This window comes from Actinopolyspora sabaoui (genome assembly GCF_051225635.1).
Classification (GTDB): Bacteria; Actinomycetota; Actinomycetes; order Mycobacteriales; family Pseudonocardiaceae; genus Actinopolyspora.
Genome location: NZ_JBMIHH010000004.1, coordinates 1 through 115,343, shown reverse-complemented (window position 1 = coordinate 115,343; position 115,343 = coordinate 1). Strand labels below are relative to the sequence as shown.

At 67.3% G+C, this 115,343-nt stretch carries 102 protein-coding genes and 2 pseudogenes (1 of these 104 running past the window's edge); 33 read left to right on the top strand and 71 right to left on the bottom strand.

Annotated features, from left to right (window positions below; all coding sequences use genetic code 11):
- The 3 genes from ACOQFL_RS08075 to ACOQFL_RS08065 form a co-directional block, all read left to right on the top strand.
- A protein-coding gene (locus ACOQFL_RS08075) for a type 1 periplasmic-binding domain-containing protein (protein ID WP_435543477.1) crosses the window boundary here: on the top strand, window positions 1-168 show its final stretch. It extends 2,538 nt beyond the left edge of the window; only the last 168 of its 2,706 coding nucleotides appear in the window; the start codon falls outside the window, past its left edge; its stop codon occupies window positions 166-168.
- A gap of 309 nt (window positions 169-477) precedes the next feature.
- Window positions 478-1,092: a hypothetical protein gene (locus tag ACOQFL_RS08070; RefSeq protein WP_435543476.1), complete on the top strand. Its 615-nt coding sequence runs from the start codon at window positions 478-480 to the stop codon at window positions 1,090-1,092.
- A 2-nt stretch (window positions 1,093-1,094) separates the two neighbouring features.
- Window positions 1,095-2,321, top strand: coding sequence for an MAB_1171c family putative transporter (locus ACOQFL_RS08065; protein WP_435543475.1), 1,227 nt, complete (start codon window positions 1,095-1,097; stop codon window positions 2,319-2,321).
- Here the strand turns inward: ACOQFL_RS08065 and ACOQFL_RS08060 are convergent.
- Window positions 2,315-2,833 carry a 2'-5' RNA ligase family protein gene (locus ACOQFL_RS08060; RefSeq protein WP_435543474.1) on the bottom strand — a complete coding sequence of 173 codons (519 nt, stop codon included), beginning with the start codon at window positions 2,831-2,833 and terminating at the stop codon, window positions 2,315-2,317. The two genes, ACOQFL_RS08065 and ACOQFL_RS08060, sit on opposite strands and share 7 nt — an antisense overlap.
- 222 nt (window positions 2,834-3,055) lie before the next feature.
- On the opposite strand from ACOQFL_RS08060, the gene hrpB reads away from it, so the two are divergent.
- Window positions 3,056-5,536, top strand: a complete 2,481-nt coding sequence (gene hrpB / locus ACOQFL_RS08055; RefSeq protein ID WP_435543473.1) for an ATP-dependent helicase HrpB — start codon at window positions 3,056-3,058, stop codon at window positions 5,534-5,536.
- A 9-nt stretch (window positions 5,537-5,545) separates the two neighbouring features.
- Here hrpB and ACOQFL_RS08050 read toward each other — a convergent pair whose 3' ends face one another.
- The 4 genes from ACOQFL_RS08050 to ACOQFL_RS08035 all read right to left on the bottom strand — a co-directional run bounded on the left by ACOQFL_RS08050 (window position 5,546) and on the right by ACOQFL_RS08035 (window position 11,376).
- Window positions 5,546-6,103, bottom strand: a complete 558-nt coding sequence (locus ACOQFL_RS08050) for a dihydrofolate reductase family protein (RefSeq protein ID WP_435543472.1) — start codon at window positions 6,101-6,103, stop codon at window positions 5,546-5,548.
- A 109-nt stretch (window positions 6,104-6,212) separates the two neighbouring features.
- Complete coding sequence (locus tag ACOQFL_RS08045; RefSeq protein ID WP_435543471.1) at window positions 6,213-6,989, bottom strand: GNAT family N-acetyltransferase; 777 nt, start codon at window positions 6,987-6,989, stop codon at window positions 6,213-6,215.
- A gap of 68 nt (window positions 6,990-7,057) precedes the next feature.
- Window positions 7,058-10,237 (bottom strand): UvrD-helicase domain-containing protein, encoded by a 3,180-nt coding sequence (locus tag ACOQFL_RS08040; protein ID WP_435543470.1) that lies wholly within the window; start codon window positions 10,235-10,237, stop codon window positions 7,058-7,060.
- A 152-nt stretch (window positions 10,238-10,389) separates the two neighbouring features.
- Window positions 10,390-11,376 (bottom strand): malate dehydrogenase, encoded by a 987-nt coding sequence (locus ACOQFL_RS08035; RefSeq protein WP_092627107.1) that lies wholly within the window; start codon window positions 11,374-11,376, stop codon window positions 10,390-10,392.
- A gap of 233 nt (window positions 11,377-11,609) precedes the next feature.
- Here ACOQFL_RS08035 and ACOQFL_RS08030 point away from each other — a divergent pair, with 233 nt between their 5' ends.
- Window positions 11,610-12,329 carry a 3-keto-5-aminohexanoate cleavage protein gene (locus ACOQFL_RS08030; RefSeq protein ID WP_435543469.1) on the top strand — a complete coding sequence of 240 codons (720 nt, stop codon included), beginning with the start codon at window positions 11,610-11,612 and terminating at the stop codon, window positions 12,327-12,329.
- 716 nt (window positions 12,330-13,045) lie between these two features.
- Here the strand turns inward: ACOQFL_RS08030 and ACOQFL_RS08025 are convergent.
- Entirely contained in the window at window positions 13,046-14,512 is a 1,467-nt protein-coding gene (locus ACOQFL_RS08025) for an MFS transporter (RefSeq protein ID WP_435543468.1), read from the bottom strand.
- A gap of 59 nt (window positions 14,513-14,571) precedes the next feature.
- On the bottom strand, window positions 14,572-15,309 hold the full coding sequence (locus tag ACOQFL_RS08020) for an SDR family oxidoreductase (RefSeq protein ID WP_435543467.1): 738 nt from the start codon (window positions 15,307-15,309) through the stop codon (window positions 14,572-14,574).
- Between the two features lie 94 nt (window positions 15,310-15,403).
- Between ACOQFL_RS08020 and ACOQFL_RS08015 the strand changes: the two genes are divergently transcribed.
- Complete coding sequence (locus ACOQFL_RS08015) at window positions 15,404-15,841, top strand: MerR family transcriptional regulator (protein ID WP_435543466.1); 438 nt, start codon at window positions 15,404-15,406, stop codon at window positions 15,839-15,841.
- A gap of 163 nt (window positions 15,842-16,004) precedes the next feature.
- The gene (locus tag ACOQFL_RS08010) at window positions 16,005-16,721 is read left to right on the top strand and encodes an SDR family NAD(P)-dependent oxidoreductase (RefSeq protein WP_435543465.1); all 717 of its coding nucleotides are present in this window, start codon (window positions 16,005-16,007) and stop codon (window positions 16,719-16,721) included.
- Between the two features lie 36 nt (window positions 16,722-16,757).
- Here ACOQFL_RS08010 and ACOQFL_RS08005 read toward each other — a convergent pair whose 3' ends face one another.
- The gene (locus ACOQFL_RS08005) at window positions 16,758-18,290 is read right to left on the bottom strand and encodes an MFS transporter (protein WP_435543464.1); all 1,533 of its coding nucleotides are present in this window, start codon (window positions 18,288-18,290) and stop codon (window positions 16,758-16,760) included.
- A gap of 104 nt (window positions 18,291-18,394) precedes the next feature.
- Between ACOQFL_RS08005 and ACOQFL_RS08000 the strand changes: the two genes are divergently transcribed.
- Entirely contained in the window at window positions 18,395-19,108 is a 714-nt protein-coding gene (locus ACOQFL_RS08000) for a TetR/AcrR family transcriptional regulator (RefSeq protein ID WP_435543463.1), read from the top strand.
- A 118-nt stretch (window positions 19,109-19,226) separates the two neighbouring features.
- Here ACOQFL_RS08000 and ACOQFL_RS07995 read toward each other — a convergent pair whose 3' ends face one another.
- Entirely contained in the window at window positions 19,227-19,535 is a 309-nt protein-coding gene (locus ACOQFL_RS07995; RefSeq protein ID WP_435543462.1) for a DUF6221 family protein, read from the bottom strand.
- 207 nt (window positions 19,536-19,742) lie between these two features.
- On the opposite strand from ACOQFL_RS07995, the gene ACOQFL_RS07990 reads away from it, so the two are divergent.
- Complete coding sequence (locus ACOQFL_RS07990; protein ID WP_092627113.1) at window positions 19,743-20,003, top strand: metallothionein; 261 nt, start codon at window positions 19,743-19,745, stop codon at window positions 20,001-20,003.
- Between the two features lie 113 nt (window positions 20,004-20,116).
- On the opposite strand, the gene ACOQFL_RS07985 is transcribed toward ACOQFL_RS07990, so the two are convergent.
- From ACOQFL_RS07985 to ACOQFL_RS07950, 8 genes are all read right to left on the bottom strand, one after another.
- The gene (locus tag ACOQFL_RS07985; RefSeq protein ID WP_435543461.1) at window positions 20,117-20,629 is read right to left on the bottom strand and encodes a DinB family protein; all 513 of its coding nucleotides are present in this window, start codon (window positions 20,627-20,629) and stop codon (window positions 20,117-20,119) included.
- 96 nt (window positions 20,630-20,725) lie between these two features.
- Window positions 20,726-21,217, bottom strand: coding sequence for an STAS domain-containing protein (locus ACOQFL_RS07980; protein ID WP_435543460.1), 492 nt, complete (start codon window positions 21,215-21,217; stop codon window positions 20,726-20,728).
- Window positions 21,218-21,387: 170 nt separating this feature from the next.
- Entirely contained in the window at window positions 21,388-23,352 is a 1,965-nt protein-coding gene (locus tag ACOQFL_RS07975; protein WP_435543459.1) for an aconitate hydratase, read from the bottom strand.
- A 180-nt stretch (window positions 23,353-23,532) separates the two neighbouring features.
- The gene (locus ACOQFL_RS07970; RefSeq protein WP_435543458.1) at window positions 23,533-24,570 is read right to left on the bottom strand and encodes an SMP-30/gluconolactonase/LRE family protein; all 1,038 of its coding nucleotides are present in this window, start codon (window positions 24,568-24,570) and stop codon (window positions 23,533-23,535) included.
- Between the two features lie 101 nt (window positions 24,571-24,671).
- Complete coding sequence (locus tag ACOQFL_RS07965) at window positions 24,672-25,496, bottom strand: SAM hydrolase/SAM-dependent halogenase family protein (protein WP_435543457.1); 825 nt, start codon at window positions 25,494-25,496, stop codon at window positions 24,672-24,674.
- Window positions 25,493-27,925, bottom strand: coding sequence for an ATP-dependent Clp protease ATP-binding subunit (locus tag ACOQFL_RS07960; protein ID WP_435543456.1), 2,433 nt, complete (start codon window positions 27,923-27,925; stop codon window positions 25,493-25,495). The genes ACOQFL_RS07965 and ACOQFL_RS07960 overlap by 4 nt, the downstream gene beginning before the upstream one ends.
- Before the next feature lie 98 nt (window positions 27,926-28,023).
- Complete coding sequence (locus ACOQFL_RS07955; protein ID WP_435543455.1) at window positions 28,024-28,689, bottom strand: phosphoribosyltransferase; 666 nt, start codon at window positions 28,687-28,689, stop codon at window positions 28,024-28,026.
- Between the two features lie 123 nt (window positions 28,690-28,812).
- Entirely contained in the window at window positions 28,813-30,543 is a 1,731-nt protein-coding gene (locus ACOQFL_RS07950) for an ABC-ATPase domain-containing protein (RefSeq protein WP_435543454.1), read from the bottom strand.
- A gap of 171 nt (window positions 30,544-30,714) precedes the next feature.
- Here ACOQFL_RS07950 and ACOQFL_RS07945 point away from each other — a divergent pair, with 171 nt between their 5' ends.
- Window positions 30,715-31,509, top strand: coding sequence for a lysozyme (locus ACOQFL_RS07945; protein WP_435543453.1), 795 nt, complete (start codon window positions 30,715-30,717; stop codon window positions 31,507-31,509).
- A gap of 95 nt (window positions 31,510-31,604) precedes the next feature.
- Here ACOQFL_RS07945 and ACOQFL_RS07940 read toward each other — a convergent pair whose 3' ends face one another.
- A complete protein-coding gene (locus ACOQFL_RS07940; protein WP_435543452.1) occupies window positions 31,605-32,711 on the bottom strand; it encodes an LCP family protein in 1,107 nt (368 codons plus the stop codon).
- A gap of 161 nt (window positions 32,712-32,872) precedes the next feature.
- On the opposite strand from ACOQFL_RS07940, the gene ACOQFL_RS07935 reads away from it, so the two are divergent.
- Complete coding sequence (locus ACOQFL_RS07935) at window positions 32,873-34,357, top strand: NAD-dependent succinate-semialdehyde dehydrogenase (RefSeq protein WP_435543451.1); 1,485 nt, start codon at window positions 32,873-32,875, stop codon at window positions 34,355-34,357.
- Window positions 34,358-34,429: 72 nt separating this feature from the next.
- Here the strand turns inward: ACOQFL_RS07935 and ACOQFL_RS07930 are convergent, their stop codons facing one another.
- Window positions 34,430-35,119, bottom strand: coding sequence for a GntR family transcriptional regulator (locus ACOQFL_RS07930; RefSeq protein ID WP_435543826.1), 690 nt, complete (start codon window positions 35,117-35,119; stop codon window positions 34,430-34,432).
- A gap of 733 nt (window positions 35,120-35,852) precedes the next feature.
- Between ACOQFL_RS07930 and ACOQFL_RS07925 the strand changes: the two genes are divergently transcribed.
- Together ACOQFL_RS07925 and ACOQFL_RS07920 are read left to right on the top strand one after the other, a co-directional pair.
- Entirely contained in the window at window positions 35,853-36,776 is a 924-nt protein-coding gene (locus tag ACOQFL_RS07925) for an LLM class flavin-dependent oxidoreductase (protein ID WP_435543450.1), read from the top strand.
- Window positions 36,777-36,893: 117 nt separating this feature from the next.
- Entirely contained in the window at window positions 36,894-37,886 is a 993-nt protein-coding gene (locus ACOQFL_RS07920; protein ID WP_435543449.1) for a DMT family transporter, read from the top strand.
- A 123-nt stretch (window positions 37,887-38,009) separates the two neighbouring features.
- On the opposite strand, the gene ACOQFL_RS07915 is transcribed toward ACOQFL_RS07920, so the two are convergent.
- Window positions 38,010-38,723 (bottom strand): pectate lyase, encoded by a 714-nt coding sequence (locus ACOQFL_RS07915; RefSeq protein ID WP_435543825.1) that lies wholly within the window; start codon window positions 38,721-38,723, stop codon window positions 38,010-38,012.
- Between the two features lie 345 nt (window positions 38,724-39,068).
- Here ACOQFL_RS07915 and ACOQFL_RS07910 point away from each other — a divergent pair, with 345 nt between their 5' ends.
- Window positions 39,069-39,878, top strand: coding sequence for an SAM-dependent methyltransferase (locus tag ACOQFL_RS07910; RefSeq protein ID WP_435543448.1), 810 nt, complete (start codon window positions 39,069-39,071; stop codon window positions 39,876-39,878).
- An 8-nt stretch (window positions 39,879-39,886) separates the two neighbouring features.
- Here ACOQFL_RS07910 and ACOQFL_RS07905 read toward each other — a convergent pair whose 3' ends face one another.
- Window positions 39,887-41,191: an MFS transporter gene (locus ACOQFL_RS07905; protein ID WP_435543447.1), complete on the bottom strand. Its 1,305-nt coding sequence runs from the start codon at window positions 41,189-41,191 to the stop codon at window positions 39,887-39,889.
- A 59-nt stretch (window positions 41,192-41,250) separates the two neighbouring features.
- Between ACOQFL_RS07905 and ACOQFL_RS07900 the strand changes: the two genes are divergently transcribed.
- On the top strand, window positions 41,251-41,958 hold the full coding sequence (locus ACOQFL_RS07900) for a GntR family transcriptional regulator (protein ID WP_435543446.1): 708 nt from the start codon (window positions 41,251-41,253) through the stop codon (window positions 41,956-41,958).
- Between the two features lie 164 nt (window positions 41,959-42,122).
- On the opposite strand, the gene ACOQFL_RS07895 is transcribed toward ACOQFL_RS07900, so the two are convergent.
- Both ACOQFL_RS07895 and ACOQFL_RS07890 read right to left on the bottom strand, forming a co-directional pair.
- Window positions 42,123-42,296: a hypothetical protein gene (locus tag ACOQFL_RS07895; protein ID WP_435543445.1), complete on the bottom strand. Its 174-nt coding sequence runs from the start codon at window positions 42,294-42,296 to the stop codon at window positions 42,123-42,125.
- 2 nt (window positions 42,297-42,298) lie between these two features.
- A complete protein-coding gene (locus ACOQFL_RS07890; protein WP_435543444.1) occupies window positions 42,299-43,306 on the bottom strand; it encodes a TerC/Alx family metal homeostasis membrane protein in 1,008 nt (335 codons plus the stop codon).
- Between the two features lie 391 nt (window positions 43,307-43,697).
- On the opposite strand from ACOQFL_RS07890, the gene ACOQFL_RS07885 reads away from it, so the two are divergent.
- Window positions 43,698-43,829: a hypothetical protein gene (locus tag ACOQFL_RS07885; RefSeq protein ID WP_435543443.1), complete on the top strand. Its 132-nt coding sequence runs from the start codon at window positions 43,698-43,700 to the stop codon at window positions 43,827-43,829.
- 7 nt (window positions 43,830-43,836) lie between these two features.
- On the opposite strand, the gene ACOQFL_RS07880 is transcribed toward ACOQFL_RS07885, so the two are convergent.
- The 5 genes and pseudogenes from ACOQFL_RS07880 to ACOQFL_RS07860 form a co-directional block, all read right to left on the bottom strand.
- A complete protein-coding gene (locus ACOQFL_RS07880; protein WP_435543442.1) occupies window positions 43,837-44,430 on the bottom strand; it encodes a dihydrofolate reductase family protein in 594 nt (197 codons plus the stop codon).
- A gap of 263 nt (window positions 44,431-44,693) precedes the next feature.
- The gene (locus ACOQFL_RS07875; RefSeq protein WP_435543441.1) at window positions 44,694-45,233 is read right to left on the bottom strand and encodes a pyridoxamine 5'-phosphate oxidase family protein; all 540 of its coding nucleotides are present in this window, start codon (window positions 45,231-45,233) and stop codon (window positions 44,694-44,696) included.
- A 247-nt stretch (window positions 45,234-45,480) separates the two neighbouring features.
- On the bottom strand, window positions 45,481-45,822 hold the full coding sequence (locus tag ACOQFL_RS07870; protein WP_435543440.1) for a hypothetical protein: 342 nt from the start codon (window positions 45,820-45,822) through the stop codon (window positions 45,481-45,483).
- Between the two features lie 160 nt (window positions 45,823-45,982).
- On the bottom strand, window positions 45,983-46,645 hold the full coding sequence (locus ACOQFL_RS07865; RefSeq protein ID WP_435543439.1) for an SDR family oxidoreductase: 663 nt from the start codon (window positions 46,643-46,645) through the stop codon (window positions 45,983-45,985).
- 53 nt (window positions 46,646-46,698) lie between these two features.
- A pseudogene (locus ACOQFL_RS07860) lies at window positions 46,699-46,974 on the bottom strand (Rid family hydrolase); the annotation flags it as partial.
- Between the two features lie 81 nt (window positions 46,975-47,055).
- On the opposite strand from ACOQFL_RS07860, the gene ACOQFL_RS07855 reads away from it, so the two are divergent.
- The gene (locus tag ACOQFL_RS07855) at window positions 47,056-47,430 is read left to right on the top strand and encodes a winged helix-turn-helix transcriptional regulator (RefSeq protein WP_435543438.1); all 375 of its coding nucleotides are present in this window, start codon (window positions 47,056-47,058) and stop codon (window positions 47,428-47,430) included.
- Between the two features lie 260 nt (window positions 47,431-47,690).
- On the opposite strand, the pseudogene ACOQFL_RS07850 reads toward ACOQFL_RS07855, so the two are convergent.
- The 3 genes and pseudogenes from ACOQFL_RS07850 to ACOQFL_RS07840 form a co-directional block, all read right to left on the bottom strand.
- A pseudogene (locus ACOQFL_RS07850) lies at window positions 47,691-47,831 on the bottom strand (recombinase family protein); the annotation flags it as partial.
- A gap of 269 nt (window positions 47,832-48,100) precedes the next feature.
- Window positions 48,101-49,294 (bottom strand): Nramp family divalent metal transporter, encoded by a 1,194-nt coding sequence (locus ACOQFL_RS07845; RefSeq protein WP_435543437.1) that lies wholly within the window; start codon window positions 49,292-49,294, stop codon window positions 48,101-48,103.
- A gap of 274 nt (window positions 49,295-49,568) precedes the next feature.
- On the bottom strand, window positions 49,569-50,486 hold the full coding sequence (locus ACOQFL_RS07840; protein ID WP_435543824.1) for a dihydrodipicolinate synthase family protein: 918 nt from the start codon (window positions 50,484-50,486) through the stop codon (window positions 49,569-49,571).
- Between the two features lie 115 nt (window positions 50,487-50,601).
- On the opposite strand from ACOQFL_RS07840, the gene ACOQFL_RS07835 reads away from it, so the two are divergent.
- Complete coding sequence (locus tag ACOQFL_RS07835; RefSeq protein ID WP_435543436.1) at window positions 50,602-51,609, top strand: LacI family DNA-binding transcriptional regulator; 1,008 nt, start codon at window positions 50,602-50,604, stop codon at window positions 51,607-51,609.
- Between the two features lie 368 nt (window positions 51,610-51,977).
- Here ACOQFL_RS07835 and ACOQFL_RS07830 read toward each other — a convergent pair whose 3' ends face one another.
- The 3 genes from ACOQFL_RS07830 to ACOQFL_RS07820 all read right to left on the bottom strand — a co-directional run bounded on the left by ACOQFL_RS07830 (window position 51,978) and on the right by ACOQFL_RS07820 (window position 55,299).
- The gene (locus ACOQFL_RS07830) at window positions 51,978-54,353 is read right to left on the bottom strand and encodes an ATP-binding cassette domain-containing protein (protein WP_435543435.1); all 2,376 of its coding nucleotides are present in this window, start codon (window positions 54,351-54,353) and stop codon (window positions 51,978-51,980) included.
- A gap of 79 nt (window positions 54,354-54,432) precedes the next feature.
- Complete coding sequence (locus ACOQFL_RS07825) at window positions 54,433-54,843, bottom strand: VOC family protein (protein WP_435543434.1); 411 nt, start codon at window positions 54,841-54,843, stop codon at window positions 54,433-54,435.
- Between the two features lie 6 nt (window positions 54,844-54,849).
- A complete protein-coding gene (locus ACOQFL_RS07820; protein ID WP_435543433.1) occupies window positions 54,850-55,299 on the bottom strand; it encodes a helix-turn-helix transcriptional regulator in 450 nt (149 codons plus the stop codon).
- 217 nt (window positions 55,300-55,516) lie between these two features.
- On the opposite strand from ACOQFL_RS07820, the gene ACOQFL_RS07815 reads away from it, so the two are divergent.
- Window positions 55,517-56,122 carry a DUF421 domain-containing protein gene (locus tag ACOQFL_RS07815; RefSeq protein ID WP_435543432.1) on the top strand — a complete coding sequence of 202 codons (606 nt, stop codon included), beginning with the start codon at window positions 55,517-55,519 and terminating at the stop codon, window positions 56,120-56,122.
- Between the two features lie 63 nt (window positions 56,123-56,185).
- On the opposite strand, the gene ACOQFL_RS07810 is transcribed toward ACOQFL_RS07815, so the two are convergent.
- The 4 genes from ACOQFL_RS07810 to ACOQFL_RS07795 form a co-directional block, all read right to left on the bottom strand.
- Window positions 56,186-57,157, bottom strand: coding sequence for a hypothetical protein (locus ACOQFL_RS07810; RefSeq protein WP_435543431.1), 972 nt, complete (start codon window positions 57,155-57,157; stop codon window positions 56,186-56,188).
- Between the two features lie 147 nt (window positions 57,158-57,304).
- Window positions 57,305-58,501 (bottom strand): SPFH domain-containing protein, encoded by a 1,197-nt coding sequence (locus ACOQFL_RS07805; protein WP_435543430.1) that lies wholly within the window; start codon window positions 58,499-58,501, stop codon window positions 57,305-57,307.
- A 10-nt stretch (window positions 58,502-58,511) separates the two neighbouring features.
- Window positions 58,512-58,952, bottom strand: coding sequence for an NfeD family protein (locus tag ACOQFL_RS07800; RefSeq protein WP_435543429.1), 441 nt, complete (start codon window positions 58,950-58,952; stop codon window positions 58,512-58,514).
- A gap of 89 nt (window positions 58,953-59,041) precedes the next feature.
- Window positions 59,042-59,875, bottom strand: coding sequence for a DUF3097 domain-containing protein (locus ACOQFL_RS07795; RefSeq protein ID WP_435543428.1), 834 nt, complete (start codon window positions 59,873-59,875; stop codon window positions 59,042-59,044).
- Window positions 59,876-60,018: 143 nt separating this feature from the next.
- Here ACOQFL_RS07795 and ACOQFL_RS07790 point away from each other — a divergent pair, with 143 nt between their 5' ends.
- Window positions 60,019-60,813, top strand: coding sequence for an Rv1486c family protein (locus ACOQFL_RS07790; protein ID WP_435543427.1), 795 nt, complete (start codon window positions 60,019-60,021; stop codon window positions 60,811-60,813).
- A 114-nt stretch (window positions 60,814-60,927) separates the two neighbouring features.
- Here ACOQFL_RS07790 and ACOQFL_RS07785 read toward each other — a convergent pair whose 3' ends face one another.
- From ACOQFL_RS07785 to fabG, 3 genes are all read right to left on the bottom strand, one after another.
- Window positions 60,928-61,968, bottom strand: a complete 1,041-nt coding sequence (locus tag ACOQFL_RS07785) for a ferrochelatase (RefSeq protein WP_435543426.1) — start codon at window positions 61,966-61,968, stop codon at window positions 60,928-60,930.
- 102 nt (window positions 61,969-62,070) lie between these two features.
- Window positions 62,071-62,838 (bottom strand): enoyl-ACP reductase FabI, encoded by a 768-nt coding sequence (fabI, locus tag ACOQFL_RS07780; protein ID WP_435543425.1) that lies wholly within the window; start codon window positions 62,836-62,838, stop codon window positions 62,071-62,073.
- 89 nt (window positions 62,839-62,927) lie between these two features.
- Window positions 62,928-63,632 (bottom strand): 3-oxoacyl-ACP reductase FabG, encoded by a 705-nt coding sequence (fabG, locus tag ACOQFL_RS07775; RefSeq protein ID WP_435543424.1) that lies wholly within the window; start codon window positions 63,630-63,632, stop codon window positions 62,928-62,930.
- A 312-nt stretch (window positions 63,633-63,944) separates the two neighbouring features.
- Between fabG and ACOQFL_RS07770 the strand changes: the two genes are divergently transcribed.
- The gene (locus ACOQFL_RS07770) at window positions 63,945-66,848 is read left to right on the top strand and encodes an FAD-binding and (Fe-S)-binding domain-containing protein (RefSeq protein WP_435543423.1); all 2,904 of its coding nucleotides are present in this window, start codon (window positions 63,945-63,947) and stop codon (window positions 66,846-66,848) included.
- 110 nt (window positions 66,849-66,958) lie between these two features.
- Here the strand turns inward: ACOQFL_RS07770 and ACOQFL_RS07765 are convergent, their stop codons facing one another.
- The 9 genes from ACOQFL_RS07765 to gltB all read right to left on the bottom strand — a co-directional run bounded on the left by ACOQFL_RS07765 (window position 66,959) and on the right by gltB (window position 80,561).
- A complete protein-coding gene (locus ACOQFL_RS07765) occupies window positions 66,959-67,942 on the bottom strand; it encodes a VWA domain-containing protein (RefSeq protein ID WP_435543422.1) in 984 nt (327 codons plus the stop codon).
- Window positions 67,942-68,823: a DUF58 domain-containing protein gene (locus ACOQFL_RS07760; RefSeq protein ID WP_435543823.1), complete on the bottom strand. Its 882-nt coding sequence runs from the start codon at window positions 68,821-68,823 to the stop codon at window positions 67,942-67,944. The genes ACOQFL_RS07765 and ACOQFL_RS07760 overlap by 1 nt, the downstream gene beginning before the upstream one ends.
- Before the next feature lie 71 nt (window positions 68,824-68,894).
- On the bottom strand, window positions 68,895-70,052 hold the full coding sequence (locus ACOQFL_RS07755; protein WP_435543421.1) for an AAA family ATPase: 1,158 nt from the start codon (window positions 70,050-70,052) through the stop codon (window positions 68,895-68,897).
- Window positions 70,053-70,303: 251 nt separating this feature from the next.
- Window positions 70,304-70,885 carry a molybdenum cofactor guanylyltransferase gene (gene mobA, locus ACOQFL_RS07750; protein WP_435543420.1) on the bottom strand — a complete coding sequence of 194 codons (582 nt, stop codon included), beginning with the start codon at window positions 70,883-70,885 and terminating at the stop codon, window positions 70,304-70,306.
- A 149-nt stretch (window positions 70,886-71,034) separates the two neighbouring features.
- Entirely contained in the window at window positions 71,035-71,958 is a 924-nt protein-coding gene (locus ACOQFL_RS07745; protein WP_435543419.1) for a sulfite exporter TauE/SafE family protein, read from the bottom strand.
- A gap of 150 nt (window positions 71,959-72,108) precedes the next feature.
- Entirely contained in the window at window positions 72,109-72,564 is a 456-nt protein-coding gene (locus tag ACOQFL_RS07740; protein WP_435543418.1) for an RrF2 family transcriptional regulator, read from the bottom strand.
- 326 nt (window positions 72,565-72,890) lie between these two features.
- A complete protein-coding gene (locus ACOQFL_RS07735; RefSeq protein ID WP_435543417.1) occupies window positions 72,891-74,030 on the bottom strand; it encodes a S1 family peptidase in 1,140 nt (379 codons plus the stop codon).
- Window positions 74,031-74,545: 515 nt separating this feature from the next.
- Window positions 74,546-75,997: a glutamate synthase subunit beta gene (locus ACOQFL_RS07730; RefSeq protein WP_435543416.1), complete on the bottom strand. Its 1,452-nt coding sequence runs from the start codon at window positions 75,995-75,997 to the stop codon at window positions 74,546-74,548.
- A complete protein-coding gene (gene gltB / locus ACOQFL_RS07725) occupies window positions 75,990-80,561 on the bottom strand; it encodes a glutamate synthase large subunit (RefSeq protein WP_435543415.1) in 4,572 nt (1,523 codons plus the stop codon). Before gltB ends, ACOQFL_RS07730 begins: the two co-directional genes overlap by 8 nt.
- A gap of 718 nt (window positions 80,562-81,279) precedes the next feature.
- On the opposite strand from gltB, the gene ACOQFL_RS07720 reads away from it, so the two are divergent.
- Both ACOQFL_RS07720 and ACOQFL_RS07715 read left to right on the top strand, forming a co-directional pair.
- Window positions 81,280-81,528, top strand: coding sequence for a DUF6400 family protein (locus ACOQFL_RS07720; protein WP_435543414.1), 249 nt, complete (start codon window positions 81,280-81,282; stop codon window positions 81,526-81,528).
- Entirely contained in the window at window positions 81,518-81,742 is a 225-nt protein-coding gene (locus tag ACOQFL_RS07715; protein ID WP_435543413.1) for a hypothetical protein, read from the top strand. Before ACOQFL_RS07720 ends, ACOQFL_RS07715 begins: the two co-directional genes overlap by 11 nt.
- A gap of 167 nt (window positions 81,743-81,909) precedes the next feature.
- Here ACOQFL_RS07715 and ACOQFL_RS07710 read toward each other — a convergent pair whose 3' ends face one another.
- Window positions 81,910-82,896: an ArsR/SmtB family transcription factor gene (locus tag ACOQFL_RS07710; protein WP_435543412.1), complete on the bottom strand. Its 987-nt coding sequence runs from the start codon at window positions 82,894-82,896 to the stop codon at window positions 81,910-81,912.
- Between the two features lie 244 nt (window positions 82,897-83,140).
- Between ACOQFL_RS07710 and ACOQFL_RS07705 the strand changes: the two genes are divergently transcribed.
- The 4 genes from ACOQFL_RS07705 (at window position 83,141) to ACOQFL_RS07690 (ending at window position 87,509) form a co-directional block, all read left to right on the top strand.
- Complete coding sequence (locus ACOQFL_RS07705) at window positions 83,141-84,361, top strand: MFS transporter (protein WP_435543411.1); 1,221 nt, start codon at window positions 83,141-83,143, stop codon at window positions 84,359-84,361.
- Complete coding sequence (locus ACOQFL_RS07700; protein WP_435543410.1) at window positions 84,343-84,888, top strand: GNAT family N-acetyltransferase; 546 nt, start codon at window positions 84,343-84,345, stop codon at window positions 84,886-84,888. The genes ACOQFL_RS07705 and ACOQFL_RS07700 overlap by 19 nt, the downstream gene beginning before the upstream one ends.
- A 199-nt stretch (window positions 84,889-85,087) precedes the next feature.
- Window positions 85,088-85,948 (top strand): alpha/beta fold hydrolase, encoded by an 861-nt coding sequence (locus ACOQFL_RS07695; RefSeq protein WP_435543409.1) that lies wholly within the window; start codon window positions 85,088-85,090, stop codon window positions 85,946-85,948.
- A 196-nt stretch (window positions 85,949-86,144) separates the two neighbouring features.
- On the top strand, window positions 86,145-87,509 hold the full coding sequence (locus tag ACOQFL_RS07690; protein WP_435543408.1) for a hypothetical protein: 1,365 nt from the start codon (window positions 86,145-86,147) through the stop codon (window positions 87,507-87,509).
- 109 nt (window positions 87,510-87,618) lie between these two features.
- On the opposite strand, the gene ACOQFL_RS07685 is transcribed toward ACOQFL_RS07690, so the two are convergent.
- On the bottom strand, window positions 87,619-87,912 hold the full coding sequence (locus ACOQFL_RS07685; RefSeq protein WP_435543407.1) for a 4a-hydroxytetrahydrobiopterin dehydratase: 294 nt from the start codon (window positions 87,910-87,912) through the stop codon (window positions 87,619-87,621).
- Window positions 87,913-88,081: 169 nt separating this feature from the next.
- Window positions 88,082-88,297, bottom strand: a complete 216-nt coding sequence (locus ACOQFL_RS07680) for a DUF2795 domain-containing protein (RefSeq protein WP_092981166.1) — start codon at window positions 88,295-88,297, stop codon at window positions 88,082-88,084.
- Between the two features lie 186 nt (window positions 88,298-88,483).
- Between ACOQFL_RS07680 and cutA the strand changes: the two genes are divergently transcribed.
- The 4 genes from cutA to ACOQFL_RS07660 all read left to right on the top strand — a co-directional run bounded on the left by cutA (window position 88,484) and on the right by ACOQFL_RS07660 (window position 93,314).
- Window positions 88,484-88,801, top strand: coding sequence for a divalent-cation tolerance protein CutA (cutA, locus tag ACOQFL_RS07675; protein ID WP_435543406.1), 318 nt, complete (start codon window positions 88,484-88,486; stop codon window positions 88,799-88,801).
- A gap of 219 nt (window positions 88,802-89,020) precedes the next feature.
- The gene (locus tag ACOQFL_RS07670; RefSeq protein ID WP_435543405.1) at window positions 89,021-89,338 is read left to right on the top strand and encodes a hypothetical protein; all 318 of its coding nucleotides are present in this window, start codon (window positions 89,021-89,023) and stop codon (window positions 89,336-89,338) included.
- 393 nt (window positions 89,339-89,731) lie between these two features.
- Window positions 89,732-91,066: a NupC/NupG family nucleoside CNT transporter gene (locus tag ACOQFL_RS07665; protein WP_435543404.1), complete on the top strand. Its 1,335-nt coding sequence runs from the start codon at window positions 89,732-89,734 to the stop codon at window positions 91,064-91,066.
- A gap of 118 nt (window positions 91,067-91,184) precedes the next feature.
- Entirely contained in the window at window positions 91,185-93,314 is a 2,130-nt protein-coding gene (locus ACOQFL_RS07660) for a S9 family peptidase (RefSeq protein ID WP_435543403.1), read from the top strand.
- A gap of 183 nt (window positions 93,315-93,497) precedes the next feature.
- Here the strand turns inward: ACOQFL_RS07660 and ACOQFL_RS07655 are convergent, their stop codons facing one another.
- The 4 genes from ACOQFL_RS07655 to cmk all read right to left on the bottom strand — a co-directional run bounded on the left by ACOQFL_RS07655 (window position 93,498) and on the right by cmk (window position 97,300).
- Window positions 93,498-94,331 (bottom strand): aldo/keto reductase, encoded by an 834-nt coding sequence (locus ACOQFL_RS07655; protein ID WP_435543402.1) that lies wholly within the window; start codon window positions 94,329-94,331, stop codon window positions 93,498-93,500.
- Window positions 94,332-94,422: 91 nt separating this feature from the next.
- Window positions 94,423-95,868, bottom strand: coding sequence for a ribosome biogenesis GTPase Der (gene der / locus ACOQFL_RS07650; protein WP_435543401.1), 1,446 nt, complete (start codon window positions 95,866-95,868; stop codon window positions 94,423-94,425).
- Window positions 95,865-96,578, bottom strand: coding sequence for a lysophospholipid acyltransferase family protein (locus ACOQFL_RS07645; RefSeq protein ID WP_435543400.1), 714 nt, complete (start codon window positions 96,576-96,578; stop codon window positions 95,865-95,867). Before ACOQFL_RS07645 ends, der begins: the two co-directional genes overlap by 4 nt.
- The gene (cmk, locus tag ACOQFL_RS07640; protein ID WP_435543399.1) at window positions 96,575-97,300 is read right to left on the bottom strand and encodes a (d)CMP kinase; all 726 of its coding nucleotides are present in this window, start codon (window positions 97,298-97,300) and stop codon (window positions 96,575-96,577) included. Before cmk ends, ACOQFL_RS07645 begins: the two co-directional genes overlap by 4 nt.
- Window positions 97,301-97,458: 158 nt before the next feature.
- Here cmk and ACOQFL_RS07635 point away from each other — a divergent pair, with 158 nt between their 5' ends.
- Together ACOQFL_RS07635 and ACOQFL_RS07630 are read left to right on the top strand one after the other, a co-directional pair.
- Window positions 97,459-97,941 (top strand): cation:proton antiporter regulatory subunit, encoded by a 483-nt coding sequence (locus tag ACOQFL_RS07635; RefSeq protein ID WP_435543398.1) that lies wholly within the window; start codon window positions 97,459-97,461, stop codon window positions 97,939-97,941.
- 103 nt (window positions 97,942-98,044) lie between these two features.
- Complete coding sequence (locus ACOQFL_RS07630; RefSeq protein WP_435543397.1) at window positions 98,045-99,220, top strand: cation:proton antiporter; 1,176 nt, start codon at window positions 98,045-98,047, stop codon at window positions 99,218-99,220.
- Window positions 99,221-99,267: 47 nt separating this feature from the next.
- Here the strand turns inward: ACOQFL_RS07630 and ACOQFL_RS07625 are convergent, their stop codons facing one another.
- From ACOQFL_RS07625 to ACOQFL_RS07560, 14 genes are all read right to left on the bottom strand, one after another.
- Window positions 99,268-100,041, bottom strand: coding sequence for a pseudouridine synthase (locus ACOQFL_RS07625; RefSeq protein WP_435543396.1), 774 nt, complete (start codon window positions 100,039-100,041; stop codon window positions 99,268-99,270).
- On the bottom strand, window positions 100,034-100,687 hold the full coding sequence (gene scpB / locus ACOQFL_RS07620; protein ID WP_435543395.1) for an SMC-Scp complex subunit ScpB: 654 nt from the start codon (window positions 100,685-100,687) through the stop codon (window positions 100,034-100,036). The genes ACOQFL_RS07625 and scpB overlap by 8 nt, the downstream gene beginning before the upstream one ends.
- On the bottom strand, window positions 100,684-101,556 hold the full coding sequence (locus tag ACOQFL_RS07615) for a segregation and condensation protein A (RefSeq protein WP_435543394.1): 873 nt from the start codon (window positions 101,554-101,556) through the stop codon (window positions 100,684-100,686). Before ACOQFL_RS07615 ends, scpB begins: the two co-directional genes overlap by 4 nt.
- A gap of 35 nt (window positions 101,557-101,591) precedes the next feature.
- Window positions 101,592-102,539, bottom strand: a complete 948-nt coding sequence (locus tag ACOQFL_RS07610) for a ParA family protein (RefSeq protein WP_435543393.1) — start codon at window positions 102,537-102,539, stop codon at window positions 101,592-101,594.
- A gap of 163 nt (window positions 102,540-102,702) precedes the next feature.
- Window positions 102,703-103,647 carry a site-specific tyrosine recombinase XerD gene (locus tag ACOQFL_RS07605; RefSeq protein WP_435543392.1) on the bottom strand — a complete coding sequence of 315 codons (945 nt, stop codon included), beginning with the start codon at window positions 103,645-103,647 and terminating at the stop codon, window positions 102,703-102,705.
- 71 nt (window positions 103,648-103,718) lie between these two features.
- The gene (locus ACOQFL_RS07600; protein WP_435543391.1) at window positions 103,719-104,387 is read right to left on the bottom strand and encodes an NUDIX domain-containing protein; all 669 of its coding nucleotides are present in this window, start codon (window positions 104,385-104,387) and stop codon (window positions 103,719-103,721) included.
- A gap of 227 nt (window positions 104,388-104,614) precedes the next feature.
- Window positions 104,615-106,318 (bottom strand): CTP synthase, encoded by a 1,704-nt coding sequence (gene pyrG, locus ACOQFL_RS07595; protein WP_435543390.1) that lies wholly within the window; start codon window positions 106,316-106,318, stop codon window positions 104,615-104,617.
- A gap of 758 nt (window positions 106,319-107,076) precedes the next feature.
- Window positions 107,077-108,276: a putative cytokinetic ring protein SteA gene (steA, locus tag ACOQFL_RS07590; RefSeq protein ID WP_435543389.1), complete on the bottom strand. Its 1,200-nt coding sequence runs from the start codon at window positions 108,274-108,276 to the stop codon at window positions 107,077-107,079.
- A gap of 168 nt (window positions 108,277-108,444) precedes the next feature.
- Window positions 108,445-110,199 (bottom strand): DNA repair protein RecN, encoded by a 1,755-nt coding sequence (gene recN / locus ACOQFL_RS07585; RefSeq protein WP_435543388.1) that lies wholly within the window; start codon window positions 110,197-110,199, stop codon window positions 108,445-108,447.
- Between the two features lie 174 nt (window positions 110,200-110,373).
- Window positions 110,374-111,267, bottom strand: coding sequence for an NAD kinase (locus ACOQFL_RS07580; protein WP_435543387.1), 894 nt, complete (start codon window positions 111,265-111,267; stop codon window positions 110,374-110,376).
- Window positions 111,264-112,145 (bottom strand): TlyA family RNA methyltransferase, encoded by an 882-nt coding sequence (locus ACOQFL_RS07575; protein ID WP_435543386.1) that lies wholly within the window; start codon window positions 112,143-112,145, stop codon window positions 111,264-111,266. The genes ACOQFL_RS07580 and ACOQFL_RS07575 overlap by 4 nt, the downstream gene beginning before the upstream one ends.
- Before the next feature lie 4 nt (window positions 112,146-112,149).
- Entirely contained in the window at window positions 112,150-112,407 is a 258-nt protein-coding gene (locus ACOQFL_RS07570; RefSeq protein ID WP_435543385.1) for a hypothetical protein, read from the bottom strand.
- A gap of 206 nt (window positions 112,408-112,613) precedes the next feature.
- A complete protein-coding gene (locus tag ACOQFL_RS07565) occupies window positions 112,614-113,693 on the bottom strand; it encodes an HAD hydrolase-like protein (RefSeq protein WP_435543384.1) in 1,080 nt (359 codons plus the stop codon).
- Window positions 113,694-113,731: 38 nt separating this feature from the next.
- A complete protein-coding gene (locus ACOQFL_RS07560; protein WP_435543383.1) occupies window positions 113,732-114,553 on the bottom strand; it encodes a tetratricopeptide repeat protein in 822 nt (273 codons plus the stop codon).
- Between the last annotated feature and the right edge of the window lie 790 nt (window positions 114,554-115,343).

Here is a 115,343-nt window from a genome sequence, read left to right as displayed (position 1 = left end):
TTCGGCCGCTCCCAAATCGCCGATGACCGCAGCCTCGCCATCCTGCGCATCGACAACATCAGCGAGCTCCGCGGCCCGGCGGGAACACCGAGTTGCGTATACCTCCTCGGGACGGTCTACGACGGCCGGCATCCCAGCACCGCGACCGGGTGCCCGCGGATCGAATAGCACCGCGGCCAGGAGAACAGTCGAACGACCGGCGCCGTTGCAGCCCAGCCCCCAGCAGTACACCACCAGCCTGTGGCCGCTCGGACACGGCCGGGCTCGTCCGACACCGCCGTATATCACCCCACGCGACCTACCGCCAAAACTTCCACACCAGCCTCGTGGACTGAAACCAGAGCCGTCACCGACCACGCCTCCCACGGTGCATCACCACGTGTCCGTTTGTGGCCGGGCCGTCAAGCTCGACCACAACGGTGACCAAACCCCGGTGGGAACGTGAACAGATGCACCGATGTGGCCGATAATGCGATCATGAACGGCACGAACATCGACTTCGTGGGCGCCACACCGAGGTGCCTGCGCCCGCCGGCCAGCGGAGCGGCCACCAAAGGAGAGGGGAGTGCCGCCGTGGACCGAGCCGACCTGCGCGTTCGCTGCCGCCGACGGGTCGACGAGCTGCTCGGCCACATCGGCGTGCCGCACCCGTGGGACATCAACGATTTCCTCGACCGTCTCGAACAACACCGCGGCCGCGACATCGACCTGTGCCCGATCGTGTGGACCCGAGGGGACAGCTGCGGGGTGTGGCAACAGCACGCCGACCACGACGTGATCGCCTACGCCGCCAACACCAGTGGTTTTCACCAGGACCACATCATCCTGCACGAGGTCGGGCACATGATCTCGCGGCATCGTGGCCACTGCGTCCTGTCCGAACAGGAAGCCCAACGCATCGCACCGGACCTGGCCCCGGCGGCGCTGACGCACCTGCTGGATCGGGCAACGGGGGAATCGCAGGAACACGAGGCCGAGACAGTGGCATCGCTGCTGCACCAGCGGGCACGTCGACGTCCCCACGTGGCGGGCGAGGCCCCACCGAGGGCCGCGCGACGTCTCGCCCGGGTCGACTACATCTTCGGAGGCTGAGCATGGGCGTGTCCGTGCTGTTTTTGGCCACCGGCTTCGTGGTGTTCTCTGTGGCCGGCTACCGCATCGTGCTCTGGAACCGAGGACGCAGACGCCCCACCGAGATACCGCTGATCACGCTCGCCTGCGCGCTGGGAACGGCCTTCGTCACGCTGGCCCCCGTCGTGCAGGCCGCCGAAAGCGCACTGCTGCCCAGCCTCGGACGGCTGCTGTCGAACACGTGCACGCTCGTGGCGGCGTTCGGATTCCTGCACCTGATGCTCTACGTCAGCCACCCCGCCGAACAGGTACCGAGCAAAGTCCGACCTCGCCTGCTGACCCTGCTGCTGACCCTGGTGGGCATGACCGCGATGTTCGCGCTCAGCGACCCCCCAGGCGGGACCGGCGTGTTCACCGGGCTCTACGCCACCCAGCCGACCCTGGCCGTATACACGCTACTGTACTCGCTGTACCTGGGCACGGCCGTGATCGAGCTGATCGTGCTGACCATGCGCTCGATCCGCTACACCCGCACCTGGCTGCGGGCCGGGATGATCCTGCTGGCCCTCGGCAGCACACTGGCCGCCGGATACCTCGCGCACAAACTATGGTCGGTGCTGTCGGAACTGCTCACCAGCACGATCGCCGAGCCCTACTGCCCCTCGGCGTTCGCCACGATCGACTGCACCTTCGCGATCGGTCTTCCGGCGCTGTCCGTGCTGGCCATTGTGTTGGGCGCCGCCGTGCCCACTCTCGGACCGCGCTGCGAACAACTCGTCCGTTCGCTGGGGCACCGACGTTCCTACCGGCGGCTGTACCCACTGTGGCACACGCTGCACACAGCCATGCCGAGTATCGCCTTCACCGTCGACGACACCACGCGAACCCCCGCGCCGACACGTGGCGGTTCGGAACAGCTGTACCGACGTGTAGTGGCCATCCGTGACGGGATGCTCCTGCTACGGCCCTACCGGTCGGCCGAGGACACCCGCGGCCACCAAGCCGCGGCACGGCGGGACGGCGTCGCCGAGCAGGACCGCGCCGCCACTGTAGAAGCCCGAGACATTCACACCGCGCTGTCGCGCCACCGGCGCGACACGCCGATCCCCGACACCGAGCGCACCCGAGCCGCCGAACCCTACGACGACCTCGCGGCCGAAATCAGCTGGCTCGTGCGGGTCTCCGAAGCCCTGGCCAGGCACCCCACACCACCCAGCACGAACAACGAGCAACCGCACCACCCCTACTGACCACCGAAGACGAACCGCTCGTGCAGCTGCCACCGCTGCCGCAACACCACCAGCCACGCCTCACCCAGCTCCACGGTCAACGGCACCGACTCCGCCGCCTCCCGCCGCAGCGCCGCAGCCGTCTCCTCCTCGGCCCCCATCGCCACCGTCACGTGCGGATCCACCAAGTCGTAACGCCCCTCGTAGGGCACCAGATGCGGCCAGCCGCGCCGGACCCGGTCGGTCAACTCCCGCAACGCATCCATCGGTTCGGGAACCAGATACACGAACCCACCCTGCCGATGGCACCGATCCAGCACCACCCGCAGCGGTGGCTGTCGGTCGAACAACGCCCGCAACGTGGTGACCACCCCGGTATCGAGCTCCTCGGCGGCCAGAAACGGATACAACACCGACAGGTGCGCCGGAACCCCGTCACGCACCACATGCGGATACCGCTCGGCCACCGGGGCCAGCGCCGCATCGGCGGCGGGAACCGGAATGACCAGACCAGTACGACCCTCTCGCGCCATGGCTCCGTTCTACCCGATCACGAAAGCGACACCCCACCGGTTCGCCCTCGGCCTTTCAGCCACCACCTCACCACGGGCGTGAGAACGCAGCCGGACCCACACCGTCGCCGAACCGGGAAGCGGACATGGATCTCACCATCCGTTCCCGAAGTCGCAACCGGCCGAACACTCCTCAACGCCGCAGCCACAGCCCGCACGCGAGGCGACGATACCGTTTGGCCGATGACGCTAACCCTGCCCGAGCTTCCCGACCTGCCGGTCCGGCCCGTCCTCGGCGACATCGCCACCGAGCTGGACCGCAGCGGCACCGCCGTGCTGGTGGCCCCACCCGGAACCGGCAAAACCACGCTGGTACCACTGGCACTGGCCGAACGCGGCCTGCGGGTGGTGGTGGCCGAACCACGCCGCCTGGCCACCCGCGCCGCCGCCACCCGCATGGCCGAACTGCTCGGGCAACAGGTCGGCGAACAGGTCGGCTACGCGGTCCGCGGCGAACGGCGCGGCTCACCACACACCCGCATCGAAGTCGTCACCTCCGGACTGCTGGTGCGGCGCCTCCAATCCGACCCCGAACTGTCCGGCGTGGACGCGGTCATCCTCGACGAGTGCCACGAACGCCACCTCGACGCCGACCTGCTGCTGGCGCTGCTGCTCGACGCCCGCGACGGGCTCCGCCCCGACCTTCGAGTACTGGCCACCTCAGCCACCGTCGACAGCGAGCGACTGGCGAACCTGCTCGGCGAACAGGACCCAGCCCCGGTGCTGCACGCCCCCGGACGGCCCCACCCGGTCGAAACCAGCCACATCGCCCCACTACGCAACGAGGCGACCGAGAACACCGTGGCACGCGCGATACGCACCGCGCTGCGCGACCAACACGGCGACGTACTCGCCTTCCTCCCCGGCGCCCGCGAGATCACCCGCACCCGCCAAGCACTGTCCGACGAAACCGACGTGGACGTGTTACCGCTGCACGGCAGACTCCCCACCGCCGAACAGGACGACGCTCTGACCCCCAGATCCCGACGTCGCGTCGTACTGGCCACCGCCGTAGCCGAATCCAGCCTCACCGTGCCCGGCGTGCGCGCGGTGGTCGACTCCGGCCTGTCCCGCGTCTCCCGCGTCGACCACCGCCGCGGCCTGTCCGGCCTGGTCACCGTGCGCTCACCCCTGGCGATCGCCGAACAACGAGCCGGCCGCGCGGGCCGCGAAGGCCCCGGCCAGGCCTACCGGTGCTGGCCCGAACACGAACACAGCACCCTCGCCCGCTATCCCGAACCCGAAATCCGCACCACCGACCTCACCCGACTCGCACTGGAACTGGCCTGCTGGGGAACCCCGGACGGGCAGGCGCTGCGCTGGTGGGACACCCCACCACAAGGCCCCCTGAGCGCCGGACACCACGTGCTGTCCGCACTGGGCGCTCTCGACAGCGACAGCAAGATCACCGAACGCGGACACCGCATGGCCGAACTCGGCCTCCACCCCCGCCTGTCCCGTGCGCTGCTGGACGGCAGCGCCCGAACCGGGCGACGCACCGCCGCCGAAGTCGTCGCGCTACTCGACGACGACACCCTGACCACCGACACCGAACTCGCCACCGCCCTGCGCAAACTCCGCACCAACGGACCCGGTTCCCGCCGCTGGCGACGCGAAGCGGCACGGCTGGAAAAGATGGTGCCAGCCACACCGAACCCACCCGACGCCGACGACGAGGCGCTGGTAGTGGCCCTGGCCCACCCCGAACGACTGGCCAGACGCCGCGCACCCCGCTCCCGGGTGTACCTCATGGCCGGCGGCACCGCCGTAGAGCTACCTCGCTCCGAAGTACGCGAGGATCCCTCCGGCATGCCCACCTCCGAAGGACTGGCCGGATCGGAATGGCTGGCCGTGGCCGTAGCCGAACGCGACCCCAGCCGCGTACACGGGTTCGTACGACTGGCCGCACGCGCCGACCAACGACTCGCCGAACAAGCCGCCCCCGGCATGGTGGAACACACCGACGAGATCGACTGGAACGACGGCGACGTGCGCGCCCGCACCCTGCGCCGCCTGGGCTCGATCGTGCTCTCCGACGCGCCGCTGCGGCAGCCCCCACCCGAGCCAGTGCGAGCAGCACTGCTCGACGGTCTGCACAGCGAGGGACTACGGCTGCTGAACTGGGACACCGAAGCCCACCAGCTCCGACAACGACTGGCCTTCCTGCGCCGCACATTCGGCCAGCCCTGGCCCAGCACCGACGAGGCCGACCTGCTGGCCAAGGCCGACACGTGGCTGGAACCCGAACTCTCGGCCGCACGCAACCGTGCCGACCTGGAACACATCGATGTCGGACAGGCACTGCGCCGCCTGCTGCCGTGGCCCGAGGCCGGACGGATCGACGAACTGGCCCCACCGCGAATGCAGGTGCCCTCCGGGGCGCGGATCCGCCTCGACTACGACGACGAACAACCCGTCCTGCCGGTACGGCTGCAGGAGGTGTTCGGCTGGAGCAGCGTCCCCACCATCGCCGACGGTCGCGTCACGGTGCTGATGCGGCTGCTCGACCCCGCCGGACGACCCGCCGCCGTCACCGGCGACCTGACCTCGTTCTGGAACAACGGCTACCACCAGGTCCGCGCCGAACTACGCGGCCAGTACCTCAAACACCCCTGGCCGGAGGACCCGTGGAACGCCACCCCCGCCCGACCACGAGGAGACTGACGAAACCGGCTACCGAAGCCGGTAGCGCACATGGACCATGCCGTTTCCGAAACGACGCTGGTCGAGCAACTCCAGCTCGGCACGCGCCCCGCGCGGAAAGAACGACTTACCACCACCCACCAACACCGGTGCGAAAAACAACCCACACTCGTCGACCAAACCGGCCTCGAACGCATGGGCCGCCAACTCCGGGCCGCCCACGGTGAGATCCTGCTCGGCCGAGTTCTTCAGGTCCCGCACCGCCTCCACATCGAACCTTCGTTCGATCCGGGTGCGGGTGGTGAACACCGTGTCCAACGTGCCGGAGTAGACGATCTTGTCGGCCGCCCGCCACAGCCGCGCGAACTCACCCATGGCGGGGGAGTGCTCGGCCAGCGCGGGATCGGTCTCCCACCCGGTCATCAACTCGTAGAGCCTGCGCCCGTACAGATGCGTACCGACCGGCCGCTCCAACTCGTTGATGAAGGCCAGCACCTCCTCATCGGGCACGGCCCAGTCGAACCGGCCGTGCTCGTCGGCGATGTAGCCGTCGAGCGAGGCCAACGCGGAACAGATCAGCCTCGCCATGGCGCTCCCGTCCGCTGCGAAATCTCCGACGACACCGGGCGCCCCTCTCGACAGAACACGAGCACCATGTTCCCGCATCCGCCAGTACGACGCAGCCGACACGGCACCGTCACCACGGCGCCGCGCTGCGATAGTGGTACCGGCACACCTCGACGAATCCCGCACGCTCGTACAGCCGCAGGGCCGACGGGTTGTCCCCGTCGACCTGCAGATACATCCCCTCGGCTCCCAGCCCCGACGCCCAGTCGGCCAACGACCGCAACACGTCACGGGCCGCGCCCCGCCCGCGCGCCCGAGGCAACGTGGCCATGCCGAACACACCCGCCCAGCCGGTGTCGACGACCGCCCGGCCCACCGCCACGATCTCGCCCTTCTCGAGCACGCAGGCACAAGCACTCGGCTGCTCCACCCGGGCCAGCATGTCCCACTCCCGCCGAAGATCGGCACCAGCACCGTGCACCGCGTGCCACACGTCGAACCACGCGTCGGTCGGACTCTCCACCAGCCGCACTTCGGACCCGTTCACTCCGGCCGACGCGCGCACCCCACTGACCGAAGCCGTCCGCAGCGACATCAAGGTGTGCCGATGGTACCCGCGCCCGGCCAGCAGCGTGTCGAGCTCGTCGGGACACACTCCCGGCGTGAGCTGAAAACACGCCGGGACCTCGAAGTCCGCGTAGAAACGCTCGGCAACCGAGACCGCCCGTTCCAGCTCCCCAGCAGCGCCCTCACCGTGGGGCAGCACAGTGCCCGCCCACCAGGAGGCGCTGGCGGTTCGACGCAGCCACCAGCCGCCGAACCCTTCGACGTGCTCGGCAGGCAGCGCCCGGGCCGCCTTCTCCTGCAGTGCCCGCACCGTTGCCGAGTCGCACCCCGGAGCTGACACGGCCACCACCTCCCACGAGTCTTCTCCCGCACACGCTCCACTGACCGCCCACCACGCCAGGCAGCGGTTCAGAGCAGACTCAACTGCCGAGCAGCGGACCGCTTGCCACCCTCGTCGCCATCACGCACCGCCGTGTCACCCAACTCGGACAGGAACGGGCTGGGGGAGCGCTGCCCCGCCGTGGCCGCCTGGCCACGACGCGTCGCACGGGTCAGGTACAACCGCCGCTGGGCCCGAGTCATCCCCACGAAGAACAGCCGCCGTTCCTCGGCGGTGTCGTCCCGTTGCTCACCCGGCCAGCGCAACGGCAGCAACCCCTCCTCACAACCGGTCACGAACACCACCGGGTACTCCAACCCCTTCGCCGCGTGCAGCGTCAGAAGCGACACCGCGTCCGCGCGCGGATCCAACGCGTCGACCTCCGCGCCCAACATGACCTCCCGGCAGAAGCCCACCACGTCCTCGTCAAAACGCGCGGCCAGCGGGCTCAACAACTCCACGGCCGTGTGCAGCTGTTCGGCCTGATCCCCCAGACTCTCAGCCACAGTAGCGGCGGCCTGCTCCAACTGCCGCAGCACCGTGCCCGAGCGGCCACCGGCATAACCCAGCTCCCGCAGCAACGGCTCCACGCCGGCACGTGCCGCCAGCGGATCGTGACTGCGTTTCTGCACCGGAAATCCCTGCCGGCTCAACTCCTCGACCAGCACCCGCGACTGCGCATCGGTGCGGTAGACCACCGCCATGTCGCCGAACCCCAACGACGAGGTCTCGTAACCCTCGGCGCTGCCGCTGTCCAGCGAATGAAACGTGGAACCACCGAGCAACCCGTCAACGGTGCGGGCCACGAACCTGGCCTCGGCCCGCTCGTCGGACGCCCGGTGCAGCACGATCGGATGTTCACTGTCGGCACCCACCGGCCGCAGCGTCCGCTCCGGAACCAGACTCTCCGGGCGGATCGCCCGCACCGCGCCCTCGACGATGCGCCGCCCACTGCGATAGTTCCGCGTCAACGCCCGCACCGGAGCATCCGGATAGTCCCGCTCGAACCGCAGGAAAAACCCCACATCGGCGCCACGGAAACCGTAGATCGCCTGATCCGGGTCGCCGATGACGGTCAGGTTGGCCGCGGCGGGCGCCAACAGCCGCAACAGTCGGTACTGCACCTCGTCGACATCCTGATACTCGTCGACACTGATCCAGCGATACCGCTGTTGATACCACTCGGCCAGCTCGGGATCGGCTTGCAACAGCTCGACCGGAAGCACCAGCAGATCGTCAAAATCCACCAGTCCCTCCCGCCGCAGCGCGGCGGTGTAGTCGGGCAGCAGCTCCGAAACCTCGCCGGAGACCTCACCACCTCGGCGAGCGCGGGACAACGCGGAGACACACTGCCGAGCCCTGCGCTCGTCACCGGTCAACGACACCAGAATCCGGTGTCGACGATCGGCGTCGACCAGGGCGAGGTCCTCGGGCAACCCCAGCGCGGCGTGGTTGTCCCGCACGATGCTCAGCCCCAACGAGTGAAACGTCGCCACCGTGACCTCACGGCCCCGTTCTCCCACCAAGACGGTGATCCGTCGGCTCATCTCCGCCGCGGCCCGCCGAGTGAAGGTAATGGCCAGGCAGCTCGAGGCGGGCACACCCCGTTCCTCAACCAGATGGGCGATCCGATGCGTGATCGTGCGGGTCTTACCCGTGCCCGGCCCAGCCACGATCATCAACGGTCCGGACACCACCTCGGCCGCGGCCCGTTGCTCGGCATCGAGTTCGGCCAACATCCCGGTGGCAGCAGACCCGTCGCCCCCGGCGGCATCCGGGACACCCGAAACATCGAAGCGTTCTCGTTCCTCGAGCGACATGGTGTCCGCCGCACCGAACGATGGGGAAGTGGTGGGCATCTCCCCCTCGACGGTGTCCGATTCGGCCGCCGAGCCCGGCGGGGTAGGGATGGGCAGCTCGTCATCGGCGAATAACGAGGCCGCCCCACCGCTGCGCACCCGCGAAAGCTCGTCCGGCTCGAACACGCGAATCGTGCCGTACTCACCGTCAAAACCGGCTTCCCGATACACCCTGCCCGCGCGCAACCGCTCGATCGCCTCGGCCAACGCACCGTCATCCCGCCGCAACCGCTCGACCGGCACGTCCTCCAGAATGGCCAGTTCCGAACCGTGCCGCGCCGTGAGCTCGCTGATCTCACCGAACACCCGCTTGCTCTTGGGGCCGACACCCCGGAGCTCACCCACGATCTCCGGAAGCGGTATCAGATTGCGATATCCCGCCGCGCCGGACGGGCGCACCCCCTCCGACCGATCCGCCAACGCATCCACCCGGTTGAGCACCCCCACCGTCAACGGCTTGCCACACACCGGGCACCGACGCCCGTGACTCCGAGTCTCGGACGGATCCAACCGCACCCCGCACTTGCGATGCCCGTCGAGGTGATACTTGCCCTCCTCGGGAAAGAACTCCACCGTCCCCTCGAAACCAACACCGGTCTCCAGCGCGCGACGCATCGCGAAATAGTCCAACTCGGTGTCGAACACAGTGGCTTCCCGAGCCAACATCGGCGGCGAATGCGCGTCGGAATGACTCACCAGCGTGTACTCGTCCAACGCCGACAGTCGCCAATTCATCTCCGGATCGCTGGACAACCCCGTCTCCAACGCGAAAACGTGACCCGCCAGATCCCGATAACACTCACCGATCGAATCGAACCCGGCCTTGGACCCCAGCACGGCGAACCACGGAGTCCAGATATGAGCAGGCACCAGATACGACCCCGCCCCGGACTCCAACGTGATCTCCAACAGATCCCGCGCGTCCAACCCCAGAATAGGACGCCCATCCGAACCCAGATTGCCGATGTTGCCGAGTCTGCGGCTGAACTCCTCGGCCGCGTCGAAATCCGGCACATAGCACAAATGGTGAATCTTGCGAGTGTAATCACCGTACTTGTAGATCGTGGCGATCTCCACCGACAACATGAACCGCACCGGAGTGTGACACTCGGCGGGCAACGTGCGCAGCGCCGCACGCTCGTACTCCGGACGCAGCCGCAACAATCCAGGCTCGGCGGGCTCCAGAACCTCACGCAGATGCGCACGCCAAGCCGGATGCGTGAAGTCCCCGGTACCCACCACCGTGACCCCCTTGCGACGCGCCCACCAGGCCAGGTGCTCGATGTCGCAGTCCTTGCTGCACGCGCGGGAGTACTTGGAGTGAATATGCAAGTCAGCGTAGAAGCGCACCCGCCGATCCTGCCAAACCAGCCACACCCCACACGTCCGGGCCACACCTACTCATGTCGCACATCTTCCGGACCTGTCGAACCGGGCCCGACAGACACGCGAGGCCGGTGGAAACCTCCGCAACCACCGGCCCCGCACAACGCACGAACAGATCAGACCAGGCCCAACCCGCGCACGGTCTCCCGCTCGTCGACCAACTCCTGCACCGAAGCGTCGATACGCGGACGGGAGAACTCGTCGATGTCGAGCCCCCGAACGATCTCGTAACGCCCATCCCGAGCGGTCACCGGGAAGGACGAAATCAATCCCTCCGGCACACCATAGGAACCGTCGGACACCACACCCGCCGACGTCCAGTCGCCCTCGGCCGTGCCGTTGACCCAGGTGTGCACGTGATCGATGGCCGCGTTGGCGGCCGACGCCGCCGAGGAAGCCCCACGAGCCTCGATGATCGCCGCACCACGCTTGGCCACGGTCGGGATGAACTCCTCACTCATCCACTGCCGCTCGACCTGCTCCGCGGCGATCTTGCCGCCCACCTCCGCGTGGAACAGATCCGGGTACTGCGTCGCCGAATGGTTACCCCAGATCGCCAACCTACGGATCTCGTCGACACCCACACCCAGCTTGAGCGCCAACTGCGCCAACGCACGATTGTGATCCAACCTGGTCATCGCCGTGAAACGCTCCGCGGGAACATCCGGAGCATGGGCCTGGGCGATCAACGCGTTCGTGTTCGCCGGATTGCCCACGACCAGGACCCGCACATCATCGGCCGCGTTGGCATTGATGGCCTCACCCTGCGGTTTGAAGATGCCACCATTGGCCTCGAGCAGATCACCACGCTCCATTCCCTGCGAACGGGGGCGAGCGCCCACCAGCAAGGCAATGTTGGTGCCCTCGAAGGCCCGCTGCGTGTCATCGGTGACCTCGATACTGCGCAGCAACGGGAACGCGCAGTCGGTCAGCTCCATCGCCGTCCCCTCGGCGGCCTTGACCGCCTGCGGAATCTCCAACAACCTGAGATTGATCGGGGTATCCGGACCGATGAGCTGACCGGACGCGATCCGAAACAGCAACGCGTAACCGATCTGACCAGCAGCGCCGGTGACAGTGACGGTAACGGGGGAACGAGTCATGGAGTTCTCTCCTGGTCGCCGGGTATTGCCGAAGCGATGCTATCCACCCGAACGCCACGAACCAGGCGCCCCCGCCACGGATCACACCCCACCCACCGGCCACACCGAAACGAAACCGATTCAGCCGAAACCCCCGCACAACAGTCCGACCACACGATCATCACACCCCGTCACACTCACCACCCGCCACGCGCCGTGTTTCGCCACACCCCGCGATCCAGCAGAATGAAGTCATGCTGCAGGTCTGCCTCAACGGTGCCCGGGGCATTCGGGAACACCACCACTTACCCGTGCAACCACCGGACCTCGCCGCAGCCGCAGCACACAGCGTCGCCGCGGGTGCCGAGGACATCCACGTGCACCCCAAAACCCACGACGGCGCCGACAGCCTCGACGCCACCACGGTGGCCGCCGCCGTCAACGCGGTCCGGGCCGCCGCCCCCGGCATCGCAGTGGGAATCCCCACCACCGCCTGGACCACCCCCGACACGCCCTCCCGGCTCGACGCCATCGCGAGTTGGACCGTCCTCCCGGATCACGCCTCGGTCGACTGGCACGACCCCGACGCCGAACGAATCGCCCACGCACTGCTGAAACGCGGGATAGGCATCGAAGCAGGCATCCACTCCGGAACCGAGGCGGACGAACACTTCGCCCAATGGCGCCACCGCGAGCATGCCCTCCGCATTCTCACCGAGATCGTCGACCCCACCGCCACGGGTGCGACAGCCACCGCCGAAACCCTGCTGGCGCGGATCCGTCCCACCAGCACACCCATCCTGCTGCACGGCAGGGCAGCGGGCGCCTGGCCGGTACTGCGCCTGGCCGAGCAACAGGGCCTGCACACCCGAATCGGGCTGGAAGACACCCTGCTGCTTCCCGACGGCACCATCGCCGACGACAACGCCCAACTCGTCACCGCCGCACTACACATCAGAACGGCACGTGGCTGACCCCCCACGGCACGACTCGTCGCAGGGACTCGTCGCAGGGCAGGGGAGCAGTAGTACCGCGTTTCCGGATCACCGCCCCGTACGCCGCGCTCGAGGGGATCGCACTGTTCTACAACGGACAGTCACCACAACCGGACAACCGTTCTCGCAGCGGATCGAGAAGTCTCGAGGGTGGCGCTGGAAGCAGTCCTCGTCACTGTCGAAAGAGGCCGACGAGCAGTAGACCGTACATCGGCGCTTTACCTGCTTTCTCGCGCCCGTACAGGACAGGGAGTAGCTCGGGAGGAGAGCGGACCCGCCACTGCGAAATCCATTACTTAACATAATGTGCATTATCGGCTAAAGCTGTAACCGGCGGATTCGGCGGTCACGGTGACCGCTCGGCGTTCTTTCACCTTCCACCGGAGACAGTCCAGTCCATTGGCGGTGCGCCGCACGTGCCGAACGCTCGCTCCGTGGTCGGCCATGCGGATTTTCGGGTGCCGCCCGAAGCTGGACGACGATCTCGGGGCGACTATGAAGGTACGGATTCGTCACCGTGATGACGCAGTGCTTGTTCCCAGCTTGTTCCCAGCTTGTTCCCATGTCGGCCGAGAGACACCGACACGTCCCCACTCCGAGCCGACCCTCCGTCCACTCCCGTGAAACGTGGATAACAAATATTATCCACCACTTGGTGTTTCGGATTCTCAAGCCGACGCCGACCGGTGGCGTGCTCACCGAGGTTTCCGGGTGCACGGATCCTGGCAGGCGTGGTTCACGGCCGGCAGCGGCAGTAAACGCACCCGGGCGGCGTTTTCGACACCGACCGCCGCTGTCACGGCCCCTGCCACGCACAGTCCGGCGGAGATGAACATGGCGGTTGCGTACCCCTGCCCCAGCGGTTGCCCCGCGGCGATCCCGGAAAGTCCCGCCAGCGGCGGCAGTACCGCCACCGCCAGCAGCCCGGCCATGCGCGATATGGCGTTGTTGACGCCGGAGGCGACACCGCCGTGTTCGCGTCCGACCGAGGCCAGTACGGCCGAGGTCAGCGGCGCCACGGTGACCGACAGTCCGAGGCCGAAGATCAGCACGGCGGGCAGTACGGTCGTCACATAGGACGTTCCGGGAGTCACACGTGTCATCAGCACGAGCCCGCAGGCACACACCAGCGGGCCGATGGTCATCGGCCACCGCGGACCGATCCGCTGTGCCAGTGCTCCCATTCTGCTGGACAGCAGCAGCATGACCACGGTGATCGGTAAGGTGGCGAGTCCCGCTGCCATCGCCGAGTAGCCGAGCGTCTGCTGCAACTGCAACGACAGCAGGAACAACGCCGAGCTCAGGGCACCGTAGACGGTGAACGTGGTGAGGTTGGCCCCGACGAACTGGCGCGAACGGAACAGCGACAGCGGAAGCAACGGTGCGGACTGCTTCGCCTCGACGAACGGAAAGGTAAGCAGCCCCGCCGTTCCGACGAGTGCCGCGAGCACGGTGATCGGGTTCCAACCGTGTGTGGGGGTTTCGATCAGCGCGTACACGGCACCGGTCAGTCCGAGCGTGACCGCCATCGCGCCGGTTAGGTCGGGCGGTCCCGAAATGTTGGGATCGCGGGTCTCGGGAACATGACGCCGGGTGACCAGCAGGGCGACCGCGGCGATGGGAAGGTTGATGAGGAACACCCAGCGCCAGGAGGCGGTGTCGACCAGCCACCCACCCACGAAGGGTCCGATCGCGGCGGCGATGCCGGTCAGTCCCGCCCAGGTGCCGACGGCTTTACCGCGGTCGTCCTGGCTGATGGAGGCGTTGATCAGGGCGAGGCTGCCCGGAACCAGCAGCGCACCACCGATGCCCTGCACCAGCCGTGCCGTGATCAGTTCCGCTCCCCCACCCGCCAGCCCGCAGCCCAGTGAGGCCAGGGTGAACAGCACCAGTCCGGCGCTGAAGACGCGTCTGCGGCCGTATCGGTCCCCGAGCGCCCCGCCCAGCAGCAGTAGTGCGCTCAGTGTCAGCAGGTAGGCGTCGAGCACCCATTGCAGCAGGGCGAAGGTGCCGCCGAGGTCACGGCTGATGGCGGGCAGCGCGACGTTGACCACCGAGCCGTCCAGGAAGGCGACTCCGGAGCCGAGCATGGTGGCGAGGATGATCCGTCGCCCTTGTGCGGAGCGCAGTGGCACGGGATCGTCGGCGCGGTGAGCGCTCATCGGGTGAGGATAACCGCTGTGGAGCTTCTCGGCCGGAGCGTGCTGGTCGAACGTTGTTCCTAGCGTTTCGCCAGTCCACCGTCGACGATGTACTGGCTGGCGGTGACGTAGGTGGCGTCGTCGGAGAGCAGGAAGAGCGCGACGGCGGCGGCTTCCTCGGCGGTGCCGATGCGGTTGAGGGGGACGCGGCTGACGACGTCGTGTTCGAAGGCGTCTCGAGTCTGGTCGCCCATGAACTCTCTGAAAGCGGTGTCGATCGCGCCCGGGACGAGAACGTTGACGCGGATTCCCCGTTCGGCCAGTGCGGTGGCCCAGCCGCGTGCCATGGCCACGAGCGCTCCTTTGGTGGCGGCGTAGACGCTGGCCGCACTGGCTCCTTCGTAGGTGGCGGTCGAGGAGGTGACCACCACGGATGCACCGTCGTTGAGGTGCTCGGCGAGTCGGGCCAGTTGCAGGGCCGGGCCGCGCACGTTGGTGCGCATCATTCGGTCGAAGAAGTCGGCGTCGACTTGGTCGATGCCGCGGACGTCGGCGTAGCCCGCGTTGAGCCACAATCCGTCGAGTCCGCCGTGCTCGGCGACGGACGGGACGAGTGCTTCCGCTGCGTTGGGGTCGGTGGCGTCGTTGTGCAGAACTCGGGCCCGGGGCAGTGCTTCGCGGGTGGCTGTGAGCCGTTGCTGATTCGTTCCGGTTATGACCAGCTTGCCGCTCTCGTCGGCGATACGTTTCGCGCCGGCCAGTCCGATGCCACTGGTTCCTCCTGTGATCAGTACTCGCTTTCCCGTGAACCTGGCCATTGTCTCTCCCTGCGTGTCGTCTCCGAGTGGTTTTCGTTCGGTGCTGACGCTAGGAGCTGGAGTGCGCTCCAGATCAAGGCTTAATGTGTCGGCGATGACTACAGGGGATGCCGCGGCTGCGGAGATGAGTATCGGTGAGGTGGCTGCCCGGACCGGTCTGAGTGTGGATGCGCTGCGGTTCTACGAACGGCAGGAGTTGCTGGTCTCGGCTGTTCGCCGCAGCGCTGGTGGTCGTCGTATTTACGACCAGGAGGATGTGGAGTGGTTGCGCATCTGTACTCGACTTCGTGCGTCCGGGATGCCGTTGGCGGAGCTGCGTGCTTTCGCCGCGTTGGTGCGTGAGGGACCTGGTAATGAGGAGCAGCGGCTGGATCTGCTGCGCCGACATCGGGAGAACGTGCGGGGACAGCTCGCCGATCTGCGGGAATGTCTGGATTTGATCACGTGGAAGGTGGGGGTCTACGAGCGGCACCTCAGTGAGGGGACGGCCGGCGGGGTGTGGGATCCGACTGCGTCGCAGCGAGGCGTGTGACCGCTCCTCCCCTGGTGTGCGTCCCCACCAGTACTCGTTGTCCGGTTCCGGCCGCGCTCGGAGGTGGTTTTCCCGTGTGGTCCCTGTCGTTGCGCCAGGCCACCGTCGACGACGTACTGACTGGCGGTGTGGCAGGGGTTTTGTGATCAGTAGGCTTTGAGGCGTGGACAGTGTGAGGGCGGTGGTGACCGGTGCCGCTAGCGGGATCGGTCTCGCGTTGGCTCGGGAGTTGGCCGGGCGGGGAACGGATCTCGTGCTCGCCGATACGGATTCCGGTGCGTTGCGGGGTGTCTCGGAGTCGCTGGGGGCACGAGCGGTTCCCACCGACGTCGCTGTGCCGGACGGGGTGGAGGCGTTGGCTCGGGTCGCCGCCGATGCTCGGTTGGTGTGTCTCAATGCCGGTATCTTGGGTCGTGCTCTCGGAGCGCCGTGGGAGGTGGCGCCCGAGGATTGGGACCGGGTGTTCGCGGTCAATGTCGGGGGTGTTGTCAACGGGTTGCGCGCGTTCGTGCCCCGGTTGCTGGCCGCTAACCAACCCGCCCATATTCTGATCACTGGCTCGTTGGCCGGTGCGGCTACCTTTCCCGGGGGTGGTGCTTATGGCCCGTCGAAACACGCTGTGCGAGCTGTCGTCGAGCACGCTGCGATGGCGCTGGAAGGCACCCCTATCGGTGTGAGCATGGTCTGTCCTGCTCTCGTTTCGACCGGCATGTCGGGCGAAGGTGCCGATCCTTCCGATGTAGCGGAGCGGGCACTGGCCACGATCGAGGACGGGACGTTCGCCGTGCTTCCGGAGGAGTGGAAGGGTGTCGTCGTCAACGCCGCCGCACGCCTCGCCTCCGGTCGGCGTCCCGAACCTCCCCGTCCCGACATCTCATGATCCCCCTGTTGCACCGAGGGACCGTTAACCCGGCGTTTAGCCGTCCTCCTTCTCGGCGGATGTGGAGGTGCTCGCCCGAGGGGTGTTCGAGCGTAGGACGAACGCGGCGATTGTCGCTCCGGCAAGCGCGCAACCTGCGGCGGTGAGCAACGTGACGGCGTGGGCGTAGGTGAAGGCAGTTCGCGCCGCGTTGGCCAGAGTGGCTTTGTCGGCGTGGGTGCTGCTGTAGGCGAGGCTGGTCGCGAGTGATCGGCCGGAATTCTCGGGAATGCTGGCGGGAAGCTTAGCGCGGTAGACGGCACCGAGGAGACTGCCGAGGATCGCGACCCCGAGGGCGATGCCGAGTTGTTGGTGGGTGTCGTTGAGCGCGGCTCCCATTCCGGCGCTGGATTGTGGGACGGCGCCGAGAACGGTGCTGTAGGTGGCCGGGCTGGACAAGCCTGTGCCACCACCGGCCAGTAGCAGTCCGAGCGCCACGGTCATGTAGGAGCTGTTCGGTGTGAGGGTCGCGAGGACGACGAACCCGGTCGCCGTGGCAGCGAAGCCGATCATGATTGAGGAGCGGGCACTGCTGCGGGCCGGTGCGCGACTGCCGAGAGTGGAGCCGGCCACGGTGCCCAGGGCCAGGGGAACGATGGCCAGCCCGGCCTGCAGTGCCGTGTGTTCGTGCACGAGTTGGAGGTATTGCAGCAGTACGAACAGGACGCTGCCGGTTCCCAGTGTCAACAGGGTTGCTGCGGTGCTTGCTCCGGCGAAGGCCCGGTCGCGGTAGAGCGTGAAATCGACCATCGGTGCTGGGCTTCGCCGTTGGCGCCACCCGAATACTCCGAGAGCGGCCAGTGCGATGCTCGTGGCGACCGGTGCGAGTGTGGACGACGCGTCGGTCTCGCCGAGCGTGATGATTGCGGTAACCAGTGCCGTCATCCCGATCGTGACGAGTGCGGCCGCGCCGATATCGAGACGCCGGGGGTTGTCGTCGCCGAAGTTGGGCACCAGCCGTGCGATCCCGATCAGTGCTACGAGCACAACGGGGATATTGATCAAGAACACACCGCCCCAGCTCCAGGCCGTCACGAGGGCACCGCCGACGATGGGGCCCACGGCCATGGCCACCGAGGCGACGACGGACCAGGCCGCGAAGGCTTTCGGGCGCTCCTCTGTGGGAAAGGCGTGTACCAGTACGGCCAGAGTAGCGGGCATGATCAGGGCGGCGCCTACGCCCATCAGCGCGCGCATCGCGATCAGCCACCACATCGACCAGCTCGCGAGTGCCGCGGCTGATGCGGCGCCGAAGGTGAGGAGACCGGCAAGCACCGTGCGGCGATGTCCGTAGCGATCCGAGGCCACACCAGCGGAAATCAGCAGACCGGCGAAAACGACCACGTAGGCATCGATTACCGCTTGCAGCCCGGTGGTGGACGCGTCGAAGGTTTTCCCGATCGCCGGTATCGCCACATTGACGATCGTGTTGTCCATGACGATCACCAACAAGGCCGCGCACAACGCGACCAGGATCGACCATCGTCGCGGATGCCCCTCGTCGTCCTTTGTTGACTCGACCGGTGCCATCCCGCTTCTCCCATCACGTTAGACCTACAGTGCAGGACCACTTTAGACCTACACTGCAGGGCCAAGCTAGAGGGTGGATACGCCCGACGGTTACGATGCGACGGATGAGCCCGAAGCGTGGTGACACCGGCCCCCACATTCCCGGGGCGATCTGGCTACGAACTCGTCCTCCCACGCGCAACACCAACAGCGACCTGACCCGCGAACGCATCGCCGACACGACCGTTGCCGTCCTCGATCGCGACGGCATGGGCGGGCTCAGTCTGCGACGACTGGCCGGCGCGCTGGACGTGCACGCCACAACGCTTTACTGGCACGTCGCCACCCGCGACGACCTGCTCGACCTCGCCCTCGACGCCGTGTTCGGCGAGGTATCGCTGCCCGAGGCACACGCGCGGGACTGGAAACACGACCTCACCCGTTACATGCACGGCCTGCGTACGGTATTGCTCCGGCATCCCTGGGCAGGGTCCCTGGCGAGCAGTCGCCCCCTACTTGGCCCCAACGCACTGGCCCGAGCCGAATTCGTGCACGCTGCCTTGGCCGATGCCGGATTCACCGATCTGGACCTCGCCGCCGCCGCGGCCGCCGTCTCGAACTACGTCATCGGATCTGTCGCCGCCGAAACCTCCTGGCAACACGAAGACGAACCCACCGCCCGCTACGCCATGGACGAACATGTCCACCAGCACGCCGCCCTCTACCCCACCCTCGCCACCAAAGCCCCGCCCCTCGAGACCGACCGGGAAGCCCACTTCACTCGGGGAATGACCTTCCTGCTCGCCGGTCTCGCAGCCCGGTTGTCCAACGATTGGTGAGAAACGCTATCCGGGCGGAAAAGCACGCTGACCTGCGAGCAAAGGCTAAGCGTTCAAACTGTCCCGGTTCTTGGTCGGATCTCCGCTTCGGATGGCGCGTGGTGTAGCCGTGTGGTGTTCAGGGGCGCCAGCGGTGGTGGTAGCCGGGGCGGTCGTTGTAGGGCAGTCCGAGTAGGGCTCGGGTGAGGCAGCCGCGTTCGTCCTCGTGGGGGAACGAGGTGTTGAGGGCGTCGCAGGGGCCGTGGCCGGTGCCGCAGTGTCGGTGCTGGTCGAGGATGCGGGCTTTGAGTTCGCATTCGCGGAATCCCCGGGTGATGCGGGCGGTGGAGCGGGTGGTGGTGCCTGCTTCGCCGTCGCGTCGGGCGTCGGTGAGGCGTTCCAGGTCGTGCAGGATCTGCGTGCGCAGGAATTCCCGGAACCGGTCCACGATCGCCCTCCTCGCCTGGTGCTGGCTTCGGCCGTCCCGTTCGTGGTACGGCCGCGGGCAACATTGTCGATCATGGAGTGGGGACGGCTCGGGCGTGGTGTGGTCGAGCGGGGAACGAATGCGCTGGGTATCGGCGTGTGCGGTTGCCGTGATCAGGGTGTGGCCGCATGCTGTGGTTGTTACGGCCGTTGGTTGCGAGGGGGCGTCATGGCGACGTGTGAGGTTTGTGGCAACGACTACTGGATGACGTTCGAGGTGCGTACGGCGGGTGATCAGGTGCACGTGTTCGACTCGTTCGAGTGCGCGGCGCACCGGTTGGCCCCGCATTGTGAGCACTGCGGGTGTCGCGTGCTGGGGCACGGTGTGGAGGATTCCGGGCAGTTCTTCTGCTGCGCGCATTGTGCTCGGCAGGCGGGTGCGTCGATGGCCGACCAGTTGCGGGACGCGGTGGGGGCCCATCCGGGCTGAGCTGGTCTGGCGAACGTCGTCTCGCTCGGTTTCGGTGCCGATGTCCGGGTGAGCCCGGTGGGTCTCTCCCGGACATCGGTTCGGTGTGACCGGTTGCTTCGTGCTGGCTGCGGCTAGATGCCGGTGGTGCCGTCGAGGCGTTCCCGCAGCAGGTCGGCGTGGCCGTTGTGGCGGGCGTACTCCTCGATCATGTGTATGTAGATCCAGCGAAGGTTGACGTTCTGGCCGCCGAGGTCGCCGGTGTCGGTCAACGAGTACTCGCGGCAGCTACGACGGGCGTGCTCAACCTCGGTGTGCCACGTCGTCAGGGCGTCGTGCAGGGTGGTGTGCTCGGCCAGTTCGAATCCGCCGTCGGTTCCGTTGGCTCGTGTCTGCCCGGTGTGGGTGGTGGGTAGTTCTTCGGCGGCCAGGATCCGGCGGAACCAGGTGCGTTCCACCTCGGTCATGTGCTGCACGAGGCCGGTCATGGTGAGTTCGGAGGGTGGGACGGTGGCGGTGGCCGCCTGGGTGTCGTCGAGTCCTTCGCACTTTCGGGCGAGGGTGGCGCGGTGGAAGTCGAGCCAGCCTTCGAGCACGCTGCGTTCGTCGGCCTCGAGGGGCGGCATGGGGCGTTCGATGTTACTCACCGACTGATTATCGCACCCCGTGTGAGAATTTCCCTTTTCAGACTGGATCGGTGCGTTTGCCCCGGGGCTTCGTGGGACGAGGTGTGAGTGAGTCGGCTACTGCTCGCGGGCGTGTGCCAGCGCGGTGTGAATGCTGTCGTGGCAGTTCAGGGCGGCGTGGAGGCCGGTGAGGTCGAGCAGTCGGGACACGCAGCCCTGCCCGGGGATCACGTGCATGTCGATGCCGCGTTGGTCGGCACGGCGTTGGGCTTTGAGTAGCAGTTCGGCTCCGGTGGTGTCGATGAACGAGACCATGCTCAAATCCACGATCAGTGTTCGCAGGGCCGCGGCGGTGAGACGTTGCCGGATGAGTTCGGTGACCCGGGGTGCCGCGGCGAGGTCGATGTCTCCGTTCATGTTCACCACCACCACCCCGGGGGCCGGGCGTTGCACCGACATGCGCAGTGCCGGGTCGAGCCGGTGTTGTCCCTGTGCGAGTTCGCCTTCACCCGCTCGTCTGGTGGGCACGGTCGGCTGGGGCGGGTTCGCCGGGGCGGGCTCGGGCTGGTCGCTGGGGACCGATTGTGGAGTGGGTCGAGAGACGATCACGTTTCCTCCTGCGGCGTCCGCCGGATGGCGAGGAGGGGGCAGGCACGGCGCCTCGCATGGTTACACCGTGTCGCGCTTTGACTACTTTTCGCCAGATGTGGTTCCCACCGTAGTGGCACCATCGGTGGTGCTACAACCGCTGTGCCGCTGGGTCGGCGGATACATGTGGGTCAGGCCTCGTGGTGTGGGGTGGTTGCGGCGAGCATGGGGATGATTCCCCCGGCCAGTACGGCCTCGACCTGTCGTGGGGACAGTCGGTGCTCGACCCGGTAGTCGGTGCCGCGGGTGGTGTTGTGCAGGGTCAGTGTGTGCTGCTCGACCAGTTGCCGGTGCAGCCCGTCGAGGTGGAGCACATCGCCGTGGTCGATGTCGTCGTAGTCGGCCGGCTCGGTGAATTCCAGTGGCAGGATGCCGAAGTTGATCAGATTCTGCCAGTGGATCCGTGCGAAGGATTTGGCCACCACCAGGCGCAGTCCCAGGTGCCGGGGTGTGATGGCGGCGTGTTCGCGGGAGGAGCCCTGTCCGTAGTTGTCGCCGCCGATCACCGCGTGCTGGTGGTGTTGGCGGGCCCGCTGGGGATAGTCGGGGTCGAGCCGGGTGAAGGTGAACTCCGCCAGTGCCGGGACGTTGGACCGCAGTGGTAGGGCGTACGCACCGGCGGGTGAGATCTCGTCGGTGGAGACGTTGTCGCCGGTTTTGAGTAGCACTGGCGTTTCGAGGTGCTGCGGTGGCGGCGACAGCTCCGGAAGCGCGGAGATGTTGGGGCCCTTGACGGGCTGGGTGCGCAACGCCTCGGTTTCTGCGGGTGGCGCCAGCAGCATGGCGGTGTTGACAGCGCTGTGTTCGGGTTCTTCAACGGTGTCGTCGGCCAGGCCGAGTTGTTCGGCCAGTTGCCGGGGGTCGGTGATGGTGCCGGTCAGTGCGGCGGCCGCGGCGGTTTCCGGTGAGCACAGCCACACCGAGTCCTCGGGGGTGCCGGAGCGGCCGGGGAAGTTGCGGGGAAACGTTCGTAGCGAGTTCTGCCCCACCGCCGGGGCTTGGCCCATGCCGATGCAGCCCATGCAGCCGGACTGGTGGATACGTGCTCCCGCGCTGATCAGGTCGGCGACGGCGCCGGAGCGTGCCAGGTCCTGCAGGATCTCTCGGGAGGTGGGGTTGATGTCGACGCTGACCGCGTCGTTGGTGGAGCGGCCGCGCAGCATGCGGGCGACCACGGCGAAGTCGCGCAGCCCGGGGTTGGCCGAGGACCCGACCACGGTTTGGCTGACCTCGCGGCCCGCGACGGCGCTGACCGGGACGACGTGGTCGGGGGCGGAGGGTTGGGCGATCAGTGGTTGCAGGCCGCTCAGGTCGATCTCGTCGGTGAGGTCGTAGGCGGCGTCGGGGTCGGCGGCCAGCTCGGTGAAGTCGTGTTCGCGTCCTTCGGCGCGCAGGAAGCGCCGCACGGCCTCGTCGGCGGGGAAGACAGTGGTGGTAGCGCCGAGTTCGGCGCCCATGTTGGCGATGACGTGGCGGTCCATGGCCGACAGGTCGGCCAGGCCCGGGCCGTGGTATTCGATGATGCGGTCCACCCCACCTTTGACGGTGTGTCGGCGCAGCATTTCCAGGATGACGTCCTTGGCCGAGACCCAGGGGGGAAGTTGTCCGGTCAGACGCACGCCCCAGATTTCGGGCATGCGGATGCGCAGGGGTTCACCGGCGATGGCCAGGGCGACCTCGAGCCCGCCCACCCCGATGGCGAGCATGCCCAGTGATCCGGCGGCGCAGGTGTGCGAGTCGGAGCCGACCATGGATTTGCCGGGGATGCCGAACCGCTGCATGTGGGTGGGGTGGGACACGCCGTTGCCGGGTTTGGAGTACCACAGTCCGTAGCGTTGCGCGGCGGTGCGCAGGAATTCGTGGTCCTCGGCGTTTTTCTCGTCGGTCTGGAGCAGGTTGTGGTCGACGTACTGCACGCTGACCTCGGTGCGGGCGCGCCGCAACCCCAGCGATTCCAGTTCCTGCATGACCAGTGTGCCGGTGGCGTCCTGGGTCAGGGTCTGGTCGATGGTCAGCGCCACCTCGTTGCCGGGGCTCATCTGGCCGTCGACGAGGTGTGCGGCGATGAGTTTGTGCGCCAGGGTGTGTGCGGGCACGGTGGGTCTCCCCTTTCGTGATCGCGTGCCCACCGGATGCCGGTGCCCCTGTTCGGGCTGGGACCGGGTGGGCCGTGTTCGGGTTACCCGCCGCGGGTGGGGTTGAAACGATCATCGGGACAGCGTGCGGTGTGGTCCTTGCTGTTCGGCTGTTTCGGTCGGCGTTTTCGCGGGCCGAGCTCAGGACGTGTCGTTATCGTGCGTTCCGGAACTCGTTCGTTGGCCGGTCGGGTGCGGCGGCAGGTGGAGAATCGCCACCGCACGGCTGGTCAGGCTGCCCAGGTAGAGCGTGTCCCGGTGCCGGCGCACTCCGGTGACCATCCCGAATCCGCCCAGCGGGGCGGTGAGTTCGTGCACCACGCGCCCGTGGGTGTCCACGGCCAGCAGCCACAGCGTTTCGGCCGGTTGCGGCTGCAGTGGTTGCGGTAATGCGGCGGCCAGGCGCAGCAGCACCGGGGCGTGGGTGTGGGCGGTGTCGAGCAGGCGGCTGCGTGCCGCGGCCTGGGTGATCCAGATCAGCCCGTCGGTGCCGGTGGAGATGTTGTCGGGGAAACCGGCCATCGCCGACAGCAGCGTGTCGCTGCTTCCCGCCCGGGGCCCGGTCAGTGTCACGCGTCGTAGCCGGTAGGCACCGGTTTCGGCGACCACCACGCTGGATTCGTCGGGGCTCAGCGCCACCCCGTTGGCGAACTGCAGCCCGTCGAGCAGCACCTCGGCGGACCCGCCGGGCGGCAGGCGCCACAGTCGGCCGGTGCCCGAGTGTTCCATGAGGTCGTGCCGCCACCGCGACAGTGGGAACCGGCGGGAGGAGTCGCTGAAGTACACGGTGCCGTCGGTGGCCACCGCGGCGTTGTTGCACAGCTCGGGCCGCCCCGGTCCGCCGGGGGCGAGCAGGGTGTGGACGTGTCCGCTTCGCGGGTCGATTCGCAGCAGGCCGCGTTCGGCGTCGCAGACCAGCAGCGCCCCGTCGGGTAGCGTTTCGATGCCCAGCGGGCGGCCGCCGGTGTTGGCCAGCAGCCGCAGCTGCCGCCCGTCCTGGTCGAGGGCGAGCAGGCGGCCGTCGTCGACGCCGGTGATGATTCGGCCGTGTTCGTCGAGCACGACGTCTTCGGGGCCGAGGCCGTTGACCGGCAACAGGTGGGGCGCGGCGAGTCGTCGTGGCCGGGTGGGGCGAGCTCGGGGTGGACGCCACCCGCGGGGGCGGATCCCGGTGCTCATGGTGGGCTCCCGGGGTGTGGGCGGTGAGGGGTGTGCGGGGACAACGAGACCGCTGCCGCTGGGTGACGCGGCGAGACCGGCGGGGCGGGTTCCGGGTGTGGTTACGTGTCCCGTTCGGCGGGAGTGATGTCGAGGATGTGGTCGCGGGTGGTCTCGAGCCGGGCGGCGGCCGAGGCGGTGTTGACGGCCACGGCCAGGTGTCCGGCCGAGTCGGCCAGCACCAGGCAGTCGCCTTCGGCGACGTCGCCGAAGGTGCGGCCGAACCGGGCGGTGAACCGGCCGGTGGGGGTGGTGATCAGCAGCGGCTCTCCGTGGTGCCAGGGGGCCTGTGTCGCGGGCAGCGCCAGCTGCAGGTTGCCGAAGTGGTCGATGGTGATCACCTGTGCCCGCACGTTCCGGCCGTGGCTGCTGGAGTGGGGTGTGGGGGCCGGTACGAGTTGCTCGCGCGTCAGTGCGGGGCCCGCTGCCCGGATGTCGGCACCCAGCGCGGCGGCCGCGGCCACGGGGGCGAAGATGTCGCGCCCGTGGAAGGTGGCCGAGACTTCGGGCAGCCACCAGTCCGGTTCGGCCAGTTCCACGGCGGTGGTGATCCCGCCGAGCCGCTCGGCCGGGGCGAGCAGCACCCCGTTGTCCGGCCCGACGAGCAGACTTCCGGAGGTGGTTTCCAGTGCGAGGCCACGTCGGGCGGTTCCCACACCGGGGTCGACGACGACCAGGTGCACCGCGGTGGGCAGGTAGGGCACGGTCTGGGTCAGCACCGCCGAGGCCGCGGTGATCGCCTGCGGGGGGATGTGGTGGCTGATGTCGATGACCGACACAGCCGGGGCGTGGCGGGCCAGCACTCCTCGGCAGGCGGCGACGAACCCGTCGGCGGTGCCGTAGTCGGTGGTAAACGAGATCCACGGGTGGCGCGGTTGATCGTTCATGGTTCCATCGTGGCACCGTCGCCGCCTGCCGGGGTGGTGACCGGGGTGGCCTCTCGGTTCGGCGCGGCGCGGGGGTCACCGTTGGCGTTTCGCTGCTGCCGGGCAAGCCGCACGGTCGGTGTGTCCTGCTCGTCGAGGTCGACGTGCACGGTGTACCCGTCCGGGGCGGGGTGTTCGGTCAGCAGGGTGGCGATGCGGTTGTGCAGTTGCCGTTCGATGACCCGCCGCAGTTGCCGCGCGCCGAACTCGCGGTGTTCGCCGTGGTGCACGAGCCAGCGCACGGCCCGTTCGGTGATCTCCAGCCGCATCCCCCGGTTGTGCAGCCGCTGTCGGGTGTGTTCCAGCAGTGTCTCGGCGATGTCGACCAGCGCGTCGGTGCCCAGCGGCTGGAACGGCACGATCTCGTCGATGCGGTTGACGAACTCCGGGCGCAGGTGCGCGCCCAGTGCGGCGACGGGGTCGAACGGGGGCTGGTCGGGCTCGGCGGCGCGCAGTGCCTGCTCGGCCCCGATGTTGGAGGTCATGATGACCACGGTGTTGCTGAAATTCACGGTGGTGCCGGTGGAGTCGGTGAGTCTGCCCGCGTCGAGTACCTGCAGCAGCGTGTTGAGGATGTCGGGGTGGGCTTTTTCGATCTCGTCGAGCAGCAGCACGCTGTAGGGGTGGGTGCGGATGCTGTTGGTGAGCTGGCCGGGTTCGTCGTGGCCGAGATAGCCGGGTGGGGCTCCGATCAGGCGTGCCACGCTGTGTTTCTCCTGGAATTCGCCCATGTCGAACCGCACCGTGCGGTCGCTGTCGGAAAACAGCGCGGCCGCCAGCGCTCGCGCCAGTTCTGTTTTGCCCACCCCGGTGGGCCCGGTGAACACGAAGCTGCACAACGGGCGGTCCGGGTCGGACAGGCCGGTGCGGGCGCGGCGGATGGCGTCGGCGACGGTGCGGGTGGCTTGTGGTTGGCCGATGACGCGTTCGGACAGTCGGGTGTCGAGTTCGCGGAGTTTGACGCGTTCGGTGGTGCCCAGTTCGGTCAGTGGTAGGCCGGTGCGGTCGGCGACGACCTCGGTGACGGTGTCGGTTCCCAGCAGCGGCCGGGTGGTGCCGGTGGGCTCGCGGTCGTGCCGCAGTCGCAGGCGTGCGCAGGCCTGGTCGAGCACGTCGACGGCCTTGTCGGGCAGGAAACGCTCGGGGATGTGGCGTTGGGCCAGCTCGGCGGCGTGCCGCAGCGCTTGTTCGTCGATGCGGACGCGGTGGTGCTGCTGGTAGCGCTGCCGCAGGCCCCGCAGGATCGCGGTGGTCTCGGCCACCGTGGGTTCGGGAACCGTGACGGGGTGGAACCGTCGTTCCAGGGCCGGGTCTTTTTCGATGTGTTTGCGGTATTCCTCGGTGGTGGTGGCGCCGATCAGGGGGAGTTCACCGCGCGCCAGGGCGGGTTTGACCACGGTGGCCGCGTCCAGCGCGCCGTCGCCGGCTCCGGTTCCGATCAGCACGTGGATCTCGTCGACGAACACGATCAGGTCCTGGCGGTGTTGGGTGATTTCGCGGAGCAGTTCACGCAGCCGCCGTTCGAAGTCCCCGCGGTGTTGCGCGCCGGCGACGAGGCCGGTGACGTCGAGGGAGACGAGTCGACGGCCCGCCAGCAGCGGCGGTGCGGTGTTGGTGCTGATGCGGTGGGCGAGTCCCTCCACGATGGCGGTTTTGCCCACCCCGGCCTCCCCCAGCAGCACGGGGCTGTTCTTGCCGCGCCGGGCCAGCACCTCCACGATCTGGTCGATCTGGTGGTCGCGTCCTGTCACGGGGTCGATGTCGCCCGCGGCGGCGCGGGCGGTCATGTCCAGCCCGAATTCGTCCAGCCACGGCGTGGTGGGCTGCGTGGTGTCGGGGTGGTCCTGCTCGGGGGGCTCGGTGGGGCCGGTGCGGTGGTGCTCGCCCTGTTCGATCGCCCGTGCCAGTGCTCGCCCCGCCGCGGAGTCGGCGTCGGTGGCCACGCCCAGCAGCAGGTGCCGCGTTCCGAGCTGGGCGGCGTCCTCGTGCCGTGCCTGCCGGTAGGAACCCAGCAGGGCGTGTCGCGCGGCGCTGGTCAGCCAGGGGCGCGGGTCGGCCGAGCCGCCGGTGGCCTCGTGCGCCCCGGCCAGGGTGCGCAGGCTGCGGGCCAGCCGGTCCACGGCCACACCGGTTTCGCGCAGCATCGAGGCGGTGGGCCCGGTCTGGGTCAGCGCCCACAGCAGGTGGGTGTCGTCGAGAGCGGTGTGGCCCCAGTCGCGGGCGGCGTGCACGGCTGTGGACAGCACCGTGCGGGCCTGCTCGTCGAGCACACCGGCGGCCTGCCCGCGGTGGGTGGTGTCGTTGGTGGTCTCGTCCCCGCGGGCACGCAGCAGTTCGTCGAGCAGCGACTCGACACCCGGTGACGGTTCGAAGGCCCGACCGCTACTCACGGCACACTCCCGATCGGCATGGCTGGTCGTGGTGTGGTCCCACGTTGATCACGCTGTCCATCCTGGCCAATACCGTCGTGGCGTTGTGCGGGTGGTGCCTATCCGGGCACGCCGTGGCCCAGCAGCCGGTGCAGCTCGTTGTCGGTGACCGGCCGGAAGTCCCGATACCACTGGCCCACCGCGGTGAACGATCTCGGGCTGCTGGGGCACACCAGCAGGTCGACCTCGCCGGACAGCGCCGCCACCGCCTCGGGGGCGCCGACCGGCACGGCCAGCACCACGCGGGCCGGGTCGGCTTGGCGGACTCGCCGCACGGCGGCGCGGGCGGTGGCGCCGGTGGCCAGCCCGTCGTCGACGATGATCACGTCGCGACCGGTCAGTTCCACCGGCGCCTCGTGCTGGTAGGCCCGCTCCTGCCTGCGGGCCTCGGCGCGTTGCTGTTCGCACTGGGCGGTGAGCTGTTCGGCGTCGAGCTCGAAGGCCCGCAGCAGCCGCTGGTCGTAGGTGGGTGGGCCCTGCGCGGCCACCGCGCCCAGCGCCAGTTCCGGCTGGCCGGGTGCGCCGATCTTGCGGGCCACGCAGGCCTGCACCGGGGCGTGCAGCGCCGCGGCCACTTCCGCGGCGACCGGCACCCCGCCGCGTGCCAGCCCCAGCACCACCGGGTTGGTGAGCCGGTGGTGGGCCAGTTGACCGGCCAGGGCACGTCCCGCGTGGGCGCGGTCGGTGTAGACCGTGTCGCTGTCGAAGGCATCGCGGTTGCCCATGGTCGGCCTCCTTCGGGCCGCGGTGCGGATGCGGCGCCGTCGACGCCCCGTCTCCCTTGCCGCCAGGATGCCCACCTCGGTGTTGGGGGGAAACCCGACCGTGGCCGGCTGCTGTCGGGTTTCTCAGTCGCGGAAAGCCCCGATGCGCAGGGTGCGCAACCGGTTGAGCGCGGCGGCGAGTTCGAAACGGCGGGGCACGGCGAAGTCGCCGACGTAGCGGTCGTCGACGGCGTGGATGCCGCGTTTAGCGACTTCGGCGTCGTAGGCGTCGAGCACCTCGTGCACGGTGCGGCTGCCGTCGAGCATGCCGGAGCGTGCGCAGGTGACCAGTGCCAGACCGATGCCGGTGACCTGGCTGGGGTCGACCAGCTGCTCCACGGCCCGCAGTTCCACGGTGGACTGTCCCAGTGTCAACGCGTCGGTGCCGCGGGAACGGACCTTCGGCCGGTCGGTCTCCACCGACTTGGGATCGGGCACTCGGGCGCGGGTGGCGGGGAACGTCTCGGCTTCCCGGTGCCGCCCGGTGGGGGTGGTGGCCAGGGCGCGGGCCCGTTCGGTGACCTCGTAGCAGCGGTAGGAGTCCAGCATCAGCACCCGGTCGGCGACGTCCATGTAGTCGCCGGAGCCGCCCATGACCATCACGGTGGACACGCCGTGGCGCTGGTACAGGGGGCGGATGAGGTCCAGGAACGGGGTCAGCGGCTCGGAGTCCTTGGCCACCAGTTCCTGCATCCGCGCGTCGCGGATCATCAGGTTGGTCGCGGCGGTGTCCTCGTCCAGCAGCAGCGCTTTCGAGCCCGCCTCCACGGCCTCGACGATCGACGCGGCCTGCGAAGTCGAGCCCGAGGCGTTGTCGGTGGAGAAGTCGCTGGTGTCCGATCCGCTGGGCAGGTGGCTGACGAAGGGGCTGACGTCGACGCGGTGCACACGCCTGCCGTCCTCGGCGCGGACCTTGACGGTGTCGGGGGTGCACACCACCAGTTCCCTACCGTCGCCGGGAACATGGTCGTAGATGCCGTGCTCCAGGGCGCGCAGCAGGGTGGATTTGCCGTGGAAACCACCGCCGACGATCAGGCTGATGCCTTCGGGGATGCCCATGCCGGACACGCGGCCCCGGTTGGGCAGGTCGAACTCCACCCGCAGTGATTGCGGGGAGGCGAAAGGTACCGCCTGCTGCAGCGGGCGGTCGTCGATGCCGCTGCGACGGGGAAGCACCGCGCCGTCGGCGACGAAGGCCACCAGGTTGTTCGGGGCAAGCTGCTGCCGCAGCGCGTCGGTGTCCTCGATGGAGTCGACGAACTCGCGCACCCGGTTCTGGTCGGCGGTGTGCCAGCGCAGCGCGGCCTCGACGGTGTCGGGCAGATCGCGGCACAGCGCCTGCTCGGCCTGCTTGCCGTCGATGCTGCGTCCCCGTCCGGGCATGTCGATGCCCAGCCGCAGGATCACGGTGCCGTCGACGATTTGGCAGGCGCTGCGGTCGAGGACCTGTTGCCTGCCCGCGTCGACGCTGAGTTTGCTGTCTTTGAGTCGGCGGTCCACCGCGCGGACCAGCACCCCGGCGAGCCCGCGGGCTCGGGCCGGGCTGGACCACAGGTCGTGGGGAAACCCGGCGTGTTCGGGGTTGACGCGGACTTCGCAGCGGCTGGCCGGGGCGTAGGGGTCGGGCTGGACCCGCTGTATCTGCAGGGTGAACCCGTCGAAGGACCAGGTGCCGGTCAGCGACTTGTAGCGCCCGTAGCTGGCGCCGTGCATCGATCTGAGTTGATCGCGCAGCCCCTGGGCGGTTCGGTTGGTCGGTTCGGCCGATTGGCCACGACCACTCGGGCCACGATTGTTACTCGCTCGTTGTGTCATCCCCTGATGGGTACCCCGAGCCGATGGTGAATATCCAATCGGGTCCTCCCCGGCGCGTGTGACGGGGTGTGAAACGTCGTTTTCGGTAGCCTCCCAGCCGGGTCACGGCAACACGTTGCGTGATTGAACGCCGGGTCGCCACCACCCGAATCACCGAGGAGGATCACCGTCGTGAGCGATGTCAGCTCCGCAGCCAACCGATCACGTCGACACCCCGGAACGAAACCGTCCCGCTGCGCCCGCCTGGCGAGTGTGCTCGCTGTCACCGTGGTGGGACTGACCATACCGGCCGCGGCGGCCACCCACACCCCCACTCCGCACGCCCGCGGCGCCACGGTTGCCGGTATGGACGTCAGCGGGCACCAGGGCGCGGTGAACTGGAACTCCGCCTGGCGCCAAGGCGCCCGGTTCAGCTACGTCAAAGCCACCGAAGGAACCGGATTCCGCAGCGCGAGCTTTTCGTCCCAGTACGAGGGGGCGCGGCGCGTGGGGATGCTGCGCGGGGCCTATCACTTCGCCCGCCCGGACCTGTCCGGCGCGGCCGAACAGGCCCGATTCTTCGTCGCCAACGGCGGCGGATGGTCCCCCGACGGGCGCACCCTGCCGGGAGCGCTGGACATCGAGTACAACCCGTACGGGCCCGACGACTGCTATGGGATCTCCCCCACCGCCATGTCCGACTGGATCGCCGAATTCAGCGACACCTACCGCGCGTTGACCGGGCGTTTCCCCGCCATCTACACCACCCGCCACTGGTGGAACACCTGCACCGCGGGCAACCAGGACTTCGCGGGCAACAATCCACTGTGGGTGGCCCGCTACGGCCCACGGGTGGGTGAGCTTCCCGCGGGCTGGGGCAGTCACGCGATCTGGCAGCACGACAGCCAGGGAACGTTTCCCGGTGACCAGAACCTGTTCAACGGCGACATGGCCGCGCTGAAACGGTTCGCCACCACAGCCCCGTGACACCTACGGGCCCGTGCGCCCCGCGGCACCGGCCCGTACCACCGAGCCCGGGGTGGGCACCGGCCCCCAGCCGGTGCCCACCCCGGTGGTCGCCGCTAGCCCAACATCTGTTCGGAAACCGCCCGGTCGGCGGCGATGGCCTCGAACAGCCGCGAGGCACGTTGCGAATCCCACCGCACCACCGACTGGCCGTTGAGCCTGCCGAACCCGGCGATGGGCACCGTGCCGGACAGCCCCTGACCGGAGGAAACGTCACCCATCGCCCCGGCCAGGCCCGCCAAGTGCCACACGTGATCACCGTTGTCGAGCAGGAACGTGTCCCCGGTCGCCGAGATCAACGGAAACACCCGGAACGGGTTGAGCAACGTCGCCGGACTGGTGGTCTTGTCGATCAACGCACCCAGCAGCCTGCGCTGGTTGCGCACCCGCTGCAGATCCCCCTCGGCGTAGGCACGACTGCGAACGAAACCCAACGCCTGCGACCCGTCGAGCTGTTGGCACCCGGCGGAGAGACTCACCCCCGCCTTGGGGTCGTTCAACGGCTGGTCCAGACACATCTCCACCCCGCCGACCGACTCGACCAGATTGGCGAAGCCCCCCAGGCCGATCTCGGCGTAGTGATCCATGTGCACCCCGGTGACCGTTTCCACCGTGCGCACCAACAACTGCGGCCCGCCGAACGAGAACGCCGCGTTGAGCTTGTTCCGCCCGTGCCCGGCGATGGGCACCGAGGAATCCCGCGGCAGACTGACCAGCACCGGCTTGCCCCCACCGGCGGGAATGTGCATCAGCATCATGGTGTCGGTGCGCCTGCCCCCGGCATCGCCGGCCGAGAGCTCCTCACGCCGCGACTCGTCGAGCCCTTCACGGCTGTCGGACCCCACCAGCAACCAGTTCGTGCCGGGAGTGTCCTCGACCCGCCCCGGATAGTCGGCCAACGCGTCGCTGCGTTGCAGCGAACTGTCGACATAGACCACCATCCCCACTAGCAGCAGCACCAGCAGCAGCAGCGTGATGCCGATCCCACGGCCCCACCGTCGCTTCTTCCGACGCTTCGGGGTCGAAGCCGCATCGGAATGCCCACGAGGCGACTGCCGCTGCCCCCGCGAGCCGCCCGCGCGGTAATAGTCGTATCCGCCCCGCTGCTGCCCAGGAGACGCCGAGCCTCGCCCGTTCGGCTGCTTCGCCGACCAATCGCTCATGCCCGGTAATTTATCCGCGCCCCCACCCGCACCGAAACGGGCCGTCACCCGACAAGCCCCCAGCCCCACCGGACATCACGAAACGCGATCGAGTCGACACCGAACGCCACCACCGGCCCTGTCGACTGTCCCAGCCCGACACCGAAAGGCATCATCAAGCCATGAACGCCGACGACCAGCCACACCACCCCAGGGAAAACACCGTCCTCGACGGCGTGCCCCGCGGTCTGCTCATCGACGGAACATGGCAGCCCGCCACCGCCGAACGCACCTTCGACGTCGAAGACCCCTCCACCACCACAACGCTGTGCGCCGTGCCCGATGCCACCGCCGACGACGCGCTACGCGCGCTCGACGCCGCCAACCGGGCCCAACCCTCCTGGGCGGGGCACCCACCCCGCCAACGCGGCGAGATCCTGCGGCGCGCCTTCGAAGAGATCACCAGCAAACACGAGGACCTGTCGCTGCTGATGACGCTGGAAATGGGCAAACCACTGGCCGAATCCCGCGCCGAAGTCACCTACGCCGCCGAATTCTTCCGCTGGTTCGCCGAAGAAGCCGTACGCATCGACGGCGACTACGCCGTCTCACCCAACGGCAGCGGGCGGATGCTGATCACACGACAACCGGTAGGACCATCGCTGATGGTCACCCCCTGGAACTTCCCCATGGCCATGGGAACCAGAAAAATCGGGCCCGCCGTGGCCGCGGGCTGCACCATGGTGATCAAACCCGCCCACCAGACACCACTGACCATGCTGGCGCTGGGCGAGATCCTCACCGAAGCCGGACTACCCCCCGGAGTGCTCAACATCATCACCGCCCGACACGCCGACGAGGTGATGCGCCCGCTGATCACCGACCCCCGCGCCCGCAAACTCACCTTCACCGGCTCCACCCCGGTGGGACGCGCCCTGATCGAACAATCCGCCCAGCAGGTACTCAAAACCTCCATGGAACTCGGCGGCAACGCTCCGTTCCTGGTCTTCGACGACGCCGACGTCGACGCCGCAGTCGACGGGGCCATGCTGGCCAAAATGCGCAACATCGGTGAAGCCTGCACCGCGGCCAACCGCTTCTACCTGCACCGCGACATCGCCGAGGAATTCACCGACAAACTCACCCGCCGCATGCGGGCACTGCGCCTGGGACGCGGCACGGGCGACAACGTCGAAGTCGGCCCACTGATCGACTCCACCCAACTCGACAAAGTCACCGAACTCGTCAACGACGCCGTCCAGCAAGGGGCGCGCATACTCACCGGCGGCAAAGCCGAAACCGGCCCCGGCTACTACTACCCACCCACAGTCCTGACCGACGTTCCCTCCAACGCCCGCCTGACCAGCGAAGAAGTGTTCGGGCCCGTAGCGCCGATCAGTACCTTCACCGACGAGGACGAAGCCATCACCGCGGCCAACAACACCGAGTTCGGGCTGGTCAGTTACGCCTACACCCGAGACATGCCGCGCGCGCTGCGCATCAGCGAAGCCCTGCAGACCGGCATGGTCGGCCTCAACCAGGGCGTGGTCTCCAACGCCGCCGCACCCTTCGGTGGGGTCAAACAATCCGGCATCGGCCGCGAAGGCGGCAAAATCGGCATCGACGAATACCTGGAAACCAAATACGTCGCCGTCGGCGGACTGTGAACCGACACAATCCGGCCCCGCGGGTGGCACCGTCCGTCACCGGGCACGGGCCGCCCCACGGGGCCGGGGTGATTACTGCTCGAGCGAAGCCGTCAACCGCTGCAACGCATCATTCATGTGCGCCTCCAACCGCGACAGCAACAACCGCTCGTCCCCGGCCTCGATCGCATCCACCAGCCCCTTGTGCTCGTCGACCAACGCCTGCGTATCCGTCGGATACGTGTCGACCAACGCAGCCAGACACATCCGCTTCTCCACCAACAACGTCTGCGCCATCCGCTGCAGCCGAGGACTACGAGAAGCCGCCACGAGCGTCTCGTGAAACTCCTGATCGGCCTCGGTGAGCCCGTCACGGTCATCCTTGGCCACGGCAGCGACCATCTTGGCGTGCGCCCCGGTCAACTCCGCCACCGCGTCCACCCGGTGATGCCGCACGATCTGCTCACACGCGCTGCGCTCGACCGCCAGCCGCGCCACATACACATCGTGGACGTCCTCGGGCTCCATCGTGGTCACGAACAGACCCCGGTGGGGTTCACTGTGCAGCAGTCCTTCCTGAACGAGGCGCTGCATCGCCTCCCGCAGCGGCCCACGGCTGACACCCAGCTGCGTGGCGAGATCGGCCTCACCCAACTGACTCCCCGGAGCCAACGAGCCATACATGATCGCCGAACGCAACTGATCGGCGACGATCGCCGCCGTGGACTTACGCTGAACCGGCTCCAACTCCCCGGCCTGGTTCTGTTCGTCGACTCCCAACATCTCGCACCCTCTCGTCATTCGAGGTCCCCACCCCTGACCGCGGGGGCGGGGCGGCTGCGGCACGCCGAGGACGCGCTCCCGGAAACAAGCCCGACCGGCCACCCGGCCGGAACCGAAACCCCGACCGAACAAGATCCGGTGAACACGCTTGACACACCACATCCGCATCCGAAACAGCGACGGCAACGACACCCGGACGCCAAAAACACAACCGCGCCCGTTTCACCGCTCCACGCAGGTCTCGGAACCATCGGCGTCTCGGTGACGGGCGATCCCCGCTCGTCACCAGCAGCTCGGGTAGGCGTGCCACCGACAGCGCATTCGCGCTCGCGGTACGCGCCACCGAAAACTCCCTTCACGTGTGCGCGCTCCGAGGAGCGCGCACCAAGGCGCCGACCATCACAACTCAAGACGCCGATTGTTGACAATGCTACCCCCTAGGTCACCGGGGCCCTAACCACGAAGCGCACCCACCCCGCACCGAAAAAACCGAACGTGACCAGCTACCCCACAACCCGTCACGAAACGCTCCACAACCGGACGCACCGCCCCCCACCATCACCGAGTGCCACAAACCACACCCCACCACCCCGACAACCGCCACGCACCAACACCGGCCAGGCACCACCGAAAACCCGAAACCGAACAAACCACCACAAAATCCGCACGAATTCGCTCTCCGCACAACACCGACCGGTGCCACACCGGTCCCCACCCGTGACACGGTGTGCCGGTGACGAACGAACGGATCGAGGTTTCGGTACAAGCCACGCCAGAACAGACAGCCACATGGACACAACTGGCACATCGCTGCGAAACCCTCGGAATCCGAGCACTACTGGCAGCCGACCACCCAGGTGTCGGCGCATCACCGTTCGTGGCCCTGGCCGCGGCGGCCGCGGCCACCTCGACACTGCGACTGGGAACCTACGTCCTCAACACCGGCGTGCGCGACCCGCTGCTGATCGCCGCCGACGCGGCCACCCTGGACGTGGTCTCCGGCGGGCGTGCCGAAATCGGCCTCGGAGCCGGACACACCCCCGCCGAATGGGAAATGACCGGCCACTCCCGCCCCTCCCCGGCCGCGCGGGTGCACCGGTTGAGCACGGTGGCCACGGCCGTACGCCGGCTGCTCGACGGTGCCACCGTGCCCGCCGACGACCTGGGGGCGCTGCGCGACGTGTCCCTGCAAGCACCCCGCCCGATCCAGCGACGAATGCCGCTGTTGGTCGGCGGCGCGAACCCGGACCTGCTGCGCTGGGGCGGGGCGAACGCCGACGCCGTCGGACTGTCAGGGCTTGGCCGCACCCTGCCCGACGGGCACTCCCACACCGTGTCCTGGTCCGGCCAACGCGTGGACACACACGTCGAACAGATCCACCACGGCGCACAGGCCGCGGGCACACACCCACCCGCCGTGGAGGCCCTCGTGCAGCAGGTCGTGCTCACCGACGACCGCCACGCCGCCGCCACACCCCTGGCCGAACAGCTCGACACGCCGGTCGAAGACATTCTGGACGTGCCCTACCTCTGGATCGGCACCACCAGTGAAATCATCGAACAGCTGCACACCGCCCGCCACCGGTGGGGCATCACCCGCTGGGTCATCCGCGGCGACTCCCTCGAGCACGCCGCGCCCGTCCTCAACAGACTGTGAAACACCCACCGACGTTCCTTCCCGGCCGCACGTGCGGCGGACCGCTTCGAGAGCGATACGACAGCCCGACAAAAACGGTTTGCCCGAGCGCACGGCAGACGACCATCGTCTCAGGACATGGACCGCAACGCCGGCATGATCGTGATGCACGCGACTCGTGCCCGCCCCCGGCGCGCGGTCGCCCTCGGCGCGCTCGGCATCGCCACGTCCGGGATCTTCATCGACCTGTCCGGCACCTCCCCGGGCACCGCGACGTTCTTCCGGTGCGCGCTCGCGTTGCCGCTGCTGTGGCCACTGGCCCGCGACGAACGGCGCCGGACGGGTGGGCTGTCGTGGCGCGAGAGCCTCGTCGCGGCAGCGGCAGGAGTGCTCTTCGCCGCCGACGCGATGTTGTGGACCCAGGCGATCCTCGAGGTCGGTGCCGGGTTGACCGCGGTGCTGGTCAACGCGCAGGTGATCATCGTTCCGCTGCTGAGTTCACTCGTCGACCGCGAGCGGCTACGGCGCTCCTTCCCCGCTGTCGTTGCCTGCATGGCCACGGGCATCGTGCTCACCGGGGGCGTTGTCGGGACCGGAGTCTCCGGCGAGGCTCCAGTGTGGGGAACGGTTCATGCCGTGCTCGCCGCGTTGTGCTACTCGGGGTTTCTGTTCCTGCTGCGCCGCGGCGGACGGACCGAAGGAGTGGTGCAGTCCTACCGCGGCGTGCTCATCTCGGCAGCCGTCGTCTCGATGGTCGGTGGAATGCTGTGGCAGGGCATGACGGTCAACCCCGGCTGGGTGGCACTGGGATGGCTGGCCTTGACCGCGGTGTGCGGCCAGCTCGGCGGCTGGCTGTTGGTCGCCCTGGCGACCTTCCGGCTGAGCAGCACGGTGAGCTCGGCTCTGCTCATGCTGACCCCGGTCGGTGCTCTCGTGCTGGCCGCTGTGGTTCTCGGCGAGCGGCCCACGCTCCCGCAGCTGCTCGGATGCGCCCTGATACTCGCCAGTGCCTACGCCGCATCCGCGCCCGGCTCGTTGCACCACCGCTGCACCAGCACCGGCGGGAAACCGCGTGACAACCATCGCCGCGCCGGTCGGGTTCGACGGCCGAACCGAAACAACCTTCCCTGAAGAGCGGCCGCACAGTGACGGATCTCGTGCCGGTGCGAGAGCGAGAATCCGTCCGCGCCAGACGTTGCCGACGCGAGGCAGAGACCCCGCCCACTGCCGGGATTCGGCAGTGGGCGGGCGAGATCATTCGAATGTGATGTCGGACTGGTCGTAGAGACAGTTCGCCCCCGGCCCGCTACCGACCTCTTCGGGCTCGCCGGAGTCCTCGGTGCCCTCGTACCAGGAGCAGATTCCCATCCCGGAGTCACCGACGATCGTGATGTCGGAGAACTCGGCGGTGTCGCCGTAGTTGATATTGACCCCGGCCAGTGTGTCGCCGGGAGCCGTGGCGGTCACGTTGTCGATGATCACGTGGCGATCGGTCTGATCACTGCAGTTGCCGCAGGAACGGTACAACTTGCCGAAGTCCTCGACCTGGAAGTCGCTGATCGTCATGGTTCCCGCACCGTTGGCCTGAAACACCTTGTCCTCGGCGTACTGGGCACCGCCGCCCTGCACGGTCATCGTGGCCGAGGCGTCGTCGGCGTCGAACGTCGCGGCGTCCTCACCGACGTCCTCCCACCACACGTTGCGCAGTGTGCAGGAACCCTCGCAGTGGATCCCGTCGGCGGCCGGGGCGCCGATGATGACGTTTTGCAGCGTGGCCCCGTCGGCGAGTTCGAAGATCGGCGGCTGCCCCTCGTCCTGGCCACCACCGCCGAGGTCCCCTTCGCCATAGTACCGGGTCAGACCACCGTCCATCGTGCCCTCGACAGTGATCGTGGCATCAACGGCCTGCTCGCCCTGGGCATCCGGCACGGGCACTTCGGCATGCCCGTACGGAACCGCCACCATCATTCCCAGCACCGTCAACGCGGACAACGTCGCCAGGTACAGACTTTTCCGAATTCGGGACGAAATACCTGTCAACAAAGCTCTTACCTTTTCCTGTCGGGAAAGAAAACGCTTTCCCGATCAGGCTAGGCCGGATCCGATCCCTGTCACAGTGCCCGATCTTCCCCGTCGACTACTCCGAACACCGCCCACGTTCTGGTACCCGCGGTCCTCATCCGGGCGACCGGCAACCACCGTCGACGCGGGCAACCAGCCCTGCCGTCGGTCACCGTCGAGATCTGGGCAGTCACCGACAGCACACGTACAGTGTGCCCGGCAAGATCACCCGACATCGAACGCGAGCACCCCATGGACGAGACAACAGCGGAACTCAACGGGGACCGCCCGAACTCAGCCCGGCTCTACGACGTGTTCCTCGGCGGCAACCACAACACCGAAGCCGACCGGCAACTGGCCGCACGCATCAAGAGATCAGCCCCCCGCTGGTCACTGGGCGCGCAACTCAACCGCTCCTTCCTGCGCTGCGCCGTGCACTACATGGCCGCGCAGGGAATCGACCAGTTCCTCGATCTCGGCTCAGGCATCCCCACCGTGGGCAACGTCCACGAAATCGCGGCACAGCACAACCAGCGAGCACGAGTCGTCTACGTCGACTACGAAACTATCGCCTACAACACATCCCGCGCCGAACTGGCCGACAACCCCAACGTCACGATCCTGCACGCCGACCTGCGAGATCCCCGGTCGGTCCTCGACCACCCCGAAACCCGCGAACTGCTGGACTTCTCCCGCCCCGTCGGGCTCCTCCTCGTCGGTGTGCTGCTGTTCATCGGCCCGCAGCACCGGCCCGGTGACATCATCGCCACCTACCGCGAGCGACTCAGCTCCGGAAGCTACCTGGCGATCTCGCAAGCCAGCGACGACGACCTGCCCGCCGACCTCCGGACCGAGATCGACCAAGTCGTGGCCTCCTACGAACACGCCGACGAACAACTCGTGCTACGCACCCACGACGAAATCGCAGGCTGGTTCTCCGGAACCGAGCTGGTCCCGCCCGGACTCGTGCACTACCCCGACTGGAGTCCCGCTCAACAAGCCCTGAGCGAGCAGCAGCGCAGCTGCCGATACGGATACGTCGGAGTTGGACGCGTGCCCTGAAACCGACCTCACCCAGGCTGACCCCGACGGGCGCGCCGCGACTGCCGAAGTTGACCGAGCGCGCCCACCACGATCATCAGCAACACCGGCACATAGGCCAACCGATAGGACGGGCCCGCCGCCAGCCCTTCGGTCATCCGCAGGAGCCCACCCACGGCGAGCTGGATCAGCACAGCGGCGGTGAAGCCCCCCATGTTCGCGGTGCCCACCGCCAGCCCCGAGCGGTGTGCCGCGTTGACCGTTCTGGCCCCGTCGAAAGCCAGCATCGCCGCTCCGCCGCCGATCCCGATCAGCACCAGCAGCACCGCCAACAGCGCGACGGGCAGCACACCGGGCCAGCCGATCACGGTCAGCCACACCACGGCCAACAACAGCGACAACCCCAGCACGAACCGTTCCCGACGGGCCGGACGCCCCGCCACGAACTGCCCACACGCCCAGCCCCCCACCAGGAACCCCGCCACGCACAACAGCACCCAGTTGCCGGCGGCAGTCGCACCGTAGCCCTGCGCCCGCATCAACCACGGCGGCCCCCACAGCACCGTCACCGCCACGAACTGCCCCATCATTACGAAGTGCACCCAGAACGAGTGCCAGGTCCCCGGCACGGATACCACCGTCCGTAATGCCGTGCCCACCGGTTCCGGTTTCGAGCTGCCCAAGGAGCGGTCCACGGCACCACCGGGTTCCGTGCCGCCCGGGCGGTCCCGCACCACCCTCCAGGCCAACACCGCCAGCACCGCGGTCAACGCAGCCGCCCCCAGAAACGTGGCCAGCCACCCCAGTACGCGTAGCGAACCGGCCAGCGGAGCGGTGGCCGCCACCTGCCCCACGCCGCCGACGACCCCGGTCAACGCCGCGATTCTGCCGAACCTCTCGGCCGGGAACCAGTGCGCGGCCAGCCGCAGGACGTTGGTGAACAGGAACGCGTCACCGAGACCGATCAGCGCCCGCCCGGCCAGCCCACCCAGTAGGGACGCGCTGACCGCGAACACCGCCGATCCCGCGGCCAGCGCCAACGTGGCCACCGTGATCAGCCGTCGGGGACCGATCCGGTCGGCCAGGACGCCCGCCGGAATCTGTAACGCCAGATAGATTCCCAACTGCAGGGCCGACAGCACCGACAACGCCGCTGGGCCCGCTGCGAATCGCTCCAACGCCGCGTCGGCGGCCACGGCCAGGCTCGCCCGGTGAAACAGCGCCACGAAATAACACGCGGCCGCCACCGACCACACGAGCCAGGCCCGTCGTGAGGCCGCCGCCGGGACAGGGTCCGTGACCGAGGATTCCGAAGGGCCGATCGTGACGCGCACACCCACCTCCAAACTTGTATGCATCTTAGATACAAGCCGGGTGGAAGTAGAATGACACCGTGTCGAACACAACACCCTCGGAGACGGCCCCGACCACCTCCGGCGCCCGGCAGCGGCAACCCGCCACGGACCGCGCCTACCGGCACGTTAAATCAAAACTTCTGGACGGCAGCCACCCCGACGGGCACCTGCTGTCCGAAGGGGAGATCGCCCAAACCCTGGGCATGTCACGCACCCCCGTGCGGGAAGCCTTCCTGCGACTGCAGAGCGAGGGATTCCTGCGGCTGTACCCCAAACGGGGCGCCATGGTCGTACCGATCACCCCAGCCGAAGCGCATTCGTTGCTGGAAGCCCGCCTCGCACTGGAAAGCTTCGCGATCGACAAACTCGCCGCCCTCGGCGAACAGCACCTCGCCACAGTCGGACGACGACTACTCGACCATCCCGCCTGCGACCCAGGCGAACTCACCGACGCCGAAATGCACGAGGCCGACCGCGACTTCCACGCCCAGCTGGTCACCGCCGCCGACAGCCCCGTGGTCACCGACCTCTACAGCGCGCTCCGCGACCGCCAGCTGCGCATCACAGTCACCGCCCGCACTCACGAATCCTCTCGGCGCACCACGGTCACCGAACAGCACAACGCGCTGGCCGCCGCGCTGCACGCCGGGGACACGGCACTGGCCAAACGCAGGTTGCGCGAGCATCTGGCCCACACCATGCGCGCCATCGGTCTCAGCGAAGACCTTCCACACGTGGAGCCGTGAGCCGCCCGGCGGCTACCGCCCCCCCGTTCACGAGCCGGCGACGCGGCGAGCACATCGACCGGGAACCGGCAGCTCGCGGACCGGTCGACGTTCCGGTGCGTATCGGGCCGGGGGTCACGTGCCGGGCGCGCCTTCGAGAACGAAGGCACTCCCGGCACGCCGATTCACCCCGCCCGTGGCCCGCGCGGAAACAACGGTTTGCCCTCTCGGCGGTGGGAGAAGCCTGAATCGCGCGAGGACCGCGGCGGCCGCGCCGACAGCAGCACCGCGCAGCTGATCACCAGCGTCACGACCACGAAAACGGTGACGCCGACCTCGAGGAGAATCCAGATGGGCATGGTCACCTCCCGTGACTGGCCTCATCCACGGTGCGGTTCCTGGCCCGCAGACTGGCCACCGTCACCACCACGAGGATGAGCACGATCACCGCCAGCGAGACCGGGGTGGCGATCTCGGGAACGGCGGGCCAGATCCCGTGCGCCCAGTGCAGCATCAGCTTCACACCGATGAACGCCAGGATCAGCGCCAGTCCGTGGTTGAGATACACCAGTTTACTCAGCACCGAACTCAGTACGAAATACAACGCCCGCAGCCCCAGCAGCGCGAAAGCGTTGGTGGTGAACACCAGGTAGGGGTCCTCGGTGATGCCGTACACGGCGGGCACGGAATCCACGGCGAAGACCACGTCGGTGGCGAACACCGCCACCACCACCACGGCCATCGGTGTCAACGCACGACGGCCCGCCTGCCGCACCGTCAGGCGCGCGCCGTGGTAGTCCTCGGTGACGGGCATCAACCGGCGCAGTAACCGCACCGAACGCATCTGCGACACGTCACGTTCGACGGACTCACCGCCGAGCGCCTCACGCAGAATCTTTACCGCGGTCACGAACAGAATCGCCCCGAACACCAGAAAAGCCCAGGTGCCCGCCTGCAGCAGCGCGGCTCCCATCGCGATGAACACACCCCGCAGCACCAGCGCACCCACGATGCCGTACAGCAGCACACGTTGCACCAGTGCCGTGGGAACCGCGAAAGCGGTCAGCAGCAGCATGAACACGAAGAGGTTGTCCACCGACAGGGACTTCTCCACCACGAACCCGGCGAAGAACTCCAGGGCCTGATCGGTGCCGAACCACCACCACAGGCCGAGTCCGAACACCAGCGGCAGCGCGAGGTAGAACACCGACCAGCCGACCGCCTCCCGCAATGACACCTCGTGCGGGCGGTGGGTGACCGCGAAATCGGCGATCAACAGGGCCAGCAGCACACCGATACTGATCGCCCACAACCACGGCGTGCCCACCGACTGCGGGCCCGCGGCGATCATCAGGGGGGCATCCGACATTCGAGACCTCCCGAACAACGTCGTTCGAGGTCTCCTTCACCCCGAGGACGGGGCCGCTTCCCGGGGACACCGTGTTGATGTCCGTACTGACCGGGTCAACGCGAGGAAGTACTCCCCTCCTGATGAAGTATAGGAGACGATTTGTCCGTCCCGGCAACTCGGTGTTCTTTTGTCCGTTTTGGCTGAGTTTGTTTCGTTCGACACTGAAGAGGCAGTATGCGATTAGGCCTAGTTCTCCCGAAGCTCCCGCGAGCCGCAAAATAGTGGGTGATTGATCCTGATCGCCCGATCGTGTTGCTGGTGGTTGCGCTAGCGTCCGGGCGTGCGTCAGAGATGAGAGCCGGACGAGCTGGTCGATCTGTGGACGTTGGTCGGTGAGGACTGGCGTCTGGTGGGTAACAACTCGGATGCCACTCGGCTCGGGTTCGCGTGCCTGTTGAAGTTCTTCGAGATCGAGGCCAACTACGCAGCCGTCTCAGCTGAGGATCCCTCGCCGTACGTACGCAGAGGGTTCCGCAATTGACGGGCGGTCACGTGCCCCGGGGCGCGAGCACGGTGGGGCGGTACTCGACCAGCTGGATGCGGCCGTCGAAGGTCCGGTGCTCGATCATCTCGAGGACGACGTCCGGGTAGCCGTCGTAGATGCGTTCCGCGCCCGTGGCGCCGGTGATCACCGGGAACATGACCACCCGGAAGCGGTCGACGAGTCCGGCCCGTAGCAGGGACCGGCACAGGCTGAGGCTACCGATCGTGCTGAGGAGCCCCGAGCCGTTCTCCTTCATTGCGCGGACCGTCTCGACGGCGTCGTCGCGGACGAGTGTGGAGTTAGCCCACGTCAGTGGCTCCTCCAGCGAGGAGGAGAACACCACCTTGGACGCTTGCGTGAGCTCGTCGACGGACGCCTCTTCTTCGGCCCTGAACTCGTCTAGGCCCTCCGGGACCTCGCCGACGGCGAAGCCTGACATCTGGCGGTAGGTGTTCGCTCCCATCAGATAAGTGACCTCGGGCTGCTCGCCGGTCCAACCGAGATATTCGGGTCCCTCCATCCCCCACCATCCTGGCCAGCCCTCTCCTGATGCGTTGCCGTCGAGGGAGGTGATGAAGTCGACGAGAAGCTCTGACATGGTCGTGTGCCCTTTCCGTGCTGTCGGTGGCCGCCGGATGCGTCATGGCACCCGGCTGTACAAGGTTGGACGGGTGGCGAGTCCAGAACTCATCGGTTCGCGAGATCCGAGCTGCACCGTCGTAGCCTTACCTTGTGCTCAGGCTCGGGTTTCCCGTGATCGGCATGGCCGACCTGGATCGCGCTGTCAACTTCTGGACGTGAAGATGTCAACCTCGACTGACCCCGGAGTGACGGCCTGAGATGGACCCGCGCGAGCTCTGGTCAGACTGACGGTTGTTGGTCGAGCAGCCCGACGGGGTCGGTGCTGTAGGCGACCATCCAGCTGGGGTCGATGCGATACCACACGTTCTCGTCCCAGAACGGATCGTCGCCGTCGCCGTCGTAGTGGTTGACGAGGTAGTCGCGGACGGTCGGCCAAGTCGGGTCGCTGCTCATCCCCTCGGGGTTCAGCGCAACGGCGTGTCCATGCGTGAAAATGCCGAGCTGCTCGCCGCGCATGAAGGTCGCGCTGATGCCGGGCCGCGCCGCGAGATGACGGGCTTTAGCGGCCTGGCGGTGGGTGCCGACGATCCAACGGCCGTGCAGGAGGTGCCCGTCGGCGCCGCTGATGCGTGGCTCACCGCGCCGGGTGACTGTGGCGATGGCCAGGGTGCACATGCCTTGGCAAACTTGGACAACCTGCTCGGCGTCCAAGGTGCTTTCACCTGGACGGATGATTGATTTGAGGTGGCTGCTGGAGCCGGCCCAAGACGTGTCGAGCAGGACTTGAAGGCTGTGGAGCTCGTCGGGAGTTTCGAACATTGGGCTAGTTAATCAGCTCCCACCGACAAAAGCGCCTGTTCGCCGTATCCCGGCCGACCATCTATCGCACGCTGCAGCGAGGCTCGACTTCAGGCGGGCGCAGCTGATCACCGTCTACTTTGCGGCTGACCGTAGCAACCGGAGAACAGGGCACAACACCCGACTGCGGCGGAGATGGTGAGCGAGCAGCGGTTTGTCGGGAAACCCCGGACAGCGCCCGTGGGTGAGACGCAGCCGGGCCGGGGAGTCAGTCTCGCCGTCGGCGCCGCAGCAGCCACACGATCGTCGTTCCCGCGACGATGAAAATCCCCGCGCCCGCGCCCAGTTTGCCGTACGGAACCGGGCTGACCACGTGCGGACCGGCTGGTTCCGCCTCGCGAATGCGCTCTTCGGTCCAGTACTCGCCGGTGCTTCGTGGCTGGGTCTCGTGCCTGCCGTTGTTTCGCGGCTGGAGGCGGTGCGAGATCGTTTCCTCGTCTTCCCCACCCCGTTCGAGGAGCTTGGGGGCCAGGAAGAGCGCCGCGATCAGTGCGAGTCCGATGACGGCAACTCCGGCGACCAACCAGGTGGTGCGTGCCCGCGTCGCCATGGGACTTTTCCTCTTCGCGGCTGGTGGAGCGTGCCTGAAGAACTGACGCTATCCGTCGCGGTTGTTTTTGTACACGTGGCCGCATCGGCGGGCGCACGTATCCCTCGCCCCAAGGGCACGCTGTCCGCCGTGAACTCGCCGACCGCGGCACCGAGATTTTTCAGCACGTACGGATGGTGGAGCGGACGGCCTCGGGGATCGGGGTGGAACCGGTGTTGAGTTCGAGGATCCGCCGACCGAAACCCGGTTCGCGGAGCAGCTCCGCGAGTGTCGCGGCGACGTCGTCACGAGCTATCCGGTCGTGGAACTCCGCCGGGCCGAGTGAGACAGTTCCGCTCCCCGGCTCGTCGAGCAGGAGCGCGGGACGCAGGATCAGCCAATCCAGCTCGCTGCGGGAGAGCGCGATGTCGGCGTTCTTCTTCACGGCGAAGTAATACTCCACGTCCTCGCCCAGGTCCCGTTCCCGCCAGGATTCCGGGAGTACGGACACCAGCGCGAAGCGGTCCACCCTCGCCGTGCGAGCGGCGCTCATGGCTTTTTCGACTCCCTCGCCGTCGATCGTCTTCGTGACCTCTGTGGCGCCACCGTTCGACCCGGCGCTGAACACTATGGCGTCGGCGTCAGCGTCGGAGAATGCTCTTGCCAGTTCTTCCTCGAACATGCTCGCGAGGTCCCCGACCGTCGCGTTCACGCCCTGCCCCAACAACTCGGCCCGCTGCTCGTCCCTGCGTACGAGACCGTGCACGTTGACATCGCGAGAAAGCAGCTCTCGCGTGAGCGAACCGCCGACTCCTCCGGTGATGCCGATGATGAAGACGTTCATACCTGACTTGCTCCGTTCTCTCCAACGCACGGCGCAGTCGCCGTCGCGTCGTCGAACTCGTCCATTTTCTCGGGGCTCCAGCGCGTGACGTAGAACTTCAGGCGCACGACGTCGGAAAAGCTCGCTCCGGCACCGCTCAGTCCGAGCGAGGTGTTGCGCAGGGCCTGCGCGAGTTGCCTGGTGAGATCGCCCGGGGCGATGGGATTCGCCCTGGCGTCGCGGGCGATCTGGCCCGCGACGTGGATCTGGCGTGTTCCCGTGCCGATCGCGACGTGGTGGTACGGCACGGGCCGCATCATGTCCTCGGGACTTCGAAGTCGCACGGTCATGAGAGAGCTCCTCGGCTTGTCCGTTGCAGGTATCTCATGTGTACTTGGTACCTTCAGGTAACTTCAACGAGACCAGGTATCATGACCGAAACCCCACAGCTCACAGCGGCGCATCGCGAGCTGATCGACCAAGTGCTCGACAAATGGTCGCTCCAGGTACTCGAAGCGCTGTGCGAAAAGCCCTCGCGATTCAACGAGCTACGCCACGCGATCCCCGCTGTGACACAAAAGTCACTCACCGCGACGCTGCGACGCCTCGAACGCAACGGGATGGTCGAGCGTGTGATCATCAGTTCTCGACCGATCGCGGTCGAATACCGCATCACCTCGCTGGGCGAGACCCTCGAAGATCTAATCGACGCACTCCTGCGCTGGAGCACCGTCAACATGCCCGCCGTCCAGCGCGCACGCGCACGATTCGACGACCAAGCACACCCCGGCGGCACCCCGTCGTGAGACGGCTCGGGCTCCCGTGGGAATGACTGTTGCCACCTCTTCGCAACCAAACGTGAAACGTTTTGCCACTTCCAGCGACCGGAAGGGGTTCGAGATGGTGGGAACCCAGCCGCGTCGAGACCCTCGGTTGTCCGCTGCGGCGGCATCCGCGATGAGTTGCGCCGGGACGTCGAACAAGCCCACTGGAAACCCCAGAAGGTGTCGATCGCCCTGCTCCAGCACAACAGATCGCCCTGCTTGGTTTGCGGCTGCTTGGATAGCTCGATGAGGTGTTCCGGGGAGCGGCCGAGCCGATCGACCTTGGTCACTACGAGCTGATCGCCGACGCGGTTGGCCGTCAGCAGAGCCTTGTCCAGTTCGGGGCGACGCGCGAGCGTGCCGGAGGTCTTGCCGCCGAACACGTCACACAACCGGCCGCGATCAAGGCATCGTACCGGGCTTCGGGGTACTGGGCGCGGGTGGAGACGCGTCCGTAGCCGACTCGCATGACGCGGGCCGCATCGCGAACCCCCGACAGTGCGTCCTTGGCGCGGTCACGGGTTTGTGCTACACAGCCGCCACAGGAAAACGTGAGCGCCCGGAGGGTGTCTCGTGAACACACGTCACGAGACACCCTCGAAGAACAGAGCGCTGTGCGGAAAGGAGGTATAGCGACTGATCGCAGAGGCGATCAGAACAAGCTGGTGATGAGGCTGTAGCAGGTCGCCAGGATCGCGGCGAGACCGAGGGCGGCGAGGATGTTGTGCCACCAGCGGTTGCGCAGGTCGCCCATGAGTCCGCGCTTGTTGGCCATGATCACTAGCAGGATGCCGAGCAGGGGCGCGACCACGACGGTGAGCGCCTGCGCGATGATGATCAGCTGGATGGGCGAGTCGCCGAGCACGGCGGCGATGATCGCGCCGAAGGCCAACACTGCGAGGACACCTAGACGGACGCGGGGTGAGGAGAGTCGGTTGCCCCCTCCGAGTCCATCGCACAGCAGGGTGCCGCCGGCGGTGGCGTTGGCCAGCATCGAGGAGAACGCCGCTCCGAAAAAGCCCAGGGCGAAGATGGTTCGTCCGATGTCACCGGCGATCGGTTCGAGCACACCGGCCAGATCAGCGAGTCCGGCGCCCTGTTGACCACCGAGTACGGCACTCGAGGCGATGATGACCAGCACGGTCATAATTCCGGGTGCGACGATGCCGGGAAGGGTGTCGGCCAGGGTCGTTTCGCGGTACTGCTCGCGGCGCAGGCCGCGTTCCCGGGAAGCGTATCCGGTGTAGAACGCGGCGTTGATGGAAAAGTTCGTCCCGACCAGCGCAACCAGCAGCAGCCCGGAGCTCGGCGGGATGGTCGGCAGCAACCCGGCGGCCGCGCCGCTCCAGTCCGGGCGGCTGAGCACGGCTGTGATGGCGAAGCACACCGCCATGGTCGCTACCATGACCAGAAGCACTTTTTCGATCATGCCGTAGAGTCCGCGGGCGAACAGCACGATGGCGACCACGGTGGTGCACGTGAGGGTCCACCACACCGGGGAACCGCCGAGAACCAAGGAGAGGCCAAGCCCGGCCCCGACGGCGTTTCCGACGGAAAACATCAGGGCGATGGCAAAGACCCCGAGGCCCGCGGCTCCACCGAGAGCGCGCCCCAGGCTCCGTTTGACGGTTTCGACGAGCGAGCCGCGTGAGACGAGCGCGATGCGCACGCTCATGTCCGTAAACCCGATCATCAACACGGTCGAGACGATGATGACCCAGATCAGGGAGTAGCCGAAGCGGCTGCCTGCCTGCACCGCCGAGGTGAGGTTACCGGGGCCGAACTGCCATGCTCCGGCTACGAAAGCGGGCCCCATGAGGGTTAGTAGCCGTACGATCCGGGCCATGCGGCCCGAACGTGGGGTGGGTGGTGGCTCAGTAGGACGGTAGGAGCGGGATGTGCCATCGGTTCCGCTCATGTGGTGGGCAGGCACTGCGTCGGGCATGTGGATCGTTCCTCGCCCTCCGCGGTCGTCGCGGAGTTCGGTGGGACTTCATTGTCACCGGGCCAAAACGCCCACGAGGGCGCGACCCTGGGCCCGGACGGCGCAGCACCTCCGCCCGGGCCGCTCCGCCCGTGATGGATCGGCAGGAGCCAGACAGACCTTCGCGACGGTGCCGTCAGAGCAGTTCGGCCCGCTTCAACGCGAGGGCGATCTCCTCCCCGGCCTCGGCCGGCAGGTCGATCAAGGGGGAGCGCACGGTGGCCGAGGGCAGTAACCCACGGGCCTTGAGACCGAGTTTGAGCGCGACCGTGCCTTCCATGTGGGAGCCGCGGTGATAGACGGCCTTGGTCACCGGCAGCAGGCGGTCGTGCAACGCGCGGGCCGCATGGTAGTCGCCGGCCTTGCCGGCGGCGATGAGCTCGATCAGCGGTTCCGGGGCCAGGCCACCGTAGCCGACCAGCGCCCCGTCGACGTCGAACATGGTGTGCAGCAAGTACTCGTCGTGGCAGGTGAGAATCTGTAAGTCGGGCTGTGCGGTGCGCAGCACCGGGATCTCGGTGTCCCACCGGCGCATGTTGCGCACCCCGTTCTTGGTGGCAAACACCCCCGGCTGCGCGGCGATCTCCAGCTGCGTGGGCAGGTCGTAGCTGGCCTTGGTGTTGTCGGGATACTGGAACAGGATCAGCGGCAACCCGGACTCCTCGTGGATAGCCCGGTAGCGCTCCTGCGGGGCACCTGCCTGAAACCCGAACCGCAACCACCCGTGCGACGGGTAGACCAAGCCAGCGGCGGCCCCGGCCTCCATGGCCCGCACGGCCTCTGCGGCGGCCACGGCCGTGCCCTCGCCAGTAATGCCGGCGACGATCGGTACTGCCCCGTCGACCGCCTGGACCAGAGTGCGGATCGTGGCGACCTGCTCGTCTTGGGTGAGAAACGTGCCCTCACCAGCGTGGCCCAGGCACACCAGGCCCTTGACCCCGTCAAACCCGGCCAGCCACGAACCGTAGCGGGCCAGGGCGGCGTGGTCAACCGCCCCGTCGGAGGTGAACGGGGTGACGGGCGCGGGCACCAGCCCACAGAGATCGAGAGTCATGCGTGGAACCCCTTTGGGAACGATTGCGGGAACGTTCCCGTACACTGTCGGGCATGTTCGCCCCTCCGTCAATACCTCGCTCTCCCGGCTTTTCCGGCCCGGTAACCTCAGAGCCGTGGTGACCATCCTGGACGTCGCCCGGGCCGCCGGCGTGAGCAAGTCGACGGTTTCGCGGGTGCTCGACGAACGCCTGCCTCGCTCCAACAGCTCGACAGCCGAACGCGTCCGCCAGGCCGCCGCCGAACTCGGCTACGTCCGCAACTCCCTGGCCTCCGGACTGCGACGAACCGGCACCAACACGGTCGGGGTGGTGGTGCCGCGACTGACCGACACGGTCATGGCCATGCTCTACGAAGAAGTCGCCGCAGCAGCAGCCGAGCGGGGAATCTCCGCTCTCGTGGCCACCACCCAGGATCAGCCCGAGGCCGAGCACGTCGCCGTCGACAACCTGGTGCAACGACAGGTCGACGGGCTCATCCTCACCACCGCGCGCACTCCCACATCACCCTCCCACCACCCCGCAAATCCCCCCGTGTCGTACGCGCTGGCCCTCCGCACCGACGAAGTCAGCCCCTCGTCGATCGGCGACGACCACCTCGGCGGGCACCTCGCCACGCGGCACCTGATCGACCTGGGGCACCGGCGAATCGGGCTGGTCAGCGGCCCCGACTACGCCTCCAGCGCCCAAGGCCGCCGCGACGGCTACCGTCAGGCCCTCACCGAAGCCGGAATCATCGTCGACGAGGCCCTCATCGAAGGCAACTCGTTCTCGATCGACGCCGGCGAAACCGCAGGGCGGGCACTGCTGAACAAACCCGACCGCCCCACCGCGATCTTCGCCGTCAACGACAACACTGCAATCGGCGTCATGGCCGCCGCGCACACACTCGGTCTGCGCATCCCCGAGGACCTCTCCCTCGTGGGCTACAACGACATCCCCATCGTCAGCCGACTACCGGTTCCGCTGACCACCGTGCGCGTGCCATTCGACCAGATCGCCGCTGGCGCACTCGACCTGCTGCTCGACCACAACGCCTCCGCCGCGCGCACTCTGATCGCCACACCGACCCTCCTCCCCCGACGCTCAACCGTCCCACCCCCACAGCAACCAGGAGCGGTATAAACCCCTCCACACCCACTCCCCTCCGCAACGCTCGTGCCGGAGGGGGCTCTTCGACAACGCACCACGCGGCCACGAAGCTCCCCTTCCGCAAGCAGCTTCGCGTGCTGGCCCAGAAACCTGCGGGAGTTTCGGTCATGATTCAGTGCGCGGGTACCACTCAATGGTCCAGCGCAGCGTCTCCTCCGAGATCCCTGAGGCCTCGGCCGTCGCGGCCAGCCCGAAGTCGCATGCCTGCTACAACTGTTCGTCGAGCTTGCGGTCTGCTCGGTTCTCCAGCTTGGACAACGCCTGCTCAGGCATGCCCACGACTCCGTGCCGCCCCTGCCCTCGGTTCGCACTGCGGGAAGGACGGCAGTCCTGGGGATCGATCAGCTGCCCAGATAGGACGCCAGGTGCCTGCCGGTGAGGGTGGGCCGTGCGGCGACCAGGTCGCCGGGGGTGCCCTCGAAAACGACCCGACCACCCTCGTGGCCCGCGCCGGGGCCGAGGTCGATGAGCCAATCGGCGTGGGCCATCACCGCCTGGTGGTGTTCGACGACGATGACCGACTTACCGGAATCCACCAGCCGGTCGAGCAGCCCCAGCAGCTGCTCGACGTCGGCCAGGTGCAGCCCGGTCGTCGGCTCGTCAAGGATGTAGACCCCGCCGTCACCCGCCATGTGGGTGGCCAGCTTGAGCCGCTGCCGCTCACCGCCGGACAGCGTCGTCAACGGCTGACCGAGGGTGAGATAGCCGAGCCCGACGTCGGCCAGCCGCGCCAGAATCCGGTGGGCCGCGGGAGTGCGGGCCTCGCCGGAACCGAAGAACTCCTGAGCCTCTGCCACCGGCATCGCCAGCACCTCGCTGATGTCGCGACCGCCCAGGTGATGCTCCAGCACCGAGGCCTGGAACCGATTGCCCTCGCACTCCTCGCAGGTGGTGGCCACCCCGGCCATCATCGCCAGGTCGGTGTAGACAACCCCGGCACCGTTGCAGCCGGGGCAGGCACCTTCGGAGTTGGCGCTGAACAGCGCCGGTTTCACCCCGTTGGCCTTGGCGAACGCCTTGCGGATCGGATCGAGCAGCCCGGTGTAGGTCGCCGGGTTGCTCCGGCGTGAACCGCGGATCGCCCCCTGGTCGATCGACACCACCCCTTCCCCGGAGGGGAGCGATCCGTGCACCAGCGAGCTCTTACCGGAACCGGCCACACCGGTGACCGCGCAGAGCACCCCCAGCGGGATGTCGACGTCGACCTCGCGCAGATTGTTCGCCACCGCACCACGGATCTTCAGCGCCCCGGTGGGCGTGCGCACCGTGTCCTTGAGCCCGGCCCGATCGTCGAGATGACGGCCGGTGAGCGTGCCCGAGGTCCGCAGCCCGGCGACGGTGCCCTCGAAGCAGACGCTGCCCCCGGATGTTCCCGCCCCGGGGCCGAGGTCGACCACGTGGTCGGCGATCTCGATCGCCTCCGGCTCGTGCTCCACGACGAGCACCGTGTTGCCCTTGTCCCGCAGCCGCAGCAACAGATCGTTCATCCGCCTGATGTCGTGCGGATGCAGGCCCGTGGTGGGCTCGTCGAAGACGTAGGTGACATCGGTCAGTGAGGAACCGAGGTGGCGAATCATCTTCACCCGCTGCGCCTCACCACCCGAGAGCGTGCCCGCCGAGCGGTCGAGACCGAGATAGCCCAACCCGATCTCCACGAACGAGTCCAGCGTGTGCCGCAGGGTGGCCAGCAACGGCGCCACCGACGGCTCGTCGAGGTCACGAACCCACTCGGCCAGGTCGCTGATCTGCATCGCGCAGGCGTCGGCGATGCTGATGCCCGCGATCCGCGACGATCGGGCCGCCTCGCTCAACCGGGTGCCGTCGCACTCCGGGCAGACGGTGAAGGTCACCACCCGCTCCACGAACGCGCGAATGTGCGGCTGCATCGCTTCGACGTCCTTGGACAGCATCGACTTGCGGATCTTGGGGATCAGCCCCTCGTAGGTGAGATTGACATCGTCGATCCTGATCTTGGTCGGCTCCTTGTACAGCAGGGCGTCGAGCTCTTTCGCGGTGAAGTCGCGGACCGGTTTGTCCGGGTCGAAGAAACCGCAGCCGCGGAAGATGCGGCCGTACCAGCCGTCCATGCTGTAGCCGGGAACCGTGAGAGCCCCTTCGTTGAGCGACTTGTCGGCGTCGTAGATCTGCGACAGGTCGAAGTCGGTGACCGAACCGCGTCCCTCGCAGTGTGGACACATGCCGCCGGTGATGCTGAAGTCACGACGCTCCTTGACGGTTTTCCCGCCACGTTCGAACGTGACCGCACCCGCACCGCTGATCGAGGCCACGTTGAACGAGAACGCCTTCGGGGAACCGATGTGCGGCTGCCCGAACCTGCTGAACAGGACACGCAGCATCGCGTTGACGTCGGTGGCGGTGCCGACCGTGGAACGGGGATCGGAGCCCATACGCTCCTGGTCGACGATGATGGCCGTGGTCAGCCCGTCGAGCACGTCCACCTCGGGGCGGGCCAGCGTGGGCATGAACCCCTGCAGGAAGGCACTGTAGGTCTCGTTGATCAGCCGCTGTGACTCCGCGGCGATCGTGTCGAACACCAGCGAACTCTTACCGGAACCCGACACCCCGGTGAACACCGTCAACCGGCGCTTGGGAAGTTCGATGCCCACATCGGCGAGGTTGTTCTCCCGCGCGCCGTGCACGCGGATCAGATCGTGGCTGTCGGCAACATGCGGGTGGGTTTCCCCGGTTGTGCTCATCGTTCCTCCCTGCCGGAGTTCTCGACGGCGGGACTCACCTACCCCGCCGTGCGGTTGGTGCCTGTGCCCGTTGGTCGAGTCAGCGCGACTGCTGAATACGGATCAGATTGCCCGCCGGGTCGCGGACTGCGCAGTCACGAACCCCGTAGGGCTGCTCGGCGGGTTCCTGGACGATCTCGGAATCGCCGACTCGCAGTCGTTCGAAGGTGGTGTCGAGGTCGTCGGTGGCCAGCAGCAACATGGCGTAGGTGCCCTTCGCCATCATCTCGGTGATGATGCGGCGTTCCTCCTCGGTGACCCCCGGGTCGGCGACCGGCGGGGCCAAAACCAGGGACGTGCCGGGCTGCCCGGCGGGACCGACCGTGATCCAGCGCATCTTGCCGTTACCGACGTCGTTGCGCACCTCGAACCCGAGAACGTCCCGGTAGAACCCCAGGGAGGCTTCGGGATCCTCGTGCGGAAGGAAGCTGGAGTGAATGGTCAGGCTCATGGCGGTTCAGACTAGTTGCGCGAGGGCGCCCCGCGCTTCTCGATTCCTGACCGGTCTGCCCGCCCGCTTGACCACGCACGCAGGCACGCCCGCCGTGGCGTGCGCCGCGCTGTGCCGGTAAGTACTGGGAGGCACACCGACCAGCTCGGTGAACCGCGTGCTGAAGGTGCCCAACGAGCCGCAACCGACCGCGAAGCAGACCTCGGTGACGCTGAAGTCCCCTCGACGCAGCAACGCCATCGCACGCTCGATACGCCGTGTCATCAGATAGGAGTACGGCGACTCGCCGTAGGCACGGCGGAACGCGCGGCTGAGGTGGCCCGCCGACATGTGCGCCCCCAGCGCCAGCGCCGCCACGTCCAGCGGCCGGTCGTACTCCCGATCGATCCGGTCCCGAACACGGCGCAACCGGGTGAGTTCGTCCAAATGTCGCGATGCCGCGGGGCTGCTGGTCACCCGGTCGATGCTGCCACACCGCACGCGAATCGCCCACCACCTCCACCGGTGGGCTCGGCGGCCAATCATCTCCTTCCACCCGCGCGGCTTTCGGCGAACGAGCCGTGCGGCAAAACCCGTTGACCTCGGACGATGATAGTTTGCCCAGGCAGCGTTCGAACTGTTCGCGGAACTTCCCGGCCCGCCCAGGGGGCACCAAGTGATCAATGGTTTACATGTGTCGTGGCAGACGCTGGCGCTCGTGGCGCTGTCGACAGTGTCGATCTACATCTCACTGATCGCGTTCTCCCGGATCGCCGGGCTGCGTTCGTTCTCCCAGATGACGAACTTCGACTACGCGGCCACCGTGGCGTTCGGGTCGATCACCGCCACCACCGCGGTCAGCTCCGAGGTCTCACTGCTGCAGGGCATGTTCGCGCTGGCGGCGCTGTTCAGCACGCAGAGCCTGCTGGCGTACCTGCGTAAACTCCGCAGGGTCGAACGGGTCACCGACAACCGCCCGTTGCTGCTCATGGACGGCTCCCGGGAACTGCGCGAGAACCTGGATCAGGCGCAGATGACCCGCAACGACCTCTACGCGAAACTGCGACTGGCCGGGATCACCCGCCTGGAACAGCTCGAGGCGGTGGTGCTGGAGACCACGGGTGAGGTTTCGGTGCTGACCGTTGACCCCGAGGGGCGCCCCGTGGACAGCAGGCTGCTTTCCAGCGTCGACGGGCCGCAACTGCCGGTACGCAGTGGGCTGCCCACCCACACGGCGGACTCCCCCGAACCCACCGATCCCTCTTCCGAACCGTCCACCCAACCGGACGAAGCCCGGTAACTCTTCGGAGGTCGATGCCTTCGGTTCGCCGGGAAGAAACAGGACCGCCGGGGCGTCAGGCGGCTACTGCACAGCGGTGACACAGGGATGTGTCCGGTCCCGGCTACAGCAGTAGATCTGCAGCGTGTAATCACGTCCGATCCGAACCCCCGGATGGCTGGCCGGACCGGGATCTTCGGCGAGTTCAACGTTGTCCTCGACAGGACACCAACTGGGGGTGAAGTTCGCCCCTTCCATCATCAGCAAGGGTTCGACGTCGGAGCCGCACTGTTCGCAGCACAGCGGCACTGGATCGCGGAACGTCCACAGCGATTCCCAGCCGCCAACTTTCCAACCCGGCGATATCGACAGCTCCTCGTCGTAATCCACGCGCTGTTCCTGTTCCCAATCGCGGATACGATCCGCCAGGTCCTCCGGAATCAGGTGCGACGGCGGGAGTTCACCTATCCGCTCCGGATTGAGCACACACGGGTGGGGAACGAAGTCATCGGCCATCACCAGGGCCGGTTCGGGTGGGTGAGTCAGCAACCGCTCTACATCGGCAGCACGGCGCCAGTAAACCTGTGTACCGGCGTCGTGCTCGTGGTGGAAAGGGCACCACAGCACCTGCAGCATATCGGTGTCCGGAGGGCAGACCAGATCCGGAATCTCGGTTGCGTAGAGCTGCGCGACGGGCAGCAACGGCATCGGGCTGAGCGCGTACTCGACCACCGGAATTCCCTCCCTGGAGCGCCGTAGCGTTTCCAGGTCCGCCTCCGACAGCGGATCCGGCTCGTCGCCTGCGACGCCGCGCGCCGCACGAATCTCGCGCAGCGAGGTCAGTTCGAGAACGAAGCGATACCTGTTGTGGTGACAGTCGTGGCAGTGAGGCCACGGTTCCTCGGTGGGCCACAACAGCGGCCCACCGACCGAGCTCTGTTCCACGGTGGGGGCGCCGCGTCGAGGATGCAGCCTGGTGGTGGTCCTGGTCATCCCGGCCAGCTCCGGAAACACCTCGGCCACGTTCACAGGGCGGGGCGGGGTGGTGCGTGCCATAACGGGTGGTGCTCCTTGCCGACGGTGGGCACATCCCACCACGCCTCACCGACATCCTCGCCGCACCCGCGGCTCTCCCGCTCACCCAGGTGGAACCCGGACCGGTCGGCGGGCGCGTGCCCACCCGACCGGTCCGGGCCGTGGGCCTCAACCGTCGGTGCGCTGCTCCGAGTTTCCCGCTCCGCCTCCGAGGGCCTGCTGGTCCGCCGAACCACCGGCCCGTGGTGTGCTGCTCAGATCGGTGGGCACCTCCTTGCGGGCCACCGCCTCGGCCGCGCGTACCGCCTCGGCCACCTCGGGGTTGGAGGCCATGTCGAACCAGGACGACACTGACGGATCGTCCTTCTCCGGAGGCTCGCTGGGCACTTCCTGCTCGGGCGGTTCGTAACGGAACACGCCCTCCTCGTCGGGGCTGCCGAGCATGCGGGCGAAGCCCTCCAAAGACTTGCTGAACTCGCTGGGCACCACCCAAACCTTGTTGGCATCGCCCTGAGCCATCTCGGGCAGGGTCTGCAGATACTGGTAGGCCAGCATCTCCGGGGTGGGCTTGGCGCGTTTGACGGCGGCGAAAGTTTTCTCGATCGCCTTGGCCTCACCCTGGGCGGTGAGGTACTTGCTGGCCCGCTCACCCTGCGAACGCAGAATGTTGGACTGGCGCTCCCCCTCGGCGTTGAGGATCGCGGCCTGCTTGGATCCCTCCGCGGCCAGGATCTGCGACTGTTTCTGCCCCTCGGCCGTTTTGATGGCGGACTCGCGTTCGCCCTCGGCGTTGAGGATCATCGCGCGCTTCTCACGGTCGGCACGCATCTGTTTTTCCATCGAGTCCTGGATCGACGGCGGCGGGTCGATCGCCTTGAGCTCGACCCGAGCCACCCTGATTCCCCAGCGGCTGGTTTCGCTGTCCAGCACCCCGCGCAGCTGGCTGTTGATCTGGTCCCGCGAGGTCAGCGTCTCCTCCAGACTCATACCACCGACCACGTTGCGCAGCGTGGTGGTGGTCAACTGCTCAACCCCCTCGATGTAGTTGGAGATCTCGTACACCGCCGAACGGGACTCGGTGACCTGGAAGTACACCACGGTGTCGATGGACACGGTGAGGTTGTCCTGGGTGATCACCGACTGCGGTGGGAACGAGACCACCTGCTCCCGCAGGTCGATCTTGGCACGCACCCGGTCCAGGAACGGAAACAGCATGTTCAACCCCGGGTTGGCCACGGTGCGGAACCGCCCCAGACGTTCAATGACCGCACTGGTGGCCTGCGGCACGACCAGAACGGTCTTGGCCAGCAGCACGACCACCAACAGCACGACCACCAACAGCACAATCCACACGGCAGGATCCACATCCGCCTCCTCACGGCTCGGCCCATACCACGGCGACAGCCCCCGAGATCTCCATGACCATCACCGTGCGCCCCACATCCAGCACTTGTGTCTCGTCGAAAGAACGCGCCGACCACACGTCCCCGTCGATGCGCACCCGGCCGTCGTGGGCATCCACCGCGGATTCCACGGTGGCGCGTTTGCCGATGAGCGCATCCACGTTCGTGCGCGGTTCGATTCCCTCGCTCGTCTCCCGCAGCAGTCTGCGTTTGACCACCGGACGCGCCAGGAACACCAGTCCACCGGAGAGCGCGGCGAAGATCACCGCGTCCAGCCACAGCGGCGCACCCAGCGCCGCCGCCCCGGCGGTTCCCATCGCGGCGAGCCCGAGCATCAACAGCACCAGCTCACCCGAAGTGGCTTCGGCGGCCACCAAGAGCACCCCGGCGATCAACCACACCAACGCGGCCATAAACCCATGGTGACAGATCGACTTCGCTTCGTGACCGATCAAGTCGCGGCGCGAGGCCCGATATCGGCCAGCGAAAGGGGTGGGCGGGTCTACTCCTCGGCGAGGGTGACGAAGTCCACGAGCTGTTCCACCGCCCCCAACAGCGGGGCCCGCAGATCCCGGAAGTCACTGACCGCGTCAAGGATCCTGCGCCAGCCCTGGGACGGATCGGCCCAGCCCAGTTCGCCACACACCCCGGTTTTCCAGTCCAGGCGCCTGTCTACTTCCGGCCACTCGGTGAGACCCACCGTCTCCGGGCGCACGGCCTGCCAGATGTCGACGAAGGGGTGGCCGGTCACCAGCACATCGGCGGTGCCGACCCGCTCGGCGAGGCGGGTCTCCTTACTGCCGGGAACGAAATGATCCACCAGCAGCCCCAGCCTGCGCTCGGGGCCGGGAGCGAACTCCGACACGCGCCGCTCCAGATCGTCGATCCCGTGCAGCGGCTCGACCACCACACCGGCCACGCGGAGATCGTGTCCCCACACCCGCTCGAGCAGTTCCGCGTCGTGCAGCCCCTCCACCCAGATCCTGCTGGCCCGGGCCGTGCGCGCCGGGGCGTCGGAAACCGTCACCGACCCGGAGGCCGAACGGCTCGGCCTCCCACTCGAGGGGGAAACCACGGGCACGAGCGTGACCGGTCTTCCCTCGTGGCGGAAACCGCCGGTTCGCATCGGAAAGGCGCGCTGCCTGCCGTGGCGGTCCTCAAGAATCACGTTGTGCTTGGTGAGCTCGCCACGTTCCAGCCGCACGATGGCCCCGCAGAACTCACCAGCGGCATCCTCGACAACCGTGCCGGGCTCGGCGGGCAGCTCGGGAGGGGGCTGGCGTCGACGCCGAGCGCTACCGGTGAGCACGTCGCGGCCGTAGTCGATCGAACGCACGACGATCAGCCTACCCGGGCTCGCCCCCACCGGGACGGCGCCGGGCCGAGATGATGCCCGGTTCGCGACACGACCCGCGGGCGGCGCGGCGGGAATCCCACCCGTTGGCGGCGATCACGGTCACATCGGTATCGTCAGTGGCCATGCCATGTCCGAGCGCAACGATGGTGGTGTGGACGTCCGCGTGGCTGCACGGGACGGCCGCGTCGGATGACGTGCTCGATGCCGCGCAGGCGTGGGCCGAGGTTCATCAGGTGTGGGCCGCCGACGAGGGCACGGCGGCACGGTTGGAACTTCCCGCTCCCGGCGACAACGACGCGGGGCCGGCGCTGCTGCTGGCGGCGATACGCAAGGCCGGTGGTGAGGCGGGCAGCCTCGCGCTACCGGTGGCCGGTGATGTTCGCGGGCTCGACGGGGCCTCGGAATTCGCACGGCACGCGCTGCGGCAGGGCGAGGCCGCCGTTTTCCCGCGGGCAGGCCTGGGGGTGGTGCCGGAACGTGTCGCCGAAGGAGTGCTGCGCTGGACGGTTCACGAGGTGGGTGAGATCGCCCCGGCGGAACACACCCCCGTGGGAGAAGCCGAACACGGCATGTCCTCGGCCATGCGCGAGGCCGCCAGCACGCTGACCGAACTGGACGTGTCACGGCGCCGACCGGGCGTTCGTGGTGAGATCGCCGAAACCGTGTCGACACGTCCGCAGCCCTCGTGGCCACAGGGGGTGCCGCAACGTTGCCTACGCGTGCTGCAACGCAGCACGGAAGTGGAGGCGATCCTGCGCGTGGCCACCGAGGACGCCCCCGGCGGGGCGATGTCCGCCTCGGCGGACAGAGCACGCGGCCAGGCACTGAACCCGTTGTTCGAATCGGTGCGCACCGCTCGTCGGGCGGCGGTGGACGAGATGGTGCGGGTGCTGCGGCAGCGGGCCGAACAGCACTGATCCCACGGTAGAACGGCCCGAGGTGGTTTCCCGAGCGGCACGGGCGGAATCACCCCGGACGGGAAACCACCGGTAAACCCCGGGCGCCATTGCGGCGCGGCAGTCGTCGCGTACTCAGCAGCAGCCCTGCGGCACGCACAACTCGCCGTTGACCCCACAGCCCGCGGTGACCAACGGGGACAACTTGCGGACCCGCTGGTCCTCGACGTGCTCGGAAACCAGTTCGGCGATCATCCGGGCGTAGCGCGGATCGGTGCCTGCGGTGTCGGCACGAGCGAAACCCAACCCGAGCTCGGTGGCCTTCTCCGCGGCCTCGTTGTCCAGATCCCAAACCACCTCGAGGTGATCGGAAACGAAACCGACCGGGCTGGTGACCACGGCGGGTACTTCCCCGGCGGACAACTGCTCCAGATGGTCACAAACGTCGGGTTCCAGCCACGGCACACTCGGCGGGCCCGAACGGGACTGCCAGACAAGATCGTAGCTGGTGACCCCCACGGCCTCGGCAACCAGGCGAGCGGCCTCCTGCACCTGCCGCGAGTACCAGTGGGCACGGCCATCGGCACCGCTTCGTTCCTCCGCGCTCAACGGGACCGAATGGGCGGTGAACACCAGACGGGCCTGTGCACGAACGTCCTCCGGCAACGCGGCGTAAGCACGCGTCACCGCGTCGGCGTTGGCGGCCACGAACAACGGGTGATCGTAGAACTGCCGGAGCTTGACCAGGTCGGGAGCCCGCTGCTCCCCCACAGCCGAACGGGCACGTGCGATGTCCTCGTGGTACTGGCGACACCCCGAATAGCCACCCCATGCGGAAGTGGCGAACACCAGCGCGCGCCGCACCCCGTCGGCGGCCATCCGTTCGACGGTGTCCTCGACCATCGGGTGCCAGTTACGGTTGCCGAAGTACACCGGTAGGTTCAGACCACGCTCGGCGAGCTCACCCTCCAACGAGCTCATGATCTCGCGATTGAGACGGTTGATCGGCGACACCCCACCGAAGTGGTGGTAATGCTCGGCCACCTCGTCGAGCCGTTCCGGGGGAACGTTGCGACCACGAGTCACGTTTTCCAGGAAAGGCCGTACCTCCTCGTGTCCTTCCGGGCCACCGAAGGAAAGGTACAGCAGCGCATCAACGTTATCCGAGCTGTTCACGCGACCATGATAGGCAGAGGTGACGTCTCGGCCGCACAGGCGGGGTGCGCGGCCGAGCCCGGGGTTTCACACCCCGCGGGAAACGACACGCGGCCGCCGGCCTCAGGCCCCCAACGCGTGGAACCCACCGTCGGTCATGATCATCGACCCGGTGGTCTTGGACAGCCAGTCCGACAACACGGTGCACACCGTGCGCCCCACCGGCTCCGGATCCTCCACGTCCCAGCCCAGCGGGGCACGCTCCCCCCAGGTGTCCTCCAGCTGTTGAAAGCCGGGGATCGACTTGGCGGCCATGGTCCGCACCGGACCGGCACTGACCAGATTGACCCGAACACCGCGCGGTCCGAGCTCACGCGCCAGATACCGCGAGGTCGACTCCAACGCCGCCTTCGCCACACCCATCCAGTCGTAGGCGGGCCAGGCCACGCGGGCATCGAAGTCCATCCCCACCACGGAAGACCCCTCACCCAACAACGGCAGGCACGCCCTGGTCAGGGAGTTCAACGAGTACGCCGAGATCTGCAGCGTGTTGGACACGTCCTCCCACGGGGCCGCCATGAAATCCGCACCCAGACAGGATTCGGGAGCATAACCGATCGAATGCACCACACCGTCGAGACCGTCGACGTGCTCGGCAACCGAATCGGCCAACCCCGCCAACTGCTCCTCGTTGGTGACATCGAGCTCGATCACCGGCGCCTTGCGCGGCAACCGGCCGGCGATGCGCTCCACCAACTTGAGCCGACCGAAACCGGTCAGCACCACCTCGGCCCCCTGCTGCTGGGCCACCTTGGCGGTGTGAAACGCGATCGAGGAGTCGGTGATCACCCCGGTGATCAGAATTCGCTTACCTTCCAGCAGTCCAGTCACTTGCCGTTTCCCTCTACTGATCGTTGTTTACTCGGTTCGGAAACCACACACGGGCACAACCCCGGCTCACGCGAGGCAGCCGAAAAATCTCAGTGCCCCATACCGACCCCGCCGTCGACGGGGATGACCGCTCCGGTGACATAACCGGCACTGTCCGAGGCCAACCACCGCACGGCGCCCGCGATCTCGTCCGGCTCGGCGTAGCGCCCCAACGGCACCTGCTCCAGAATCTGCTTCCTGCGCTCCTCGGACAGCTCCTCGGTCATGTCGGTGGCCACGAACCCCGGCGTGACCACGTTGGAAGTGATCCCGCGGGAACCGAGCTCACGCGCCAACGACCGGGCGAAACCGATCAGTCCGGCCTTGCTCGCCGCGTAGTTGGCCTGCCCCGGCGCGCCGGACAGGGCGACCGTGGACGAGATGAAGATCATCCGGCCTTTCCGGTTACGCAGCATGCTGCTGGTCGCGCGCTTAGCCACCCGGTAAGCACCGGTGAGGTTGGCCTCCACGACCCGCTGGAACTGCTCCTCACCCATCCGCAACAACAGCCCGTCGTCGGTGATGCCCGCATTGGCCACCACTACCTCCACCCGGCCCTGGGCGGCCTCGACCTCGTCGAAAGCGGCCGTCACCTGCTCGGGGTCGGTCACATCGCACTGCACGCCCAACATCCCCTCGGGCGCCCCCGAGCCGCGATGGGTGATCGCCACGTTGTCACCGGCATCCTGAAAAGCCCTGGCTATGGCCAATCCGATACCCCGATTGCCGCCGGTGACCAACACGGACCGTGCCACTCCCACACTCCCTCCGAAAGAACACTGTCAACCGCCGTTCGTCGTCCGGCTGTGTTGACCGGAACCGCCGCTGAGGCTATCGGCCCGACGTGTACGCACCGACATCGGATCGGGAGCAGGCAGCACGACCAAACGGGCCTCCTCCCCCGGCGGCGACACCACCAGGGCAGCCCAGCGGCACTGCGACGAGGCCACCACCACCGGACGGGTAACATTCCCCGAGAACAGCGTCGATCGAGACCACATCGGGCGGCAGCCGCTGACCGGTACGGCGACGGTGGCCCACCGCCCTGCTCGGGAGGAGGCCAAGCGGTGAGCAGAACAACCCCCACCGCCGCGGACATCCCCGAATTCGCGTCCCCACTGCGTTCCGCACTCTCGGGGCAGGCCCGGTTCGATCCCGGCACCCGAGCCCTCTACGCCACCGACGCCTCCAACTACCGGCAGGTGCCCGCCGGTGTGGTGTTCCCGCGACACGACTCCGATGTGGCCGCCACACTGGCCACCGCACGCGAGTACGGACTGTCGATCACCGCACGAGGCGCGGGAACCAGCATCGCGGGCAATGCCATGGGCCCCGGGCTGGTGCTGGACTTCTCCCGACACATGAACCGCATCGAGCACCTCGACCCCGACCGACGACTGGCACGGGTACAGCCAGGAGTCGTACTGGACACGCTCCGACAAGCGGCACAACCACACGGCCTGACCTTCGGCCCCGACCCCTCCACACACAGCCGCTGCACAATCGGCGGCATGATCGGCAACAACTCCTGCGGCACCCACTCGGTGGCGTGGGGAAAGACAGTCGACAACGTCCACGAACTGGACGTGCTGCTGTCCGACGGCACCCGCCTCACCCTCGGAGCGACCCCACCGGACACCCTGGACACCCTGTGCGCCCGAGGCGACCGCACCGGAAGACTGTACGGCGAACTGCGCAAACTGGCCCAGGACTACGAACCGAACCTGCGCACGGACATGCCCGCACCCCGCAGACGCGTCTCCGGCTACAACCTCGACCAGCTGCTGCCCCACAACGACTTCAACCTCGCACGAGCCCTGGTCGGCTCGGAAGGAACCTGCGCCACCATCCTCTCGGCCACGGTGGAACTGGTCGAGACACCCGCCGCCCGCGCGATGGTGGTACTGGGATTCGACAACACCTACGACGCCGCCGACGAAGTCACCCACCTGCTCGACCGGGACACACTGGCCATCGAAGGAATCAGCGGGGAACTCGTCGACGTCGTCGGTGACCGCAACCCCAACTCCCCCGCCCTGGCCCTGCTACCCCCCGGGCGGAGTTGGCTACTGGTCGAAACCGGCGGAACCGATCAGGACACGGCCAGACACACCGCCGAAACGATCGCGAACTCCTTCGGAAACCACGCCACCACCGCGGTACACACCGCACCGGAACGGATGGCCGCACTGTGGAAAATCCGAGAAGAAGGCTCCGGATACGCCACCAGAATGGCCGACGGTTCGGAACGCTGGTCCGGCTGGGAGGACGCCGCGGTCCCCCCACACCACCTCGGAACTTACCTACGCGAATTCGACGCCCTGCTCGACCACTTCGGATACCACGGGGTCAGCTACGGCCACTACGGTGACGGCTGCATCCACGTACGCATCGACTTCGACCTGATGTCACGAGCCGGAGCCACCGAATACCGAAACTTCCTGGAATCGGCCGCCGAACTGACCGCAGCCCACGGCGGCTCACTGTCCGGCGAACACGGCGACGGCCGGGCCCGCTCCGCATTGCTGTCCCGGATGTACCCCCAACCGATGCTGCACGCCTTCGAACGATTCAAAACCGCGTTCGACCCCGAAGGGCTGCACAACCCGGGCATCCTGACCCAACCCCCACCTGTCGACAGTGACCTGCGGCTGCTGGTGGCACCACCACGAATCCCCAGCAGAACCACACTCGCCCTGGGCTCCGACAACGGCGACCTCGCCCCCGCCACTCGCCGATGCGTGGGAATGGGCAAATGCCTCAACCCCTCGGGCGGAGTGATGTGCCCGAGCTACCGGGCCACCCGCGACGAGAAACACTCCACCCGCGGCCGAGCCCACCTGCTGTTCGAAATGCTGGCGGGCGAAACAGTACGCGGCGGATGGCGCTCCGAAGAGGTCCACGAAGCACTGGATCTGTGCCTGTCCTGCAAGGGATGCAAAACCGACTGCCCGGTCGGGGTCGACATGGCCTCCTACAAGGCCGAGTTCCTGCACCGCTACCACCACAACCGGCCACGCCCCGCCGCGCACTACTCGATGGGTTTCCTGCCGCTGTGGCTACGCCTGACCGCACACGCACCGCGGCTGGCCAACCGAATCGCACGAGGCCGAACCGCCCCACTGCTCAAACTGCTCGGCGGAATAGCCCCCGAACGCGAACTGCCACGCATCGCACCACGAACGCTGCGGCAACAACACCGCCAGAGCCCCGAACACAACGGGAAGTCCGAAACGGTGATGCTGTTTCCGGACACCTTCACCAACTACCTCGAACCGAGCATCGGCGAGGACGCCATCGCCGGGCTGCGACGCCTGGGATACCACGTCGAACTCCCCACCGGCTCGATGTGCTGCGGCCTGACCTGGCACTCGACCGGCCAACTGGACATCGCCCGCCGGGTGCTACGACGCACCGCCCGCAACCTACGCTCGAAACTGCGAACCGGCACCCCCCTGGTGGGGCTGGAACCCAGCTGCACCGAATTCCTGCGCAACGACGCGCCTGAGCTGTGCCCCGACGACGAGGACGTGCGCACCGTAGCCGAGTCGACAACCACCTTCGCCGAACAGGTCGCCCCCTCACGGCACCAATGGCGCCGCGAGACCACCGAGACGGCAGGCGAGGCACTGCTGCAGGTGCACTGCCACCAGTACGCGGAATCCGGCTCCGACGCGGACCGAGCCGTGCTGGAAGCCACCGGGCTGCGCACCCGAGTACTGGACTCCGGCTGCTGCGGACTGGCAGGCAACTTCGGATTCGAACGCGGACACTACGACGTCTCGATGGCCTGCGCCGAGGACAGCCTCCTACCGGAAATACGCGCGGCACACCCCGACACGACAATCCTCGCCGACGGGTTCAGCTGCAGAACACAGCTTCGCCACGCCACCGAAGCCGAGCCCGTGCACCTGGCCACCCTGCTCGCCCGCACACTGGGAGTCGCCACGGACGAACACGACCGCCGATGAAAGCGCGGCAACTGGCTGCCCACAGCACCGACCGTGCAACCGGCACGGTCGGCACGAGGACCTCCGCTCACACCCGTCACGCGCCACCCCCGAACCAGGTGAACCCCGCATCAGGGCAACCGCTGCCCCACCAGTAGCGCCACACCCGCTGCCACGATCGCCACGAGCGTGCCGAGCGCGAACCACGGTTTGCTCGCGTCCGCCCGCTTGATCTCGTAACCGATCTGCTCCTGCAACGTGTCGTAGACCTGCCGCAACTGCTCGGCACTGGCCGCCTTGTAGAACTCACCACCGGAAAGATCGGCGATACGCCGCATCGCATCGTCGTCGACCTCCACCGGCTGCCGTTGCCCCTGAATACGGATACTGCCGTGCTCGGTGCCGAACGAGATGGTGGAAATGGGCACCCCGGCCTGCTTGGCCGCCTTCGCCTGCGTGTAGGCCCCCCGCGGCGCGTCCAACTCCCGCGGGATGGTCTGACCACCATCGGCCATCAGCACGATCCGAGCAGGCGGCGGCCCCTGACCACCACCGAGCATGCGTCCGAAGGACTCGATCGCCGACAGCGAAGCCTTGATCCCCTCCCCGGTGGCAGTGGCCTCCGAAAGCTGCAGACTGTCGATGGCCTGCTTCACACTGGGCCGGTCGGTGGTGGGCATGACCATCACCGTGGACGTCCCCGCGAAAGAGACCAGCCCCAGATTGATCCCCGGCGTGAGCTTGTCGGCGAACTCCTTGGCCGCCTGCTTGGCAGCACGCAACCGACTGGGACTGACGTCCTGCGCCTTCATGGAAAGCGAGACATCCATCGTCAACAGCACAGTGGCACGGTTACGCGGGATGCGCTGCTCCGCCGTGGGACCGGCCAACCCGATGGTCAGCACGATCAACGCCACACCGAGCAGCGCCATCGGCACGTGCTTGGGCCAACCCTGGCGGCTGGGGGCCACACGCTCCAACAACTCGAGATTGCTGAAGCGCATCGTGCTGCGCCTGCGCCTGCGCTGCGCCCACAGGTAACCGACAACCAGAACCGCCACCAGAATCAGCAGCAGGAACCACGCCGGGCTGGTGAATCCGCTCAGACTGGGCATCAAACCACTCCCCCGGACCAGCCGCGTTTGCGGGCGACGACGAAGCGAACTATGTCGGCGATCCAGTCCGAATCGGTGCGCAACACCAAGTGGGCCGCCCCGACCCGCCGCAGCTCCGCGGCGACCCGTTCCCGGTGAGCCGCGGCTGCCGCGGCGAACTCACGTCGTAACAATGGTGTGGTGGTCACCTCACGCTGTTTTCCGGTCTCGGGATCGCTCAACTGGACAGTGCCCACGCTCGGCAGTTCGACATCGCGCGGATCGACGATCTCGATCGCGAGCAGCGAGTGCCGTGCCGACAGCCCACGCATCGCTCGTTGCCATTCGATCCGTCCGAGAAAGTCGGAGATCACCACGGCCAGACCACGGCGACGCGGCGGTCGGCGCAACGCTTCCACGAGAGCGGCCAAATCCCCCGAGACCCCCTCCGGCGGATGCGGCACCTCCGCGGTCCGGCGCAGCAGCGCCCTGGCGTAGTCACTACCGCCCCTGGCCGGCACGCGCGTGAGTTCCGCACCGTTGGAGACCACGGCGCCGAGCCGGTTCCCTCCGCCCGCTGTCAGGTGCCCCACCGCGGCCAGTCCAGCTATCGCCAGTTCCCGCTTGGTACACCCTGCCGTCCCGAAATCCAGGCTGGCGGACAGGTCCACGGCCGCCCAGGTCTCCAGTTCACGATCGGCTACCGTCTCGCGGATGTGCGGTTCGGTGGTGCGGGCGGTCACGGCCCAATCCATCCGCCGCACGTCGTCGCCGGGCTGGTACGTCCGCGCCTCCCCGGGCTCGGTTCCCGGACCCGGCACAAGCCCCAGATGATTGCCCTGCAGCAGACCGTCGAGCCTGCCGCGCACCGTCAACTCCAGGGAGCGCAGTGCTTCCCGCATACGTCCGGCCTGCAACGCGGGTGGCGCCCATTCCGGGCGGTCACCGCTGGTCGACACGGCTAATCGACTCCTCACTGGTTGGTGATGCCGGAGGACGGCTGCTGGCCGTGCGCGGCTCCCGGCACCGCCGGAGCCCCCGTCTGCGGCGCACCGTTGTACTGTCCGGGATTCTGGGGGCGCGCCGAGACCTGTGGCAGCGGGACGGTCTGCAGCACCCGGTTGACGACGTGGTCCACGGGCACCCCGTCGGCCACCGCGTCGTAGGAGAGCACGATGCGGTGGCGAAACACGTCCGGGACCACGTCGACGACGTCCTGCGGCAACACGTAGTCGCGGCCGCGCAGCAGGGCGAGCGCACGGGCACCACCGACGACACCGAGTGTGGCGCGTGGCGAGGCACCGTAGGAGACCCAGCCCGCGATGTCGGACAGCCCGTGTTCGTTGGGTGAGCGGGTGGCCAGCACCAGGCGGACGACGTAGTCGACCAGTGCGTGGTGCACGAACACGTTGGAGGCCACCTGCTGCAACCGGGACAGCTCGCCGGGGTCGAGCACGGTCTGCGGTTCCGGCGGGGAGACCCCCATCCGGTAGACGATCTCACGCTCCTCTTCTGCGGTGGGGTATTCCACCAGCAGTTTGAACAGGAAGCGGTCGCGCTGTGCCTCGGGCAGCGGATACACACCCTCGTTCTCGATGGGGTTCTGCGTGGCAAGCACCTGAAAGGGCTGCGGCGTGGGATAGCTGTGCCCACCCAGCGAGACGTGTTGTTCGGCCATGACCTCCAGCAGGGCCGACTGGATCTTGGCCGGGGCGCGGTTGACCTCGTCCGCCAGCACGAAATTGGCCATGATGGGGCCGAGTTCGACGTCGAAACGCTCGCTGCCCTGCCGGTAGATCCTGGTTCCCAGCAGGTCGGCGGGCACGAGGTCCGGGGTGAACTGCAGGCGGGAGAAACTGCCCCCCACCACCGTGGAGAAGGTCTCCACGGCCAGTGTCTTGGCGACGCCCGGGATGCCTTCGAGCAGGATGTGTCCCCCCGCCAGCAGCCCCACCAGAATGCGCTCCACGAGTCGATCCTGGCCGACGATCACACGTTTGACCTCGAATACGGTGCGTTCGAGCAGTTGTGCGTCCCTGGCGGGAGTACTGGTGTGATCCGGCGAGTGGGCCGGCCCGGCCGCCCCTGTGCCCGCGCCATTGCCGTTACCGCCCTGACCCGGATCGGTCACTGGGAAACCTCCAACTGAGTGCTCGGCACCCCGTGGGGCGCGGATACCACCACAGGGTGATCGCTGTTGTTGCCGATATTGGCACGTGACCGTACTGATCACGCGTCGGGGCGCGTTGTTGCTGTTATTTCACCTTGTTGGGCGTGTGTGTGTTGTGAAGTTTAATTTCATTCAACACTGAAACTATAGAAATAGTAAACATATTGTGTGTCCACCACCCTCGACAAAAGCCACGGGGGCGGCCAAAGTTCTCAGTGCGCTCGACGCAGCATCCGAGCCAGATCCTCGGGAGTGTCCACGTCGATACTCTCCGCCTGCTCGGCGGGCACGGACAACGGGTGCAACGGGGACAGCACCCCGCGCATCGCGGCACCGTGCGGCTGTCCGGGCAAGGCCTGCCCCAGCGCGTCCACCCGCCACACCCCGACCAACCACTGCGGCCGACCGCCCGTGTCGACCAGTACCGCTCCCCCACTGTCCGGAGCCCGGTGCAGCGCGGCCAACAGCCGCGAGATCGTGTCACGGCTCAACCAGGGGTGGTCGGCGGCGAGCACGGCGACCAGTGAGACGCACGCGGGCAGCGCGCCCAGCCCCGCCGACAGGGCCGCCACCGGTCCTCCGCCAGGCGGATCCTCCCAGGTCCAGCGGACCGGGCGATCGGTCGTCCGCCGGGGTCCCACCACCACGATCGGCTCCGCGTCGGAAACCGCAGCAAGGGTGCGGTCCAGCAGGGAAAGCCCGGAAAACCGGATGGCGGGCTTGTCCCGACCACCCAGCCTGCTGCCGCGACCACCTGCCAGCACGATCCCGGCGAATCCACTCGTCGAGGTCATACGAGCAGCCTACGTCCCGCGCCTCGAGAACCTCGACGAATCGCCCGCGGCAGCGAGCGGGTCGGTCGGGACGATCCCGCTGCACCGAACTCCGTTCGAAGCCCCGGGGCTGGAACCGCGCCCCACCGGACGCGGGGGTGAGGCGACACTCAGCGCGCCTCGTAGGCATAGTCGTGCTCGTCCGCATCGGTGGCCCCCAGGCGGGCCGAACGACGTTGCCGCACCTCGCTCCGAATCGCCCAGACCAGGCCCGCCGCCCAGACCAGGCCGAGCGCGGTGGTGAGCAGCACGCCGGGAGTCTGGGGGACCCCCACGGTGTCGAGCAGCAGCCGCGAATTGCTGAACACGATGAGCCCACCGGCCCCCACACCCAGCACGCGGACCGGCAGGATCCGAACGAGCCACGCGGCCAGCGGAGCGGCGACCACACCGCCGATGAGCAGCCCGAGAGTCACCGGCCACTTCCAAGCCGAGCCGCCGTTGTGCAGCAGGAATCCGGTGGTCGCCCCCAGGGAGACAATCAGTTCGCTGGTGTTGACCGTGCCGACGGTACGCCTGGGCAGGATCCGCCCCGTGCTGAGCAGTGTCGAAGTGGTGACCGGCCCCCAGCCACCTCCGCCCACGGAGTCGACGAATCCACCGATCGAGCCGAGCGGAATCAACCAGCGCCGCCCCGCGGGGGTGAGACCGCTGGATCGCACCGGAGTGGACCATGCCGAGAAGCGCAGTACGACATAGCTCCCGAGTACCACCAGCAGCAGCGCCATCCAACCGCGGGCCGAGCCGGCCGCCACCGAGGACAGGACCGAGGCTCCGAGGAAGCCGCCGATCCCGCCGGGCAGGGCGAGCCAGCCGACCATGCGCCAGTCGACGTTGCGCATCCGCCAGTGCGCCGCACCGGAGACGACAGCTGTCCCGATCTTGGCCAAGTGCACCGACGCCGAAGCCATCACAGGCGCGGTGCCCACGGCCAGCAGGCCGGTTGTGGCCGTCACACCGAATCCCATTCCCAGCGAGCCGTCGACCAGCTGGGCGAGAAACCCGGCAATCGCCACGAGCAACAGAGTGGGCACCAATGCCTCCAGACCGTTTCCGCTCGCCCCCACAGCGCCGAGCGGCTTTTCCAACTAAGTTGATAAAAACGGTACACTTTCCAACGGACCGGTCAACACGCTCCCAGTGCTCGGGACGGCACCGTTCGGGACGGCACCCCGTGAGTACGTTCAGCGCGACTCCCACACCCCGGTTTCACTGGTGCGCGCCGCAACGTCCGATGGAAGCTCGCCGGAGACGAGTTGGGCTATGGTGACATTCTCCAGCACTTCGCGCAGGCTGCTGCGCACCGCGATCCAGACCCACTGCAGCACGGCTACCGACGGGTCGTACTGCACATCCTCGGCTCGTTGACCGTGTATGCTGACCAACGGGCCGTCGGTGGCGCGGATCACATCGGCTATCGAGATAGTGCCCGGGTCGCGGGCCATCACCCAACCGCCGGCCTGTCCCCGCCTGCTGGCGACGAACCCGGCACGCCGCAGGTCACTGAGCACGGCCTGCAGGAAGTTTCGTGGGATGTCCTGGGCGAGGGCGACGTCCTCGGCACTGACCGGCCCTGCCTGTGCACGGGCTATCTCCACCAGCGCGCGCAACGCGTAGTCCACCTTGGCCGAAATCCGCATGACTCGATTGTTCATCACATCCGGTGGAACAGTGCTCCAGCCCTTCGACCGACTGCTCACCGGGGAAGTTCGGGCACCACCCCACGTGAAACGGAGAGCGGCATCGTGAGCATCGACGAATTCGAAAGCGACTCGCCCAGGTTGGCGAAGTCTCCCCCGCCCCTCCTCGTGCGGGAGATTCCCGTCGAGGTCTGCCGGTGACGACGAGAGAGCGAAAGCCCGGCTCGCACGGCTTTCGGGGCCGCCCGCTGATGCGGACGACCCCGAAGCTCGTGGTGCGGGCCGGGATGGCCGTCACGGTGACCCCGAAGGGGTCAACCGAGGGTTCAGCCGGTCACCAAGCTCACGCCGTAGGCGTTGAGGGCCTCGTTGACCGGCTGGAAGTAGGTGGTGCCGCCCGAGGTGCAGTCACCCGAGCCACCGGAGGTCATGCCCTGGGCCTGGCTACCGGAGATGAAGGAACCACCGGAGTCACCGGGCTCGGCGCAGACATCGGTGCGGGTCAGGCCGTAAACGGTACCGCTGGGGTAGCTGACCGTCTGATTCTTGGCCTGAATGGTGCCACAGTGCCAGCCCGTGGTCTGGCCGGAACGGCACACCGAGGAGCCGACCGCGGCCTCCTGCGAACCGCTCACGATGCTGGCGTAGCCGTTGTACTGATCGACCCAGGGGCGCAGCGTGTCATCGGAGCCGGTCCGCACGTAGGAGTAGTCGTTGCCGGGGAAGGAGGAACCGGCGAACGTCCCGCTGGGGCTGCCGGTGCTGTCGCCGGTGTTGCCGCAGTGGCCCGCCGAGACGAATCCACCGGACACGGAGAACCCGACCGAGCAGATCGTGGAGCCGTTGATGGTGTAGCGCTGCCCACCGATCACATCGGCGTAGGTGCGCGGCTGCTCGGCGGACTCGACCACGCTCACCGAGTCGCTGTCGACACCGGTGGAAGCAACGAATTCGGCCGCGCGGTTGGCGGTACCCTTCTCAGTGGTCAAGACCACGGAATTGCTGGTCGTGTCGACGTACCAGCCGGTGACCGATTCCGGAGCCCGCTTCGCGTTCTGGTTCAGCGTGGTGTTGGCGGCACGCAGTTGTGCCTTGTTGTCGTCCACGAGCCTGGGAACGGCGTCCTCGGCCCGCACCCTGTCGAATTCGGAGCGGTCGGTGACACCCACGACCAGCTTCCCGAGGTCGGCGTCGTAGTGGAATCCGCCGAAACTGCTGCCGAGCTTGTCGGCCATACCGTCGGCGGCCTGCCGCGCCACGGCTTCGGCATCGAGCCGTTGTTCGGCCTGAGCGTGACTCAGACCGAGATCGCGCTGCATGGCCTGCATCATCGTGCTCGCGTGTCGCGGGCTCGGATCCTCGGAAACGTTGGTGCTGTCCGCTGTGGCCGGTGCGGTCATGGCGGTCAGCGTTCCCGCGGCGAGAATCGCGGACGCCGCAATTCGGCCGGGCATTTTCCGCTGCATCTGTGATCTCCCTGTACGCGAAAACGGTTTGTCTTCGGTAGCAGGAAAGTTTCCGAGGAACACGCTCCAGCGACAATACTGCGTTTGCAGCAGTGCTCGGCAATCGGAGTACACGCCACCGGAACACGTTCCGTACAAAACCCACCCGGAGGATCACCACGCCCTGGCGAAAAAACGACGCATGATCGGCGGCGGTATTGACAACACCCTCAGCCGCTTTTAGTGTCTACGATCCGCTTTTTGCGGCACAAACGTTTTGACCGGCGATTTCACCGTTGAAAACGGTGAAACGGACCTCGACAATACGTCGAAAGACCGGTTCACGTTGTGTATTCGAAAAAACGCGACGACATTCCACCACACGGAACCGAACGCGTAAAACGGGAATGAAAAAGTATGACCAAATCACCGTGGGGCTGGGCCGCACGAGTGAGCCGAGGGGCTCGCACGACGCCGCGTGGGACGCCGTGCGAGCCGAATGAGGCTGTCCACGTCGGACAGCCCCACTTCCGGTGTCATGTCAGCGGACGATCGTTGGGTCCGATCGGAGCGGGAAGCGCGTCGCGCCCCATCAGGTAACGATCCACACCGGCCGCCGCGGAGCGGCCCTCCGAGATGGCCCAGACGATCAGCGACTGACCACGCCCCATGTCACCGGCGCTGAACACGCCGTCGACACTGGTCATGAAGGAACGGTCCCGCGCGACGTTGCCACGGGCGTCGAGCTCCACACCGAGCTCGTCGACCATGCCGGCGCGTTCCGGACCGACGAAGCCCATCGCCAGCAGCACCAGCTCACACGGCAACTCCTGTTCGGTGCCCTCCACCGGGACGAACTTGCCGTTCTCCTTGCGCACCTCGACCAGCTGCAACGCACGCAGGTTTCCGTCCTCGTCACCGAGGAACTCCTGGGTGTTGACCGAGAACAGGCGCCGACCACCCTCCTCGTGTGCCGAGGACACCCGATAAAGCATCGGGTAGGTGGGCCAGGGCTGGTTCTCCGGCCGCTCGTTGGGCGGGGTCGGCATGATCTCCAGCTGGGTAACCGACGCAGCGCCCTGACGATGCGCGGTTCCCAGACAATCGGCACCGGTGTCACCACCACCGATGATGACCACGTTCTTGCCCGCTGCGCTGATGGACGACCGCGGCAGGTCACCCTGCTGCACCCGGTTCGCGGGCGGCAGGTACTCCATCGCCTGGTGGATACCGCCCAGTTCCCTACCGGTGATGGGCAGCTCCCGGGACATCGTGGAGCCGCCCGCCAGCACCACGGCGTCGTGCTCGGAACGCAGCCGCTCCACGGTGAGATCCACACCCACGTTGACACCCGTGCGGAACTCGGTGCCCTCCTGCCGCATCTGGTCGAGCCTGCGGTCGAGCCGGAACTTCTCCATCTTGAACTCGGGGATGCCGTAACGCAGCAGCCCGCCGATCCGGTCGGCGCGCTCGTAGACGATCACCCGGTGCCCGGCACGCGTGAGCTGCTGCGCCGCGGCCAGCCCGGCGGGGCCGGAACCAACCACGGCCACCGTGCGGCCGGTCGCGGCCGCGGGGTGCTCCGGCCGCACCCAGCCCTCTTCCCAGGCCCGATCGATGATCTCGATCTCGACCTGCTTGATGCTCACAGCGTCCGAGTTGATCCCCAGCACGCAAGCCGCCTCACACGGAGCCGGACACAGCGTGCCGGTGAACTCGGGGAAGTTGTTGGTCGCGTGCAGCCGTTCGATGGCGCCGCGCCAGTCCTCCCGCCAGACCAGATCGTTCCACTCCGGAATGAGATTCCCCAACGGGCAGCCCTGATGGCAGAAGGGGATGCCGCAGTCCATGCAGCGGCCCGCCTGCTGCTCCAGCTGCTGGTTGGAGAACTCCTCGTAGACCTCCCGCCAGTCCTTGAGCCGGATGTCGACCGGCCGACGCCGCGGCGTCTCGCGTGGCGTGGTCAGAAAGCCCTTCGGGTCAGCCATGAGCGGCCTCCATGATCGCCTCGTTGACGTCGCGGCCGTCGCGCTCGGCATCGGCCTTGGCACTGAGAACGCGCTTGAAGTCCTTCGGCATCACCTTGCCGAACCGCGTCGCGGCGGCCTCCCAGTCGACGAGCAGCTCGCGAGCCACGGTGGATCCGGTTTCGTGGTGGTGCTTCTCGATCAGTTCGTACAGTTCGCCGCGATCGTCGGAATCCAACGGGTCCAGATCGACCATCTCGTGATTGATCCGGTCGGAGCGCGGATCGAGCACGTAGGCGATACCGCCGGACATGCCCGCCGCGAAGTTGCGTCCCGTACCACCAAGCACGACGATCCGACCCCCGGTCATGTACTCGCACCCGTGGTCGCCCACACCTTCCACGACCGCCAGCGCCCCGGAGTTGCGCACCCCGAAACGCTCACCGACGACACCGCGGACGAACATCTCGCCGCCCGTGGCACCGTAGAGCAGCACGTTGCCCGCGATCACGTTGTCCTCCGCGGCGAAGGCCGCGTCGTCCTGCGGGCGCAGCACGACGCGCCCACCGGACAGCCCCTTGCCCACGTAGTCGTTGGAGTCACCGTCGAGTCGCAGGGTGATACCGCGCGGCAGGAAGGCACCGAAGGACTGGCCCGCCGAGCCGGTGAACGTGACGTGGATGGTGTCGTCGGCCAGTCCCGCGCCGCCCCACCTGCGGGTGAGTTCGGAACCCAGCATGGTGCCGACCGAGCGGTTGACGTTTCGCACCGGCAGCTCCAGCCGCAGCGGAGTGCCGTCGGACAGCGCCCCCTCGCTGAGCTGAATCAGAGTGTTGTCCAGGGCCTTTTCCAGGCCGTGTTCCTGCTTGGCCGTGCAGTGCCTGGCCGAGCCCTCGGCGACCTCCGGCACGTGCAGGATCGGCGAGAGATCGATGCCCTCGGTCTTCCAGTGCCGGGTGGCCGGATCGGTGTCGAGCATCTCGGTGTGGCCGATCGCCTCCTCGATGGAACGGAAACCCAGCGCGGCCAGGTGCTCCCGCACTTCCTGGGCGACAAACTCGAAGAAGTTGACGATGTAATCGGCCCGACCGTCGAACTTGGCACGCAGCTCCGGATTCTGCGTGGCCACACCCACCGGGCAGGTGTCCAGATGACACACCCGCATCATGACGCAGCCGGATACCACCAGCGGAGCGGTGGCGAAACCGAACTCCTCGGCGCCGAGCAGCGCGGCCAGGACCACGTCACGGCCGGTCTTGAGCTGACCGTCGGTCTGCACCACGATCCGGTCGCGCAACCCGTTGGCCAACAGCGTCTGCTGTGTCTCGGCCAGACCGAGCTCCCACGGCGCACCGGCGTGCTTGATGGAGGACAGCGGGGAGGCACCGGTACCACCGTCATGGCCGGAGATGAGCACCACGTCGGCGTGCGCCTTGCTCACTCCCGCCGCGACCGTGCCGACACCGACCTCCGAGACCAGCTTGACGTGCACCCGAGCCCGCGGGTTCGCGTTCTTGAGGTCGTAGATCAGCTGTGCGATGTCCTCGATGGAGTAGATGTCGTGGTGCGGCGGCGGGGAGATCAGCCCCACCCCCGGCGTCGAGTGCCGGGTGCCCGCGATCCAGGGGTAGACCTTGTGCCCGGGCAGCTGGCCACCCTCGCCCGGCTTGGCGCCCTGGGCGATCTTGATCTGGATGTCGTCGGAGTTGACCAGGTACTCGCTGGTGACCCCGAACCGACCGCTGGCGGCCTGCTTGATGGCAGAACGACGCCAGTCCCCGTCGGTGTCCACGGTGAACCGATCGGCGTCCTCCCCGCCCTCACCGGTGTTGGACTTGGCACCGAGCCGGTTCATCGCCACCGCGAGAACCTCGTGCATCTCCTTGGAGATCGAGCCGTAGGAGATTCCACCGGTCGCGAACCGCTTGACGATCTCGGAAACCGGCTCGACCTCGTCGATATCGACCGGCTCGCGCTCGCCCTCGCGGAACTTGAGCAGCCCGCGCAGCGTCATCAGCCGCTCGGACTGTTCGTCGACGTGGTTGGTGTACTCCTTGAAGATGTCGTACTGCCCGCTGCGGGTGGAGTGCTGCAGCTTGAACACCGTGTGCGGGTTGAACAGGTGCGGATCGCCCTCCCGGCGCCACTGGTACTCCCCGCCCACGGCGAGCTCGCGGTGGTGGGCCTTGAGCCCGTCGGTGGGAAAGGTCCTACGGTGCCGCTGACCGATCTCGGTGGCCAGGGTGTCGAAGTCGATACCGCCGAGCCGCGAGGTGGTGCCGGTGAAACAGCGGTCGACGATCTCCTCACCGAGTCCGATGGCCTCGAAGATCTGGGCCCCGGTGTACGAGGCGACCGTGGAAATCCCGATCTTGGACATGGTCTTGCGCAGTCCCTTGCCAAGAGCCTTGATCAGGTTCTTGGTGGCCTGCTTGGCATCCACCCCGGAGACCTCGCCACGCGCCACGAGATCCTCGACGCTGGCCATGGCCAGGTAAGGGTTGACCGCCGCGGCACCGTATCCGACCAGCAAGGCGACGTGGTGGACCTCGCGGACGTCACCGGCCTCGACGACCAGCCCGACGTGGGTGCGGCTCTTCTCCCGGACGAGGTGGTGGTGCACCGCCCCGGTCAACAGCAACGAGGGAATCGCCGCGTACTCGGCGTCGGCGCCGCGGTCGGAGAGCACGATGATGCGAGCCCCGTCGGCCACCGCCTCGGAGACCTCACGAGAGATCTCGTCCAACCGCTGCCGGAGTGCCTGTCCTCCCCCGGCGGCACGGTAGACCATGTGAATGGTCACCGAGCGCAGTTCGGGACGGTCACCGTCGTCGTCGATGTGGATCAGCTTCGCGAGCTCGTCGTTGTCCAGCACCGGGAACGGCAGCACCAGCTGGTGACAGGCCTGCGGATCGGTGTCCAACAGGTTGTGCTCCGGACCGACGTGGGTGCTCAGCGAGGTGACCAGCTCCTCGCGGATGGCGTCCAGCGGCGGATTGGTGACCTGGGCGAACAGCTGGGTGAAGTAGTCGAACAGCTGGCGGGGACGTTCGGAGAGCGGGGCGAGCGGAACGTCGTTGCCCATGGAGCCGACGGGTTCGGCACCCCCGGAGGCCATGGGCTTGAGCAGCGTGTCTACTTCCTCCTCGGTGTAGCCGAACAGCTGCTGGCGCTGTACGAGCGAGGAGTGCGGCGGGACCTCGCGGGAGCGGGAGGGCAGGTCCTCGAGATGGACGATTCCCTCGTCCAACCACTGCCGGTAGGGGTGCTGCGCGGCGAGTTCGCCCTTGATCTCCTCGTCCTCGACGATGCGTCCCCGCTCGGTGTCGAGCAGGAACATCTTGCCCGGTTGCAACCTACCCTTGCGCGCCACCCGCTGCGGCTCGATGTCGAGCACACCGGTCTCGCTGGCCAGCACGAGCATGTTGTCGTGGGTGACCCAGTAACGGCCGGGCCGCAGCCCGTTGCGGTCGAGCACCGCCCCCACCTGGGCGCCGTCGGTGAAGGTCACCAGGGCGGGACCGTCCCACGGTTCCATGAGGTTGTTGTGGAACTCGTAGAAGGCACGGCGCTGGGGATCCATCTCGGTGTGGTTCTCCCACGCCTCGGGGATCATCATCAGCACGGCGTGCGGTAGTGAGCGCCCACCGAGGTGCAGCAGCTCCAGCACCTCGTCGAAGGTGGCCGAGTCGCTGGCCTCGGGAGTGGCGACCGGGTAGAGCCGCGAGAGGTCGCCCGGGATCAGATCCGTGTCGAGCATGCTCTCGCGGGTGCGCATCCAGTTGCGGTTGCCGCGCATGGTGTTGATCTCACCGTTGTGCGCGATGTAGCGGTACGGATGCGCCAGCGGCCACGAGGGGAAGGTATTCGTGGAGAACCGCGAGTGCACCAGGCCGATGGCACTGCTGAATCGCTCGTCGGTGAGGTCGATGAAGAACGCGTCCAGCTGCGTCTCGGTCAGCATCCCCTTGTAGACGAGAGTGCGGGCCGACAGGCTCGGGAAGTACACGTCGGTGTCGTGCTCGGCGCGTTTGCGCAGGCAGAACGCCCGGCGTTCCAGCCGCATGACGGAGTCCTGTCCGTCCGTGGCGGAGTCACCGGACTCGGCGACGAACAGCTGGCGGAACCGGGGCATCACACCCCGGGCCAAGGAGCCGGCACAACCGGGATCGACCGGCAGCGTCCGCCAGCCGAGTACCTCGAGCCCTTCTTCCGCCGCGATCCGCTCGATCGCGGCCACCGCCTGCTCGCAGTCCGCCTCGTCATCCGGAAGAAAGGCGTTACCCACCGCGTAACCGCCGGCGGCGGGAAGTTCGAACGGAACCACCTCGCGCAAGAACGCGTCCGGCACCTGGGTCAGGATTCCCACCCCGTCACCGGTGTCCGGATCGGCGCCTTTCGCGCCCCGGTGTTCCATGTTGCGCAGCGCGGTCAGCGCGTTCCGCACGATCGCGTGACCCTTGCGGCCGGCCATGTCGGCGACGAGCGCCACACCGCACGCGTCATGATCGTTGGCAGGGTCGTAGAGACCCTCCACGTCGGCGCCCCGTTGCGTCCGACCTCTCGCATTCTGGGAAACCGGCATTCGGATCCTCCCGTCGTCAGGCAACGACCTCAGCCACGCGAACAGTGGGGGCGAGATCGTAGACACCTCTCCGGAGCTGACAAGAAGGATGCGCCGTTGCACTCTTGGTCAGTTTGCGGAACTATACAGATTTCCGAGTTGCACGACTACGAGTAAGTAACACGTGTTACACCCGCGCGTCTCGTTCCCGGATTCTGGGACAGCATGATCGCGAAACGTAGCGACGCACACACTTCGGGCACCGGACAACGGGGTCACCGTCGAACCGGACCGACCTCGGAAGAGCCACCACGGGGATTTCCCGTCTTCACGATGCTGTGCTTCCACCACGATACCCGGCGACGTCCATATGGACGATTTTGTTTTACTCAACACTGAAACTACGAACATAACAAACAAATGGCTACCCTCGCACGCCCTCGCGCCGCGCGGAAACGCCTGTCGAGCACCCCGAACGCCTTCCGAATGGAGAGAACCCGACGAGATCGGGAGTTCGGAAGCTTGGAACACAAAATGTCGGCACACGACCGCGGAAACGGCACGAAAAGCCCGAAGGGGCGGTATTCACAACATCAACGGCAGGTCAACCGCACCCCTGACCAGCGAGAACAATTGTGACAACCCTCGCGCGAGGAAAGTGAGCCATTTCATTGCGCGTTTCCGCGCCGAGCAGCAGACTCCGCGACGGCCGGCCGGACAGCATCGAGAAAGTGATCGAATGAGCGTTGGTGACGATTCCACCGAGCTGGAATTCAACATCGACCTCGGCGCGGAAGAAATGCGACGACGCGCCGAGGTCACCCGGGCCCTGGGCGATGACTGGGACCCCTCGGAACAGCTTCGGGGTGAACGCGAAGCGCACGCACTGCTGTACTCCGGGCTCGACGAGTGGCAGCGCGGCGTCTACGAGCAGCTGATCAACGCGGGTGTACTTCCCGAGGGCATCGGTGGCGAGCATGCCGATTGACCCGTTCGCCGACATCGGCCGCCGTGCGTGGATCGAGTGCCCCCGGTGCAACCACGGGCAGGACTGCTCGGAATGCCTGCGCGGACGTTCCTGCAGCGATCACTGGCAGTACCTGCTGTCCAACTCCGGCACCCTGCTGTATCTGCAGTGCCCCAGCTGCACTCATCTCTGGCAACACGACACGCATGGTGGCCGCACCGAGCGGAGGTGCTGAATCCCTCGGCCCGCCAGCTGCTCGCACGTGACGTGCCGTAACCGCGAATCTGGAGGCGAGCCCAGCGCAGCCAAGGTCCGCGAAACGTCCCGGCCCGCTACTAGCTGGCAGCAGCGGTCGCTCGCCGCACAGCCCTCACCTCCATGCATGGAGCGAAACGGAGCCGTTCAATCGGACCGGCTGCCTTCGAGCAGCCGATCACCGATGGAACTGCGCCGGTACAGCACGTGCCGTCCGTCACGTATCCGGATGAGCAGTCCCGCGTCGTACAACACGCGCAGGTGCTGGGACACGGCACTCGCGGTGACCCTGAGCCGTCGGGCGAGTTCAACGGTGGGTGTCGGCTCGTCGAGGAGTGCGAGCAACCCGGCTCTGGGAGCACCAAGTAACGAGGCGAGCTCAGTCGTGCCGGAACGGGGTTCGCCGGACCAGAGCGTGGCCACTCCCCTGCTGGGATACACCAGCCAGGGCGGCTCGTCCGGGGTGACCGGCGGCGCGGGTTTGTGGGCGAATACGGACGGCAGTAGCAACAGTCCCCGCCCGGAGGCGGCGACGCTGTGTCCGCTGATCATCCTGTCGATGTGCAGCACCCCGTTCCGCCATCGCAGATTCGGGTGCATACCCGCGAACAGCAGGCGAGCGCCTCCCCTGGCCAACTGTCTCGCGCGGTGGGTCATGTCGGCTTCCAGTAACAGCCGCATCCTGGGCCAGTTCGGTTCGATGGCCGCTTTCCAGAACCGCCACAGGGCCGCGCAGACGGAATCACGCAGCCCGATGACGGACGCGTCGTCGTCCGTGGCCCCGCGCAGGGCCGGTGGCAGCGGGTCCGGCGCGTGCGTGACCAGGATATCGTGGCGGACTCTACCGGGGGGTGTACGACGCACTAGAGCCAGTTGCTCCTCGAAGTCCGGCTCGTGCCTTCCGGGCGGAGGAGTCAAGAAATCCGGCAACGTACGTCTCACCGCGACGAGGGAAAGCAGCAGCTCGAGATCGAGCGTGTCGAGTTCGGCGAGTGCGGACACGCGCCACGGCAGGTGCAGCGAGGAAAGTCTCGGATCCTGCAGCACCCGGAGGCTGAGCAGGGTCTCGTGCAGTGGCGAGATCACGAACCGCGTATCCGCCAAATCCTCGACACCCAGCACGAAACTGATCATTAAGTCGTAAGCTACATCGATTTTCCCCGAACGGTCGATGCGTTGCACTACCGTGCGTGCCACCCGGAACTCACGCGAACTCCACCAGCCCCACTAAGCGATTTCTCGATGGAGGCCGGTCAGCCCCGATCACTCCAATCTCACGGTCGAAAGACACCGCTCGCTTCGCCCCACGCCGAATTCAGGAGGCAGAGTCACCTGTCCACTTCGGCCGGCCACTTCACCGGCGAAGGGCGGGGCAGAGATGAGCCGTCGAATGCTGTTCCTGCTGGCCGTGACCTGTGGCGTGGCCGTGGGCAACATCTACTTCCCGCAGGCGCTCGTCCCACTGATCGCGGCCGGGCTGCGTACCTCGCCCGACGGGGCGGCGCTGGCCGTGTCCGCCACGCAGATCGGCTACGCGGGTGGGATCTTCCTGCTGGTCCCTCTGGGGGACCGCCTGCCGCACCGGCGGCTCCTGCTCGCTCTGCTCGGTCTCACGGCGTTCGGCCTGCTACTCGCGGGATGCGCCCGAAACCTGCCACTGCTGGTCGCGGCCAGCGTACTGGTAGGACTCACCACAGTAGGAGCACAGGTGATCGGCCCGTTGGCAGCAGGGCTGGTGGAGGAGCGACACCGGGCGACTGTGCTCGGCACCCTGTTGAGCGGTTCGGTCGGCGGCATGCTCCTGGCCCGCGCTTTCAGCGGCACGCTCGGCGAATGGCTCGGATGGCGGGCGCCGTACCTGGCGGCTGCAGTGCTGGTGTTCCTCCTGCTGGCCGTTCTCGCCCGCATGCTGCCGTACACGGCCCCGCAGTCGCGAGAACGCTACCCTTCGCTGCTTGCGGAATCGCTGCGCCTGCTGTTCACCGAACCCGAACTGCGTCGCTCCTGCCTCTACCAAGCCGCCGTGTTCGCCAGCTTCTCGGCGGTGTGGACCACCCTGGCGATCCTGCTGACGGGACCGGTCTACGGGTTGGGGACCTCGGCGGTAGGGCTGTTCGCGCTGGTCGGCGGTGTCACCGCATGTTGCACACCCCTCGCCGGACGTTGGGTGGACCGCCGAGGAGCCGGGCCGGTCAACCTCGTGTGCATGCTCGGCGTACTCGTCTCGGCCGCGGTCCTCACCGGAGCCATTCACGGCGGCAGGATCGGTCTGATCGCACTGATCATCGGGGTGTTGCTGCTCGACGTGGCGATGCAGTGCGGCATGGTCGCGAACCAGGCCCGAGTCTACGCACTGCGTCCCGAGCGACGGAGCAGGCTCAACACCGCCTACATGACGTGCGCTTATCTGGGCGGCAGCACCGGATCGTGGATCGGGTCGCACGTATACGAGCTGTTCGGCTGGCAAGGGGTGTGCGGGTTCGTGGTCGTGCTCACCACGCTGGCCCTGCTCCGCCACCTGCTGACCCCCGCTCGAAAACGAGTCCGGGATCGCTCCTCGGTCGTGGGAGATTCGGGAGCGTGTCGACCGCCACGGTGAACATTCGTCCGGCTCGGGTGTCCGAAGCCCACACCATCGGGGAGATCCACGTGGTCTCGTGGCAGGCCGCCTACGTGGGGCTGATTCCCGCCGAGTCCCTGAACCGGCTGTCCGTGGCCGAGCGGCAAGAAGCCTGGCGCGAACGACTGCGGGCACCGCCGGATGGAGTCACGGTCCTGGTCGCGGAAGCACGAGGGCACGTGCTCGGGTTCGCGGTGATCGGCGCGAACCGTGATCTGGACGCGGGACGGGCCACCGGGGAATTGCAGGCGCTGTACCTGCATCCGCGGTACTGGCGGCGCGGCTCGGGAACCCGACTGCACGAGCACGCGCTGCGCGTCCTGCAACACGAGGGCTACGCGAGCAGCACGCTCTGGGTGCTGACCACGAACCACCGCGCCCGTCGATTCTACGAACGCCGCGGTTGGGAATGCCTGGGAACCACCCGGACGGAAACGCTCGTTGACGGTGCCGTGCAGGTGGAGGAGGTCCGGTACCGGTACGTGCTCACCTCCCGCTCGAGGTGAAACTCCCGTGGTCCGCTCACAACTCCTACCTCGATCGGAGGAACGGACTGCACCCCGATCCCACCGAGGCACTCCTCACGAGGGAACCGCAGGAGTGTCGGCCTCGGGGTCACACTGCGACTTCCGCTCCGCCCCGGTGAGAGCACGAGGGCGAACCGGATCACGGTCGCGGGGACGGCGCCAGAGGCAGAATCGGCACATGCGCACACGTGTCGTGGGTACTTCGCTCGGGCCCGTCGAGGTGGGAATCACCTCCGAAGCCGGTGAGGCCGTCGTGTTCTTTCCCGGTGGGCACAGCACGGCGGGTACGCCGAGCGGTGCCGACCTCTACACCGAGCTGGGATACCGGGTGGTCACGTTCTCGCGCCCCGGGTACGGCCGCACCGCTGTCGGCGATCTCACCGCCGCGGAGTTCGTACCCGCGGTTGCCGAGGCGTGCGCGGAGCTGGGGATCACAGGCGCGGCCGCGACCGTGGGCATGAGCTTCGGCGGGCTGCAGGCCGTTCACGTGGCATCACGGCTGCCGCACCTCGCTCCGCGACTCGTGCTGCACAGCTGCGCACCGTCCTCACTGCCCTATCCGGACGGTCTTGCGGAACGCCTCGTCGCTCCCCTGGCATTCGGGCCCCGGGCGCAACGGCTCACCTGGCGCGCGGTGCGCGTGCTGACCGCTTCGGACCGTGGTCTGCGAGTGATGATGTCCTCGTTGTCACGGTTGCCGGTCCGGCAGTGGTGGCGGGAGTGGAGCCGGGACGATCGCGCGGCGGCACGCGAAACCTTCTCGACGATGGGGTCCGGTTCGGGATTCCTCACCGATCTTCGCCAAGCTCGCCCGGAACGATCGTCCTATCGGGAGTCGACGCTGCGATCGGTACCGTGCCCGACGCTGGTCACGGCTTCCCGGCACGACGGCGGGGTCGCGTTCGAGCACGCCGAGGACTTCGAACGCACTGTTCCGCGGGCACGTCTGGTCGAAACCGGAGCGCCGAGTCACTTCCACTGGCTCGGTACCTCACGGGCCACCGTCTCGCGTGCGGTCCGCGAGTGCCTCTCCGCCTGAGCGGTGAACCGGGCGAGGACACCGGATACCACCGCACACGGCGATGTGGGATCTCCGTGCCACTTGCGACCGGCCCGACCTCGTCTCCGTTCCGAATCACCACCGACAAATGTCGTGGACACCTCGCGGGCACTGTTGGTCCCGACCGGACTCCGGTTCGTGAGGAGAATTCCGGGCCGTCTATCTTTCGAAAGTGATGACCGAGTTGAACCAGTCACCGTCGACGGAGCACGTGCGTCCTTCCTGGCACGCGCTGCTCTCACCGCTCAGCGATCTGCTGGTGATCGTGGGCGGGGCACTGTTGGTATGGCGCGCCTGGGTGATCGGCGAACGGCTGCTGGCACGTGGGGTCGACATCTACCTGGATCTGCCGCCGTTGTTCGCCAGCTGGGCGCCGCACACCGGCCCAGGAACGGTGCCCGCGATTCTGCTCGCGCTGCTGGTGGTCATCGCGGGACCGACCGTGGCAGCACGGCTGCGCTGGGGACCGCTGCTGGCGGTGACCTACCCGGTCACGTTGGGCTGGATGTTCAGTCTGACCATGATCGAGGGCTGGAACTTCGGTGTGGTGACCAAACTGTCCAACCCCAAGAACTACCTCGCCGAGATCGACCGCGTGGAGACGGTCTCGGCGATGCTGAGTGGGTTCACCGAGCGAATCCTACTCGAACCCGGCTCGTGGGCGGTGCACGTGTCCGGACACCCGCCCGGTGTGCTGATGGTGTTCGTGTGGATGGACCGGATCGGCCTCGGCGGTGGGGTCGCGGCCTCCGTGATGTGCATGCTGGTCGGCTCCACGACCGTCCTGTCCATCGCGACCACGCTGCGTGCACTGGGCGAGGAACACGTGGCCCGGGCTATGCTGCCCTTCGGGGTGCTGCTGCCCGGCATGGTGTGGATGGGGGTCAGCGCCGACGCGATGTTCGCCGGAGTCGCGGCGTGCGGAGTCGCCCTACTCGCGGTGGGAACCACCCGAGGGGGCAAACTGGGTGATCTGGCGGCGCTGACCGGCGGGCTGCTGCTCGGGTTCACGCTCTACCTGTCATACGGGCTGGTGCTGGCGGGGCTGTTCGCACTGGTGGTGCTGGCCCTTACGCGCAGACCGCGGCCGATCCTGTTCGCGGTCGCGGGAGTCGTAGTGGTCGTGGTGCTGTTCACCCTGCACGGTTTCTGGTGGCTGGAGGGCTACGAACTCGTCCGGATCCGCTACTACCAGGGTATCGCCGACACCCGACCGTACAGCTACTTCGTGTGGGCCAACCTTGCCTGCGTCGTACTGGTGACGGGCCCCGCAGTCCTGGTCAGCCTACGCAGACTGGCGACGGCACCGCGACGGCTGGAACTCGGGGCGCGGTTGCTCACGCTCGCGGCGCTGGTGGCGATAGCCGCCGCCGATCTGTCCGGCATGAGCAAGGCGGAGGTGGAGCGGATCTGGCTGCCGTTCACCATGTGGCTCGCGGTGCCCTGCGCGGTGCTGCCCCGGGGACAGCACCGCTGGTGGCTGACCGCGCAAGCACTGCTGGCGTTGCTGATCAACCACCTGGTGATCACCCGTTGGTGAGCCGCCACCGCGGACCGCCCTCCGCTCCACGCTCGGTCCCCGCTCGCTCGGGACCGGCCGGTCCCGAGCGAGCGGGGACCGAAGTGGTTCGTGCGAGCTGAGCACCGGCTCAGGAGTCGCGGTGCAGCGATTCGATCCGTTCGGCCATCGTCAGGTCGTTCTCGGTCACCCCACCGGCCGAATGGGTGGTGATCCGCACGGTCAGTCGGTTGTAGTCGTGCACGGACAGATCCGGGTGGTGATCGGCCTCATTGGCGAGGTGGGCGATCGCGTTGGCGAAGGTCACCGCGGTGAGGAAGCCCTTGAGTTTCCAGGTCTTGTGCACTGCCGAATCCCGGTACTGCCAGTCCCCGAGTCCGGCGAGCCTGCTCTCGATCGTGTCCTGCGACAACAGTTCGGGCATCGAGCCCTCCTCAACGCTGTTCGGCAACGGTCACCGGGTTTCGTGCCCGTGCGGGAGTTGTACCAGAAGAATCATCTCCCGAATGATCACCCCAGCCGGACCCGACGGGCCGGGCACGCCGAGACGAAACGTGATTTCCCCGTCGGCGTGCCCGCTGGAGCGAAGGACCTCACCTGCCGGGCGTCTCCTGCTCCGGGCGCTGGGGAACACTGCGCTCCACCTCGTCACTGTTTCCGTACGTACCGTCCGGCAGCGCCCGCAACGCGCGCAGTGTGCGGGGGTCGGCCTCCCGGTCCTCGGCGTATCGGATCAACTCGGCCTTGTCCGCGGGAAACTCCAATCCCTGCAGCGCCTTGTTCACCCGACGTTCGTCGGCATCGGTCATGACTGTCCTCTCGTTGCTCACGGGGTATCCGGGGAGCACGGGACTCCCCTCTCAACCCCGCACGACTGTTCCGCCGTACGGCTACCCGTTCGGGCGGAAGTTGACACCCACCGTTGGAGCCGTAACCGTGCCGAGCGCTTCGACGGGTGGGATCATCCGTGGGAAGGCACTCGCTAACCTGACGGCATGACCGAATACGTGCAGGTTGTCACCACCACCGATTCAGAACACGCCGCGGCCGAGTTGGCGCGTGGTGTGGTCGGGGCCCGACTCGGTGCGTGCGTACAGGTCGTGCCGATCCGCAGCTTCTTCCGCTGGGAGGGAGGTGTGCAGGACGAGCAGGAATGGCAGTTGCAGATCAAAACCATCCGGGAGCGGGTGATCGAGCTGCGCGAGCACCTGGAGGCACAGCACAACTACGACGTGCCGGAGATCATCGTCACGCCGGTCGTCACGGGTAACGAGCAGTACCTGTCCTGGGTCGAGGAGGAGACCAGTCCTTGACCACGGCAAGCGCCGCACCCGAGGGCTCGGGGTGAGGTGTTCCGTCGGCGGACGAGGAGCGGCGGATCATGCCCGAGAACTCCGTTCGGGCCGTCGTAGACTCTCTCGGCAAGCACTTCCACCGCCCCGGCACCGATTCCCGGAGGAGCGCGAACACGGGAATGGATCGGACCGGCAGCAACACGCGTCGCGAGCGCGGCGAGGCAAGGACCCAGCCGGATGAAGAAGCCAACCATCACCCGCAACGACATCTACATCGCGGCGGCAGGCCCCGCGATGGGGCTGCTCGTGGCGATGTTCACGCTGCACTGGGACTGGTTGTTCGCCGGGATACTGATATCCGCCACCGGAGTGGTGTGGCTCCGGTTACGACGTGCCGCTGGGGACTGGTCGGTACGGACGGGGGTGCTCGCCCTGTTGCTCGGGCTGCTGCTGTGGTTGTGGCTCGACGATGCGCGCTGGGCGGTTCTGGGGTTGTTTCCGCTGGTGTTCGTGTTCATTCATAAGCTGGCCGCCACCGTCGATCAGCATCGCTGATCCGGCCGAGGCCGTCCGGATCCGATCCCGGCCGGAAGGAGCGCGCTTTTCCGGAACCGCTTGCTTCACCACGCGGTGGCCGCGGCCCCGCCGCGGGCGGCACCCGAGTGCCGGAAGCTCAGCGCCCGACATCGGGGGGAGCCCCTCGGGCAGTGACACCGGCAACGCGGATGGCTGCGAGCTGGTAGTTCTCCGGAGTTCTTCCCGGAGTCCCCGAAACGGTTTCCGTCGAGCGGAAAAGTTCGTTTCCGGTGAGAAACGAAGTGGTTCCGGGACTGTCGTGGTGATCAGTGGCATGCCAATATTCGGCGACCAAATTATCCGCGGCGTCGCCGGTTCGGTCCCGCCCAGGGGCGAGGATCCGCCAAGCGGGCCGAACGGTGTGAAAGGACGATGCTCGTGCACGTGCTATGGGGTATCGGCGGCATGGTGGTGCTGCTGCTGATCGCGGTGGCCCTGTCGACCAGCCCACGTTCGATCCGGCCCCGCACTGTACTGGGGGCGCTGGCGATCCAGGTGGTTTTCGCCGTTCTCGTACTGCGCTGGGAAGCCGGAGAGCGGGTGCTGGAAGCGGTCGCCGCGGGCGTGGGCAAGGTGATCGACTCCGCCAACGAGGGCATCAACTTCATGGTGGGGCCGCTGATCGACCTGCTGGACGAGGGCAGCACGCTGTTCGCCTTCCAGGTGTTGCCGATCATCGTGTTCATCGCCTCGCTGAGCGCGGTGCTCTACCACTGGCACATTCTGCAGTGGGTCGTACGCATCATCGGTGGTGGACTGCAGAAACTGCTGGGAACCACGAAGGCGGAATCGCTCAACGCCACGGCCAACATCTTCGTGGGACAGACCGAGGCACCGCTGGTGATCCGACCGTACCTGGCCAGAATGACCCGCTCGGAGTTCTTCGCGGTGATGGCAGGGGGCCTGTCCACGGTAGCCGGAACGGTGCTTGTCGGCTACTCACTGCTGGGCGCTTCGTTGGAGTACCTGATCGCGGCCAGTTTCATGGCGGCACCGGCCGGTCTCCTTATGGCCAAGATCATTGTTCCGGAGACCGAGAAGTCCCACAGTGACGAGGCCGTGGCCGCCACGACCACGGGAACCGGAACGGACTCGGCAACGGACGCCGCGGGTTCCGGCGAGGAGCCTGACGGCGGTGAACGCGCCGAGCGCGCGGACACCGAGCCCGAGGAGGAGCCCGAAAAGCCCCGTAACGTCATCGACGCCGCGGCGGTCGGAGCCTCCGACGGTCTCAAGCTCGCCCTCAACGTCGGAGCGATGCTGTTCGCGTTCATCTCGCTGATCGCGCTGCTCAATCTGATCATCGGCGGGGTGGGTGGCCTGTTCGGCCTGGAGAGCCTGACCTTCCAGCAGATTCTCGGTTACGTCTTCTCGCCCGTAATGGTCGCCATCGGGATTCCGTTCAACGAGGCTGTGGAGGCCGGAACCTTCCTGGGGCAGAAGCTGGTTCTCAACGAGTTCGTCGCTTTCGCCGACTTCGGCCCCATGGCGGAGTCGGGTGCGTTCACCGAACGCACCGCGGTGATCATCACTTTCGCGCTGACCGGATTCGCCAACTTCAGCTCGCTGGGAATCCTGCTGGGCGGCCTCGGCGGTCTGGTTCCCAGTCGCAGACCACTGATCGCCCAACTCGGCATTCGAGCCGTGCTGGCGGGAACGCTGGCGAACCTCATGAGCGCCACCATCGCGGGAATGGTGATCGGTTGAGCACGGCACCGTGGTGGCGGTGCGGCCGCGCATCGCCACCACGGTGCACAACCGAACGCGCTCGGATGTCGACCGACCACCCGGTTACGCACTCGAACGCCTTTGACAGGCTGCGGGCATGACCGCAGCCGATACGTTCCCTCGTCACAGCGCCCGGACCCAGGGGTTCAGTCTGGGCGCCCCACGTAATTTCACCGTCGCACCGGACGGGCAACGGGTGCTGTTCCTGCGGTCGTCGAGCGGTACCGACCGGAGCAACGCCCTGTGGATGTTGGACACCGGCGACGGCACTGAGCACCGGGTGGCCGATCCCGTTCAGCTCGACGACACCGGGACCGCCTCGGAGGAGGAGCTGGCCCGTCGGGAACGCGCCAGGGAACGCGCCTCGGGAATCACGGCCTACGCGGTGGACGACAGTGCTCGGCGAGTGGCTTTCACGCTCTCCGGTGAGTTGTTCGTCGCCGAGCTGGCGAGCGGACTGCTCCGCCGATTGCCGGCCCGCTACCCCGCCGCGGACCCCAGGCCGGACGCGACCGGCACCCGCGTGGCCTACACCTCGCAGGGCGGACTGCGTGTGATCGGGTTCGACGGTTCCGAGGACCGGGCGCTGATCGAACCCGAACACGAACGGATCCAGTGGGGCTGCGCCGAGTTCATCGCGGCGGAGGAGATGAACCGAGGCCGCGGCTACTGGTGGGCGCCCGACGGTTCGACGATCCTGGCGACCAGGGTGGACGAGTCGGAGGTGGCGCAGTGGAACCTCGCCGATCCCGCCGATCCCGCACGGCCCCCCAGAACGATGCCGTATCCCGCGGCGGGTGAGAGCAACGCTGTCGTCGCTCTGGAGCTGTTGCGGGTCGACGACGCGGAGTTCGGACAACGGGTTCCCGTGCGCTGGGACAACGGCGCGCATCCATATCTGGTGGCGGTCCACTGGTCCGAATACGGCCGACCGCTACTGGCGGTGCAGAGTCGTGACCAACGCAGCCAACTGGTGCTGGCGGTGGACCCCGACACCGGTGAGACCACGGAGCTGCACCACGAGACCGATCCGCACTGGATCGAGATCAAGACCGGCTGGCCCGCCTGGACCCCCGACGGCGGCCTGGTTCGGATCAGCCCGATCGACGGTGCCTACCGACTCCTGGTCGACGGCAACGACTGGACCGGGCCCGCGCTGCAGGTCCGCGCGATTCTGGACATCGGTCCCACCGACATCCTGGTGTCGGCATCGGCGGAGGATCCCACCCAGGTCCACGTTTACCGGGTGACCGAAGCGGGCGCGCGACGGCTATCCGAACAGGACGGTGTGCACGGGGCCACCCGTGGCGGGCCGGTGACCGTGCTGTCCTCCGGGGACACGGAGCGGCTGCACGGCACCGTGCGGGTGCTTCGCGAGGACACCCCGATCGCCGAGATCACTTCGCTCGCCGAGACGAGCACGATCACGCCGCGCCTGCGGCTGCTACGACTTGGTGCCCGCGAGTTGTGCTCCGCGCTGCTGCTGCCGCACGGGCATCGTTCGGAACACGGCAGGCTGCCGGTACTGCTGGACCCCTACGGGGGGCCGCAGGCACAGCGGGTGCTACGACGGCAGCAGGGATACCTGACACCGCAGTGGTTCGCCGAGCAGGGATTCGCCGTGCTCGTCACGGACGGGCGGGGCACGGGCGGTCGGGGGCCCGACTGGGATCGGGCGGTGGCCGGGGACCTCGCCGGACCACCGCTGCAGGACCAGGTGGACGCGCTGCACGCATGCGCCGCCGAACGCACCGATCTGGATCTCGATCGGGTGGGCATCCGGGGTTGGTCGTTCGGGGGGTATCTGGCCGCGCTGGCGGTGTTGCGCCGTCCCGACGTGTTCCACGCGGCCGTGGCGGGCGCACCGGTCTGCGACTTTCGGCTCTACGACACCCACTACACCGAGCGCTACCTCGGCGACCCGAACCGTAATCCCGAGACCTACACGGCGAACTCACTGCTGCGGATGGCCCCCGAGCTGCGCAGGGAACTGCTGCTGGTGCACGGCACCGTCGACGACAACGTGGTGTTCGCGCACTCGCTGCGGCTATCGGAAGCGCTGACCTCGGCGGGCAGACCACACACCCTGTTGCCGCTGCCCGGCGTGACCCACATGCCGACCTCGGAGAGCAAGAGCGAGAATCTGCTGTTGCTGCAGCTGGACTTCCTGCGCCGTGCTCTCGGCCTGCCCACGGGGTCCTCGGGGGATGCCGCTCCGAGCGAGTGACGACCACTCGCCGTGACGAGGGCGCGGCGACCTCCCGCCGGGAGTACGCAGCCGATCATCGGGTGCGTCCCTGACGGGAGGCCTGGCTCCCCCGGCCGGTGGCACCTGGGGTCACTCGCGGTTCGGCGCGCCGAACCACCTCGTCACACGGGCCTGGAACTCAACCGGATCGGGAAAATTCCGTCAGAGTATCTCCAGCGGTCTCGGGCCGCTGGGCGGCGGGAACCGCTCGTCGAGTCGAGCCAACTCCCCGTCCGTGAGCGAGAGGGCGACCGCCGCTCGATTGTGGTCGACGTGTTCGACGGTCGCCGCTTTGGGAATCGCGCAAATCCCGTCCTGACGCAGTACCCACGCCAGGGCAAGCTGCGCGGGGGTGACCCCGCGTTCGGCGGCCAGCTGTCCGAGCACCGGATCGTCGAGCACCCTGCCCTGTTCGATCGGGGAATAGGCCATCACCGGCAGGTTTCGTTGCCGGCACCAGGGCAGCAGGTCGAACTCGGGGCCGCGGCGGGTGAGGTTGTACAGCACCTGGTCGGTGGAAACTCGGGATCCTGCCTCGGTCGCGAAGAGTTCGCTCATGTCGGCCGGATCGAAATTGCTCACTCCGAAATGGCGGATCTTACCACTGCGCTGGAGAGACTCGAGTGCCTCCATGGTCTCCTCCAGCGGCGTGGCACCCCGCCAGTGCAGCAGGTACAGGTCGATCCGGTCCGTTCCCAGCCGCCGCAGACTGCGCTCGCAGGCAGCGACGGTACCGCTGCGGTCGGCGTTGTGCGGAAACACCTTGGAGACCACGAAGGCATCGTCCCGTCTTCCTCGCAGCGCGGTACCCACGACCTGCTCGGCTCCGCCGCTGCCGTACATCTCGGCGGTGTCGATGAGTCGGATCCCCGAGTCGAGCCCGTGGCGCAACGCGTCGACCTCGGCAGCACGCCGCGCATCGCTCTCTCCCATACCCCAGGTCCCCTGCCCGAGCACGGGCAGTTCGTCCCCTTCGGGCAACGGCAGACTACGCATCTCTCGCACCTTGTCGTTCGGAGAACTCGGACAGGGTGCCGGGCTCCGGGGGAGGCTACCCGATACCGGTCCCCGCCGTAGCGGATGGTGCTCAGCGGGAGCTCTTGCGCTCCTTGATCCGCACGACGACCCGTACCGGGCTGCCCGCGAAACCGAACGCCTCGCGGAACTTGCGCTCCAGGAACCGGCGGTAGCCCGCTTCCAGGAAACCCGAGCTGAACAGCACCAGTGTCGGTGGCCGTGCGTGCGCCTGGGTGGCGAACATGATCTTGGGTTGCTTGCCGCCCCGGACCGGCGGGGGGTGAGCCGCGACGATATCCGACAGCCACGAGTTGATCTGACCGGTGGAGACGCGCTGATCCCACGAGTCGAGCGCCGTTCGCAGCGTAGGTGCCAGTTTGGTGACCGCGCGGCCGGTATGAGCCGAAACATTCACCCGCTCGGCCCAACGCACTCGGACGAGGTCGCGATCGATCTCCTTCTCCAGGCTCCGCCTGCGATCGTCGTCGACCATGTCCCACTTGTTGTAGGCGATCACCAACGCCCGACCGGACTCGATGACCATGCTGATGATGCGCAGATCCTGCTCGGTCAGCGGCTCGGAACCGTCGATGAGCACGATGGCCACCTCGGCCGCCTCGATGGCCGCTTTGGTACGCAGCGAGGCGTAGTACTCCGTGCCGTCGGCGGTTTTCACCCGCTTACGCAGCCCGGCAGTGTCCACGAACCGCCACACTTCGTCGTCGAGCTCGACCAGCGAGTCCACGGGGTCGACGGTGGTACCGGCCACCTCGTCCACCACGGCACGCTGCTCACCGACGAGACGGTTGAGCATGCTGGACTTGCCTACGTTGGGTTTGCCGACCAGCGCCACCCGTCGCGGCCCCGCTGCGCCCCCCAACTGTTCCCGGGGGGTTTCGGGCAATACACGCAGTACCTCGTCGAGCAGGTCACCCGACCCGCGACCGTGCAGCGCGCTCACCGGGTGCGGCTCCCCCAGCCCGAGGGACCACAGCTCGGCCGTGCCTGCCACCGCGACCTGGTCGTCGACCTTGTTGGCGACCACGAGCACCGGGCGCCGGGATCGGCGCAGCACCTTTGCCGCGGCCTCGTCGGTGCCGCTGACTCCCACGTTGGCGTCGACCACGAACAGGATCGCGTCGGCTGCCGACATGGCCATCTCCGCCTGGGAGGTGACACTGGCGTACATGCCGTCGGCATCGGGATCCCATCCACCGGTGTCGACGACGCTGAACGCGCGTCCGCTCCACACGGCGTCATAGGTAACCCGGTCCCGCGTGACACCGGGAGTGTCCTTGACCACGGCCTGCCTGCTGCCGAGCAGGCGGTTCACCAGGGTGGACTTACCGACGTTGGGCCTGCCCACGACCGCCAGCACGGGACGGCCGGGTTCGGGCCCCGAATCCTCGTCGAGTTCGTCGAACAGGTGATCGTAGTCGGCCCAATCCGCCTCGTCGGACCAGGTGCCGTCGAGGCCGGCACCCTCGGCGGCGTCGGCAAACGGCTCTTCGCTCACGCCTCGTTCCCTCTCACATCATCGTCTGGTTCGTCGGAGTCGGTCGTTCGCCCCTCCAGTTCGGCGAGCAACTCGACCAACTCGGTACGCACGCGTTCGGTCGCCTCGACCAGTCCCGCTCTGCCCTTCTGCTCCGGCAGGCGGACGGGTCTGCCGACGAGAACGTCCACCCTGGGCCGGAAGCGGAACCGTCGCCCACTCTCTCGAGCGGTACCCCGGCACGCGACCGGCAGCAGCAGCGCCCCCGCCGATCGGGCCAACCACGCCGCACCGTGCCGCGCCTCGGCCATTTCGCCGCCTCGAGTTCCCTCGGGGAACACCCCGAGCACCCCGCCGGAACGCAGTATCCGCACCGCGGCCGACAGCGCCGCACGGTCGGGAGTACCACGACGAACCGGAAGATGACCCAGTTTACACAGTGCCCAGCCGAGCGGGCCTCGGAACAGTTCCCGCTTGATCAGGAACACCGCACCACGTGGCAGCGCCCCGAACAGCACCGGACCGTCCGCGAGCGAACTGTGGTTGGCGACGAGAACCACAGGGCCGGTCGCGGGGAATCGTTCACCGTGTCGGACGCGGATTCGATACGACATCCGCAGCACGAGCCAGCCCAGGCACCGACCGAACCGGCGCAAACCGGGTGAACTGCCCTCCGGCAGCATACCCGTAGTGGGGTGGTCACGCTGCGAGTGACTCCCGTCGGGCCTCATCGTCCGGCTCGCTCGTTGGTGACCAGCAGTCCACGGTCGGCCGCCAACTCGTGCAACCGCCGCAGCACCTGTGCCAGTGAGAGCTCGGTCGTATCCAGCGAAACAGCGTCCTCGGCCATTCGAAGCGGCGCCACGGACCTGTTGGAGTCGAGGGTATCCCTGCGTCGCACGTCGGCGTGTACCAGGTCGCGGTCGGCCGGGCGCCCCTCGGCCGCGTCCTGGGCGGTGCGGCGGTGGGCACGAGCGTCCGTCGAGGCGGTCAGGTACACCTTCAGGCCCGCCTCTGGCACCACGACGGTGCCCACGTCACGTCCCTCGGCCACGATTCCCCCACTGGGACGTGTCACGGCGTCGATCAGCGCGCGCTGGCGCCGCACCAGAAACTCCCGGATCTCGGGAACCGCGGAAACCGCGGAAACCGCGCTGGTGACTTCCTGCTCGCGGATCTCCCCGCTCACGTCGGCTCCGTCGAGCGAGACCCCGGGAGAGTCGGGATCGGTGCGCATCACCACCTGCGCACCGCGGGCGACACGGGCGAGTTCCGCGGCATCGTCCAGCGGCGTCCCGGCGCGCAGCACGGCCAGTGTCACCGCTCGATACATCGCGCCGGTATCCAGATAAGCAGCGCCGAGCGCGTGGGCGAGTCCACGAGCCGCCGTGGACTTGCCCGTTCCGGACGGCCCGTCCACCGCCACGATTCCGTTGAGCTCGGGCTGGGACACCTCGACTGACCTCCTCGACAACGAATGACCACGTCGCTCGCTCGGGCTAACCGACAATGTTTCATTCTGCCTGTCCGCGAACGCGGTGACTCAATCGAGTCCCGCACGATCGATCGGCCGGCTACTGCGAAGCCGCGAGACGTTTTAAGATCGGTGGTGTGGACGTCACCGTGACCCCGCTGCCGGGGCTGGGCACGCAACAGGAATTCACGACCGACTCCGGGCGCCGCGTCGGAGTGATCACTTACCGGGACGGCCGGATGGAGCTGATCGTCTCCGATGCCAGGGACCCGGACAAGATCTGTGCGGCCACCGATCTCACCGGGGAGGAAACCAGTACGCTGGCGAACCTGCTCGGGGCTCCCCAACTGGTGCGTCAGCTCAGCGAACAACAACGCGAGGTCACCGGTGTGACCACCTGGCAACTGCCGTTGACGCACGGTTCGCCGTTCGACGGACGCATGCTCGGCGAGACCGAGATGCGCACCCGAACCTCGGTTTCGATAGTGGCGGTGATAAGGGACGGCTCGGTGGTGCCCTCCCCTCGCCCGGATTTCGTCTTCGCGGGCGGCGACCTGGTGGTGGTCGTCGGTACCGCCGAAGGTCTGCGCGCAGCCGGCGAGATCATGGAACACGGCTGATTCGACTCGAACCGACCGTTCCCCCGGGATGCTCGGGCGGCGCCCCACGGACCCCGGAGGTTGAACGGATCCGGTCGACGTCCGCACGGGCGAGAGGAACCAGGTGCAACACACTGCGATCACACTGATCGAACTGGGAGCGGTCTTTTTCGGTCTGGGGGTGCTCGGGCGGCTCGCCTGGCGCATCGGTATATCGCCGATCCCGCTGTATCTGCTCGGCGGGTTGGCCTTCGGGCAGGGCGGGCTGATCCCGCTGGGCGGCATCGAACCGTTCACCGAGATCGCCTCGGAGATCGGGGTCGTCCTGCTGTTGCTGCTGCTGGGGTTGGAGTACTCGGCGGGCGAGCTGGTCACGGGGTTGCGCCGCTCCTGGCTGGCGGGTCTCGTCGACGTGGTACTCAACGCTTCGCCAGGTGCCGCCGTGGCGCTGCTGCTGGGGTGGGGCCCGATCGCGGCGATCGTACTGGCCGGTGTCACCTACATCTCCTCCTCGGGGATAGTGGCGAAGGTCCTGGGAGATCTAGGCAGGCTGGGCAACCGTGAGACACCGGTAGTGCTGTCGATACTGGTGTTCGAGGACCTGGCCATGGCCATCTACCTGCCGATCCTGACCGCCCTGCTCGCCGGGGTGGGATTTCTGGGTGGTCTCGGTGCGGTCGGCGTGTCCGTCCTGGTGATCACTCTGGTGCTGGTGCTGGCACTGCGTTACGGACGCTACGTCTCCGCGTTGGTGGACAGTCCGGATCCCGAGGTGTTCCTGCTCCGGTTGCTGGGGGCGGCGCTGCTCGTGGCCGGCTTGGCGGCCCAGCTGCAGGTTTCGGCGGCGGTGGGCGCCTTCCTGCTGGGCATCGCCATATCAGGGTCGACCGCGGCCAACGCCACCCGAACACTGGCCCCGCTGCGCGACCTGTTCGCGGCGGTGTTCTTCGTCGTGTTCGGCCTCAACACCGATCCGTCCGCGATTCCGCCAGTGCTGCCGTTCGCACTGTTGCTGGCGCTGCTGACCACGATCACGAAACTCGCCACGGGATGGTTCGCCGCAGGCTCCCAGGGCATCAGGCGGATGGGACGGGCCCGCGCGGGGGCCGCCTTGGTGGCCCGCGGCGAGTTCTCCATAGTCATCGCGGGCCTGGCAGTGGGTTCCGGAGCGGTCACCGGGGAGCTGGCGGCGTTCTCCACCGCTTACGTGTTGCTGATGGCCGTGCTCGGGCCGGTCGCGGCCCGTGTGGTGGAGCCGGTTTCCCAACGGCTGGTGACGCTACGGCACACGCCGCGATGAGCGGCGGGAAGGCCGGGACGGCCGACCGGGCCACCTGTTCCGGCCGGTCACATGCCGACCGCGCGGTAGAGCGAGCCGAGTTCCTTGTTGTCCAGCGGCCGGATCGCCCCGGGACGCTCGTTGGTCAACCGCACCTCACCGACCCCGGTCCGGACCAGTCGCTGCACCGGATAGCCCGCGGCTTTGAACAGTCTGCGGACGATTCGTTTGCGCCCCTCGTGCAGCACCACCTGCGCCAACACGCGGGTTCCCTTCTGGTTGGTGTCGACGAAGCGGAAGGAATCGACGCTGGCGACCCCGTCCTCGAGTTCCAGACCGGACTTGACGGTGCGTCCCAGATCCTTGGGAACAGGGCCCTGCAGCTCGACCAGATAGGTCTTGGGGACCTGGTAGGAGGGATGCATCAGCCGATTGGCGAGATCGCCGTCATTGCTGATCAGCAGCAGCCCTTCGGTGTTGAAGTCCAGCCGCCCGATGTGGAAGAGCTTGCCCTCCCGCTTCGGCAGGTAGTCACCGATGCAGGGTCGCCCCTGGTCGTCGGACATGCTGCACAGAATGCCCGTGGGCTTGTTCAGCAACAGATGGGTGGCCTCGTTGTCGACCACGACCCTGCTGCCGTCCACGTGGATGACCGAGGTGCTCGGCTCCACCCGGGCGCCGAGCGTGGTGACCGGAGCACCGTCGACCTCCACACGGCCCTCGACGATCATCTCCTCGGCGGCGCGGCGCGAGGCGACGCCCGCCTGCGAAAGCACTTTCTGCAGCCGGACGCCTTCCGCGTCCCGGCTGTTCCGGCTCGTCGGGTCGTGTGGTTCAGACATCGTCGATCGCATCCACTTCGGGCAACAGGGGGGCCAGTGGCGGCAGTTCCCGCAACGAGGACAGGCCGAGCCGTTCCAGGAACAACTCGGTCGTGCAGTAGGAAGTGCCGCCCGATTCCGGGTCGGTACCGGCTTCGTGGATGAGTCCACGCGCCAGCAGGGTACGTACGACCCCGTCCACGTTAACACCGCGCACCGCCGCTACCTTCGAGCGAGTCACCGGTTGCCGATAGGCGATGACCGCGAGCGTCTCCAGTGCGGCCTTAGTGAGTTTGGCTCGCTGCCCGTCGAGGAGATACCGCTCGACGACGGGAGCGTAGACGTCACGAGTGTAGAACCGCCAGCCGTCCGCCACCCTGCGCAGCTCAATACCACTTCCCGCCGCGGTGTAGCCCTCGGCCAGCCGGTGCAGAGCGGTGGTGACCCGTGCCACGGGTTGATCGAGCACCTCGGCCAGCAGCTCCTCCCCGGCGGGGGCGTCGACCACCAGCAGCACCGCTTCCAGCGCGGCGTCCAGCGCGGGCTCGGAGTCGAGGGCGGGCCACTCACGACTCCGGCCTTCGCCCGCACCGCTCGCCCGCTCGGTGTCCTCTCCGCCCTCGGTTCCCTCGGGGCGGAAACCGGCGGGGTGCTTCTCGCCACTCACCCGTAATCCTCTTCCTCGTCTCGATCCAGATCGGCCTCGGCGGCCGCGCGAGCCTGTTCGGCGCTGCCGCCCACCCAGGAGACCGCGAGCTCGCCGAGCGGTTCGGGCTGATCGAACGTGACCACCGCCTCGCGGAACAGTTCCAGCAGCGCCAGGAACCGAGCCACGATCTCGAGGCTCGTGCCGCACTGCTCGGTCAGTTCGGCGAACACCGCGCTGCCCCGTTCGGCCAACAGCACCCGTAGCTCCGCCGCGTGCTCGCGCACCGAGACGCGTTGCTGGTGAAGGTGGTCCAGCGAAACGGTGGGTGGGGGTTTGGGACGGAACACCGCGGCGGCTGTCTCCGCCAGACCGGCGGCGTCCACTCCGAGAACCACTTCGGGCATCAGGTCGAGATAGCGCTGCTCCAGCGAGACCGCCCGGGGGTAGCGCCCCAGCGCCCCGGCTTCGAGCTGCCGGAACAGTTCGGCGACCCGCTTGTAGGCCCGGTACTGCAGCAACCGTGCGAACAGCAGGTCGCGGGCCTCCAGCAGGGCGAGATCCTCCTCGTCCTCGACCTCGGCCGCGGGGACGAGCCGAGCGGCCTTGAGATCCAGCAGCGTCGCCGCCACGACGAGGAACTCACTGATCTCGTCCAGTTCGGAACGCTGCCCGAGCTCCTTGGTGTAGGCGATGAAGTCGTCAGTGACGCGATGCAGTGCCACTTCGGTGACGTCGAGCTGATGCTGCGAGATCAGCTGCAGCAACAGGTCGAACGGCCCCTCGAAGTTCTCCAGGCGTACTGTGAAGCGTCCGCCCTGGGAATCCTGAGCGGCGGCCAGCTCGGGCACCTCGTGCGCCGAGTCGGTGGCTGCTTGTGCCTCGGTCACGTCTCCTCATCAGCAACAACGGCTCGCGGCGGGAATCACCTCGCGATGACCTCACGGGCGAGCGAGCGGTAGGCCTTCGAGCCGGAGGAACGCGGCGCCCACCGAGTGATGGGTTCTCCCGCCACGGTGGTTTCGGGAAACCGCACCGTACGGTTTATCACGCTGTCGAACACTATATCCCCGAACGCCTCCACCACGCGCGACATCACCTCACGCGAGTGCAGCGTACGCGGATCGAACATCGTCGCCAGGATTCCACTGATCTCCAGATCGGGATTAAGCCGGTCGCGGACCTTCTCGATGGTGTCGATCAGCAACGCCACTCCGCGCAGGCTGAAGAACTCGCACTCCAGCGGAATCATCACACCGTGGGCCGCGGCCAACGCGTTGACCGTCAGCAGCCCCAACGAGGGCTGGCAGTCGACCAGCACGAAGTCGTATTCCGCGCGCACCGGCCGCAGGGCACGTTCCAGCGCCTGCTCACGCCCCACCTCGGCGACGAGTTGGACCTCGGCCGCCGAGAGATCGATGTTGCTCGGCAACAGATCCATTCCCGAGACGCTGGTGGATCTGATCACCTCACGGAGTTCGACGGAGCGTTCCATGATGACGTTGTAGATGGTCTGTTCCAGCTGGTGCGGTTGCACGCCGAGACCTACCGACAATGCACCTTGCGGATCGAAATCGACCAGCAACACCTTGCGTCCGTACTCGGCAAGTGCCGCCCCCAGATTGATCGTGGACGTGGTCTTACCGACGCCGCCCTTCTGGTTGCACATCGCCAGCACCGAGGCGGGCCCGTGCGTGTCCAACGCGGCGGGCTCGGGAACGTGTCGACGCGGCCTACCGGTGGGGCCGATGTTCGCGTCGTTGGGATCGGGTCCCATTCCGTCGCCGTTGGCGAGTTCCGAAGTGTCGGGGGTGATGCTCAGGTCGACCGCGCCCCGGTACCGCCCACCGGCGGAGGGCTGCGGCGTCGACATGGCGGTGGTGACTCCTTTGTGTGCGACGGCATTCGAAAACGTCGTTCGACGCGCAGCCTAAGCGGCACGCGCACGCAGCGGCAACGCGCATCGCCGTTGTCCGGACGAAACACCTCGCGGTGCCGCTCGCTCACCCGACAGGATTCGGGTGAACCCGTGGAATTCAGTCGCGCGCCCTGGGGTGGGTGGTGGCGTAGACCTCGCGCAACGTATTCATGGTGACCATTGTGTACATCTGAGTTGTCGAGACCGACGAGTGCCCGAGCAACTCCTGCACGACCCGCACATCGGCTCCCCCTTCCAGTAGGTGAGTCGCGAAGGAATGCCGAAGTACGTGTGGTGAGACCGAAGTGGACACACCGGCACGTTCGGCCGCGGTTTTGAGGATGTTCCAGGCGCTCTGCCGGGAGAGTCTGCCGCCGCGGGAATTGAGGAACAATGCCTTGTCCCCACTGCCCCGCTTCGCCAGCTCGGGACGCGAACGGACGAGGTAGGCCTCGATCGCGGCAAGGGCCGGGCGTCCCACCGGAACCCGACGTTGCACTCCGCCCTTTCCGTCGAACAGGACGGTCCGCTCCCGTTCGTCAAGATCGTCGGCATCCAGACCGATCGCCTCGGAAATACGCGCTCCACTGGAGTAGAGCAGTTCCAGCAAGGCACGGTCCCGCAATCCGCGCATGCCCTCGACAGTACCCGTTTCCAGCAGCCGCCTGACCTCGTCGACCGGTAACGCTTTCGGCAGACGTCGTGGCAGAGCGGGCGGAGTCACCTCATGAGCCGGGTCCCGCGCCGTGAATCCCTCCAGGAAAGCGAAGCGATGCAACCCCCGCACCGCCACGATGGTTCTGGCCGCGGAAGCGGGCGCGAGTGGAACCCCGCCATCGTGCTCACCCCGGCGCAGTGTGGCGAGAAACTCACCCACCAGATCGGGCGAGACTCCGCCCGGTTCCACGATTCCCGCCTCGGACAGGTAAGCACCGTAACGACGCAGGTCCCGACCGTAGGAATCCAGCGTGCTGGAAGCCGTTCCCCGTTCCACCACGAGGTGATCGAGATAGGCTCTGATCACCCGACGCAGTTCGTCGGGCAGTTCGTCAAGATCGGGCATCGGTGGGCTCCTTCCCGGATCACCATGACACGAGCCAGCGGAATCGTGCGGCCGAACCGGGGAGAGCGTGATCAACGATCGGTTCGGGCGGGGAACCGGACGGGGCGATCCACCCACTCTGCCTCCGCGTGTCTGGGCACGGCGTGCCCCCGCGAGACCGCCTGGGCCGCCAACAGTCCCGAGACGGCGGGCGCGTTGACGATCTCGCCCGTGAAGACCATCTCGACGGCACGATCCAACTCGACCCGGCGCACGACGAGATCCGCCTCCTCGTCCGCCGCGGCTTCCGGAAGGGCGACCTCGGACAGACCGCGGGCGAGATAGACCCGCTCGGACTGATCCGTGAACCCGGGTGAGGCGGCCACGTCGACGAGCACCGACCATTCCTCGGCGGCGATCCCGGCCTCCTCCGCGAGTTCCCGACGGGCGGTGTGCAGCGGAGATTCGCCGGGAGTGTCCAGCAGGCCCGCAGGCAGCTCCCAGAGTCTGCGATCCAGCGGATAGCGATACTGGTGAACCAGCACGACACGTTCGTGTTCGTCCAGCGCCACCACAGCTACCGCGCCGGAGTGCTCCACGACCTCACGGCGCGAACGCCCGCCACCCGGCATGGCGACCTCGTCGGCACGCAGCGCCAGAATGTTGCCCACATAGACATCGGAGGTCGACAGGGTGGTGAAGCTGTGTCGGCCGTTCGTACGGGTGATCGGCGTACCGGGCTGTTCGGGATCGGCGGCCATGCGGAGTGCTCCTGGAGTGTCTCGGTGTTCTCGCTCGGTGATCCTGTTTACCGCTCCGGAGTCCCGTCCCGAAAGTCGATCTCGGCGACGGGCTCGCCGGGGAAGTACACCACGAGAAGCCCCGCCCCCGGAGATACCGGACCGGGACAGCCACGAAAGAGTCGAGCGTGTCCCGGTCCGCTGCTGTCACCGGCCGGTTCCCGAATCGCGTGTTCCGCTCCGAGTGCTCAGACGCTCGCCGGGGCCTGCACGGCACCGGGCAGCTCCACCGGCAACCGTTCCGCGGCACGGTAGTCCAGAGCCGCGCGGACGAACGAGTTGAACAGTGGATGCGGCCGGGTGGGGCGACTCGTCAGCTCCGGATGCGCCTGGGTTCCCACGAAGAACGGGTGCTCCTCACGGGGGAGTTCGAGGAACTCGACCAACCGGTCGTCCGGCGAGGTTCCCGAGAACACCAGTCCCGCCTTGGCCAACTGCTCCCGGTAGGCGTTGTTGACCTCGTAACGATGACGGTGTCGTTCGGAGACCTCAAGAGTGCCGTAAGCCTGGGCCACCAGGGAGTCCTCCCGCAACGCGGCCGGATAGGAACCCAGACGCATGGTGCCGCCCATGTCGCGCTCCCCCGCCACCACGTCGTGTTGATCGGCCATGGTGCTGATCACCGGATGCTGGCAGGGAGCGGCGAACTCGGTCGAGTTCGCGCGCTGCAGCCCGGCGAGGTTGCGCGCCACCTCGATCACCATGCACTGCAGCCCCAGGCAGAGCCCCAGTACCGGGATCCCGTTCGTGCGCGCGTACTCGATCGCGCCGAGTTTACCCTCGATTCCCCGTACGCCGAATCCACCGGGCACGAGCACCCCGTCCATACCGGACAGGGCACGCGCTGCGGCGGCCTCGCTCTCGCAGTCGTCGGAGGCCACCCACGAGATTTCCACCTTGGCCCGGTTCGCGAACCCGCCCGCGCGCAACGCCTCGGTGACCGAGAGATAGGCATCGGGCAGGTCGACGTACTTGCCCACCAGGGCAATCCGGACTCTCTCGGTGGGATTGTGTACCCGTTCGAGCAGATCGCCCCACACCGACCAGTCGACGTCGCGGAACGGAAGTCCCAGCCTGCGGACCAGATAGGCGTCCAGCCCCTCGCCGTGCAACACGCGGGGGATGTCGTAGATGGAGGCGGCATCGGGACAGGCCACCACACCGTCGGAGTCGACGTCGCACATCAGCGCGATCTTGTCCTTGAGCTCACCGGAGAGCTCGCGGTCGGCGCGGCAGACCAACGCGTCCGGAGCGATACCGATGTTGCGCAGCTCCTTGACGGAGTGCTGGGTCGGCTTGGTCTTGAGCTCCCCGGAGGGCGCGAGGTAGGGCACCAACGAGACGTGCAGGAAAAAGCAGTTGTCCCTGCCCACGTCGTGGCGGAGCTGTCTGCACGCCTCCAGGAAGGGCAACGACTCGATGTCACCGATCGTCCCACCGATCTCGGTGATGACCACGTCCGGAGTCTGACCGTTCTCGTCCGGCTCGGCCATCGCACGGACCCGTGCCTTGATCTGATCGGTGATGTGCGGGATCACCTGCACCGTATCTCCGAGGTACTCGCCACGGCGTTCCTTGGCGATCACCGAGGAGTACACCTGACCGGTGGTGATGTTGGCGTTACGCGTCAACGCCCGGTCCAGGAAGCGCTCGTAGTGCCCGATATCGAGATCCGTCTCGGCCCCGTCGTCGGTGACGAAAACCTCACCGTGCTGGAACGGATTCATCGTGCCCGGATCAACGTTGAGATACGGGTCGAGCTTTTGCATGGTCACCCGCAACCCGCGGGATGTGAGTAGTTCCCCCAGGCTGGAGGCCGTGAGCCCCTTGCCGAGGGAGGAGGAGACGCCCCCTGTGACGAATACATGCTTGATCGTGCGTGCTTGCGGCACCAAAAAAGCTCCCCGTGGTCGATGCCGTCACCATGCTGGTGTTTGTGCTGGCAGGAACGTTGACACCGTCGCTCCCACGGGACTACAGCATATCGCACTCGTTCCCCGGGATGTACCGGACCCCGACGGACGGCGGACCGAGGTGCTCCACACGCCGGAGCGGACGCGGCGGTCGCCGTCGACGAGCGTTCGGACAGGTGTGTTCGTGTCGGCGGGCTCGACACCCTCTGTGTGCGGCCGCGAGACCGAGTGAGGCCCCGCGAGCATCCACCGAGCACGGCAGGCCGGTCTCGCCTCGATCCCGAACGAGACACATCTACCACGAAACGTGGCCAACGAATCAGCCGATCGAAGTATGCCACTGCACGACATTCTCGGGCATGCTCGCCAGGGCGAAGTTCATCTGAACCGGTCCGGCGCGGCGCCCCTCCCCATTCGCGCCGGACCTCTGCCGGGCGGCGCCCATAAGGTCGCGCCGCCCGGCGCCCCCAGAGCCGGGTCTCACCACGAGGCGCGGTGGCATTCCCGCCACCCGCCCCGTGGAGCGATGGAATCGGGCAGGGCTTGTGCGTCCGCCTGTTCCACCGCGCAGAGCCTCGCTTTCCGGACACCACTGTTGCGGCCGCTGTCGCAGGTGATCGCATCGGTCCCCGAGCGGCGTCAGCAGGCTCCGGCTGACCGAGTTCGAACCGAGCGGCGCTCCCGAACGCCAACGCCGGCAACACCGCCACGAGAAACCGCGTGACAGCGCACGAAGATCACGTGATCAGCCCCTCGAAGAACTCGACGACGGCGTCGCCGAACGCTCCGAGCACCGGCAGATAAGGACCGAACATTCCCGAGGTGCTCACCACGGCGAACATCGCGAGAACCACGCTCAGCACCAACAACAACACGGCTACGTTGGAAACTCGGTTACGCTGCAGTTCGACCACGGCCGAACCGTGCACGATCTTGCCGCCCAGCCGAAGCCTGGTCAGGAACGTCGAGGGATTGGTTCCCACCCGCGCACGGTCCAGGAATTCGTCGAGGGTGGCGCGCATCCCCACTGTCGCCACGAGTTCGGCCCCGTGCGCGTCGGCGAGCAGCAGGGCCAGGTCCTCGGCGTTCCCCGAGGCGGGGAAGGTCACGGCTCCGAGGCCGAGCTCCTGGATCCGTTCGATCCCCGGCGCGTGGCCGTGGATATCGGCGGGGATGACGATCTCGTCGGCCGCTTTGAGCGTACGCACATCCAGCGCGCTCGGGTCCCCAATTATCACGTCGGGGGACAACCCCACCGCACACAGCGTGTCCGCGGCGGTGCCGACACCGAGCAGCACCGGATGGTACTCCCGCACGTAACGCCGCAGGCGCTTGAGCTCCTCCCCGTATCCACGACCCGGTGCGACCACCAACACATGACGCCCGGACATGGCGACACCGACCTCGGGTACTCCGATGCCGTCCAGCACGAGCATCCGCTCGTTCCGGAGGAACTCGATGGTGTTGGCGGAGAACGCCTCCAACTGCGCGGACATCGCCGCCTTCGCCTCGGACATACGTGTGGCGACGCTCTCGGTGTCCTGTTCCGAGGCGTGCAGTAGAAGTTCCTCCTCACCCCGTTTGCCGACGAGGCGCACGTCGCCGTTGTGCAGCCGCAGTGTGACGCCGTCGCGGACACGTTCCAACGCCTCGGGGCCCGCGTTGTCGAGCAGCAGGATACCGGCGGCGAGCAGCACTTCCGGACCGAGATTCGGATACTTGCCCGATATGGCGGGGCCGACGTTGACTACCGCGGCCACCTCGTGAGCGACCAGGGACTCCGCGACGTGACGATCGAGATCGGGCTCGTCGAGAACCACGATGTCCCGTGGGGAGAGCCGAGGAGGTAGTTCGCCGAGCCGGCGCTGGACACGCGCTGTTCCGATGATGCCGGGCAATGTCTCCTGCCGACTTCCGAGCAGGCCACTGAGTCGCATGCACCGATGGTGACAAAACAGTCACCGAATGTTCCGTCGCCACGCCGGGGCGTGGCCGACAATGTCGGCGCACCGCCAAAGCGCCACCCGCAGGGGCGACTCGCGAGCGAGCGCACCGTTCCACGACTCCGGGAACCGAGGAGCTCGCTCACCCGCTCAGGCCACCTGTCAGAAGTCGGCCTTGTAGCGGTCGGCCACCTCGAGGAGTTCCTCGGCGTGGGCACGTCCGGTCTCGGTGGAATCGAGTCCCGCCAGCATGCGCGCGAGTTCCGTGACACGTTGTTCGTCGGAGACCGTGCGAACATCACTGTGGGTGAGACCGGCGGTTTCGGTGGCCTTGTCGACCACGAGGTGTCGATCCGCGTAGGCGGCCACCTGCGGCAGATGCGTAACCACCACGACCTGATGGCTTCTGCCCAGTCGCGCGAGGCGTCTGCCGATCTCCACCGCGGCTCTCCCGCCGACCCCGGCGTCGACCTCGTCGAACACCAGTGTGGGAACGGTGTCGGAATCCGCGAGTACCACTTCGAGGCCGAGCATCACTCTGGAGAGCTCTCCCCCGGAAGCACCCTTCTGAATGGGTAGTGCCGGGGCTCCCTGGTGAGCGCGGAGACGCATCTCCACTTCGTCGACACCGTCCGGACCGGCATGAACCGGCTGCCCGTCCAGCATGACCGTCTCGTGGCCACCGGCGGCGACGTGTCTGGGGGAGACCGACACCTCGAACTCGGCCTGCGCCATGGCCAGCCCGGTGAGCTCCTCGGTGACGGCGACCGCCATCCTGCCCGCCGCCTCGGCTCGGATCCGGCTGAGTTCACGGGCGTGCTCGGCGAGTTCCGCGGCCAAGCTGTCACGCCGGGCCGCCAACTCCGCCAGCGCCTCCTCGGAGGTGTCCATCCCGCGCAGCGTCTGCCGGGCCTGTTCGGCCCATTCGAGCACACCGTCGATGTTCTCGGCGTACTTCTTGGTGAGTTGTTTGAGTTGGGCCTGCCGGGCGAGTACTCGTTCCAACTCGGCCGGATCGGCCTGTAGCTCCTCCAGATAGCCGCTCAGTTCGGTACCGGCGTCGCTGAGTACGGCCGCGGCTTCGGCGAGTCTCTCCCCGATCTCGCGCAGCTTGGGATCCTCGGACGAGTCCAGCAATCGGCGGGCCTGCCCCACCAGACTCATCGCTCCCGCCCCGTCGGGATCCTCTGCCTCGGAGCCACTGATCGCGGTGTGAGCGCCGGTGGCGAGTTCACGCAGCTGATCGATATCGGACAGCCTGCGGGCCTGGTCGACCAGTTCGGTGTCCTCGCCGGGGGCGGGATCCGCTGTCTCGATCTCCGAGAGTCCGTGACGCAGCAGATCGGCCTCGCGTTCGAGTTCGCGGGAACGTTGGCTCCGATCGGACAGCTCCCGCACGACTTCGAGCCACTCCCGCCGCAGTCTGCGGTACTCCGCGAGTGGCTGTTCGACGGCCTCACCCGCGAACCGGTCCAACGCGGCACGCTGCTCGTCGGCGCGTAACAACCGAAGCTGGTCGTTCTGGCCGTGCACCGCCAGCACCTGGTCTGCGAGTTCGGCGAGCACCGTGTTCGGCACCGAGCGGCCGCCGAGATGTGCCCGGGAGCGCCCCTGGGAACTGACACTGCGGACCGCGATCAGACTGCCGTCCTCGTCCGGCTCGGCCCCGGCCTCACCCGCCACCTCGGCAGCTCCCGAGTCCGCGGTGGTGACGAAGCGGCCCTCCACCACGGCTCGTTGGGCTCCCGAACGGACCCTGGAGCTGTCGGCTCGCCCCCCGCTCAACAGATGCAGGCCGGTAACCACCATGGTTTTGCCCGCACCGGTCTCACCGGTCACCACCGTCAACCCCGAATGCAGTTCAAGCGTGGCACTGTCGATCACGCCCAGCCCTTGGATGTGCATCTCCGCCAACACAGCAAGCACCCTAGCTGGCACGCTCACGGGGTTGGCGGCCCGGCGATCCCGTTCGGCGCGTTCCAGGGGAAATGTCGTTCGTCTTACGCCACCCGGAACGAGCGAGCAGACGAGCGGGGCCGAGTGCCGCCGCACGCCGCGGCGGGCGAACACGCCACGCCACAACGATGAATCCTATTCGGATACTGGTCCCCGCCAGCCGTGCACGGGGAGTTCGAACTTGCGAACCAGCCGATCGGTGAACGAGGTGTCGTGCAGTCGAACCAGTCGCAACGGGTTGTCCGAGGCCAGCACCTCCACTCGGGACCCCGCGGGCAGGTCGAAGTGCCGTTGCCCGTCGCAGCACAGCACGGCGTCGTGACCGTTCTGGTCGATCTCGAGGGCCAGCGTGGAATCACGCGCCAGAACCAGTGGACGCGCGAAAAGCGCGTGCGCGTTGCTGGGTACGACCAGCAACGCTTCCACCTGTGGCCAGACGACGGGCCCACCGGCCGAGAAAGCGTAGGCGGTGGAGCCGGTCGGAGTGGAACACAGTACGCCGTCACAACCGAAAGTGGAGACCGGATGACCGTCCACCTCGACGACTACGTCGAGGATGCGTTCCCGACTGCTCTTCTCAACACTGGCCTCGTTGAGTGACCAGGTCGTGGCCAGTACCTGATTCCCCAGTCTGGCGGTGACGTCGATGGTCATCCGCTCATCCACGTGGTACCGACCCTCGACCACGGCGTCGACCGCCTCGTCGAGGGCGTCGAAGTCGGCCCCCGCCAGGAAACCGACCCGACCGAGGTTGATCCCGAAGACCGGTACTCCGGCCATCCTCGCGAGTTCGGCGGCGCGCAGCAGGGTGCCGTCACCTCCGAGAACGAGTACCAGCTCGGTCCCCGCGGCGGCGAGCGCCCCCGGTGCCACGACACGGCTGTAACAGGCCGGACTGAGTTGGGGAGCCTCCTCCGCCAACACACGCACCCGCATACCGGCACCGATCAGTCTGCCCGCGACCTTCTCCGCGGTGCCCAGGTTGTACTGCCTGCCGGTGTGTATCACCAGAAGTACGTCACGGGTCAACCGGTGTCATCCTCTCCGAGTTCCCCGGTTTCGGTGCGCACTGTTCGGGAGGCCACAGTGGCATCGGCCGAGGAAACCGTTACCGCCTCGGTGACCATGGTGGTCACATCGCGAGGGGTCTCGTCGGCGCGCCGGTGCAGCCAGACGAAGTACTCGACGTTGCCGGAAGGTCCGGGAAGCGAACTGGCGACCACGGCCTGTAGTCGCAACTCGTACTCGGCCGCGGCCGATACCACGCCGAGTACCGCCTCGGCACGCAACGCCGGATCACGAACCACTCCCCCTGTGCCAAGGCGCTCCTTACCGACCTCGAACTGGGGCTTGACCATGAGCACCAGGTCGGATCCCCGATGTATGCACTCGCTCAGCGCGGGCAGCACCAACCGCAGCGAGATGAACGACAGGTCCGCCACCACCAGGTCCGCCGCCTGACCGATATCGGCGGATGTCAGCGTCCGCACGTTCTTGCGGTCACGGACCAGTACACGCTCGTCGGTACGCAACTTCCAGTCCAGCTGGCCGTAACCGACATCCACGGCCACGACCTCCGCTGCCTCACGCCGCAGCAGCACATCGGTGAATCCTCCGGTGGAGGCGCCCGCGTCCATGCACCGGCGGCCCGCGACCCGCAAGCCGTCCTTTTCGAAAGCCTCCAACGCTCCGAGCAGCTTGTAAGCACCCCGGGAAGCCCAATTGGGATCTTCCACGTCGTCGGCCACGACTATCGATGCATCGTTCTCGACCGTGGTCGCCGACTTGCGGGCCACGAAGCCGCGCACCGTGACACGCCCGGCAGCGATCAGTTCACCGGCGTGTTCCCGTGAACGAGCGAGCTTACGCCGTACCAGCTCGGCATCCAGTCGCGCTTTCCGAGGCACCGCTTCAACTCCCGCTACTACTCGGTCCGGACAGCAGTTCGTCGGCCCGGTTGAGGGCATCGGTCAACGCGTCGTGAACCGCGTCGAACCTGGCGACGTGCTCGGAGACGGGCAACCCGTCCAGCTCCCGCAGGCCCGCCAACGAACGCTCAACGACGCCCTCGGCCTCCTTGATCCGGTCGACGGCGGAATCGGTGGAAGTCACCGAATCGGCCGTTCCGTCACCGTGTTGTCCCGCCGACTCCATCTCCTCCTGCCTCATCGCACACCACCAACAGTGATACCAATCACACCGCACGAACCCCACGCTCGAAAAGATGCCGAAAGGACCACAGCACTTCCACGTTATCGGATCACACCCACCGCTGCTCCTCGGTGCGCTCGGCCACAGCAATTCGCTTGCAGCGGTCCGATACTCGGGCGCGGGCACGTGGTCACCGCCGCCGTCGACCGGACACGAGGAACGATTCAACTGGTGGTGGTCGTAGCGAAGCGCTTTCCGTCGAGGCGATACAGCCCCAGCTCCCGGAGCACGGTTTCGGCTGTCGAGTCCTCGAACAGCACCTCGACGTCCCCGCTGCCCTCCGACCACCACGCCGCACAAAGGGCTCGCAGCGCGGAGAGCCTGCTCCACGGGTAGGCCTCGTCGGCCTCCTCGGGCCGGTGGTCCGCTCCGTTCACAGCGGCCAGCGTCAGCCCGGCCCCGGTGGCGTCGATTCTCCAGGCGGCCTGTTCCGAGATTCTGGAAGCCGCGGCCGGAAGTTCCAGCGCGGTCACATCGGCCGCCACATGAGCGGGGCGACACCCGGGAGGAGCCGCGAGTAGCTCGGCGGGAGTGCTGACCCCGCTCAACACCATCAGCGAGGGGATCTCGGCCCTACCGGCTCCGAGAATATCCGTTTCCAGCCTGTCTCCCACCACGAGCGGTCGGCGCGCGGTCGCCGAGGCCACTGCCCGATCCAGCAGCGTTCGTTCCGGCTTGCCCGCGACCAGCGGGCAACTACCGGTGGCCTCCCGCAGTGCCGCCACCAGTGCACCGTTTCCGGGCAGTTCACCCCGCTCGGTGGGCAGCGTGGCGTCGCGGTTGCAAGCCACCCAAACAGCACCAACACGTATCGCCAAACAGGCTTCGGCCAGATCGGTCCACGTGGTGTCGGGGGAATGTCCCTGCAACACGGCCACCGGTCCCGAATCCGTCGTTCGCACCGGAGAAAGTCCGACAGCGACGAGTTCCTCGGCCAAAGCCACCGTACCGACGACGAGTACAGGAGCTCCGGGCGGCAAACGCTCGGCCAGTAAGGCGGCTCCCGCCTGGGCACTGGTGCTGACCTCCGAGACCACCGCCGCGACCCCGAGCGTGTTCAAGTTCTCGGCGACCGTCTCGGGGGGTTTGGAAGCGTTGTTGGTGACGTAGCGAATCGTGATACCCGCGTCACGAGCACGGGAGACAGTCGAATCGGCACCCTTGATGACTTCACCACCGCGATAGACCGTGCCGTCCAGATCGAGCAACAACGCGTCGTGCTCGGCACCGAGCGATCGCCCCACGTCACTCCCTCCTGCATTCAGGAGCCGTCGATTCCGGATCAGTCCCAGACTCCCAGGTCAATGTCCTGGGAAGCCGCGGACCGCCGGTCCGCACGAGAATCACCGGTACCGTGTTCGCGGTCAGTGGCAACGGTTCCTTCCGAAACCTCGGGGACGGCGGTGTCGGTTTCGGCGTGGGCCGCAAGCCGTTCCGCCTCCTCGGGGCCTCCCAGCTCGGTCACCAGCTCCTCGAGTCGTTCGGGGGCGTCGGTGGCTTCGTCGTCATCGGCGTTGGCCGCATGTACGAACCAGGTGAAGGCTTCGCGCGTGCGTCCCACCGCCAGCAGATTGTCCGCGTAGGCGTAGAACAGCCGGGCACTCCACGATTCATTACGCTGCGGATCGAGTTCGGGAACCTGCAGGCTCACGACAGCGGCTTCGGATTGACCGAGATCACGACGTGCTCCCGCTCCCACGATTCGCAGTTCGATCGCTTCGTCCTGGGGAAGTCGAGCTGCTTCCTCTTCCCGGGTGAGTTCCAGAGCGCGCTGGGGTTTCCCGAGAGCACGTTCGCAGTCGGCGATAATGGCGAGGTGGGACTGACCTCCCATGCGACGAGCGGCACGCAGTTCGGAGAGGGCCTCGCTCCAGTTACCCACGTAGTAGGCGGCGAGCCCGTTGGCTTCTCGGGCAGCGGGCGATCTGGAGGCTTTCCGGCGAGCGTACCGGGCGTGTTCCAGCGCCTTTTCCGGTTCCTCTTCCAGTAACATCCCGACTGCCACCACGTGCGCTCCCACGTCCTCGGCCACCATCTTGGGCAGCGCCCGGAAGTCGCGCCGCACTTCGGGATCGAGTTGGGAAGCATTGGCACCCTCCGGCAACTTGGGCGCCCTGGGGCGGCCGGGCTCGGTGGAGGCTGTCCGCTTTCCGGAATCACCGCCAACTCGTTCGGCATCACCACGCGGAGAACCTGCCCGGGCGTCACTCCTGCCCTGGTTGCGATCGGCGTGTGAACGACGATTCCGCCGCGAGTCGGTGGAATCACCGGAGCGATCGGCTCGCCTTGGAACGTTGCGCTTGGACTGATTTCCCGAATCGCGGTCACCGACGTTACCGCCGCTTCGGTTGGCTTTACCACGGGAGTCGTTGTGGCGACTCACACCGTTTCCGCGACGTCCTGCCGAGTCAACGCCGTCGCGAGCCGATCCCCGGTCGGTACCGGCTCGATTCCTGGAGCCGCGCGGGCCTCCTCCGGAACCACTCGCGCGGGAGTGGCCCGGTTTCCGGTCCTTTCCGTGCCTGTCCCCGGTGTCGTTGTCACGACGCCGAGCGTCACGCTTGTCGTCAGAGCTGGACACCGGACCTCCTGAAGCATATACACATGACCCCACCAGCTTAGCCCCGCAGGGGTGTGCACAGCCGTACGGGCGAGCCACGCACTTGTCGGGGTAGCACTCGGCGTGTTCGGGGACTGAGTGGACTCGTGAGTGGTGGTGTGCTGGTGGTGTTTGCCACGCGGCGGGGTGGGGTCCTGTGGTGTGGGCGGGGATGCACGTGTGGCCCGGGCACCGTGGTGGTGTCCGGGCCACATCGTGGGGGGTTGGGTCGGCGGTGTCCGTGTCTCCCACACCCGTGGGGGTGCAGTACCTGGGGCGCTGGAGGGCTTAGCTG

Excerpts from the sequence above, each read along its gene's own strand:
- ACOQFL_RS08070 (WP_435543476.1), top strand. The coding sequence starts at position 478 with ATGAACGGCACGAACATCGACTTCGTGGGCGCCACACCGAGGTGCCTG.
- ACOQFL_RS08065 (WP_435543475.1), top strand. The coding sequence starts at position 1,095 with ATGGGCGTGTCCGTGCTGTTTTTGGCCACCGGCTTCGTGGTGTTCTCT.
- ACOQFL_RS08060 (WP_435543474.1), bottom strand. The coding sequence starts at position 2,833 with ATGGCGCGAGAGGGTCGTACTGGTCTGGTCATTCCGGTTCCCGCCGCC.
- hrpB (WP_435543473.1), top strand. The coding sequence starts at position 3,056 with ATGACGCTAACCCTGCCCGAGCTTCCCGACCTGCCGGTCCGGCCCGTC.
- ACOQFL_RS08050 (WP_435543472.1), bottom strand. The coding sequence starts at position 6,103 with ATGGCGAGGCTGATCTGTTCCGCGTTGGCCTCGCTCGACGGCTACATC.
- ACOQFL_RS08035 (WP_092627107.1), bottom strand. The coding sequence starts at position 11,376 with ATGACTCGTTCCCCCGTTACCGTCACTGTCACCGGCGCTGCTGGTCAG.
- ACOQFL_RS08030 (WP_435543469.1), top strand. The coding sequence starts at position 11,610 with ATGCTGCAGGTCTGCCTCAACGGTGCCCGGGGCATTCGGGAACACCAC.
- ACOQFL_RS08025 (WP_435543468.1), bottom strand. The coding sequence starts at position 14,512 with ATGAGCGCTCACCGCGCCGACGATCCCGTGCCACTGCGCTCCGCACAA.
- ACOQFL_RS08020 (WP_435543467.1), bottom strand. The coding sequence starts at position 15,309 with ATGGCCAGGTTCACGGGAAAGCGAGTACTGATCACAGGAGGAACCAGT.
- ACOQFL_RS08015 (WP_435543466.1), top strand. The coding sequence starts at position 15,404 with ATGACTACAGGGGATGCCGCGGCTGCGGAGATGAGTATCGGTGAGGTG.
- ACOQFL_RS08005 (WP_435543464.1), bottom strand. The coding sequence starts at position 18,290 with ATGGCACCGGTCGAGTCAACAAAGGACGACGAGGGGCATCCGCGACGA.
- ACOQFL_RS08000 (WP_435543463.1), top strand. The coding sequence starts at position 18,395 with ATGAGCCCGAAGCGTGGTGACACCGGCCCCCACATTCCCGGGGCGATC.
- ACOQFL_RS07990 (WP_092627113.1), top strand. The coding sequence starts at position 19,743 with ATGGCGACGTGTGAGGTTTGTGGCAACGACTACTGGATGACGTTCGAG.
- ACOQFL_RS07970 (WP_435543458.1), bottom strand. The coding sequence starts at position 24,570 with ATGAGCACCGGGATCCGCCCCCGCGGGTGGCGTCCACCCCGAGCTCGC.
- ACOQFL_RS07965 (WP_435543457.1), bottom strand. The coding sequence starts at position 25,496 with ATGAACGATCAACCGCGCCACCCGTGGATCTCGTTTACCACCGACTAC.
- ACOQFL_RS07955 (WP_435543455.1), bottom strand. The coding sequence starts at position 28,689 with ATGGGCAACCGCGATGCCTTCGACAGCGACACGGTCTACACCGACCGC.
- ACOQFL_RS07950 (WP_435543454.1), bottom strand. The coding sequence starts at position 30,543 with ATGACACAACGAGCGAGTAACAATCGTGGCCCGAGTGGTCGTGGCCAA.
- ACOQFL_RS07940 (WP_435543452.1), bottom strand. The coding sequence starts at position 32,711 with ATGAGCGATTGGTCGGCGAAGCAGCCGAACGGGCGAGGCTCGGCGTCT.
- ACOQFL_RS07935 (WP_435543451.1), top strand. The coding sequence starts at position 32,873 with ATGAACGCCGACGACCAGCCACACCACCCCAGGGAAAACACCGTCCTC.
- ACOQFL_RS07930 (WP_435543826.1), bottom strand. The coding sequence starts at position 35,119 with ATGTTGGGAGTCGACGAACAGAACCAGGCCGGGGAGTTGGAGCCGGTT.
- ACOQFL_RS07920 (WP_435543449.1), top strand. The coding sequence starts at position 36,894 with ATGGACCGCAACGCCGGCATGATCGTGATGCACGCGACTCGTGCCCGC.
- ACOQFL_RS07915 (WP_435543825.1), bottom strand. The coding sequence starts at position 38,723 with ATGATGGTGGCGGTTCCGTACGGGCATGCCGAAGTGCCCGTGCCGGAT.
- ACOQFL_RS07910 (WP_435543448.1), top strand. The coding sequence starts at position 39,069 with ATGGACGAGACAACAGCGGAACTCAACGGGGACCGCCCGAACTCAGCC.
- ACOQFL_RS07895 (WP_435543445.1), bottom strand. The coding sequence starts at position 42,296 with ATGCCCATCTGGATTCTCCTCGAGGTCGGCGTCACCGTTTTCGTGGTC.
- ACOQFL_RS07890 (WP_435543444.1), bottom strand. The coding sequence starts at position 43,306 with ATGTCGGATGCCCCCCTGATGATCGCCGCGGGCCCGCAGTCGGTGGGC.
- ACOQFL_RS07880 (WP_435543442.1), bottom strand. The coding sequence starts at position 44,430 with ATGTCAGAGCTTCTCGTCGACTTCATCACCTCCCTCGACGGCAACGCA.
- ACOQFL_RS07875 (WP_435543441.1), bottom strand. The coding sequence starts at position 45,233 with ATGTTCGAAACTCCCGACGAGCTCCACAGCCTTCAAGTCCTGCTCGAC.
- ACOQFL_RS07870 (WP_435543440.1), bottom strand. The coding sequence starts at position 45,822 with ATGGCGACGCGGGCACGCACCACCTGGTTGGTCGCCGGAGTTGCCGTC.
- ACOQFL_RS07865 (WP_435543439.1), bottom strand. The coding sequence starts at position 46,645 with ATGAACGTCTTCATCATCGGCATCACCGGAGGAGTCGGCGGTTCGCTC.
- ACOQFL_RS07855 (WP_435543438.1), top strand. The coding sequence starts at position 47,056 with ATGACCGAAACCCCACAGCTCACAGCGGCGCATCGCGAGCTGATCGAC.
- ACOQFL_RS07845 (WP_435543437.1), bottom strand. The coding sequence starts at position 49,294 with ATGGCCCGGATCGTACGGCTACTAACCCTCATGGGGCCCGCTTTCGTA.
- ACOQFL_RS07840 (WP_435543824.1), bottom strand. The coding sequence starts at position 50,486 with ATGACTCTCGATCTCTGTGGGCTGGTGCCCGCGCCCGTCACCCCGTTC.
- ACOQFL_RS07830 (WP_435543435.1), bottom strand. The coding sequence starts at position 54,353 with ATGAGCACAACCGGGGAAACCCACCCGCATGTTGCCGACAGCCACGAT.
- ACOQFL_RS07825 (WP_435543434.1), bottom strand. The coding sequence starts at position 54,843 with ATGAGCCTGACCATTCACTCCAGCTTCCTTCCGCACGAGGATCCCGAA.
- ACOQFL_RS07810 (WP_435543431.1), bottom strand. The coding sequence starts at position 57,157 with ATGGCACGCACCACCCCGCCCCGCCCTGTGAACGTGGCCGAGGTGTTT.
- ACOQFL_RS07800 (WP_435543429.1), bottom strand. The coding sequence starts at position 58,952 with ATGGCCGCGTTGGTGTGGTTGATCGCCGGGGTGCTCTTGGTGGCCGCC.
- ACOQFL_RS07790 (WP_435543427.1), top strand. The coding sequence starts at position 60,019 with ATGCCATGTCCGAGCGCAACGATGGTGGTGTGGACGTCCGCGTGGCTG.
- ACOQFL_RS07765 (WP_435543422.1), bottom strand. The coding sequence starts at position 67,942 with ATGCCCAGTCTGAGCGGATTCACCAGCCCGGCGTGGTTCCTGCTGCTG.
- ACOQFL_RS07760 (WP_435543823.1), bottom strand. The coding sequence starts at position 68,823 with ATGCGGGAAGCACTGCGCTCCCTGGAGTTGACGGTGCGCGGCAGGCTC.
- mobA (WP_435543420.1), bottom strand. The coding sequence starts at position 70,885 with ATGACCTCGACGAGTGGATTCGCCGGGATCGTGCTGGCAGGTGGTCGC.
- ACOQFL_RS07740 (WP_435543418.1), bottom strand. The coding sequence starts at position 72,564 with ATGCGGATTTCGGCCAAGGTGGACTACGCGTTGCGCGCGCTGGTGGAG.
- ACOQFL_RS07735 (WP_435543417.1), bottom strand. The coding sequence starts at position 74,030 with ATGCAGCGGAAAATGCCCGGCCGAATTGCGGCGTCCGCGATTCTCGCC.
- ACOQFL_RS07730 (WP_435543416.1), bottom strand. The coding sequence starts at position 75,997 with ATGGCTGACCCGAAGGGCTTTCTGACCACGCCACGCGAGACGCCGCGG.
- gltB (WP_435543415.1), bottom strand. The coding sequence starts at position 80,561 with ATGCCGGTTTCCCAGAATGCGAGAGGTCGGACGCAACGGGGCGCCGAC.
- ACOQFL_RS07720 (WP_435543414.1), top strand. The coding sequence starts at position 81,280 with ATGAGCGTTGGTGACGATTCCACCGAGCTGGAATTCAACATCGACCTC.
- ACOQFL_RS07715 (WP_435543413.1), top strand. The coding sequence starts at position 81,518 with ATGCCGATTGACCCGTTCGCCGACATCGGCCGCCGTGCGTGGATCGAG.
- ACOQFL_RS07710 (WP_435543412.1), bottom strand. The coding sequence starts at position 82,896 with ATGATCAGTTTCGTGCTGGGTGTCGAGGATTTGGCGGATACGCGGTTC.
- ACOQFL_RS07705 (WP_435543411.1), top strand. The coding sequence starts at position 83,141 with ATGAGCCGTCGAATGCTGTTCCTGCTGGCCGTGACCTGTGGCGTGGCC.
- ACOQFL_RS07695 (WP_435543409.1), top strand. The coding sequence starts at position 85,088 with ATGCGCACACGTGTCGTGGGTACTTCGCTCGGGCCCGTCGAGGTGGGA.
- ACOQFL_RS07690 (WP_435543408.1), top strand. The coding sequence starts at position 86,145 with ATGACCGAGTTGAACCAGTCACCGTCGACGGAGCACGTGCGTCCTTCC.
- ACOQFL_RS07685 (WP_435543407.1), bottom strand. The coding sequence starts at position 87,912 with ATGCCCGAACTGTTGTCGCAGGACACGATCGAGAGCAGGCTCGCCGGA.
- ACOQFL_RS07680 (WP_092981166.1), bottom strand. The coding sequence starts at position 88,297 with ATGACCGATGCCGACGAACGTCGGGTGAACAAGGCGCTGCAGGGATTG.
- cutA (WP_435543406.1), top strand. The coding sequence starts at position 88,484 with ATGACCGAATACGTGCAGGTTGTCACCACCACCGATTCAGAACACGCC.
- ACOQFL_RS07670 (WP_435543405.1), top strand. The coding sequence starts at position 89,021 with ATGAAGAAGCCAACCATCACCCGCAACGACATCTACATCGCGGCGGCA.
- ACOQFL_RS07665 (WP_435543404.1), top strand. The coding sequence starts at position 89,732 with ATGCTCGTGCACGTGCTATGGGGTATCGGCGGCATGGTGGTGCTGCTG.
- ACOQFL_RS07660 (WP_435543403.1), top strand. The coding sequence starts at position 91,185 with ATGACCGCAGCCGATACGTTCCCTCGTCACAGCGCCCGGACCCAGGGG.
- ACOQFL_RS07655 (WP_435543402.1), bottom strand. The coding sequence starts at position 94,331 with ATGCGTAGTCTGCCGTTGCCCGAAGGGGACGAACTGCCCGTGCTCGGG.
- ACOQFL_RS07645 (WP_435543400.1), bottom strand. The coding sequence starts at position 96,578 with ATGAGGCCCGACGGGAGTCACTCGCAGCGTGACCACCCCACTACGGGT.
- ACOQFL_RS07625 (WP_435543396.1), bottom strand. The coding sequence starts at position 100,041 with ATGTCTGAACCACACGACCCGACGAGCCGGAACAGCCGGGACGCGGAA.
- ACOQFL_RS07610 (WP_435543393.1), bottom strand. The coding sequence starts at position 102,539 with ATGTCGACGCCGCAGCCCTCCGCCGGTGGGCGGTACCGGGGCGCGGTC.
- ACOQFL_RS07605 (WP_435543392.1), bottom strand. The coding sequence starts at position 103,647 with ATGCCCGATCTTGACGAACTGCCCGACGAACTGCGTCGGGTGATCAGA.
- ACOQFL_RS07600 (WP_435543391.1), bottom strand. The coding sequence starts at position 104,387 with ATGGCCGCCGATCCCGAACAGCCCGGTACGCCGATCACCCGTACGAAC.
- steA (WP_435543389.1), bottom strand. The coding sequence starts at position 108,276 with ATGCGACTCAGTGGCCTGCTCGGAAGTCGGCAGGAGACATTGCCCGGC.
- ACOQFL_RS07570 (WP_435543385.1), bottom strand. The coding sequence starts at position 112,407 with ATGAGGCAGGAGGAGATGGAGTCGGCGGGACAACACGGTGACGGAACG.